The 114,091-nt window shown below is 64.2% G+C and carries 109 protein-coding genes, 1 tRNA gene and 2 pseudogenes (2 of these 112 cut by a window edge); 45 read left to right on the top strand and 67 right to left on the bottom strand.

Annotation, left to right across the window (positions count from 1 at the left end):
• The 31 genes from asnB to LB538_RS07590 all read right to left on the bottom strand — a co-directional run.
• Positions 1–68, bottom strand: the start of a protein-coding gene (asnB, locus tag LB538_RS07740; protein WP_224524325.1) for an asparagine synthase (glutamine-hydrolyzing). 1,798 nt of this gene lie to the left of the window's left edge; 68 of the gene's 1,866 nt are visible here — the first part of the coding sequence; its start codon is at positions 66–68; the stop codon falls past the left edge of the window.
• A gap of 159 nt (positions 69–227) precedes the next feature.
• Positions 228–494 (bottom strand): flagellar biosynthesis protein FliQ, encoded by a 267-nt coding sequence (fliQ, locus tag LB538_RS07735; protein WP_095766361.1) that lies wholly within the window; start codon positions 492–494, stop codon positions 228–230.
• A 121-nt stretch (positions 495–615) separates the two neighbouring features.
• Positions 616–1,023, bottom strand: coding sequence for a flagellar hook assembly protein FlgD (flgD, locus tag LB538_RS07730; protein ID WP_140632323.1), 408 nt, complete (start codon positions 1,021–1,023; stop codon positions 616–618).
• A gap of 1 nt (position 1,024) precedes the next feature.
• A complete protein-coding gene (flbT, locus tag LB538_RS07725; protein WP_224524327.1) occupies positions 1,025–1,462 on the bottom strand; it encodes a flagellar biosynthesis repressor FlbT in 438 nt (145 codons plus the stop codon).
• Complete coding sequence (gene flaF, locus LB538_RS07720; RefSeq protein ID WP_040989989.1) at positions 1,459–1,806, bottom strand: flagellar biosynthesis regulator FlaF; 348 nt, start codon at positions 1,804–1,806, stop codon at positions 1,459–1,461. The genes flbT and flaF overlap by 4 nt, the downstream gene beginning before the upstream one ends.
• Positions 1,807–1,837: 31 nt before the next feature.
• Positions 1,838–2,887 carry a flagellar hook-associated family protein gene (locus tag LB538_RS07715; RefSeq protein ID WP_224524328.1) on the bottom strand — a complete coding sequence of 350 codons (1,050 nt, stop codon included), beginning with the start codon at positions 2,885–2,887 and terminating at the stop codon, positions 1,838–1,840.
• A gap of 3 nt (positions 2,888–2,890) precedes the next feature.
• A complete protein-coding gene (gene flgK, locus LB538_RS07710) occupies positions 2,891–4,342 on the bottom strand; it encodes a flagellar hook-associated protein FlgK (protein WP_224524329.1) in 1,452 nt (483 codons plus the stop codon).
• 29 nt (positions 4,343–4,371) lie between these two features.
• Entirely contained in the window at positions 4,372–5,625 is a 1,254-nt protein-coding gene (locus LB538_RS07705; RefSeq protein WP_224524330.1) for a flagellar hook protein FlgE, read from the bottom strand.
• Between the two features lie 214 nt (positions 5,626–5,839).
• On the bottom strand, positions 5,840–6,508 hold the full coding sequence (locus LB538_RS07700; protein WP_095766367.1) for a response regulator transcription factor: 669 nt from the start codon (positions 6,506–6,508) through the stop codon (positions 5,840–5,842).
• A 222-nt stretch (positions 6,509–6,730) separates the two neighbouring features.
• Positions 6,731–7,321 (bottom strand): transglycosylase SLT domain-containing protein, encoded by a 591-nt coding sequence (locus tag LB538_RS07695; RefSeq protein WP_224524331.1) that lies wholly within the window; start codon positions 7,319–7,321, stop codon positions 6,731–6,733.
• Complete coding sequence (locus LB538_RS07690) at positions 7,251–8,594, bottom strand: flagellar hook-length control protein FliK (RefSeq protein ID WP_224524332.1); 1,344 nt, start codon at positions 8,592–8,594, stop codon at positions 7,251–7,253. Before LB538_RS07690 ends, LB538_RS07695 begins: the two co-directional genes overlap by 71 nt.
• Positions 8,591–10,030 (bottom strand): chemotaxis protein MotC, encoded by a 1,440-nt coding sequence (locus LB538_RS07685; RefSeq protein WP_224524333.1) that lies wholly within the window; start codon positions 10,028–10,030, stop codon positions 8,591–8,593. Before LB538_RS07685 ends, LB538_RS07690 begins: the two co-directional genes overlap by 4 nt.
• Before the next feature lie 122 nt (positions 10,031–10,152).
• Positions 10,153–11,571, bottom strand: coding sequence for a MotB family protein (locus LB538_RS07680; protein ID WP_224524335.1), 1,419 nt, complete (start codon positions 11,569–11,571; stop codon positions 10,153–10,155).
• Positions 11,568–12,194, bottom strand: a complete 627-nt coding sequence (locus LB538_RS07675; protein WP_224524338.1) for a hypothetical protein — start codon at positions 12,192–12,194, stop codon at positions 11,568–11,570. The genes LB538_RS07680 and LB538_RS07675 overlap by 4 nt, the downstream gene beginning before the upstream one ends.
• Positions 12,195–12,197: 3 nt before the next feature.
• On the bottom strand, positions 12,198–13,856 hold the full coding sequence (fliF, locus tag LB538_RS07670; protein WP_224524342.1) for a flagellar basal-body MS-ring/collar protein FliF: 1,659 nt from the start codon (positions 13,854–13,856) through the stop codon (positions 12,198–12,200).
• Positions 13,857–14,029: 173 nt separating this feature from the next.
• The gene (locus tag LB538_RS07665) at positions 14,030–15,100 is read right to left on the bottom strand and encodes a flagellin (protein ID WP_224524346.1); all 1,071 of its coding nucleotides are present in this window, start codon (positions 15,098–15,100) and stop codon (positions 14,030–14,032) included.
• Between the two features lie 259 nt (positions 15,101–15,359).
• On the bottom strand, positions 15,360–16,355 hold the full coding sequence (locus LB538_RS07660; RefSeq protein ID WP_224524348.1) for a flagellin: 996 nt from the start codon (positions 16,353–16,355) through the stop codon (positions 15,360–15,362).
• Positions 16,356–16,603: 248 nt separating this feature from the next.
• The gene (gene fliP, locus LB538_RS07655) at positions 16,604–17,335 is read right to left on the bottom strand and encodes a flagellar type III secretion system pore protein FliP (protein WP_095766375.1); all 732 of its coding nucleotides are present in this window, start codon (positions 17,333–17,335) and stop codon (positions 16,604–16,606) included.
• Positions 17,332–17,826, bottom strand: a complete 495-nt coding sequence (gene fliL / locus LB538_RS07650; RefSeq protein WP_224524351.1) for a flagellar basal body-associated protein FliL — start codon at positions 17,824–17,826, stop codon at positions 17,332–17,334. Before fliL ends, fliP begins: the two co-directional genes overlap by 4 nt.
• An 18-nt stretch (positions 17,827–17,844) precedes the next feature.
• Positions 17,845–18,549, bottom strand: coding sequence for a flagellar basal body L-ring protein FlgH (gene flgH, locus LB538_RS07645; RefSeq protein ID WP_224524353.1), 705 nt, complete (start codon positions 18,547–18,549; stop codon positions 17,845–17,847).
• Positions 18,546–19,157, bottom strand: a complete 612-nt coding sequence (locus LB538_RS07640; RefSeq protein WP_411908996.1) for a MotE family protein — start codon at positions 19,155–19,157, stop codon at positions 18,546–18,548. The genes flgH and LB538_RS07640 overlap by 4 nt, the downstream gene beginning before the upstream one ends.
• A 2-nt stretch (positions 19,158–19,159) precedes the next feature.
• Complete coding sequence (locus tag LB538_RS07635; RefSeq protein ID WP_224524643.1) at positions 19,160–20,248, bottom strand: flagellar basal body P-ring protein FlgI; 1,089 nt, start codon at positions 20,246–20,248, stop codon at positions 19,160–19,162.
• Positions 20,249–20,397: 149 nt separating this feature from the next.
• Positions 20,398–20,922 (bottom strand): flagellar basal body P-ring formation chaperone FlgA, encoded by a 525-nt coding sequence (gene flgA, locus LB538_RS07630; protein WP_411908995.1) that lies wholly within the window; start codon positions 20,920–20,922, stop codon positions 20,398–20,400.
• Between the two features lie 3 nt (positions 20,923–20,925).
• Positions 20,926–21,714 (bottom strand): flagellar basal-body rod protein FlgG, encoded by a 789-nt coding sequence (flgG, locus tag LB538_RS07625; RefSeq protein ID WP_095766381.1) that lies wholly within the window; start codon positions 21,712–21,714, stop codon positions 20,926–20,928.
• 4 nt (positions 21,715–21,718) lie between these two features.
• Positions 21,719–22,048, bottom strand: a complete 330-nt coding sequence (locus LB538_RS07620) for a flagellar hook-basal body complex protein FliE (protein WP_095766382.1) — start codon at positions 22,046–22,048, stop codon at positions 21,719–21,721.
• Positions 22,048–22,464 (bottom strand): flagellar basal body rod protein FlgC, encoded by a 417-nt coding sequence (gene flgC, locus LB538_RS07615; RefSeq protein WP_095766383.1) that lies wholly within the window; start codon positions 22,462–22,464, stop codon positions 22,048–22,050. The genes LB538_RS07620 and flgC overlap by 1 nt, the downstream gene beginning before the upstream one ends.
• 2 nt (positions 22,465–22,466) lie before the next feature.
• Positions 22,467–22,847 carry a flagellar basal body rod protein FlgB gene (flgB, locus tag LB538_RS07610; protein WP_140842048.1) on the bottom strand — a complete coding sequence of 127 codons (381 nt, stop codon included), beginning with the start codon at positions 22,845–22,847 and terminating at the stop codon, positions 22,467–22,469.
• A 195-nt stretch (positions 22,848–23,042) separates the two neighbouring features.
• Positions 23,043–23,819, bottom strand: coding sequence for a hypothetical protein (locus LB538_RS07605; protein WP_224524359.1), 777 nt, complete (start codon positions 23,817–23,819; stop codon positions 23,043–23,045).
• Positions 23,800–25,206 carry a flagellar protein export ATPase FliI gene (gene fliI / locus LB538_RS07600; RefSeq protein ID WP_224524362.1) on the bottom strand — a complete coding sequence of 469 codons (1,407 nt, stop codon included), beginning with the start codon at positions 25,204–25,206 and terminating at the stop codon, positions 23,800–23,802. Before fliI ends, LB538_RS07605 begins: the two co-directional genes overlap by 20 nt.
• Before the next feature lie 4 nt (positions 25,207–25,210).
• Entirely contained in the window at positions 25,211–25,933 is a 723-nt protein-coding gene (flgF, locus tag LB538_RS07595; RefSeq protein ID WP_224524366.1) for a flagellar basal-body rod protein FlgF, read from the bottom strand.
• 7 nt (positions 25,934–25,940) lie between these two features.
• Positions 25,941–27,062, bottom strand: a complete 1,122-nt coding sequence (locus LB538_RS07590) for a DUF1217 domain-containing protein (RefSeq protein WP_224524368.1) — start codon at positions 27,060–27,062, stop codon at positions 25,941–25,943.
• A 147-nt stretch (positions 27,063–27,209) separates the two neighbouring features.
• On the opposite strand from LB538_RS07590, the gene motA reads away from it, so the two are divergent.
• Genes motA through LB538_RS07560 form a run of 6 tightly spaced genes read left to right on the top strand, consistent with a single transcriptional unit; the run spans position 27,210 to position 32,094 of the window.
• Positions 27,210–28,085, top strand: coding sequence for a flagellar motor stator protein MotA (gene motA, locus LB538_RS07585; protein ID WP_095766389.1), 876 nt, complete (start codon positions 27,210–27,212; stop codon positions 28,083–28,085).
• A gap of 34 nt (positions 28,086–28,119) precedes the next feature.
• Positions 28,120–29,055 (top strand): FliM/FliN family flagellar motor switch protein, encoded by a 936-nt coding sequence (locus LB538_RS07580; protein ID WP_224524371.1) that lies wholly within the window; start codon positions 28,120–28,122, stop codon positions 29,053–29,055.
• Positions 29,056–29,085: 30 nt separating this feature from the next.
• Positions 29,086–29,466: a flagellar motor switch protein FliN gene (fliN, locus tag LB538_RS07575; protein WP_140541755.1), complete on the top strand. Its 381-nt coding sequence runs from the start codon at positions 29,086–29,088 to the stop codon at positions 29,464–29,466.
• 43 nt (positions 29,467–29,509) lie between these two features.
• Positions 29,510–30,532, top strand: a complete 1,023-nt coding sequence (locus LB538_RS07570) for a flagellar motor switch protein FliG (RefSeq protein WP_095766392.1) — start codon at positions 29,510–29,512, stop codon at positions 30,530–30,532.
• A gap of 24 nt (positions 30,533–30,556) precedes the next feature.
• Positions 30,557–31,639 (top strand): flagellar biosynthesis protein FlhB, encoded by a 1,083-nt coding sequence (gene flhB, locus LB538_RS07565; protein WP_095766393.1) that lies wholly within the window; start codon positions 30,557–30,559, stop codon positions 31,637–31,639.
• Positions 31,640–31,656: 17 nt separating this feature from the next.
• Positions 31,657–32,094, top strand: a complete 438-nt coding sequence (locus tag LB538_RS07560; protein WP_095766394.1) for a hypothetical protein — start codon at positions 31,657–31,659, stop codon at positions 32,092–32,094.
• A 161-nt stretch (positions 32,095–32,255) separates the two neighbouring features.
• On the opposite strand, the gene LB538_RS07555 is transcribed toward LB538_RS07560, so the two are convergent.
• The 4 genes from LB538_RS07555 to LB538_RS07540 all read right to left on the bottom strand — a co-directional run bounded on the left by LB538_RS07555 (position 32,256) and on the right by LB538_RS07540 (position 35,891).
• Positions 32,256–33,026 (bottom strand): helix-turn-helix transcriptional regulator, encoded by a 771-nt coding sequence (locus LB538_RS07555; RefSeq protein ID WP_224524373.1) that lies wholly within the window; start codon positions 33,024–33,026, stop codon positions 32,256–32,258.
• A complete protein-coding gene (locus tag LB538_RS07550) occupies positions 33,023–33,733 on the bottom strand; it encodes a helix-turn-helix transcriptional regulator (RefSeq protein ID WP_140842032.1) in 711 nt (236 codons plus the stop codon). Before LB538_RS07550 ends, LB538_RS07555 begins: the two co-directional genes overlap by 4 nt.
• Positions 33,734–34,164: 431 nt before the next feature.
• Positions 34,165–35,196, bottom strand: coding sequence for a histone deacetylase family protein (locus tag LB538_RS07545; RefSeq protein ID WP_224524374.1), 1,032 nt, complete (start codon positions 35,194–35,196; stop codon positions 34,165–34,167).
• A 41-nt stretch (positions 35,197–35,237) separates the two neighbouring features.
• Complete coding sequence (locus LB538_RS07540) at positions 35,238–35,891, bottom strand: TetR/AcrR family transcriptional regulator (RefSeq protein WP_140689327.1); 654 nt, start codon at positions 35,889–35,891, stop codon at positions 35,238–35,240.
• A gap of 250 nt (positions 35,892–36,141) precedes the next feature.
• On the opposite strand from LB538_RS07540, the gene LB538_RS07535 reads away from it, so the two are divergent.
• From LB538_RS07535 to LB538_RS07500, 8 genes are all read left to right on the top strand, one after another.
• Entirely contained in the window at positions 36,142–37,809 is a 1,668-nt protein-coding gene (locus LB538_RS07535) for an amidohydrolase (protein ID WP_224524377.1), read from the top strand.
• A 141-nt stretch (positions 37,810–37,950) separates the two neighbouring features.
• Positions 37,951–39,054: an ABC transporter ATP-binding protein gene (locus LB538_RS07530; protein ID WP_095766400.1), complete on the top strand. Its 1,104-nt coding sequence runs from the start codon at positions 37,951–37,953 to the stop codon at positions 39,052–39,054.
• Entirely contained in the window at positions 39,054–40,001 is a 948-nt protein-coding gene (locus LB538_RS07525) for an ABC transporter permease (protein ID WP_095766401.1), read from the top strand. Before LB538_RS07530 ends, LB538_RS07525 begins: the two co-directional genes overlap by 1 nt.
• Entirely contained in the window at positions 39,994–40,806 is an 813-nt protein-coding gene (locus tag LB538_RS07520) for an ABC transporter permease (RefSeq protein WP_224524379.1), read from the top strand. The genes LB538_RS07525 and LB538_RS07520 overlap by 8 nt, the downstream gene beginning before the upstream one ends.
• A 45-nt stretch (positions 40,807–40,851) precedes the next feature.
• A complete protein-coding gene (locus LB538_RS07515; protein ID WP_224524381.1) occupies positions 40,852–41,880 on the top strand; it encodes an extracellular solute-binding protein in 1,029 nt (342 codons plus the stop codon).
• A 121-nt stretch (positions 41,881–42,001) separates the two neighbouring features.
• Entirely contained in the window at positions 42,002–43,198 is a 1,197-nt protein-coding gene (locus tag LB538_RS07510; protein WP_224524385.1) for a serine hydrolase domain-containing protein, read from the top strand.
• A gap of 29 nt (positions 43,199–43,227) precedes the next feature.
• Positions 43,228–44,403 (top strand): serine hydrolase domain-containing protein, encoded by a 1,176-nt coding sequence (locus LB538_RS07505; RefSeq protein WP_224524387.1) that lies wholly within the window; start codon positions 43,228–43,230, stop codon positions 44,401–44,403.
• Between the two features lie 122 nt (positions 44,404–44,525).
• On the top strand, positions 44,526–46,847 hold the full coding sequence (locus LB538_RS07500) for a Tex family protein (protein ID WP_224524389.1): 2,322 nt from the start codon (positions 44,526–44,528) through the stop codon (positions 46,845–46,847).
• On the opposite strand, the gene LB538_RS07495 is transcribed toward LB538_RS07500, so the two are convergent.
• On the bottom strand, positions 46,848–47,759 hold the full coding sequence (locus tag LB538_RS07495) for a LysR family transcriptional regulator (RefSeq protein WP_224524400.1): 912 nt from the start codon (positions 47,757–47,759) through the stop codon (positions 46,848–46,850).
• Positions 47,760–47,865: 106 nt separating this feature from the next.
• Here LB538_RS07495 and LB538_RS07490 point away from each other — a divergent pair, with 106 nt between their 5' ends.
• The 11 genes from LB538_RS07490 (at position 47,866) to LB538_RS07440 (ending at position 63,209) form a co-directional block, all read left to right on the top strand.
• Positions 47,866–49,062: an acyl-CoA dehydrogenase gene (locus LB538_RS07490; protein ID WP_224524402.1), complete on the top strand. Its 1,197-nt coding sequence runs from the start codon at positions 47,866–47,868 to the stop codon at positions 49,060–49,062.
• 106 nt (positions 49,063–49,168) lie between these two features.
• A complete protein-coding gene (locus LB538_RS07485) occupies positions 49,169–52,519 on the top strand; it encodes a DUF2126 domain-containing protein (RefSeq protein WP_224524403.1) in 3,351 nt (1,116 codons plus the stop codon).
• A gap of 6 nt (positions 52,520–52,525) precedes the next feature.
• Entirely contained in the window at positions 52,526–54,937 is a 2,412-nt protein-coding gene (locus LB538_RS07480; protein ID WP_224524405.1) for a circularly permuted type 2 ATP-grasp protein, read from the top strand.
• A 124-nt stretch (positions 54,938–55,061) separates the two neighbouring features.
• Positions 55,062–55,946 (top strand): transglutaminase N-terminal domain-containing protein, encoded by an 885-nt coding sequence (locus LB538_RS07475; protein WP_140842016.1) that lies wholly within the window; start codon positions 55,062–55,064, stop codon positions 55,944–55,946.
• A gap of 110 nt (positions 55,947–56,056) precedes the next feature.
• Positions 56,057–56,992 (top strand): glycosyltransferase family 2 protein, encoded by a 936-nt coding sequence (locus LB538_RS07470; protein WP_224524407.1) that lies wholly within the window; start codon positions 56,057–56,059, stop codon positions 56,990–56,992.
• Positions 56,992–57,864 (top strand): glycosyltransferase family 2 protein, encoded by an 873-nt coding sequence (locus LB538_RS07465; RefSeq protein ID WP_224524409.1) that lies wholly within the window; start codon positions 56,992–56,994, stop codon positions 57,862–57,864. Before LB538_RS07470 ends, LB538_RS07465 begins: the two co-directional genes overlap by 1 nt.
• Positions 57,861–58,604: a hypothetical protein gene (locus LB538_RS07460; protein ID WP_095766413.1), complete on the top strand. Its 744-nt coding sequence runs from the start codon at positions 57,861–57,863 to the stop codon at positions 58,602–58,604. The genes LB538_RS07465 and LB538_RS07460 overlap by 4 nt, the downstream gene beginning before the upstream one ends.
• Before the next feature lie 63 nt (positions 58,605–58,667).
• On the top strand, positions 58,668–59,759 hold the full coding sequence (locus LB538_RS07455; protein ID WP_224524410.1) for a DNA topoisomerase IB: 1,092 nt from the start codon (positions 58,668–58,670) through the stop codon (positions 59,757–59,759).
• Between the two features lie 110 nt (positions 59,760–59,869).
• Positions 59,870–60,244: a YciI family protein gene (locus LB538_RS07450; protein WP_095766415.1), complete on the top strand. Its 375-nt coding sequence runs from the start codon at positions 59,870–59,872 to the stop codon at positions 60,242–60,244.
• Positions 60,241–61,515, top strand: a complete 1,275-nt coding sequence (locus LB538_RS07445) for an RNA polymerase sigma factor (RefSeq protein ID WP_224524412.1) — start codon at positions 60,241–60,243, stop codon at positions 61,513–61,515. Before LB538_RS07450 ends, LB538_RS07445 begins: the two co-directional genes overlap by 4 nt.
• A gap of 179 nt (positions 61,516–61,694) precedes the next feature.
• Positions 61,695–63,209 (top strand): aldehyde dehydrogenase family protein, encoded by a 1,515-nt coding sequence (locus LB538_RS07440; RefSeq protein ID WP_224524414.1) that lies wholly within the window; start codon positions 61,695–61,697, stop codon positions 63,207–63,209.
• An 84-nt stretch (positions 63,210–63,293) separates the two neighbouring features.
• Here the strand turns inward: LB538_RS07440 and LB538_RS07435 are convergent, their stop codons facing one another.
• The 6 genes from LB538_RS07435 to LB538_RS07410 all read right to left on the bottom strand — a co-directional run bounded on the left by LB538_RS07435 (position 63,294) and on the right by LB538_RS07410 (position 69,469).
• The gene (locus tag LB538_RS07435) at positions 63,294–64,370 is read right to left on the bottom strand and encodes an ABC transporter ATP-binding protein (protein WP_224524417.1); all 1,077 of its coding nucleotides are present in this window, start codon (positions 64,368–64,370) and stop codon (positions 63,294–63,296) included.
• Positions 64,357–65,295, bottom strand: coding sequence for a PfkB family carbohydrate kinase (locus tag LB538_RS07430; RefSeq protein WP_224524420.1), 939 nt, complete (start codon positions 65,293–65,295; stop codon positions 64,357–64,359). The genes LB538_RS07435 and LB538_RS07430 overlap by 14 nt, the downstream gene beginning before the upstream one ends.
• Positions 65,295–66,311, bottom strand: a complete 1,017-nt coding sequence (locus tag LB538_RS07425) for an SIS domain-containing protein (RefSeq protein WP_224524423.1) — start codon at positions 66,309–66,311, stop codon at positions 65,295–65,297. Before LB538_RS07425 ends, LB538_RS07430 begins: the two co-directional genes overlap by 1 nt.
• A 2-nt stretch (positions 66,312–66,313) precedes the next feature.
• Complete coding sequence (locus tag LB538_RS07420) at positions 66,314–67,159, bottom strand: carbohydrate ABC transporter permease (protein ID WP_224524425.1); 846 nt, start codon at positions 67,157–67,159, stop codon at positions 66,314–66,316.
• A complete protein-coding gene (locus LB538_RS07415) occupies positions 67,159–68,043 on the bottom strand; it encodes a carbohydrate ABC transporter permease (protein WP_224524428.1) in 885 nt (294 codons plus the stop codon). The genes LB538_RS07420 and LB538_RS07415 overlap by 1 nt, the downstream gene beginning before the upstream one ends.
• A gap of 187 nt (positions 68,044–68,230) precedes the next feature.
• Entirely contained in the window at positions 68,231–69,469 is a 1,239-nt protein-coding gene (locus LB538_RS07410) for an extracellular solute-binding protein (RefSeq protein ID WP_224524431.1), read from the bottom strand.
• Between the two features lie 223 nt (positions 69,470–69,692).
• Here LB538_RS07410 and LB538_RS07405 point away from each other — a divergent pair, with 223 nt between their 5' ends.
• A complete protein-coding gene (locus tag LB538_RS07405) occupies positions 69,693–70,895 on the top strand; it encodes an ROK family protein (RefSeq protein ID WP_224524434.1) in 1,203 nt (400 codons plus the stop codon).
• Positions 70,896–71,025: 130 nt separating this feature from the next.
• Here the strand turns inward: LB538_RS07405 and LB538_RS07400 are convergent, their stop codons facing one another.
• Entirely contained in the window at positions 71,026–71,892 is an 867-nt protein-coding gene (locus LB538_RS07400) for a hypothetical protein (RefSeq protein WP_224524437.1), read from the bottom strand.
• A gap of 464 nt (positions 71,893–72,356) precedes the next feature.
• Between LB538_RS07400 and LB538_RS07395 the strand changes: the two genes are divergently transcribed.
• The 3 genes from LB538_RS07395 (at position 72,357) to LB538_RS07385 (ending at position 74,886) form a co-directional block, all read left to right on the top strand.
• Positions 72,357–73,190 (top strand): GNAT family N-acetyltransferase, encoded by an 834-nt coding sequence (locus LB538_RS07395; RefSeq protein WP_224524440.1) that lies wholly within the window; start codon positions 72,357–72,359, stop codon positions 73,188–73,190.
• A 95-nt stretch (positions 73,191–73,285) separates the two neighbouring features.
• On the top strand, positions 73,286–74,056 hold the full coding sequence (locus LB538_RS07390; protein ID WP_224524441.1) for an SDR family NAD(P)-dependent oxidoreductase: 771 nt from the start codon (positions 73,286–73,288) through the stop codon (positions 74,054–74,056).
• A gap of 74 nt (positions 74,057–74,130) precedes the next feature.
• Positions 74,131–74,886 carry an SDR family NAD(P)-dependent oxidoreductase gene (locus LB538_RS07385; RefSeq protein WP_224524444.1) on the top strand — a complete coding sequence of 252 codons (756 nt, stop codon included), beginning with the start codon at positions 74,131–74,133 and terminating at the stop codon, positions 74,884–74,886.
• A 39-nt stretch (positions 74,887–74,925) separates the two neighbouring features.
• Here the strand turns inward: LB538_RS07385 and LB538_RS07380 are convergent, their stop codons facing one another.
• On the bottom strand, positions 74,926–75,369 hold the full coding sequence (locus LB538_RS07380) for a divalent metal cation transporter (protein WP_224524446.1): 444 nt from the start codon (positions 75,367–75,369) through the stop codon (positions 74,926–74,928).
• Positions 75,370–75,542: 173 nt separating this feature from the next.
• On the opposite strand from LB538_RS07380, the gene LB538_RS07375 reads away from it, so the two are divergent.
• The 3 genes from LB538_RS07375 (at position 75,543) to LB538_RS07365 (ending at position 79,465) form a co-directional block, all read left to right on the top strand.
• Positions 75,543–77,924, top strand: a complete 2,382-nt coding sequence (locus LB538_RS07375) for a phosphoketolase (RefSeq protein ID WP_224524448.1) — start codon at positions 75,543–75,545, stop codon at positions 77,922–77,924.
• A 61-nt stretch (positions 77,925–77,985) separates the two neighbouring features.
• On the top strand, positions 77,986–79,155 hold the full coding sequence (locus LB538_RS07370) for an acetate/propionate family kinase (RefSeq protein WP_224524451.1): 1,170 nt from the start codon (positions 77,986–77,988) through the stop codon (positions 79,153–79,155).
• Positions 79,156–79,216: 61 nt separating this feature from the next.
• Positions 79,217–79,465, top strand: a complete 249-nt coding sequence (locus tag LB538_RS07365) for a hypothetical protein (protein ID WP_224524455.1) — start codon at positions 79,217–79,219, stop codon at positions 79,463–79,465.
• Positions 79,466–79,624: 159 nt separating this feature from the next.
• Here LB538_RS07365 and LB538_RS07360 read toward each other — a convergent pair.
• Positions 79,625–79,701 (bottom strand) — tRNA-Met (locus tag LB538_RS07360).
• A gap of 252 nt (positions 79,702–79,953) precedes the next feature.
• On the opposite strand from LB538_RS07360, the gene LB538_RS07355 reads away from it, so the two are divergent.
• Positions 79,954–80,919 carry a Gfo/Idh/MocA family protein gene (locus LB538_RS07355; RefSeq protein ID WP_224524457.1) on the top strand — a complete coding sequence of 322 codons (966 nt, stop codon included), beginning with the start codon at positions 79,954–79,956 and terminating at the stop codon, positions 80,917–80,919.
• Positions 80,920–80,937: 18 nt separating this feature from the next.
• Here LB538_RS07355 and mnmA read toward each other — a convergent pair whose 3' ends face one another.
• A complete protein-coding gene (gene mnmA, locus LB538_RS07350) occupies positions 80,938–82,128 on the bottom strand; it encodes a tRNA 2-thiouridine(34) synthase MnmA (protein ID WP_224524460.1) in 1,191 nt (396 codons plus the stop codon).
• A gap of 254 nt (positions 82,129–82,382) precedes the next feature.
• On the opposite strand from mnmA, the gene LB538_RS07345 reads away from it, so the two are divergent.
• Positions 82,383–82,658, top strand: coding sequence for a DUF1153 domain-containing protein (locus tag LB538_RS07345; protein WP_006203587.1), 276 nt, complete (start codon positions 82,383–82,385; stop codon positions 82,656–82,658).
• Positions 82,659–82,724: 66 nt separating this feature from the next.
• Here the strand turns inward: LB538_RS07345 and LB538_RS07340 are convergent, their stop codons facing one another.
• Entirely contained in the window at positions 82,725–83,651 is a 927-nt protein-coding gene (locus LB538_RS07340; protein WP_224524463.1) for an NADP-dependent oxidoreductase, read from the bottom strand.
• Positions 83,652–83,743: 92 nt separating this feature from the next.
• On the opposite strand from LB538_RS07340, the gene LB538_RS07335 reads away from it, so the two are divergent.
• A complete protein-coding gene (locus tag LB538_RS07335) occupies positions 83,744–84,145 on the top strand; it encodes a winged helix-turn-helix transcriptional regulator (protein WP_140838824.1) in 402 nt (133 codons plus the stop codon).
• A gap of 81 nt (positions 84,146–84,226) precedes the next feature.
• Here LB538_RS07335 and LB538_RS07330 read toward each other — a convergent pair whose 3' ends face one another.
• Positions 84,227–84,604, bottom strand: coding sequence for a flagellar export protein FliJ (locus LB538_RS07330; protein ID WP_040989842.1), 378 nt, complete (start codon positions 84,602–84,604; stop codon positions 84,227–84,229).
• A gap of 449 nt (positions 84,605–85,053) precedes the next feature.
• On the opposite strand from LB538_RS07330, the gene ctrA reads away from it, so the two are divergent.
• Positions 85,054–85,749 carry a response regulator transcription factor CtrA gene (gene ctrA / locus LB538_RS07325; protein ID WP_006203583.1) on the top strand — a complete coding sequence of 232 codons (696 nt, stop codon included), beginning with the start codon at positions 85,054–85,056 and terminating at the stop codon, positions 85,747–85,749.
• A 128-nt stretch (positions 85,750–85,877) separates the two neighbouring features.
• Here ctrA and LB538_RS07320 read toward each other — a convergent pair whose 3' ends face one another.
• Together LB538_RS07320 and chpT are read right to left on the bottom strand one after the other, a co-directional pair.
• The gene (locus LB538_RS07320) at positions 85,878–86,246 is read right to left on the bottom strand and encodes a response regulator (RefSeq protein ID WP_224524466.1); all 369 of its coding nucleotides are present in this window, start codon (positions 86,244–86,246) and stop codon (positions 85,878–85,880) included.
• 222 nt (positions 86,247–86,468) lie between these two features.
• Positions 86,469–87,098, bottom strand: a complete 630-nt coding sequence (chpT, locus tag LB538_RS07315; RefSeq protein ID WP_095766435.1) for a histidine phosphotransferase ChpT — start codon at positions 87,096–87,098, stop codon at positions 86,469–86,471.
• Positions 87,099–87,480: 382 nt separating this feature from the next.
• On the opposite strand from chpT, the gene LB538_RS07310 reads away from it, so the two are divergent.
• Complete coding sequence (locus LB538_RS07310) at positions 87,481–88,017, top strand: DUF1134 domain-containing protein (RefSeq protein WP_224514585.1); 537 nt, start codon at positions 87,481–87,483, stop codon at positions 88,015–88,017.
• Between the two features lie 134 nt (positions 88,018–88,151).
• On the top strand, positions 88,152–89,294 hold the full coding sequence (locus LB538_RS07305; protein ID WP_224524468.1) for a hypothetical protein: 1,143 nt from the start codon (positions 88,152–88,154) through the stop codon (positions 89,292–89,294).
• 179 nt (positions 89,295–89,473) lie between these two features.
• On the opposite strand, the gene LB538_RS07300 is transcribed toward LB538_RS07305, so the two are convergent.
• The 6 genes from LB538_RS07300 to LB538_RS07275 all read right to left on the bottom strand — a co-directional run bounded on the left by LB538_RS07300 (position 89,474) and on the right by LB538_RS07275 (position 94,218).
• The gene (locus LB538_RS07300) at positions 89,474–90,271 is read right to left on the bottom strand and encodes a TrmH family RNA methyltransferase (protein WP_224524470.1); all 798 of its coding nucleotides are present in this window, start codon (positions 90,269–90,271) and stop codon (positions 89,474–89,476) included.
• A 55-nt stretch (positions 90,272–90,326) separates the two neighbouring features.
• On the bottom strand, positions 90,327–90,665 hold the full coding sequence (locus tag LB538_RS07295) for an ArsR/SmtB family transcription factor (protein ID WP_095766438.1): 339 nt from the start codon (positions 90,663–90,665) through the stop codon (positions 90,327–90,329).
• Positions 90,666–90,823: 158 nt separating this feature from the next.
• Positions 90,824–91,594, bottom strand: a complete 771-nt coding sequence (locus LB538_RS07290) for a HugZ family protein (RefSeq protein ID WP_224524472.1) — start codon at positions 91,592–91,594, stop codon at positions 90,824–90,826.
• Between the two features lie 36 nt (positions 91,595–91,630).
• Positions 91,631–92,818 (bottom strand): CaiB/BaiF CoA transferase family protein, encoded by a 1,188-nt coding sequence (locus tag LB538_RS07285; RefSeq protein WP_224524474.1) that lies wholly within the window; start codon positions 92,816–92,818, stop codon positions 91,631–91,633.
• Positions 92,819–92,824: 6 nt separating this feature from the next.
• Positions 92,825–93,586: a 3-hydroxyacyl-CoA dehydrogenase gene (locus LB538_RS07280; protein ID WP_224524476.1), complete on the bottom strand. Its 762-nt coding sequence runs from the start codon at positions 93,584–93,586 to the stop codon at positions 92,825–92,827.
• Positions 93,587–93,612: 26 nt separating this feature from the next.
• On the bottom strand, positions 93,613–94,218 hold the full coding sequence (locus LB538_RS07275) for a GNAT family N-acetyltransferase (RefSeq protein WP_224524478.1): 606 nt from the start codon (positions 94,216–94,218) through the stop codon (positions 93,613–93,615).
• A gap of 326 nt (positions 94,219–94,544) precedes the next feature.
• Here LB538_RS07275 and LB538_RS07270 point away from each other — a divergent pair, with 326 nt between their 5' ends.
• A complete protein-coding gene (locus LB538_RS07270) occupies positions 94,545–95,531 on the top strand; it encodes a glutathione S-transferase family protein (RefSeq protein WP_224524480.1) in 987 nt (328 codons plus the stop codon).
• Here LB538_RS07270 and LB538_RS07265 read toward each other — a convergent pair whose 3' ends face one another.
• A complete protein-coding gene (locus tag LB538_RS07265) occupies positions 95,532–96,035 on the bottom strand; it encodes an NUDIX domain-containing protein (RefSeq protein WP_095766444.1) in 504 nt (167 codons plus the stop codon). It lies immediately after the preceding gene.
• Positions 96,036–96,199: 164 nt separating this feature from the next.
• Here LB538_RS07265 and LB538_RS07260 point away from each other — a divergent pair, with 164 nt between their 5' ends.
• Positions 96,200–97,135, top strand: a complete 936-nt coding sequence (locus LB538_RS07260; protein ID WP_224524483.1) for a metallophosphoesterase family protein — start codon at positions 96,200–96,202, stop codon at positions 97,133–97,135.
• Here the strand turns inward: LB538_RS07260 and LB538_RS07255 are convergent.
• From LB538_RS07255 to leuA, 4 genes are all read right to left on the bottom strand, one after another.
• Positions 97,125–97,742 (bottom strand): hypothetical protein, encoded by a 618-nt coding sequence (locus tag LB538_RS07255; RefSeq protein WP_224524485.1) that lies wholly within the window; start codon positions 97,740–97,742, stop codon positions 97,125–97,127. The two genes, LB538_RS07260 and LB538_RS07255, sit on opposite strands and share 11 nt — an antisense overlap.
• 134 nt (positions 97,743–97,876) lie before the next feature.
• Positions 97,877–98,680, bottom strand: a complete 804-nt coding sequence (locus LB538_RS07250; RefSeq protein ID WP_224524645.1) for an alpha/beta fold hydrolase — start codon at positions 98,678–98,680, stop codon at positions 97,877–97,879.
• A gap of 205 nt (positions 98,681–98,885) precedes the next feature.
• A complete protein-coding gene (locus LB538_RS07245) occupies positions 98,886–100,667 on the bottom strand; it encodes a tetratricopeptide repeat protein (RefSeq protein WP_224524486.1) in 1,782 nt (593 codons plus the stop codon).
• Positions 100,668–100,991: 324 nt separating this feature from the next.
• The gene (leuA, locus tag LB538_RS07240; RefSeq protein WP_224524488.1) at positions 100,992–102,722 is read right to left on the bottom strand and encodes a 2-isopropylmalate synthase; all 1,731 of its coding nucleotides are present in this window, start codon (positions 102,720–102,722) and stop codon (positions 100,992–100,994) included.
• 439 nt (positions 102,723–103,161) lie between these two features.
• Between leuA and LB538_RS07235 the strand changes: the two genes are divergently transcribed.
• The 4 genes from LB538_RS07235 (at position 103,162) to LB538_RS07220 (ending at position 106,872) form a co-directional block, all read left to right on the top strand.
• Entirely contained in the window at positions 103,162–104,328 is a 1,167-nt protein-coding gene (locus LB538_RS07235; protein WP_224524490.1) for an ATP-grasp domain-containing protein, read from the top strand.
• Positions 104,329–104,332: 4 nt separating this feature from the next.
• The gene (locus LB538_RS07230; protein ID WP_224524492.1) at positions 104,333–105,109 is read left to right on the top strand and encodes an esterase family protein; all 777 of its coding nucleotides are present in this window, start codon (positions 104,333–104,335) and stop codon (positions 105,107–105,109) included.
• Between the two features lie 222 nt (positions 105,110–105,331).
• On the top strand, positions 105,332–105,646 hold the full coding sequence (locus LB538_RS07225) for a nuclear transport factor 2 family protein (protein ID WP_140838796.1): 315 nt from the start codon (positions 105,332–105,334) through the stop codon (positions 105,644–105,646).
• Between the two features lie 92 nt (positions 105,647–105,738).
• Positions 105,739–106,872, top strand: a complete 1,134-nt coding sequence (locus LB538_RS07220; RefSeq protein WP_224524494.1) for a siderophore-interacting protein — start codon at positions 105,739–105,741, stop codon at positions 106,870–106,872.
• A 9-nt stretch (positions 106,873–106,881) separates the two neighbouring features.
• Here the strand turns inward: LB538_RS07220 and LB538_RS07215 are convergent, their stop codons facing one another.
• The 3 genes and pseudogenes from LB538_RS07215 to LB538_RS07205 form a co-directional block, all read right to left on the bottom strand.
• Entirely contained in the window at positions 106,882–108,099 is a 1,218-nt protein-coding gene (locus tag LB538_RS07215; protein WP_224524496.1) for an MFS transporter, read from the bottom strand.
• Positions 108,099–110,210, bottom strand: coding sequence for a TonB-dependent siderophore receptor (locus LB538_RS07210; protein WP_224524498.1), 2,112 nt, complete (start codon positions 110,208–110,210; stop codon positions 108,099–108,101). Before LB538_RS07210 ends, LB538_RS07215 begins: the two co-directional genes overlap by 1 nt.
• Before the next feature lie 111 nt (positions 110,211–110,321).
• Positions 110,322–111,855 (bottom strand): annotated as a pseudogene (locus LB538_RS07205) (MFS transporter).
• Positions 111,856–111,999: 144 nt separating this feature from the next.
• Here LB538_RS07205 and LB538_RS07200 point away from each other — a divergent pair.
• Complete coding sequence (locus tag LB538_RS07200; RefSeq protein ID WP_224524501.1) at positions 112,000–112,887, top strand: LysR family transcriptional regulator; 888 nt, start codon at positions 112,000–112,002, stop codon at positions 112,885–112,887.
• A 34-nt stretch (positions 112,888–112,921) separates the two neighbouring features.
• Here the strand turns inward: LB538_RS07200 and LB538_RS07195 are convergent, their stop codons facing one another.
• The 3 genes and pseudogenes from LB538_RS07195 to LB538_RS07185 all read right to left on the bottom strand — a co-directional run.
• Positions 112,922–113,686, bottom strand: a complete 765-nt coding sequence (locus tag LB538_RS07195) for an SDR family NAD(P)-dependent oxidoreductase (protein ID WP_224524503.1) — start codon at positions 113,684–113,686, stop codon at positions 112,922–112,924.
• Between the two features lie 144 nt (positions 113,687–113,830).
• A pseudogene (locus LB538_RS07190) lies at positions 113,831–113,947 on the bottom strand (AbrB family transcriptional regulator); the annotation flags it as partial.
• Between the two features lies 1 nt (position 113,948).
• A protein-coding gene (locus tag LB538_RS07185; protein ID WP_224524506.1) for a putative quinol monooxygenase crosses the window boundary here: on the bottom strand, positions 113,949–114,091 show its final stretch. 169 nt of this gene lie beyond the right edge of the window; only the last 143 of its 312 coding nucleotides appear in the window; its start codon lies off the right edge, out of view — the gene reads right to left on this strand; the stop codon is at positions 113,949–113,951.

Genomic DNA, 114,091 nt, shown 5'->3' with positions numbered 1-114,091 from the left:
GCGACGTCGCGACGATCGCCGCTGCCGATCGGATCGCGCTTTCGCCAGACGCCGGCTATTGCGCACATGGCCCGCCGGCCGTTCTTGCCTGATGCATCGCTTCCTGAAAGTGGCCTAGGACGAGGGCGCCGACCGATGCCGGCGCGCTTCACAATCTAGCTGCTACAGATGCCGCTGCAAGATCATCCGGGTCGGGGCGGAGGCCACCCGACGCTCGCGGCCTTGCGTCAGAAGCCGTGCTCGATGCGTTCGAAGATGACGTTGGTGAAGGCCGAGATCTGGCCGCCGATGAAGGGACCGGTCAGCGCCACCACGAGCATGATGGCGACGATCTTCGGCACGAAGGTCAGCGTGATTTCCTGAATCTGTGTCAGCGCCTGGATGAGCGCGATGCCGATGCCGACGACCATCGCCACCAGCACCACGGGAGCGGAAGCGGTAAGAACCGTCCACACGGCGTACTGGACGATGTCGAGGGCATCGGCCTCGTTCATGGCTGACCTCTCGCGAGCCCGCTAAAGCGGGTCGCATGAAAAACAGTTCACGCGACCTGTTTTTGGTTTTGATTTAAGCATGTCTTTGCCCCGAAACCGGATCCACTTTCGTGAGACATGCTCAGGCGGCCGGCTTGATCGACACGCCCGCGCCGACGGGAACCTGGGTGCCGTCCTGCAGCACGGCGATCAGGCCGCTGCTGGAGAGCGTCACCGAAGCCACCGTTCCGGTTGTCTTGCCGTCGGCCGAGGTGATCGAGCGGCCGATCAGCGCATCGGCCTGCGACAATGCCGAGGACTGCATGATCTGGTCGAGCTTGGTGTTGGTCTGCACCGACTGCTCGACCTGGGAGAAGGTGGCGAGCTGCGCGACATATTGCGTGGAATCCATCGGCTTGGTCGGATCCTGGTTCTTCATCTCGGCGATCAGGAGCTTCAGGAACGACTGGTAGTCAACCGCCGTCTTGGAAGTCTTCTGGCTGGCCTGGTTGGCGCCAACCGGAATCGTTGTCGTCATGTCGACGGCCATTTTATGCTCCTACAGCCAGCGCGCGCGGCGTTTGGGAAATGTCGTCATCGTCTTCGAGCACGCTGCGCTCGAGCGGATAGAGCGCGCGGATCGCTTTCAGCGCCTCGTAGATCTCATCCTCGCCGACCATCCGGTCGATCTGCTTCAGGCTCTTGCAGATGTCCTGGTTGTCGAAGCTTGCGATCAGCATCGGCAGCGAGCGGCGGAACATCTCGCGCGCCTCGGGGGCGCCGAGCGGGTTGATCAGCATGATCTGCACGATGAAATAAAGCTGCCTGAGCGGCGTAGAGGCCTGATCGGCCTGGAGGACGTGGCTTTCGAGCAGGAACTGCACGTCGTTCATCAGCTCGATGGTGACCTTGCGGTCGACGCGGATGACCGCGCCGTTGATATAGATCTTCTCGTTGGGCTTCAGCGAGATCTTCAGCGTGTTGGTCATTGGATGCCGTCTCGGATGATCTGGGAGACCTCGATCAGTCCTTCGAAATTGTTGGTGCGGCCCTGGCGGATGTCTTCCGTCTCGCGCAGCAGCCATAAGCCGATCGAGATCAGGTTGGCGCGCAGTTCCTTGGGCAGGGCGTTGTCGCTGGAGCCGAGATCCTCGACGAAGGTGGTCCAGATGCGGTTGGTGAAATGCAGCGCCTCGACGGCTTCCATCGACTCGGTGCCAACGGCTGCTGCCGCCGCCAGCATGTCGATCGACCGGGTGAGCAGCTGCCGCTCCCGGTCCTTGGCATCGGCGACGGAGTCGGTCTGGATGTCGGCGTAGGAGAATTGATACATCGTCGGCGCTCTGGCGTTCCGGTTTACGTGTTCAAGTCAGATAGTTCAGCAGGCTGAGCTGCTGCAGACGCGCGGTCAAGGCGAAGGAGGTCTCGATATGCTGCGTCAGGTCGGCGACCCGGGTAGCGGCTTCCGCGGGATCGACGCCTTCGAGATCGACGATATGCTTCTCGAACAGGTCGACCTGGGTTTTCATGCGGTCGCTGGCGTCGGATACGCGCTGCTGGGCAAGGCCCGTTTCGGCCCGCACCTGGGTAATGCCGCCGATGGCTTCGCCGACCAGCGCCTGCGCGCGGCTGACGACCGCGTTCTGGGCGGCCTCGCTGATGCTGCCGGTAAGCAGGCTGCTGACCATGGCGGACGCCATGGCGAGCTTGCGGATACCCTGCTCGTTGGCGCTGACCGAGGTCTGCGTGGTTTCGTTGAGCGAGATGCGGCTGGTGATCTGCTCATCGGTGGCGCTCGACCAGTTGGCCTGCCAGCCGGCGCCCAGGAATTGCGGCTCGACCTTGGTGGTGATGAAGTCGTCCATCTGGGCAGCGGTGATGTTGGCCGCCGCCGGGTCGGTCTGGGCAAAGCCGAAATAGCTCGAGAAGGCCGCATCGAAGGCGGCTTTGGCCGGCGAGCCCGTGGCGTTGAAATCGTCGATCGGCTTGACGTCGGTGTTGGTGCCGGCAAACAGATATTCGCCGTTGACGCTGGTGTTCAAAATACCCGTCATCTGCTGCAGCGCCGAGGCGCCGGCGGTCTGCAGGATGCTGGTCGAGGAGTCGCCCGACACGCCGCTGGTCAGTGCCGACAGGAAGCTCTGCGCGGCACCGGCGATCTGGCCGAGCGAATCCTGGGTCGATGTCAGTCGCGCGGTGACGAGCGCGTTGGAATCGACGATGCCGTTCAGCCGGTCGAGGTCGCGCTGGAAGGTGACGGCCTGGGTCGTGCGCCCGCCAAGCGCCAGACCGACATCCGCGACCTTGCCGGTCGTGGATTCCGTCGTCGCCTTCACAAGGTCGGCCTGCATTTTCGCTTGCTGGTAACGCAGGGCGTTGGAGATGGCGGCTGAGGAAACGGCTGTCGCTTTCATGAATTATCCTACCGCGCTCATCAGGGCGTCCAGCATGTCGCTCACGGTCTTCATCATATGCGCCGAGGCCTGATAGGTGTGCTCGAGGTCGAGAAGCAGGGACATCTCCTGGTCGACATTGACCCCGGTATCGTTGGACAGCGCCTCGGCCGTTCGCGCTGCCAGCGCCTGCTTGCTGTCGGCGTTGGTCGAGGCCTGCTGGCGCACGCCTTCGAACCATCCGATGGCATTGGCCGCGTAATCGGAGACGCCGGAGCTGACGGCGATGCCGGCCGAGGCATCGAAGGCCATCGGCTGATCGAGCTTGTTGCCATAGCTGATCAGAAGGTCCGAATAGGATGCGTTGCCGGTGTTGACGACATAGGCCGCGCCGTTGGCGCCGCCGTCGCGCAACAGCGCGGGATTGCCGCCAGCGCTCGGATCGAAGGCGGCGTTGACGCCGATCGATCCGGCGAGGCCGTCGACCAGGGTGCCGGCGGCCGGGATTGCCGGCGCGCCGGACCATGTGAACAGGCCGGCCGCATTGGGCTGCGATGGCGCGGTTTCGGCAAATGCGGTGATAAGGCCGCGCGCGATCTCGTCGAGCTGGCTCTGCATGGTCGAGGCGACGCCGTCGCGCAGCTTCAGCAGGCCCGCAAGCTTGCCGTCGGCGGTCGCGTTGTCGCCAGTGCCGGCCGAGACCGGCACATTGTCGATGTAGACCGTGTTGCCGGGCGTGCCGGCCGAATAGCCGGCCGATGGCGCGAAGGTCACCGAGCGCGGCACGGTCTCGAACAGCGTCGTGCCGTCCTTGGTGGTGACGACCATGTCGTTGTCGCCGCGCGTGAAGGTCGATACCGGGACATATTCCGATATCTTCTTCAGGAGGGCGTCGCGCTGATCGAGCGCGTCGGACACGTCGGTGCCAGATCGCGTGCCGGAGATGACGGCCTTGTTGGCGTCCTGGAACTGGCCGAGCAGGGAGTTGAGGTCGTCGACGGCGGTGGCGATCTGGCTGTCGGCCTGGGTGCGGAAGTCCTGGATCGCCTTGGTGCCGCTGTTGAGAGAATTCACCACCTGCTTGGCGGCATCGATGACGCTGGTGCCGAGGTTCTGGTTCGATGGCGTCGTGGCGTAAAGCTGCAGAGATTGTTGCAGCTTGGCGATGGCCGTCGAGGGAGACGACGCGTTGTCGACCCCGTTGACCGACAGTTCGAGTTGATCCATGCCGTTGTAAAGCGCGCTCTGGCCGCTCCATGCCGACAGCGCCGAAAGGTTCTGGCGGAACAGGAGCTCGTTCGCGGCGCGCTGGATTTCCACCGCCCGGGCACCCGGCGCCGTGCTGGTCACCACGGTGATGCGGCGGGTATAGTCAGGGTTCGACGCGTCGGCCACATTGCGCGATACGACGCTGGTCTGCTTGGACGTGGCCAGGAGCGCCGATTGGGCAATGCTTAGTGCGGAGGAAAGCGACATGCTGATCTTTCACGGGCGGCGCCCGTCGTTTATCTCTTCAAGTTGACGAGGACGTCCATCAGGTCCGAGCCGGTCTGGAAGACCTTGGAATTGGCGGTGTAGCTGCGCTGCGCCGCAATCATGTTGGTCAGTTCCTCGGCGATATCGACGTTGGAGTTTTCGAGCGCCCCGGAGACGATGGAGCCGAGCTTGCCCTCATTGGCAAAGCCGATGTGGACGGCGCCGGAGTCGGTGCTCTGCACATAGATGTTGCCGGGCATTGCGGTGAGGTTGTCGGGGCTCTGAACGTCGGCAAGCGGGATCTTGTAAAGCGCCTTGGTCGAGCCGTCCGCGAACTGAGCGTAGATGACGCCGTCCTGGCCGATCTGGACCTTCTGGATGGAGCTCGGGGCGTTGCCGTTGACCTTGGCGTCGGCGACGGTGAAGCCGGTGCCGAGCTGGGTCAGCTTGGAGAGATCGAGGTTGAGGGTCTGGCCGCCCGGAACGGTGAAGGAGGCGCCTGTGGTCGCGCCGGTGAGCTTGCCGGTGGTGGTGTCGAAGGTGAGGTTGGCCGATCCTAGCGCACCGCCGGTATAGGGGAAGGAGGTGCCGGGGGTCGCCTTCGACTGATCGAAGACCGAGACTTCCCATGTTCCGGTGCCGGTCTTGGTGAAATAGACGTCGAGCAGCTTCTTGTTGCCGAGATTGTCATAGGCGACCAGCGAGGTTTTCGACGTGTATTCGGCGGTCGCGCTGTTACTGGACGGCAGCGGACCGGAGGGCGGCGTCGCGCCCGCGGGCAGGTTGCCGGAAAACAGGCCCTCGGTGCTCGGCGTCGCCGTCATTTGCTGATCGGAGATCTGCACCGGCACGAGGCCCTCGAAGCCGTTGGCGGTCGCTGCCGGATCGCCATTGGCGTAGTCGTAGGCCATGAGCTGGTAGCCCGCGGCATTGACCAGCCGGCCCTGCGCATCCGGAACGAAGGAACCGGCGCGAGTGAGGTAGGGCGTGCCGCCGGCATCCTGGACGACGAAGAAGCCGTCGCCGTTGACGGCAAGATCGGACACCGAGGTGGTGTAGGTCATGACGCCTTGCGTGCTGACGGCCGAGCGGATCGTGGTGGTCACGCCACCGGAATTATAGGCGCCGCCGGTGCCGGGCATGATCAGTGACGAGAACTCGGCCGAAGAGCGCTTGTAGCCGGTGGTGTCGGAGTTGGCGATGTTGTCGGCCACCGCGGAGAGGCGGTTGGCCTGCGCGTTCATGCCGGAAACGCCGGTCCGCATCATTCCGTAGAGGCTCATCGATGGATCTCCGCAGTGCCTGGGTAGCAGGCCGTAAAACTATGCCTCGTGTCTTGCGCGAGGCTGGCGCGGGATGGGCCTAGAGCGTGATGGCGCTTCGTTGAATCGCCGTCACGCACTGACTCTTTGTTGGAGCATGATCCTTGTCCGAAAACCGGTTCCCACTTTTTGCTTTCGCTGATCTTCGGTTCGGGATCACGCTCGAGGGCGGCCATCAAAACACCAGCCGATAGCCGAGGAACCTCTTGGAATCGATCGGATCGTGACCAAGCTTCTCGCGCAGCTTCTTGCGCAGCTTCGAGATGTGACTCTCAACCACGTTCTCCTCGACCTCCTCGTCAAAGATGCCGTAGATGGCGTTGAAGACCTGGGTCTTGGTCACGCGCCGGCCGCGGTTGCCGGCCAGATATTCCAGGATGCGCCGCTCGCGCCGCGGCAACGGCAGCGGCTCGCCGTTGATCTCCGGATCGCGGCCGTCCATGAAGATCCGCATCGACCCGACCTCGGTATAGGCGGCCTCTTCGGAGCCGCGGCGGCGGATGGCGGTGATGCGGGCGAGAATCTCTCGGATATGCACCGGCTTGCGCACGACATCGTCGACGCCGCTTTCGAACAGCCGCAGCGTGTGCTCGAGCGAGTGATGTTCGCTCAGTGCGATCACCGGCGCGCCGGTGCGGTCGCGGATCTGGCGCGGCGATATCGCGCCTTCGCGGCAGTCGCCGATGAGAAAGGCCCTGACGGATCTGAGATCGGTGTCGGCAGCGGAACTCACCCACTCGCCGAATTCGCCTGGCGCGAAGCCGGCAGTGGCCACCCCCTCGCGATCGAAAAGTGAAGAGTAGCCCTCTGTCACGAGCTCTCGCTCGTCAACGATCACGATCATCGGCCCGCCCTCCGAATCATTTCACTTGCCCCGTGGGGAAAGGCGTACCCGGCTCGATGAATCCTGAAAAACCATCATTTCTTGTAGCTATTTTCTTGGGAGTTTTTTTGGGAGCCGTAATAAAAGCGGTTGCGCTGGTGTATTCGCGCCAACTGTTGGCCGACGAGTATCGGGGTCGGCGGATAGGCTGGCGAAGGTCGACCGGCTTCTCACGTACAACAACTACTGATTGCAGAAGGTGCTGGCATTCGGAGTCCATTTGCCGAAGCCGGTGGCGACCATGTTGGCGATGACGCGGCAGACATAGACCTTCTGCGCGGGGTCGTTGTCGGGGCCGGCATGATAGCGGGCGACGGCCATTGACCAGGTCATGTGCCGGGCATGCAGGCTGACCAGGAAGCGCGCCGCGTAGTCGACATTGCGATGCGGGTCGAGCATGTCCTCGACGCTGCGGAACTGCGCGCCGTGATAGCGATGGTTGATCTGCATGCAGCCGAGATCGATCAGCGTCTTGCCCTCGCGACGCGCGTTCTCGAATGCGGCGAGCGCTTCGCCGCGACTGCGAGGAAACACAGCTTTTCCTTCTATATTCAAGGCATTAGGCTGAAGGCTGCCCTTCTTTCCGGTCTCGGTCAGGCCGACGGCGTACAGGATTCCGGCGGGCACCCCGTAGCGATCGGCGGCGCGCAGGATCTCCGGCTCGCAGGGATTGGCAGCGGCGCTGGCCGCGCCGGCAGCGAAACTAGATATACATATCGTCGTCAGCACGCTCGCGAAGAGGCGAAGCGGGTCGACCGAATTCCTGTGCGCCATTGTTCCTTCCCGGTTGCCGGCCGCCGCCCGCGCCGTTGCTGCCCGAGTTCCCAGGCTGGAACGAAGGCTGGTCACGGCCTGTCGACATCGGCATGGCGCTGGTTGCGTCGGCGCGGCTGGCCGCATGCGCTGCTATCGAGGGTTGCAGTATGGTGACCTTGTCGACGTCGAAGCCGAGGCTGCGCATCGACTTGACGACGGCGTCGCTGTCGGCGGTGAGACGGCGGTATGCCTCGTGTGTCTCGGGCTTCATCTCAATCGAAAGTCGCTCCCCCGAGAGCCGCAGGCTGGCGACAACCGATCCGAGCTCCGAAGGGTGCAGCTCGATCTTCAGCACGTGTGTCGGAACGGCAACAGAATTGGTCGTCTGGGAGCCCGTCGAGGCGCTTGCAAAGGCTTGCTGGACGCCATTGTCGGAGGCAAGCCCTTCAACCAGCGCCGATGCCGTCTGGCCGATCGGATTTTGCGCCGGCGCCGGGAAGCTCTGCTGGCTGACGACTTCCATGCGTCCGGCGGAAGAAGACGGCTTGCCCGGAGTCTGCTGCGCGGCCGACTGCGATTGCAGCGAAGCCTTGGATGCGGAAGCCGGCCGCCAGCCTTGCGGCGGCAACGGGCTACCGGCCGCCGGATCATCCCCTTGCGCCGGCAAGGCATCGGCATCACGCCGGCCCGGCATATCGAGAGCCATTTGCGCCTTCATCGGCTTTAGCCCAAAATCGGGGCCGGAATCGTCCGCTGCCGTCGAACGGGTGGATCGCGACAGCGGCTCGGCGGAACTGTCAATCGCCGTGCGCTTGCCGGCGCGCAGCCGCAGTTCCAGCGATCCGTGGTCGCCGGCGGCTTCTTCACCATCAGCGCCGCCCGCGCCCGACGATTGCGCGAAATGCTTCATGTCGCCCAGCGCCATCAGCAACGGCAAGCGGTCCTGCAGCGGCGCGGGATCGTCGGATTGCGCCGCGGTATCCTTATCTGCGGTCTGCTTCGCGGATAAGGATTGCCCGTCGGTCTTCGCGGACTTTCCCGTCGCCTTCTGCGAACCGGTTTTCCCCTGCGGGTCCTGGTCCGGCTCATGCCTGCCGGCATTGGCCGGCAAGCGCCTTGCCGGATGCGCGTTGGGTATTACCGGTCCGGCCGTGTGCTTGTCCTGTGGGCTCTCGGTCCCATGCACAATCTTGCCGAAATTCTGATCCCCATCCTTGTCGCCGGCAGTGTGCTGCCGGGACTGGGCCTGTGTCGAAGCAAAGCCCGGCAAGGTCTGGTTGACGCTGGTCATTTTGGGGCTGCTCCGAGGAGTTGGTCGATCTGGTCGAGCTGACGCCGCGTGCTGGTGACCGCCGCATCGATCGGGTCTTGCATATCGGGCTTCGCCGGCGCGGATGCCTTAACCACCGGCGCGGCGCCGGTCGGAGCCGGAGCGGCCGCCAGGGTTTCAGCCGATGCTCGCGCGGGCTGCTGGACAGGGGGCGGCGAAGCGGCGGGCGCCGCGTCTTTCGCCTGGTCGCTCGGCGCGACCGGCGGATCGCTCACCGCGACCGCCGGATCGCGTGCCGCGACCGCTGCCTGTTCGGGCATCGCTCCTTCCACGGGAGGCAAGTCCGCATCGGCCGGGTCGGCTGAGGCCTCGGTCGCGGATTTCCCTCTGTCGCCTCTTGCAACGATCGTCGGTGCGGTTTCGGCATTTGCGGGCGCTTTCACCGGCGCCATCACTTCGCCCGCCACGGCCTGCGCGGCGTCGAGCAGGTCGCGGTCGCTTTGCGAAAGCTTGCCGCGATCGATCTTGCCGAGCTTGGCGCGCACTTCATCGACATTGGCCGATGTCATGGTGGAAAGGCTCGAATAGAGCTGGGTGCGCGGGTCATCCTGGCTGCCGTTGCCGTTGCGGCCCCGCTCGGCCTTCGCTGAGGCGAAAGCCGAGAGCTCGGTCATCCCGTCGATCGCGGCACGGCGTGCGATGCGCAGGTAGATAACTTTCTCGCGCTCGGGATCCATCATCGAGGTGATGTCGGCGATCTTGTCCTGGCTGATCGCCATGTGCAGCGTAATGACGCCGGAAACAAAGGCATCGGCGAACTGGCTGGCGTAAGGCGAATAGAGATAGGAGGCGACATACTGGGTCGAAGCCAGCGCGAAACGGGCGGCGTCGCCCTGTGCGGCCGCGATGCCCACGGAGCGTCGAAGCGCTGCCTCCTCGACCAACGTGCCGGGGCTGAGCAGGCGCGCCTCGTCGAGCAGGTTCAGCGCTGCCGCAGGATCATCGGTCGCAAGCAGCGAGCCCTTGACCAGCGCCAGGAAGGCGCCGAGGTCGGCGGGCACGCCCATCGGATCGATCGGCTTCAGCATTTCGATCGCCTCGGCCGGCCGGCCGCTCAGATAGGCGACGACGCCTTTGGCGATGGCCAGGCTTTGCGGGTCGGTTATTGCACGCGAAGCCGCCGCCGCGACCGTCACCGGGTTGCCGCCGCTCATGCCGTAGACGAGCAGAGCGCGGAAGTTCTTCGGCTCCTTGAAATCCTCGGCATCGGCATTGCGCACCCGGGCGTCGATCATTTCGAGGAGTTTTGCCTGCATCGGCAACGCGGCATGATCGCCGCCGGCAATACGATCCTGGATCAGCTGCAGCGAACGCACCAGCTGATAGGGTTGCAGGGCGTCCTGCGCCAATGCCGCCGATGACGGCCCGGCAACGAACAGCGCCAGCGCCAGCGCCATTCCGGGAAAAGCGTGAGGCGGTTTTCCATTCGGAATTGCGCCAAGGCAAAGAGATGGAGCGGTTCGCCGTTTCGCTGAAACAGTGAAGCGCTTCATCGAACGGCCGATGACGGTCCTGGCCCTCATCCGCCGGCCGCCATCAGGATTTCGATGCGTCGGTTCGCGGCAGCCATCGGATCGGAGGCGATCTTTGGCTTCCGGTCGGCGAAGCCCGCGACCTCGGTGATGCGGCTTTCGTCGACGCCCCCGCGCACCAGCATATAGTAGGCCGAATGGGCGCGCGCGGTGGACAGCCGCCAGTTGTCGTAAGTGTCGCTGCGAAACGGCCGCGCGTCGGTGTGGCCGCTGATGGTGATGGTGCCCTTCTTCTGGTTGATGATGTGGCCGATCTTTTCCATCGCCAGCACCAGCTCGCGGCGCGGCATGGCCGAGCCGATCTCGAACATGCCGAAATCGAGCTGGTCGGTGATCGAAATGACGACACCCTTGTCGGTGGCCTCGACCGAGACGCCGTCGGCGAGCTTTTCACCCGGTAGGAATGCCTTGGCGAGCTCCTTCTTGATATCCGCCGCTTCCTGAAGAGCGGCTTTGCTCGGCGCCTTTTCGCCTTTGTCGGCGGCTTGCTCGGATTCAGTCTTTTCCGCCTTCGCAGGTTCGGCTTTGGTGTCGACCGCTGCAGCCTCGCGCTTGTCGACTTCAGCTTTCCCGCCTTGGGCTTTCTCGGTCTTGTCTGCTTCGCCCGACGCCTTCTCGGCGTCGCCTTGCGCGGCCTTTGGCCCGCTCTTAGCGTCGGTCTTTTGCGGGGTTGCCAGCGGCTCCAGCGGCGCGGCCGTCAGGGCAGGAGCGGCCGGAACGACCTTCACCTTCGGCACCGCGACGGCGGCGACCTTCTCGCCGGGCTTGACCGGATCGCCTTCGATCCTGGCGCGTTCGGCGGTGGCCTCGGCGCCAGGCGCCGCCACTTGCTGCGACCAGAAATCCGGCGCGAACGGATCGCGGTAGGACTCGCCGCCGGATGCGCCGGTTGCCGGACCGGCCGCCTGGGCGCCGCCTTCGCCCTTGGCGCTGACGTTCTGCATCACGCCTGTGTCGGCGGCTATTTCCGCCAGCACCGCGTAGGGATCGGCAAACAGCTTTTCATCGGAGAGCTGGGCATCCTGCGCTCCGGCCTTCGTCTGCCGGCGCTCGGAGGAACCGGCGCCGCCCTTGCCGTCATCGCCCGCCTTGGTCGCGCCCTGCTGCGGGTTGTCCGCGGTCAATCCGACCTTGCTCGGGCCGTCGCCCAAATCTTCCAGGCCCTTGCGGCTGGAGTTGCGATCGATCAGCTCGACCGGATTGAAATAGCTGGCGACGGCCGCCTTGGTCTGCTCGTTGGCGGCGTTGATCAGCCACATGACGAGGAAGAAGCACATCATCGCCGTCATGAAGTCGGCGAAGGCGATCTTCCATACGCCACCATGGTGGCCGTCGTCATGACCGTCGTGATTGCGCTTGACGATGATGATCTCGTGCCGGGGGTCGGCATGGTCGACGGCGCTCATGACAGGACCTCCGACAAGGACGCCGACCACTCGGCGATACGCGTCTCGAACACGGTTTCGTCGATGGTGACGGTCAGGTCGAAGCCCGGCGCCTCGCTGAAGTCGAGATTGGCGGCGCGGGATCCGAGCGCCGCCTGCAGCGGCTCGAACAGCGACAACGGGCCGCGGACGGCGATGCGCACGGCCTCGCTGTCGGCGACCGCCGCACTGATGGCGCGGGAAAGGGCAGCGAGCGAACGCTCCTGCAGGTCGTCGCTGAGAAGGCCGCCGACGATACGGGCGACGGTTGCGCCGGCAAGCTCGGCAACGCGCTGCTCCATGGCCTCGATGCGCGTGGCGAGGGCGGCGCCGAGATCGCCGCCGAAGCTCTCAAGGAAAGTTTGCGCGGCCTGGTTGCTGGCCTGGCGCTCGGCGTCGAGCGCTGCCTGATGGGCCAGCGCGAGGCGCGCCTCGAGCGCTGCCTCCGCGTCGGCCACGGCCTCGGCGATCAGCGCGCCGATATCGGCCTGCGGCTCCGGCGCGGCCGGCAGATGCTCGGCGTCGCGCGCGGTCGGCGCCTGATTGGCACGCGGCGTGCGCGAACCAAAATCGGGCAGGAGATCGAAGAGGGCTGCGGAGGCCATGGCCTAACCTACGGCTTCCGGGACGGCTGCCCATTTGCGCAGAATCTGCGCGGTGCGCTCCTCGTTGAGGTCGACCATGCGGGCAAGCCGGTCCTGCGGCGCCGGCCGGATTTTCTGGCGCAGGTCATCGAGCGGGGTTGCACCGGCGCGCGCGCCGGGCAGGGCGCCGGCCGGGGCCTCGGCGGTGATCGCGGCGACCGGCGCATCGGGCGTCGGCAAGGAACGCTGCACGTCGTCGAAGCTCGGGCCGGCAATGGCCGCGGGCCTCGCCGACGCCGTCAGCGCGGCGGCCATCGGCTTGAGGCCGAAGAACGCCACCAGGAAGACGACGACGATGAAGGCGCCGGCATTGATCAGCGTGCCGGTATAGGTGCCGATCGAGGCGAGAATGCCAGGCTGATCTATCGGCTCGCCGTCGAGGCCGTTGATGAATTCGACCGCCGAGACGTCGATGATGTCGCCGCGCTTGTCGTCGAAGCCGGTCGCCGAGGCGACCATCTTCTGGATATCGGCGACTCGCTTGGCGATCTGCTCCGGCGTGGCGTCCTTGCCGAGGATGGTCTTCAGGCGATCCTGGTTGACCACGACCGCGATCGACATCTTGTTGACCGTGTAACCGTTGGAGACGGTGGCGATCTTCTTGGAATTGATCTCGTAGTTCGTGATCTCTTCCTTGCGGTCGTTCTGCGAGGTGGATTGCGGGCCTTCGGTGGTGGTGGTCTGCGTCTCGGGCAGGTTCTGCTCGACGCTGGTCGGGGTCGAAGCCTGCTTCTGGTTGCTGGCCTCGTTGGTCTTCACTGACTGCACCGAACGCTCGACGCGCGAGTTCGGATCGAAGATCGTCTCCTCGGTCTGGCGCGTGTCGGTGTTGATGTCGGCCTTGACGCTGGCGCGGAAATTGTCCGGGCCGAGATAAGGGGTGAGCGCGCGGCGGATGTTGTCGCCGATCTGCGCCTCGACCGTCTGCTCGACGCCCAGCGTGCGCGCGGCGCTCGTGTTGGACGGGTCGTCGCCGGCGGCCAAAAGATTGCCGTTGGAATCGAGCACGGTGACCTTGTCGGCCGAGAGGCCGGGAACGGCCGCGGCGACGAGGTGGCGGATCGACATGGCGCTCTTCTCGGCATCGCTGCCCGCATAGCGGATGACCACCGAGGCGGAGGGCTGCTGCTCGTCGCGACGGAAATTGGCACGCTCGGACATGACGATGTGGACTCGAGCCGCCTTGACGCCGGAGATCGACTGGATGGTGCGCGCGATCTCGCCTTCCAGGGCGCGCACGCGGGTGATCTGCTGCATGAAGGAGGTGAGGCCGAGCGAGCCGACATTGTCGAACAGCTCATAGCCGGCGTTGGCGCTGGTCGGCAGGCCTTTCTCGGCAAGCAGCATGCGCGCCTGCGCGGTGGTGCCGGCCGGCACCATCACGGATGTGCCGTCAGAGCCCACATCGAAGCCGATGCCGGCGTCGGCCAGCACCAGTCCGATCTGATTGACGTCGGAACGCTCGAGGCCGACATAGAGCGTCTCATAGGCCGGGCGGTTGAGATAGACCGACGCGATGCCGATGACGGCCATGACCAGGGCCGCGATGCCGCCCATGAGCGCCAGACGCCTAACGCCGAAGCTCTTCAAATTCGCGATGACGCTCTGGATCTGTTCCGGCACGATTCAACCGCTCCCAGCATGACTGTCCGCCGGAAGACTAGACCGCGAAGCTTGTGCGAGGATGATAGGCGTGCCGCCGAAGGTCTAGCAAAGCGTCGACCCGGCTCTTATCGAAAAACGAAAAAGGCCGCGCCCGAGGCGCGGCCTTTCGCCGGTCGGAATATTTCTGCCGATTAGCCGTTCTTGAACAGCGCCAGGATCGACTGAGAGGAGCTGTTGGCGATCGACAGCGACTGGATGCCGAGCTGCTGCTGCACCTGCAGCGCCTGAAGGCGGGTCGATTCCTTGTTCATGTCGGCATCGACGAGCTGACCGACGCCGCGGTCGATGGAGTCCATCAGGCTCTGGGTGAAGGTCTTCTGCAGGTCGATCGAGCTCTTGGCGGCGCCGAGCACGGTGGCGGCGTCGGTAAGCTGACTCATGACGTTGTCGATCTTGGTGACCATCTGCGTGATGATGTCGTCGGTCACGCCCGTTGCCGTGATGTCGAGATTGAAGGCGGAGACGTTGTCGATCTTGACGGGCGAGCCCGACACAGCGGCCTGGCCCGCGGTGTTGGCGGCAATGTCGGTGGCGCCGCCGGCGATCGAGGCCGCATAGGCGGCGTCATATGCCGACTGGTCGGCGGCGGTGGAGTAGATCGAAGTCTTGCGATCGAGAATGCCCTGGTTCTTGACGGCCGTTGCGAGGCCGGAATCGAACAGCTTGGTGCTCTCGACATTGATGTCGATGGTTCCGAGCGAGATGGCGCCGGACGAGGAGCGGTTGAACGAGGAGACGATCTGGGCGTCGGGCTGGACGCCGTCATTGGCGGCCGCGACTTGGGTTGACGTGACCGAAAGATAATTCGAGCCGGAGAAGGTGGCGGCATCGGCGAAGGATTTCATCTGCGCCTGCAGCGTGGTGATTTCGGTCTGCGTCTTGGCCTTGTTTGCACCCGATTGGCCGACAGCCGACAAAAGCTTGGTCTTGATCTGGCCGATCGTCGAAAGGACGTTGTTCATGCCGGTATAGGCGGTGTCGACCTTCGAGGCGCCGAGACCGAGAGCATCCTGCACAGTCGACAGCGCCGAATTGTCGGAGCGCATGGTGGTGGCGATCGACCAGTAGGCGGCGTTGTCGGAGGCCTCGGAGACCCGGTAGCCGGTCGAGATCCGGGCCTGCGTCTGCTCGAGCGATTTGTTGGTGGCGTTGAGGCTTTGAAGTGCAGTCAACGCCGCAGCGTTCGTCATGATGCTCGCCAAGAAACTCGCTCCTTCTCAAAAGCCGGCATGCCACGCAGGCCGGGTCTCGACCTGTCCATGGGTTGCGAATCGTGCCGGTCGGGCCGATTCGACAACCTAAGTGATTGGTTAACCATACCTAGCGCGATATGGTTAATGGCCTGTTAAAAGTAGGCTTCCGAGAGGTTAGGGAACGAGGGTTGCGCGAGCCTTGAGCAAACGCAAATCGGGCCGCGCTTTTGGCGCGGCCCGATGCTTTGGTCCGGTCAGTATGAAGCGATCAGCCGCGGAAGAGCGACAGGATCGACTGCGACGAGCCGTTGGCGATCGACAGCGCCTGGACACCGAGCTGCTGCTGAACCTGCAGCGCCTGGAGGCGGGTCGATTCCTTGTTCATGTCGGCATCGACGAGCTGGCCGACGCCGCGATCGATGGAGTCCATCAGGCTCGAGGTGAAGGTCTTCTGCAGGTTGATCGAGCTCTTAGCGGCGCCGAGCTTGGTCGCGGCGGTCGTCATGTCCTTCAGCGCGGCGTCGACGACTTTCATCATATCCGCGATCTGGGTATCGCTTGCAGCGGTGGTGCCGGAGAAGATCTTCATCGTGGCGACCGAATAGGTGTCGCCCGCCGCAGCTGCCGCACCCAGGGTCGGGTTTTGCGCAGTGGTGGTGACAGCGCCAGTCGCACCGACGCGGTCGGCGTCGAGGATACCTTTCGACACGCCAGCCGCGGTGCCGGCTTCATACAGCTTGATGCTGTCGACCTTGACGTCGATCGTCGAGATCGAAACTGCGCCGGTGGCATCGCGGTTGAAGGCCGAAACGATCTTGACGTCGGCTGCGCTCGTGGCGGTGGCGCCGCTGTTGACCGACAGCATGTTCGTGCCGGAGAAGGTGGCGCCGTCGGCATAGGCCTTCAATTGGTTCTGAAGAGCGGCGATTTCGACCTGGGTCTTTTCCTTGGAAGCATCGGTCTGGCCGTAGGAAGCGGTCAGCTTCTGCTGGATCTGGTTGATGGTCGAGATCGCACTGTCCATGCCGGTGTAGGCGGTATCGACCTTCGAGGCGCCGAGGCCGAGCGCGTCCGAGACGGTGGACATGGCCTGGTTGTCGGAGCGCATCGTGGTGGCGATCGACCAGTAAGCGGCGTTGTCGGAAGCCTGCGAGACGCGATAACCCGTCGAGATGCGGGCCTGGGTGGTGTCGAGGTTCTTCTGGGTGGCGTTCAAGCTCTGCAGCGCGGTCAGCGCCGAGGCATTGGTCATGATACTGGCCATGGTTACTCGTACCTATTTTTTACACGGATTTTTTTTACATACCGGCATGTCCGGTATGACGGTGCGGCATCATGCCAATGACCGCTCAGTCGGGTCACCCGCCATCTGCGAGCGACTATGGCGGGAAGTCCCTACCAAAGACCTAAATCGGACGGTTAATCGAAAATAATGTTGGAAGGCTTGCGCGCACTTTGCTCAAGCCGTCGAGACGTGACGCGGCACGCTTGCGCGCGGTCCGGCGGGATCGATCAGGTGAAGGATCGCACCAGGCTGCCGACCAGAAGGTTCCAGCCGTCGATCAGCACGAAAAACAGGATCTTGAACGGCAGCGATACCACCGTCGGCGGCAGCATCATCATGCCCATGGCCATGGTGACGGTGGCGACGATCAGGTCGATGACGAGGAAGGGCAGGACGATGAGGAAGCCGATCTCGAAGCCGCGGCGGATCTCCGAGATCATGAAGGCCGGCACCAGGATGCGCAGGTCGACAGTCTCGCGCGAGACGGTCTGGCCGCGCTCGCGGGCGAGGTCGGCGAAGAGGTCGAAATCCTTGTCGCGCACATTGTGCAACATGAAGTCGCGGAACGGGCCGGAGATTTTCTCGAACGCCTCGCCCTGCGTGATCTGGTTGTCCATCAGCGGCTTCACGCCAGTGTTCCAGGCCTGGTCGAAAGTCGGCGCCATGACATAGAAGGTCATGAACAGCGACAGCGAGATCAGGATCAGGTTGGCCGGCGTCGATTGCAGGCCGATGCCGGCGCGCAGGATCGAGAAGGCGATGACGAAGCGGGTGAAGCTCGTCACCATGATCAAAAGGCCCGGGGCCACCGAAAGCACTGTGAGCAGGCCGAACATCTGGATCAGGTAGCCGACGGTCGTGCCGTCGGCCTTGCCGATGCCGCCAAGATCGAGCTGCTGGGCCGCCGCGACGGAGGTGGTGACGACGATGAGCGCCGTGGCTATGAGGAACTTTCTCATTCGAGCAGCATCGTCCTGACGAGAACCTGTTTGACGTGGCCGCCGCTGCGCAGCGCCGCGCGCTCCTCGAGATCGGCCTTGAGATGCTGGTATCCGCTGGCGCCTTCGATCTGATGCAGCTTGAGGGTGCGCACATAGGCAAGCAGGTCCTGGTGAATCTGCTCGGTCACTTCCTGCGGCTGCGGGGCATCGTAGAGCAGCGACGCCTCCAGCCGGATCCAGACTTCCGACGGCGAGGCGAGATTGGTGGTGATCGGCGCCAGCTGCACCAGCGCTGGCCCGGCGCCCGCCTTGCCGCCTTCGGCGGGTTTTTCCGCGGCGCCGGCGTTCTCCGGCGCCGCCGGCACCGGTGCCGGGGTCTCGCCTTGCTGGAGATAGCCGCCGGAAAGCCAACCCATGCCGACGGCCGCGACGGTCATGGCCAACAGCATGGCGAGTTGGATCGCCAGGGAAGGTCCCTTTTTCGGCTGGACTTGCTCGACATTTGCCACGGCAGCGCTCTCCCGGTCCTAGAAGGGAAGCACTTGGTCGAGGATCTGCTGGCCATAGGCCGGCTGCTGGACCTCGCTCACACGGCCACGGCCGCCATAGGAAATGCGCGCCTCGGCGATGCGCTCGTAGGGGATGGTGTTTTCCGCGCCGATGTCGGACGGACGGACCATGCCGGCGATGGTCAGCACCCGAAGCTCGTAATTGACGCGGACCTCCTGCGAGCCCCTGATCATCAGATTGCCGTTGGGCAGCACGTCTGTGACGACGGCGGCGACATTGAGCTCGAGGTTTTCCGAACGTTTGATCTCCCCATCGGCATTGGTCTCGGTGCTGGAGCTCAGGCCGGCGTCGCCCTTGCCGCTGGTGCTTGCCTTTTCCCATCCTAGATTGATGTCATAGCCAAGCTTCCGCGCGGCGGTGCGGCTGCGGTCGTTCTGGTTCTTGAAATTGGCCTTGTCGTTGAGCCTGATGTTGACGGTCAGGATGTCGCCGGCGCGCAGCGCGCGCGGATCGGTAAAGAGCCGGCTCTGGCGATCGTCCCACAGCGAGAATTTCTTCGGCCGGGAGGCAGGCGGCTCGGGGTAGTTGTAAGGGCCGGAACCGCCTTCGCCGATGCCGGAGCCGACCGGCGACAAAGCGGGCTCCCTGCCGACCTCCCTGAGATCGGTACCGCAGCCGGCCAGGGTGGCGAGGGCGATCAGGGCCAGCAATTTCAACTTCATGACGGATCAACCCTTCGCGCCGCGCTGGCCATGATGCCGGTGAGCGTCGCCGCCGCCTTCTGGTCCATTTCGTTCAGGATGACGCCGGCCTTGCGCGAATCGAGCTTCATCAGGATGGCCGCCGCGAGCTCGGCGTTGACCATCGCCAGACGTTCGGCGGCGGCATCGGGCTTCATGCCGGCATAGATCTTGACGACGCCGTCCTCGGCACGCGCCAGGAACACCTCGCGGCGCTTCAGCCATTCCTCGTATTCTGCCCGCTTCGCCTCCAGTGCTTTCATACGCTCGTCGATGCCGGCCTGCAGCTGCTTCAATTCCTCGGCCTGGAGAGCGTAGCGGCGGTCGCGCGCGGCATCCGCGATGTTGGAGCAGAAGCGCTGGATCTCGCTTTCGTCCGGCGCCTTGCCGCCTGCGAGCGCAGCCGGCTGAAGCGGCGCGTTTTCATGTGTGAGCTGTGCCGGCTGAACGGGCGCCTGACCGCCCGGCAACACCTGTCGTACCTCGTCCGCATGGGCAGCGGTGCCGCCAAGCAGAGCAACCATTGCTGCGATGGCCCGGAAGCTCAGGTGACGGCGGGGTGTTGGGGAGGAAAGCGCGATCATCGGCATGCCTATTGGAGAACCAGATCGGCCTGCAAGGCGCCGGCCGATTTGATGCCTTGCAGGATGGCGATGATGCCGTCGGGCTTCACGCCGAGGCGATTGAGGCCCGAGACCAGCGTTTCGAGGTCGGGACCGTCGAGCACGGCAACGCGCGCGTCGGGCCGGCTCGCCTCGATGGCGGTGAAGGGCTCGACAGCGGTGTGACCCCTGGAGAAGGGTTCCGGCTGAACCACCTTCGGCGCTTCTGTGATGCGCACGGTGAGGGTGCCGTGGCTGATCGCCACACGCGAGATCCTGACATTGCTGCCGATGACGATGGTGCCGGTGCGCTCGTCGATGACGACGCGGGCAGGCGCGTCGGATTCGACGACTAGATTTTCGATCTCGGCATAAAAACGCGCGGCCGAGACATTCCTCGGCCGCCTGATCTGCACCGTGCGGGCATCGCGTTCGGCGGCGACCCGCATGCCGAAGCGCTGCGAGGTGTAGTCGTTGATGGCGTCGGCGATGCGGATGGCGGTCGAGAAATCGGGATTGCGCAATTGCAGCGTCAACACGCCCTGGTCATCGAACTCGGCCGGCACCGAGCGCTCGACGATGGCGCCGTTCGGCACGCGGCCGGCGGTCGGCACGCCTTGCGTCAACTGCTCGGCCTGGCCCTGGGCGGTGAAACCGCCGACGATCACCGAGCCCTGCCCGACGGCATAGATCTCGCCGTCGGCCGCCTTCAGCGGCGTCATCACCAGCGTGCCGCCGGCGAGCGAGGTGGCGTCGCCCATCGAGGAGACGTCGATGTCGATGCGGCTGCCCGACTGGACGAAGGGCGGCATGTTGGCGGTGACGATGACCGCGGCCACGTTCTTGGAGCGCGCGCGGCCGTCTTCGGTGGCAATGCCGAGATTCTCCAGCATGGCCCGGATCGACTGTTCGGTGAACGGCGAGTTGCGCAGGCTGTCGCCGGTTCCGGCGAGGCCGATGACCAGGCCATAGCCGACGAGCTGGTTGTCGCGCGCGCTCTGCAGCTGGGCGATGTCCTTGATGCGCGCCGCGACCTGACCGGGCGGCAGCGTGCTTGGCCCGGTCGAGACCCGGAACATGCGCTGGGTGGTGGCCGGATCGTATTCCGGATCGTCGTAGACACCGCCGTTTTTCTGCGCGAGCTCCCGCTTGGCCTTGGGCGTCAGCCCATCCGCCAATGCCGGCTGCAGGCCGATGGCGGCGCTCAGCAGAAGAACAAAGGCGCGCATCACGAAGCGCCGACCTTGATGGTGCCGTCGGCCATCACCGTGCCGGAGATGATCTTGCCGCTGTCGGTGTTGCGGATCTTGATCTGGTCACCGGCAGCACCTGGCTGCAGCGTGACGCCGGCGGCCGAAATGGTGAGCGAGCCGGCGGTGAAATAGACCTGGACGGAAGCGCCCTGCTCGACCAGCCAGGCGTCGCGGATGGCAGTCACCGGGATGTAGCGGCCGGGCAGCAGCGTGCGCTTGGCAACCTTGCCCTGAAGCTCCTCCGAGCGCGTCGCCATGCCGTCCGGCTTGTGCTTGCCGGGGATGAGCATCACCTGCTTGAGCGAGGCGGGCTCGATGGTCTCGCCGGGATAGATGACCCGGTTGGGGATCAGCACGGCCTCGCCGACGGCCTGGCCGGCGGCGATCTGGTTTGCCGACTGGCCGGTCGGGTCCTGCGCCAAAGCCGGCGTGCCGGCGGCCACCAGGGCGGTGGCCAGCACGGCGCGACGGAGTGCGGAGGAGATCGGCCCGGCCATCATCCGTTACCTGATGTTCTTGGAGACCACCGAGGCCATGTCGTCGGCGGCCTGGATGACCTTGGAATTCATTTCGTAGGCGCGCTGCGCCGAAATCAGCTCGGTGATTTCCTTCACCGGATCGACGTTGGAGGATTCGAGATAGCCCTGCTGGATCGTGGCGAAGCCCGGATCGCCGGGGACGCCCACATTGGCCGGGCCTGAGGCGGCCGTTTCCTGGAAGAGGTTGTCGCCGAGCGGCGCCAGGCCCGCCTCGTTGGCGAAGTTGGCGATCTGAAGCTGGCCGAGCAGCTGGAGGTCGGTCTGGCCCTGGATGCGGGCGAAGACCTGGCCTGTCTTGTTGACGATCACCTCGACCGCGTCGGTCGGCACAGAGATGGCCGGAATGACATTGGCGCCGTCGACCGTCACGAGCTGCCCGGTGGCGTTGGTGTTGAAGGCGCCGGCGCGGCTGTAGAGCGTGGCTCCATCGGCGCCCTCGATCTGGAACCAGCCCCTGCCGGTCAACGCCAGGTCGAAGCTGTTGCCGGTGCTGGTCAGCTCGCCTTGCGTGTGGACGTTGCGCACCGCCGTCGTCTTGACGCCAAGACCGATCGAGACGCCTTCCGGCACCAGCGAGGTGTTGGAACGGTTGGGCACCCCTTGGGTGCGGTCGACCTGGTAGAGCAGGTCGGAGAATTCGGCCCGCGCCCGCTTGTAGCCGGTGGTGTTGATGTTGGCGATGTTGTTGGCGATGACTTCCAGGTTGGTCTGCTGGGCGTTCATGCCGGTGGCGGCGATGGCAAGGGCTTTCATGACGCTAGATACTCATGCGGCTGATTTCGAGATAGGCCGAGACGACCTTGTCGCGGATCGCGATGGTGGTCTGCAGCGCCTGCTGGGCGCTCAGCACCGCATCGACTACCTGGCGCGTATCGGCGTCGCCCTTCAGGGCCTGTATCGACATCTGCTCGGCGCCCTGCAGGGTGTTGACGGTCTTCGTCGCCGCTTGGCTGAGCACCTCGGCGAAGCTGCTGCCGACGCTTTCGCCGGTCTGCGTTCCGACACCGCCCTGCAGCAGGTTCGGTGACGCCTGCTCCGCCCCGTCAACCGCCGTCTTGAATTGTATTGCCCCGATACCGCCGATCATTACTGGTTCCTCATCAGGTCGATGGTCATGGAAATCAGATCGCGAGCCTGCTTGATGACCTGCAGGTTGGCTTCATAGGAGCGGTTCGCCTCGCTCATGTCGGCCATTTCGACCAATGTGTTGACGTTGGGCATCTTGACGTACCCTTTGGCGTCGGCGGCTTCGTTGCCGGGCTGGAATTCGATCGGGAAGTCCGAAGGATCGCGGGAGATCGCGTTGACTTCCACCAGCGAGCCGCCGGTTGCGCGGTCGACCTCGGACTGGAAGGTGATGGTCTTGCGGCGATAGGGATCGGCGCCGGGCGTGCTGCCGGTCGACTGGGCGTTGGCAAGGTTCTCCGAGACCACGCGCAGCCGCTCGGACTGGGCGCCAAGGCCGGATGCCGCGACTTTGAGGGCTGCAGTCAGCGCATCCATGATCAGCTCTTCACCACCATCGTCATCATCGAGTGGAAGGCCTTGACGATCGCCGTGTTGAGCTCGAAGGAGCGGCGAACCTCGCCGGCTTTCATCAACTCCTGTTCGAGAACCACGGTGTTCTTCGACGGCATGATCGCGCCGTCAGGGTCCTCCGGCTTGACGTTGAAGCCGGCATTGGCCGCTTTGGCGCCAAGGTGGCCAGTCTGCGTGGCGGCAAGCGTCACCGCGGTCCGGTCGAGGACCTTTTCGAAGGGCTCGACGTCATTGGCGGTGTAGCCGGGCGTGTTGGCATTGGCGATGTTGGAGGCAATCGCCGACTGGCGCACGGCCAGCCATTGCGACTGCCGCGTGGCGAGATCGAAAAGATTTACGGGTTCCATGGGAATCTCCCGGGCAAGTACGCGCAAGACTAGGCGGCCAGTCTTGCGTGGACCTTGCGCGGGGTGGGCTTGCGCCCTGGAGCCGTATGATTTCTGTTCTATGGACCTGAAATCTGAATCCGCTTCTAAATCAAGGAATAGAGCACGACGTCGTCCGAAAACCGCTTCACACTTTTCGGCATCATGCTCTAGCGGCTACTTCGAGAGCTGGATCACCTTATCGGCGCTGGTGACGATCACCCATTTGCCGCCGCGCTGCTCGATCGAGGCGACGCGGCTGGAATCTGGCAGGACGGAGCCGCGCTGCACGATCCACAGACCGGTATCGTCCTCGATCATGGCGCGGCCGTTGGCGACATGCACCATCTTGAATTCCGAAGCGGCGGCCGGGAAGGGCTGATCGCCGGGCGCCGGCGCGGGGTCGTCCTGCACCGTTCCGGTGGCAAACAGGTCGATATCGGCATTGGGAATGTCCTTGACCGTCAGCGGCTCGCTGCGTTCGGCCACAACGCCGCCGCCCTCGCGTCCGGAATTGCTGCCGCTGCCGCCGAACTTGATGGCCTGAACGCCGAACTGCTCCTGGTTGAAGAAGATGTACCAGGGAAACAGGGCGCAGATCAGGCCGAGCGTGATGCCGAGCGCGGCGATGACGAAATCGCTGCGGCGGTCCGCGCTCTTGTCGGCGAGGCGCGGGAACTGGGCTTTCGGCGGTTCCGGCCACTCGGTGCGGGGAAAAAGGCCATCGAGCAACGAATCGCGGCTGGCCTGCGCCATGTCGGCGGTCGCTCTCGGCGGATGCGGCCTGTTGGCTCTGTTTAGAAGAGCCGTCGCCTTCTCCGTCCTGGCGCGCGCGGCTTTGTTCCTGGCAATTCTTGCTTCATCGGCAGCGGCTTTCTCCGCCGCCTCGGCCTCGGCAAGCATGTCGCGCAACATGCGCTCGGTGTATTGGAGCTCAGTCTCCTTGATCGCCATTCAGCTTCCCCTTGAGGTGGCGGGCGAGGTCGGCGAACGGATCGGCCGATGCGCGGTCTCTCGGCGATTGCGTGAGCGCCTCATAGATCAGCGGCACCTGGCGCACCGCGATGTCGAGCTCGGCATCGGCGCCGCTCTGGTAAGCGCCCAGCAGACGGATGTCGCGCGTGTCCTCGAAGCGCGCGATCATCGATTTCAGCCTTGTCACGAGCATGCGCTGCTCCGTGCTCCAGGCCTTGTCGGCGAGGCGCGAGATCGACGACAGCGGATTGACCGGCGGATAACGACCCTGCTCGGCAAGCGCGCGGTCGAGCACGACGTGGCCGTCGAGGATGCCGCGCACCGAATCGGCGACCGGATCGTTGTGGTCGTCGCCGTCGACCAGCACGGAGATGATGGCGGTGATCGAACCCTTGCCTTCGGCCCCCGGCCCGGCTCGTTCGAGCAGCTTCGGCAGGTCGGTGAAGACCGAGGCCGGATAGCCGCGCGCGACCGGCGGCTCGCCGGTTCCCGTCGCCACCTCACGCAGCGCATGGGCGAAGCGGGTGATGGAATCCAGCACCAGCAGCACGCGATGGCCCTGGTCGCGGAAATGCTCTGCCACGCACATGGCTGTATCGGGCGCGCGCCGGCGCATCATGGCGCTTTCGTCGCTGGTGGCGACGACGGCGACGGTCTTGGCCATGCTCTGGGCGCCGATCGTATCCTCGAGGAATTCGCGCACCTCCCGGCCGCGCTCGCCGATCAGCGCCACGACCACCGTATCGAAGGCCTCGGCGCCGGCCAGCATCGCAAGCAGCGTCGACTTGCCGACGCCGGAGCCGGCGAAGATGCCGAGCCGCTGGCCGAAGCAGAGCGGCGTGAAGATGTCTATGACCCTGACGCCGGTGAGGAAGCCGGTGCCGACGCGCTGACGCGCCAGGGCGCCGGGCGTCGCGCGATGCGCGACCTCGGCGGCATTCGGCCTGATCAGCGGCGGTCCGCCGTCAATGACGCGGGTCAAGGCATCGATGGCGCGCCCGCGCCAGGAAACATGCGGCGCGACGGCGAGCGGGCCGCGGCGAAAGACGGCATCGCCGATGCCGGCGTCGGCGCTGCGTTCGAAAGGCGCGACCACCACCTCGTCGCTGCCGATCTTGACGATCTCGCCGCGGCGTGCGCCGGCCTTGCCGCGCTGCTCGACGATGTCGCCGAGCCTGGCAATCCCGGACAGGCCGCGGACCTTGTAATGCGTCGGCGAGATCTCGACGACGCGGCCGCCGCGTGAAAGCAGTGCCTGCGGATCGTCGAACCGCTGCCAGATGCGTTCGAGCGCGGCCAACCTGTCGGGCCGTCCAGTATCCGCCGGGCTGTCGGAAGCGCGCAACAGGGACGAGCCGGTCGTCATGCCGTCACTTCGAGCCGAGCGTCTTGATCGCGTCGTCGGTGGAGGAATCGGCCTGCCGCATCAGCGCCGCCGTGTTCTCGAAAGCGCGCTGCACCTGGATCAGCCGAGTCATTTCCAGCACCGGGTTGACGTTCGACTCTTCCAGAAATCCTTGGGCGACACCGACGTCCGAACGGTCGGTGACGGGTTCGGGCGTGCGCGCCGGAACGACACCCGAATTGCCGTAGCGGACGAAATTCTCGCCGGGGTCGAAATTATAGAGGCCGATCGCGCCGACCAGCTGATCGTTCTGCCTGAGCGAGCCGTCGGCGCCCGCCTTGGGCGGGCCGTTGCGCGGATCGAGCTGGATCGGGGCGCCGCCGCCGTCCAGGACGGGGTAGCCTTCGATCGACATCAATTCGCCGTTCTCGTTCATGGAGAAGCGGCCGTCGCGCGTCATCACCGTGCCGGCGGGCGTCTCGATGGCGAACCAGGCGTCGCCCTGGACGGCGAAGTCGAACGGGTTGCCGGTTTCGGTCAGCGCGCCATGCGCGCCGGAAAGATAGGTCTTGCCGGAGGAGGCGAAGGAAACGGACTTCGGCCCGGTGCCCGAAACCACGTCCTCGAACTTCACGCCGGTGGCGCGAAAGCCGATTGTCGAGGCGTTGGCGACGTTGTCGGCGATGGTGTCGAGACGGCGCTCGAGCGCGATCTGCGAGGAAAGGGCGACGTAAAGGCTATCCTGCATGATCTTCTCAGAACTTCAACTGCTGCATGGCCATCATCAGGTCGGTGGATATGCCGACACTGGTCGGCTGCGCGAAGAGCACGCTGACCGACGTCACCGCTGTCGAGGTGGGGTGGTTGATCTCGTACATGCTGGTGAAGCGGGTCAGGAATTTGCTGAGCTTCTCGGGGTCGGTGAAGTCTTTGATGTCGAGCTTCTGCTCGAACAGCTGCGCCTGCTTGTCGATGTCGGCGGTAGCGAAGGAATCGGGCAGGCCGAGCGCGGTACGCGCCACGCTGGCCAAAGCGGTGTCGGCCAGCACGTCGTACCAGCTGGTGATGTCCGGCGCCTTGCGTTGGAAATAGAGCGCCAGCCGCACGCCCTCGTTGGTCTGGCCGGCGTCCTCTTCCAAGGTCTGGCGCAGGTATTTGTCGACGGTCGGCTGCTGCGCTGGAACATAGGTGGTGGCATTTGCGCCGTACTGCTCGAAGTTGAGGGCCGAGGCCAGCCCGGCATAGGCCTTGTTGGTCTGCTTGTTGGCAACGCTGTCCGGATCGCGCACACCGCCCTCAAGGACCTGCCTGATCAGGTCCTTGTCTTCGGTGGCGGAGTCGAGACCGAATGCGGCCAGCGCGTAGGTGTAGAGCCGGTCGTTCGACATCAGGTCGTCGACCGATTTCACCTTGGTGATGTTGGCGAGATAATATGTCGTCTCGCCCTTCACATAGTCCGAATCCGGGTCGAGACCGGCGATCTCAGCCTGCATTGCGTAGTTCTTCGTGACCAGCTGCTGCGCCGGATTGTAGACCGTCGCATCGGCGCCATCCGCCGCGAAGTTGAATGCGGCGACAAACTGCGCGTAGCGCTTGTCGGTCAGCTTGTTGGCGAAGCTGTCGGGATTGGAGACGCCTTCCTTCAGCGCCTTGACCATAAAGGCCTTGGCATAGTCCATGTTCTCCAGCCCGTAAGCCTTCATGGCGTATTTGAACAGGCGGTCGTTGTTGACGAAATCGTCGATCGATTTCACCTTGGTGATGTTGGCCAGATAGTATTGGGTATCGCGATCGACCGTCGGCTGCTGCTCGATGCGGGCGATAGACTTAGGGATGTCTTTGGCGATCAACTGGTAGCTGATGTAGGTGCTAAGCAAAGGGCATGCCTCCGGCCGAAGCTATCCCCGCACGATAGCGTCACTTCCTTGCGCGAAGCTGAATCGCGTTCGCTGCCTCGATTCAAGCCTCACACAAGGCACGGGGACTATCCCTGATCCACGATGTGACATGCGGAAGGACCTGTCGTGGGCATTCTGATCGGACTTGTGGTGACGCTCGGCTGCGTTCTCGGCGGCTTTATGGCCATGGGCGGCCATCTGCATGTGCTGCTGCAGCCGTGGGAAGCGGTGGTGATCTGCGGCGCGGCGCTCGGCACCTTTCTCGTCGCCAATCCGATGAAGACGGTCAAGGATACCGGCAAGGGCATTCTCGAAGCCTTCAAACAGGCGGTGCCGAAGGAGCGCGACTACCTCGAGACGCTGGGCGTCCTGCACAGCCTGATGCGCGAGCTGCGCTCGAAGTCGCGCAGCGAGGTCGAGGCGCATATCGACAATCCGGAGGAGTCGGCCATCTTCCAGGCCTTTCCGACCGTGCTGAAGAACCACGACCTGACCCATTTCATCTGCGACTACTGCCGCATCATCATCATCGGCAACGCCCGCTCGCATGAGATCGAGGCGCTGATGGACGAGGAGATCCAGACGATCCGTACCGACAAGCTGAAGGCCTACCACGCGATGGTCGCGGTCGGCGACGGCCTGCCGGCGCTGGGCATCGTCGCGGCCGTGCTCGGAGTGGTGAAGGCGATGGGCGCGCTGGACCAGTCGCCGGAGATCCTCGGCGGCCTGATCGGCGCGGCACTCGTCGGAACCTTCCTCGGCATCTTCCTGTCCTATGCCGTGGTCGGTCCGGTCGCCACCAAGATCAAGACGGTGCGCGAAAAGAAGAACCGCCTCTACATCATCGTCAAACAGACGCTGCTTGCGTATATGAATGGCGCCCTGCCGCAGGTGGCGATCGAATTCGGCCGCAAGACCATATCCTCCTACGAGCGTCCGACGATCGATGCCGTCGAGCAGAGCACCATGAACGCCGGCACCGCCGAGAAGAAGGCGGCCTGAGCATGCTCCATCGCAGACAGGGCCGCCTGCCGTCATGACCAGTCCGGCCAGTCCGTCAGAAACGCGGGCCTTGATCATCGAGCGGCTCGTCGGCGACAGCGGCGAGGCGGCGCAGGTGATCGGCGTCGGCCGCGGCATGGCCGAGCGGGCGCTGCCGTTGCTGCAGAAGGCGCTTGTCGCAGAACTCGGCGCGGCGGTGACCGTCGATCTGCAAGTGGTAGAGGTCGGCCGCGTTCCAGAGGCGCGTTCGCGCGCCGGCGACGCCTTCGCGCTGACCATCGTGTCCTCGCCGGCCTCGGCCGACGCTATGACGCTGGTGATGGATGCGCATGCGGTGGCCGTCATGGTGAGCGCGCTGTTCGGCGGCGATCCTGACCAGCCGGTGGCGCCGATCGAGCGCGACCTGTCGCAGATCGAGGCCGATGTCGCGACCATGGTGTTCCAGGAGGTCGCGGCGGCGCTCAACGGATCCGGCAAGCGCTCGCTCGAGCTGCGCCTGCCGGTGCCAAAGGCGACGTCTGGCGGCGAAGCGAGGCGGCGCGTGCTGCGCGACGGCGCCGCGGTCCGCATCGTGTTCGGTGTCTCCACGCCGACCGATACCGGCACCATCACGGTGATGATTCCGCAGCGCGTCCTTCTGTCTACGCGCGGAGCCACCGCCAGAACTGAAGAAGGCGAAGCCAGTGAATTCGACTGGCGGGCCCGCTTCTCCGAAGAGGTGATGCGCTCGACCGTCCGGCTCGAAGCGACGATGCCGCTTGCCCGGCTGACGCTCGGCGACCTCGCCGCGTTCGCGCCCGGCCAGGTGATCGAATTGGAGGAGAACGCGCAGGTCAACGCCAAGCTCGGCGCCCGCGACAAGACACTGTTTGTCTGCGAGTTCGGCAAGCTGGGGCAGAACTACACCGTCCGCATCAGCCATCCGCATGACGCCGGGCAGGATTTCATCGACGGACTGATGCCGGGCTGACGCCAGGCACGGGATTCATGGAGACGACAGATGGCAAAAACCAAGGTGGAAGCCGAACCCGATCAGCCCGACGAACAGCTCGACCGCGCCATCGAGGAACTGCGCGGCGTGCTGCGGGAAGAGGAAAAGCGCCCGGATGGGGCGCTGTATTCGGGTGCCAATTCCTCGATCATCATGACCATTCCGGTCGACGTGCAGATCATCCTCGGCAGCACGGAGATGCCCGTGTCGGAGCTGATGGCGCTGCAAAAGGGTTCCACCGTCGCGCTCAACCGCCGCATCGGCGAGCCGGTCGACGTCGTGGTCAACGGCCGCAGAATAGCGCGCGGCGAGATCACGGTGCTGGAAAGCGATCCGACGCGTTTCGGTATCCGGCTCACCGAAATCATCGCCGCGACGAAGAGCGCCTGAGAATGGCCGGCGGGCGGACCAATCGGCAGCGAGGACAACACGCATGACGACGGCATTGGCGCTCACACGTCCGCAAAAGGCGGCGGCCATATTGGTGGCCATGGGCAAGCCCGCGGCCAGCCGCCTGCTCAAATTCTTCAAACAAGATGAGCTGAAGGCGCTGATCGAGGGCGCGCGTCTCCTACGCACCATTCCGCAGGCTGATCTGGAACGGATCGTCGCCGAGTTCGAAGCCGAGTTCACCGAGGGCGCCGGCCTGCTCGATTCAGCCGACCGGATGGACACGATCCTCAACGAATCGCTGTCGCCCGAGGAAATGAGCGCCATCATGGGCGACAAGAAGTTCGAGCCTGTCCCGGAAGGACCTGCGCCGATATGGCCGGACCTCGAGAAGCTTGAGCCGGCGCGTCTCGGCTCCTTCCTTGCGGGCGAGCATCCGCAGACATCGGCCATGGTGCTGTCGAAGCTTGCGCCGCAGACAGCCGCCAACGTGCTGCTCACCATGGAAAAACCAATGCGCAGCCAGATCATCAAGCGCATGGTGACAATGGCCAACATCCCTGACGCGGCATCGCGGATCGTCGAGAACCAGTTGCGCGTGAGCGTGCTGTCGCAGAAAGCCAGCCGGGACACCACTGCCGGCCAGGAGCGCGTCGCCAGCATGCTCAATGAAATGGCGAAGCCGGAACTGGACGACCTTATGCAGGACCTGGAGGAAGCCGGCACGCCAGATCTCGCCGGCGTCAGGTCGCGGCTGTTCGCCTTCGACGATCTGCCGCTGCTGCCGCAAAAAGCCCGGGTTCTGCTGTTCGACGGGCTATCGACAGAACTGGTCACGCTGGCGCTGCGCGGCGCGCCGCCGGAACTCGCCGAATCGGTGCTCTCGGCGATCGGCGCACGCTCCCGCCGCATGATCGAATCCGAGCTCGGACAAGGATCGGAAGGCATTGCCCTTGCCGACATCATGGCGGCGCGCAAGAGCATATCGGTCGCCGCCATCCGGCTGTCGCGCGAAGGGGCTTTCGAGCTGCCCTCGACTCAGACCGCCACCGCCGAAGCCGCCTGACGATCATAGCCCGGTCAGGACGCCATGGCTGAAGCGGTCGACAAGGATTCCAAAACAGAGGAAGCCACAGAAAAGAAGATCCGCGACACGATCGAACAGGGCAAGCTGCCCCATTCGCGTGAGACCGCGATCTTTGCCTCCTTCCTCGCCATACTGGTTTTCGCCGTCTTCTACGCCAAGGACGCGATCGTCGATCTCGGCATGTTCCTGTCGACGTTCCTGGAAAAGCCGGAAGCCTGGCCGATGGACACCGAGACCGACGTCATCTCGCTCTACAAGCAGGTCTTGGTCGAGATCGGCGGCGCCGTCGTCAGCCTGCTGGTGCTGCTGACGGTTGCCGGCATCGGCGCCTCGGTGTTCCAGAACATGCCGCAAATCGTCGGCGAGCGGATCAGGCCGCAGCTGTCGCGCATCTCGATCGCCAAGGGCTGGAGCCGGATGTTCGGCGTGCAGGGCTGGGTCGAATTCCTGAGATCGCTGGCCAAACTCGGCTTCGCTATCGCGGTGTTGACCTTCACGCTCTCGGAAGATCATCGCAAGCTGCTCGCCGGCATGATCACCAATCCGGCCTCGTTCGGCCTGGTCATACGCGGCATCTTCGTCGACATATTGGTGGCGATCGTCTTCGTCATGGGGCTGATCGCGGTGGTCGACATCGTCTGGTCGCGTTTCCACTGGCGGCGCGACCTGCGCATGACCAAGCAGGAAGTCAAGGACGAGCTGAAGCAGTCGGAAGGCGATCCGATCGTCAAGTCGCGGCTGCGCTCGCTGGCGCGCGACCGGGCGCGCAAACGCATGATGACGGCCGTGCCGCGCGCCACGCTGGTGATCGCCAATCCGACGCACTATTCGATCGCGCTGAAATATGTGCGCGAGGAGGATTCCGCGCCAATCGTGCTGGCCAAGGGACAGGACCTGGTGGCGCTCAAGATCCGTGAGATCGCCAGGGAGAACAACATCCCGATCTTCGAGGACGTGGCGCTCGCGCGCTCCATGTACAAGCAAGTTTCGGTTGATAGCGTGATCCCATCGCAATTCTATCAGGCGGTCGCCGAGTTGGTGCGGATCGTCTACTCGAAGAAGGCAGCACGAAAAGCAACCCAATGAACGGACGCCGCTAACCCATGGACCGGCAACCACACGCCAATTCCCGCGAGCTGATCGTCGCCAGCGCCATCGAGCCCGTGGTGGGCGAATTGAGGCTCATCGACGTTGCCGACTATATCGCCTTCATCCGGCTTGAGCATTTCGCCTGCCTCTCGGACCTGGTGGATTCGGCGGCCGAGCTCTACTTCCGGCCGGGCATGCTGCGGCTCGGCCATGGCGGCGAGGCGCATGTCGACTGGAGCGGCAGCCCGCGCATCGTGCTCGACCTCGAGCTTCGGCCGCGCGGCGTGACGGTCTATTTCCAGCTTACGCTGATCGAGCACGAGGCAGCCGTGACGGTCAACTACGTGTCGTTCGAGAAGCCTGGCGAGACGCCCGAGCACAACACGGCCTTGCTCGAGGACGCGATCGAAGAGGCTCGCATCCGCAGGACCGAGCCGCTGGCATTCCCCTGAGATTGATAGCAGGCGAGCCAACCTAAAGCGCGTCGCAATCTTTTGGATTCGCTCCCTGCGCTTTAGGCTTTTGATTTTGCGCATGTCTTTGCCCCGAAACCGGTTCCCACTTTCGGGAGACATGCTTTAGCCGCGGCACGTTCAGCGCCGCGGGCGTGACGTCACTCGATCAAGCCGAGCCGCAACGCCTTGGCGACCGCCTGGTTGCGGTTGACCGCGTTGAGCTTCTGCGTCGACTGGGTGAGGTACTGGTTGGCGGTATGCACCGAGAGCTTGAGGAGCTTGGCGATCTCCTCGCTGGTGTTGCCGTTGGCGGTCAGCTTCAGGCATTCCAGCTCGCGCTTGGAGATCGAACGCGCCCTGCCGGTGTCGCCGGGGCGGATGCGGGCAACCGCCGCGAAAAGCGCGAAGGAGCGGGCGTGGATCTCGCACAGCGTTTCGTCGGACAGCGCGATCTCCGAGCCGAGAAAGACGACCAGCCCGCATTGGCCGCGATCGGCATGCACCGGAAAGGCGATGCCGTTGGTGCCGGGCGCCAGCGGCGTGGTCGGCTCGGCCCAGGCGAGCGAGTGGAAGACCTGCCGCCATCCGGCGCTGCCGTCGTCGGCCCACCAGCGCGGCGCCGTCGAGAGCCGGCTGTGGCGCACCATGTCCTCGCCATTGGCGCCGGAGATGAATTTGGTCGCGACAGCGGTGCCGGGATAGTCGGAATCGAAACACGCCACGAGACGCGCGCGCTCGGGCGAGGGGCTGACGAAATAGAGACCGAAGGCCGAGGCATTGATATCGACGGCGATCCAGCGGCAGCGACGCACGGCATCCGGAATGGTGACCGCTTGATGGGTCTCCGAGCCGAGCGAGAAGGCGCCGAACGGATTGCGCTGATCGTTGAAAAGGGCGGCGGCCGCCTCTTTGACCTGTGCGTGCTTCAAATGATGCCGCTCCTGATCGCGGTCGCGATCGCCATCGCGCGGTTGCTGGCCGCGAACTTCTGGATGGCGTGCGTGATGTAGCTGTTGACGGTGTTCGACGAGACACCGAGGATGACGGCAACCTCATCGGTGGTCTTGCCTTCCGAAACCCAGAACAGACATTCGCGCTCGCGGTCCGACAGCGGGTCCTGCATGGATGCCGCCGCGATCAGCTGCGGAATGCTCGAAAGCGCATAACAGCATTTGATCTGCGCCTTCATCAGGGCGGCCAGGTCGATCCTGCCTGCCTCGGCAGCCGAGAACAGCACGAACAGGCGCTGCCGGCCGACATTGAGCCGCAGCGAATAGATTTCGGCGTGACCGAGCACGTCGAGCAGGCGGGCTTCCTCGCCGTTCAGCAACGCACCGGCGTCGGGCGCGTGCGCCGCCACCAACGGCTTCGGGCGTACGCCCGGCGCTACGGTCAAGGGGCCTAGCGCCAAATTGGCGATCAGCCTTTTGCCGATCAGCTCGATGGCGTCGAAGATCCAGTTGGAGGAGACGATGCGCGCATCGTTACGGTCCTGGTCATGCACGATGGCGACCAGCATGTAGCTGTCGGCGCCGATATCGGCGGCAAGCTGCATGAAGAAGCTGGTGAGATCGCCGCGCGACGTCAGGCGCGAGCCTGAAGCGTCGGGTTGGAGAAGCGCGGCGGGACTGCTCATTTTAATTCTTGGATTCTTGCCGGAATCGATCCTTGTGCCCGGTGCTGGCGAAGCCAACGGCCGGACCCGAAACGCGTCACGTTTACGAAGACACACTCACGGGCGCGAACGGCGCCCAACCGCGCCGAATCCTTCTAGGGAACGCGAAACCGTCCGCGTCTGGTGCCGGCCTGGCGCCGGACTCGAGACTTTGGGTGGTCGCCGCGCCCCCGTGGACCGGCTGATTCGGGTCTAATCTACCCGCAGATGAATCTGACATCAAACGCGATTTGACAAAATCGAATCCGATGGACTCGCATTGCGACTCAGCAGCCGGTCTTCGCGTTATTTGGCTGTAGTTCAAAGCTGAATTGAGCCGATGATTTCGAGGCGAGGTCGTAAAAAAATACGCCCCCGGTTGCATCCGGGAGCGCATGGCCTTGAACAGGGGCTTAGCGATCCTCGAAGCCGGTCAGCACGCCGACGGCGTTGATGCCGATCTCTTCCACGGCGTAGCCGCCTTCCATGACGAACAGCGTCGGCAGGCCGAGCTTGGCGATACGGCGGCCGATCTTGGGATAGTCGACGCTCTTCAGCTTGAACTGGCTGATCGGGTCCTTCTCGAAAGTGTCGACGCCGAGCGAGACGATGACGACATCGGGGGCGTAGGCCGCGAGCCTGGCGCAGGCGTCCTCCAGCGATGCGCTCCAGCCGTCCCAGTTGGTGCCAAAAGGCATCGGGTAATTGACGTTGAAACCTTCGCCGTCGCCTTCGCCGCGCTCGTCGGCATGGCCGAGGAAGAACGGATACTCGACCATCGGATCGCCATGCAGGTTGAGCACCTGGACGTCGCCGCGGCGATAGAAGATTTCCTGCGTGCCGTTGCCGTGATGGTAATCGACATCGAGGATTGAAACGCGCTTGGCGCCGTGGTCGCGGAACCACTGCGCGACGACGGCGGCGTTGTTGATGAAACAGTAGCCGCCCATGAAGGCAGCGCCGGCATGATGGCCGGGCGGGCGGCAAAGCGCGAAGGCGCTGCGCTCGCTGTCCTTGACCAAAGCGGCGGCGGTCAGCGCCACATCATAGGACGACTTGATCGCCGCCCAGGTGCCTTCGACGAAGGTGGCCCCGGCGTCGAAGGAATAATAGCCGAGCAAGGCATCGACGCGCTTCGGCGGCACATCGCCGCGCAGGCCGCGCGTCGGCCAGGTGAACCCCATCGCCGATCCCGTGAAGCCGGCGGCGACCCATTGCGGCCACACCGTCGGCAGGAAATCGATGTAGGCGGCTTCATGCACACGTTTCGCGGCGGCGAGGTCGTGCTCGGCCGGTCCGATGATCGGCCCGAGCTTCTCGCTCTCAACTCGCGCCTTGATGAATTCCGCCCGCGACGGCTTCTCGAAACCCGGCACGATCGCCGACGTGACCAGTTCCATCTGGCCTGAATGGCCGGCATGAAGTGGCGAATAGACAGTTTTCATGGAAACTCCCTGGAAGTGCGAAATCGGTTGGAAGTGCGAAATCACTCGAGATTGAGATGGGGGCTGACCAGGGCGAGCCACATTGTTTCCACATCGTCCTCGATGAGGTCGTAGGTCCTGCGGTCTCTCTTCAGCCCGACAAGCCGGCAGACATGGCCGACTTCCATCATCAGCACGCCGAGCCGACTGGCGATCTTGTCCTCAAGCGCCGGATTCACATGCCGCAGCCACGCGGCGTAAAGGGCGACGATCTCTTTGTCGTATTCGTCCTGGATTGGCCTCAGGTCGGCGTTGCCGGATATTGCCTCGATCACCGGCATCAGCGTGGCGTTTTCGAGATAGAGCCTCGATGTGTCGGCGAAGAGCTTGCGCACCTCGCGCCGAAACTCGTCACGGTTGGTCGGCCGGGGGACGTTGATGCGTTTCCGGATCACCTCGGGAAAAGACGACAGCCAGCGCCGGGCCAGGTCCAGAAGAATGGCTTCCTTGTTGGGAAAGTACTGATAGACGGAGCCCACCGACAGGCCCGCGCGCTGCGCGATGGCGAGCGTCGTCGGCGTTCTGGTTCCTTGCTCTCGCGTCAGGATCAGGGCCGCATCGAGGATTCTGTCGACCACCTTGCTTGACCGTTGTTGCCGCGGCTGCTTGCGCGGTTCGAGCGCTATCCTGGTCTTGCGGTCGAGACTGCGCTTCACTGCTTGTTGCCCCCGTTCCCCGCTCGGCCTCGCCATCGGCGTGCGGTGCAGTCCACAGTACATTCTAAATCCGGCATGTTGACAAACGCGAATAATCAGTCGCATTCTTTATCCACGCTGTCTTCCACGATAACAAGGGGAATTTCGAAGACGGCGCATCGGCATCGATTTGTCCCACGGCGTTGTCCATATGGAGCGGCGGCTCGTTGGGTCTGGCGTTGCCGATCCCTCAGCAAAATGTGGAGTCGCGATGTCGGTTGCGGATGGTGGTGCGGATCTTGTGGTCGTCAACGGCCGCGTGCTGACCATGGACAATGACAATCCCGCTGCCGAGGCCGTTGCCGTCAAGGACGGCGCCATCATCGCCATCGGTAGCCGCGCTTCTATAGAAGACATCAAGAGACCGGCCACCAAGGTCGTCGACGCCCAGGGCGGCTCGGTGCTGCCGGGCTTCATCGAGGCGCATATGCATCTGTTCGGCGGCGCGGCCGAGCTCGACAATCTGCATTTGGCGGGTGTGCACGGCTTCGAGGCGCTCCGCGACGCGATCCAGGATTTCGCGGCGAAGCGCCCGGACGCCAGGCTTCTGATCGGGGCCGGCGTCGACTACGCCATCCTGCCGGAGCCGGTGACGCGCCACGATCTCGACCGTATCATTCCCGATCGTCCCTTCGCCATGTCGGCTTCGGACCACCATACGATGTGGGCGAACACCAAGGCCCTGGAAGAGGCCGGGCTGCTCAATGGCAGGGAGGTCGGACAAGGCAACGAGATCGTCATGGAGGCCGACGGGCTCGCCGCCGGCGAGCTGCGCGAAGGCGAGGCCTTCGGACCGGTCCTCGACCATTACGGGGCCAACCGGACGCGGCTTGGCCTGGAAGGCGCGGAGCCCGATCCTTATCCTTCGGCGAAGGAACTGGCTGCCGATCGGGACCTGATGCATCGCGGCCTCGAGTGGTGCGCCAAGCATGGCATCACCTCCATCCAGAACATGGACGGCAATCTCTATCAGCTGGAGCTGCTGGCCGGGCTGGAAAAGGAAGGGCGGCTGCTCTGCCGCACCAAGATCCCGTTCCACTTCAAGAACTTCATGAAGCTGGAGATGCTGGAAAAGGCCTCGCGAATGGCCGCGACCTATAATTCAGAATGGCTGACGTCCGGCATGGTCAAGGTCTTCTATGACGGCGTGCTGGATTCCTGGACGGCGGTGATGGTCGACGACTATGCCGACCGCCCCGGATGGCGCGGCGAGCCGCTGTTTTCGCCTGAGCATTTCGCCGAGGTGGCGGTCGAGGCCGACAGGCGCGGCCTGCAGATTGCCGTGCACTCGATCGGCGACGGCGCCGTGCGGGCGGTGCTCGACGGCTATCAGGCGGCGCTGAAGAAGAACGGTCGGCGCGACAGCCGGCATCGCGTCGAGCATATCGAGGTGATCACGGCCGCCGACGTGCCGCGCTTCGCCGAGCTCGGCGTGTTGGCGTCGATGCAGCCGGCGCATCCGCCCGGCGCACTGAACTTCCCGCTCGAGCCGACGATCTCGCGCATCGGCCGCGACAAGTGGCCGTTGAGCTATGCCTGGCGCACGCTGAAAAACGCAGGCGCGCGCGTGGTGTTCGCTTCCGACTGGCCGGTCTCGCCGGTCGATCCGATCCTGTCGATCCAGGCGGCAGTGATGCGCAAGCCTTGGGCAGAAGGCATGCCGGACCAGAGCTTCTCGTTGCAGGAGGCAATAGAGGGCTACACGCTCGAGGGCGCTTATGCGGAGTTCAATGAACATCGCAAGGGCCGCCTCAAAACCGGATATCTCGCCGATATCGTCGTTTTGTCGGCCGATATCGAGGCGACCGCGCCGGAGGCGCTGCACACCGTGCATCCGGTGACCACCATCTGTGGAGGGAGGATCACCTACCAAGCCTAACGATGGCATAGGAATTGCTTAATTGAATGGGGACTCGGGATCGAGTCACTGCTGCGCAGTTGCCAAGCCGACCGGCTTGTGGTGACAATCAAAACAGGAACACACCTGCCGACAAGAGCAGGCGCTCTCAATGGGGTAATCGTGCCGGAACAACCGGGTAAGAACGCGATCGAAGTTCGCGGTGTTCGCAAGGTTTTCGGAACCGGCGAAAACCAGGTAGCCGCCCTCGACACGGTATCGGTGTCGATCCGCGAGAACGAGTTTTTCACACTGCTCGGCCCCTCCGGATGCGGAAAGACGACGCTGCTGAGATTGATTGCCGGCTTCGATTTCCCAACCGCCGGCGAAATTCTGCTGCACGGCCAGGACATCGCGCCGCTGCCGCCCTACAAACGCCCGGTCAACACCGTCTTCCAAAGTTATGCGCTCTTCCCGCATATGACGGTGGCGCAGAATATCGGCTTCGGACTGGAGATGCTGGGCAAGCCGAAAGCCGAGATCGAGGCGCGCGTCGCCCAGATGCTGAAGCTGGTCAAGATGGAGGCGCTGAAGGCCCGCCGCACCAGCCAGATTTCAGGCGGCCAGCAGCAGCGCGTGGCGCTGGCCCGGGCGCTGGCGCCGCAGCCGAAAGTGCTCTTGCTCGACGAGCCGCTCTCGGCGCTGGACTACAAGCTGCGCAAGGAAATGCAGATCGAGCTGAAGCGGCTGCAGAACGAGACCGGCATCACCTTCATCTTCGTCACCCATGACCAGGAGGAAGCGCTGACCATGTCCGACCGCATCGCGGTGATGTCGGCCGGCAAGATCCTGCAGGTCGGCACGCCGCGCGACATCTATGACCGGCCTGCCGAACGCTTCGTCGCCGACTTCATCGGCGAGACGAACTTCCTGCCCGGCACTGTGGTGTCGAAGCAGGGCGGCGTGGCGACGGTCAAATTCGCCAGCAGCGCCACGATTAGTGCCGGCTATCCAGAAGGCTTCAATCCGACCGGCGAGGTGACGCTGGTGGTGCGTCCCGAGCATGCCGATCTGGTACCCGATCCGACCAAGGGCACGATTACCGGCACGCTCTCCAACATCGTCTATTTCGGCACCGACACCCATTTCCACGTAAAACTCGACGGGGACGGCGAGAATTTCATCGTGCGCCACCAGAACAGCCGTTCGAGCGCGGTGACCTACGAGACCGGCGCCAAGGTCGGCATCCAGTTCGAGGAGGACGCCGCCCGCGTCCTGAAAGACTGATGACGACAGCTGCTCTCTCCTCAGCCCCGCTCTCCAAGGCCGCGTTGTTTGAAGCCCAGGCGGTGAAAACCAGCGCGCGGCGCAACCGGCTCTTGTCACTGCCGGCGCTGATCATCATCGGCATTTTCGGCGTGCTGCCGCTGGTCATCATCTGCGTCTATTCATTCCTGGTCGCTGCGCCTTATGGCGGCGTGCAGTGGCAGTTCTCGACCGACGCCTATCTGAACTTCCTGTTCCAGCGCGACATTTTCGACGACACGCTGCAGTTCACGCCGGACTTCCTGATCATCTATCTGCGCTCCTTCCTGTTCGCGGTGGTGACGACGATCATCTGCCTGCTGCTCGGCTTTCCGACCGCCTATTTCATGGCGACGCGGCCGCCGGCGCAGCGCAACTGGTGGGTGCTTCTGATTACCATCCCGTTCTGGTCGAACCTCCTGGTCCGCACGCTGGCGATCATGTTCATCATCCGCGACGAGGGGCTGATCAACAATGCGCTTCTGGCGCTCGGCGTGATCGATAGGCCGATCACGATGCTCTACACCAATTTCGCCATCCAGCTCGGCCTGCTCTACGCCTTCCTGCCGTTCATGGTGCTGCCGCTCTATTCGAGCCTGGAGAAACTCGACTTCCGCCTGGTCGAGGCAGCCTACGATCTTTACGCGACGCGCCGGCAGGTGCTGTGGCGGGTGATCATCCCCCTGTCCAAGCCCGGCATCATCGCCGGCTGCCTGCTCGTCTTTATTCCGGCGCTCGGCGCTTATGTGACGCCGCTGATCCTGGGCGGCGGCGTGCACCTGATGATCGGCGATCTCATCGCGCAGCAATTCGGTTCGGGCCGCAACTGGCCGCTCGGCTGCGCGCAGGCGCTGATTCTGATGGCGGCAGTGCTGGTGGCGCTGTACTTCTATGTCCGCAATACGTCGGGCAAGGTGCAGCATGGCTGAGCCTCGCGTCATGGACATCAAGGACCAGCCGGGCTTCCGCTCGATCGCTATCATCTGCTTGCTGGTGCTTTATATACCGGTGCTGATCCTGATGATCTTCTCGCTGAACAGCGGATCGCTGGTCACGCATTGGGAAGGCGTCACGCTCAACTGGTACGGCAGCGCGCTGCTCAACGAGGAATTCCATAGCGCGGCGAAGAACACGCTGATCATCTCGGTGACCGCGACGATCGTCTCAACCATCTGCGCGACGCTGGCCGCGATCGGCATGACGCGGGTGAAGCCATGGCGCGGGCTCGCCGCGGCTTTCATGGTCATCAACCTGCCGTTGATGGTGCCGGAGATCATCACGGCGGTGGCGACGCTCTCGTTCTTCGCGCTGATCGCCGGCACGCTCGGGCTGAATTTCGGCATCGGCAATTTGATCCTCGCCCACACCGTGTTCTGTATCCCCTTCGCCTATATGCCGATCAGGGCGCGGCTCGAGGACATGGACCTGACGCTGGAATACGCGGCAGCAGATCTCTATGCAACGCCGTGGAACGCCTTCAAGCGCATCACGCTGCCGCTTTTGGTTCCCGGCATCATGTCGGGCGCGGCGCTGGCCTTCATCGTCTCCTTCGACGATTTCACCATCACGCAACTCGTCGCCGGCCCCGGCCAGACGACGCTGCCCCTCTACATCTGGAACCAGATCCGGCGGCCGATGACGCCGGAGATCAACGCCATCTCGACCATCTTGCTCCTGGTGTCGATCCTGTTCGTTTCGGTCTCGTTCCTGATCGCGCGGCGGCGAGCAAAATGATCCGCGAGCTCCAACACAACAATGGGAAGGCAAGGAGAACATAAAATGTCTGGAAAGATGATGGCGGCCGTGTCCGCGGCCGTTCTGCTATGGGCAGTGCCGGCGCTCGCCGACGGCGAACTGCACATCTACAATTGGGGCGACTACACCAACCCCAAGCTGATCGAAAAATTCGAGAAGCAGTACAACGTCAAGGTGACGCTGGACGACTACGATTCCAACGAAACCATGCTGTCCAAGGTGCGCGCCGGCAATTCCGGCTACGACATCGTCGTGCCGTCCGACTACACTGTGAAGATCATGATCGAAGAAGGCCTGCTCGAAAAAACCGAGCCCAACGCGATGCCGAACGGCAAGAACATCGATCCGCGCTTCCTCAACATTTATTGGGACGACGGCCGCCATTATACCGTGCCGTGGCAATTCGGCACGACCGCGTTCTCCGTCAATACGGACAAGTTCAAGGGCGACATCAACACGCTGGCCATCCTGTTCAATCCCCCCGATGAACTGAAGGGCCAAATCAATATGCTGGACGACGTCAACACCGTCATGCATGCGGCCGAGCGCTATGCCGGCGTGCCGCGGTGCGGCGCCGACAAGGCCAATTTGAAGAAAATCAACGACATCCTAACGGCCGCCAAGCCGTCGTGGAAAACCTTCAGTTACGACACCATCACCAAGATCACCTCCGGCGACGTCATCGTCTCGGAGCAGTGGAACGGCGCCAGCTACCGTTCGCGGCAGAAGATTCCGGCGATCAAATATGCCTATCCGAAGGAAGGCATCGAAGGTTGGATGGACAATGTCGCGGTGCTGAAGGGCGCCAAGAACCTCGAAAACGCGAAGCTGTTCCAGGACTTCGTCATGGCGCCTGAGAACGCGGCGCTGATCTCCGAGTTTGCCGGTTACGACAACGGCATCGCCGGCAGCCATAAATTCCTGCCGCCGGAGTTTGCCAACTCGCCGGAAATCAGCCCTCCGGCCGGCTCGCCGACGCCGGAATTCGTACCGCCATGCCCGCCGGACGTGGTGGAGATCTACAACAAGATCTGGACCAACCTGCGCAAATAAAACAGCGCGGCGCATGGAAGGAGGGGAGGCTCCGGCCTCCCTTTCTTGTGACTGGTTCTGTGCATATCGTTCTGCGAAAAACCGCTTACGCATTTGGGCGACATGCATCGAGGAGGAAATCTTGTCGTCCTATCGCAACTCCGATCCGCGGCCGCCGATTATGCAGGGCTCGCCACCCAGGCTGGTGCCGCCGAAGCTCGACTGGGACCGGCCGCCCTGGAACCGCTGGGCCTTCCAGCACATCCGCGAATTTCTGCCGACCGTCGAGGTGTGGCGCGGCAGCGGCCATCGCCATCGCCTCGAGCGCGCGGAGGTGGACCTCGACGATCTGCCGGTGGTCGACAGCAACGGAGCGCCGACGACACTCGCAAGCCTGCTCGACGAAACCTATGCCGACGGCTTCCTGGTGCTGAAGGACGGCAGGATCGCCTATGAGCGTTATTTCAACGGCATGGACGAGCGCACGCTGCATCTGTCGCAATCGATGGCGAAGTCGGTCACCGGAGCGGTGTGCGGCATCCTGGTCGGGCACGGCCTGATCGATCCGGGCAAGCTGGTCACCGACTATCTGCCGGAACTTGTCGAGACCGGCTGGGCCGGCGCCACGGTGCAGCATGTGCTCGACATGACGACGGGCGTGCGCTTTTCCGAGGAATATACCGACCGCTATTCCGAGATCGGCCAGGTCGATGTCGCGACCGGCTGGAAGCCGATCCCGCCGGGCAGCGACCCGGACTTCGAGTGGCCGTCGCACCTGTTCGAGCTGATCCTGCGGCTGAAGGACAAGGTGCGCCCGCATGGCGAAGCGTTCGAATACCGCTCGATCGAGACCGACGTGCTCGCCTTCATCATGGAACGGGTGAGCGGCAAGCGCCTGGCGCAGCTGGTCTCGGAAGAGCTCTGGCAGAAGCTCGGCGCCGACGAGAGCGCCTGCTTCACCGTCGATAGCGCCGGCTATGCGCTGGCCGATGGCGGCTTCAATGCGACGCTGCGCGACTATGGCCGCTTCGGGCAATTGATCCTCGACAATGGCGGCGGCGTGATCCCGGCCGACTGGATCGAGGCGACACGCAGCGGCAAGCACGGGCCGAATTTCAGCCCGAGCCTTCCCGACGGCAGCTACCGCAACCAATTCTGGATCGAGGATTCGCGCTCACGCTCGCTGATGTGCCGCGGCGTGTTCGGCCAATTGATCCACATGAGCTGGGAACACAGGTTGGTCGTTGTGAAGCTTTCGAGCTATCCGGATTTCGTCAATTCCGCCTATTCGGTGGCGACGCAGAAGGCGGTGCATGCCATCGCCGCCGCGCTGACCTGAAACCGCAAAACAAGATCCGGGAGAGCATCATGAGCGGCAAGACCGCGTTCGAGGCCAGATACGGCTTTGCCCGCAAGGATGTGCGGCTCGACAACTGGCGGCTTTCGCCGTTCAACCGATGGTCGTTCCAGAATGTCGGCGAGCTGGTGCCGAGCGCGCATATCGCGGCGGCGCCCGCCGGCGAGAGCCAAGCGAAATCGCTCGGCGCATTGCTTGAGGAAAAGATATCGCTTGCCGGCGGCAGCGAGACCGTCGAGAGCTTCCTGAAGCGTTCCAACACGGACGGGCTGACGATCCTGAAGGCCGGCAAGCCTTTCGGCGACTGGTCGGCGCCGCACATGCCGTTCGGAGCGCGCCACATCATCTTTTCGATCAGCAAGTCGGTGACGGCGATCCTCGCAGGCATACTGGAAGGCGAGGGGTTGTTCGATCCCAACGCGCCGGTAACGCACTACATCCCTGAAGCCAAGGGCTCAGCCTATGGCGACGCGAGCGTGCGCAACGTGCTCGACATGACGGTCAGCCTCGATTTCGAGGAAGCCTATCTCGATCCGGAAAGCGCCTTCGCCCGCTACCGCCGCTCGACACTGTGGAACCCCGGCGGCGGGTCCGAAAGCCTCGCCGCGTTCCTTATGACCATCCAGCGGCTTGCCGAGCCGCATGGCCAGACCTATCGCTACCGTTCGCCCAATTCAGACGTGCTCGGCATCCTGATCGAACGGGCCTCCGGCAGGCGTGTCAGCGACCTGCTCAGCGAGAAACTGTGGCAGCCGCTCGGTGCTGGAAGCGAAATGTCGGTGACCGTCGACATGGAAGGCACGGCGCGCACCGCCGGTGGCATGTCGATGACGCCGCGCGACCTTGTCCGCATCGGCGAGATGATGCGGCAGGGCGGCATCGCCAATGGCCGCCGCATCGTGCCGGAAGCCTGGGTGCGCGACACGGTGGCCGGCGGCAGCCATGAAGCCTGGCAACGCGGCACGATGGCGTTCCTGTTCCCGAAGGGACGCTACCGCAACAAATGGTATCAGACCGGCCACGACAGCGGCGCCTTCTGCGGCATCGGCATTCACGGCCAGTGGCTTTACGTCAATCCGAAGACGGACGTGGTCATCGCCAAGATGTCGTCGCAGCCGGAACCGGTGGACGACAAGCTGGATGGGGACATCGTGGCGTTCTTCGAAGCGTTGAGCGGCATGGTTTGAGCCGGTCAGAGGCTGGTTCCAACAGCTGTTTTCTGTGGACCTTCGGCGCGTGACGAAACCCTTGCGGTTGGCGCAGCGGTTCTCCCGTCCTATGGTCGCCGCTCTTTTCCGCAGGGACCAGCATGGCATCGGACATCAAGCGCATCGCAGCAATCATCGCGGCCGAGATCGGCGCGCGGCCGGAACAGGCAGCGGCGGCAATCGGGCTGCTCGACGAAGGCGCGACAGTCCCCTTCGTCGCGCGTTACCGCAAGGAAGTCACCGGCGGGCTCGACGACACCCAATTGCGCTACCTTTCCGAGCGGCTCGCCTATCTGCGTGAGCTCGATGCGCGGCGCGAGACCATCGTCAGCTCCATCCGCGAGCAGGGCAAGCTTACCGAGGAGCTGGAAGCCAAGATCGGGGCGGCCGCCACAAAGGCGGAGCTCGAGGACATCTATCTGCCCTACAAGCCGAAGCGGCGCACCAAGGCCGAAATCGCCAAGGAGCGTGGGCTTGGGCCGCTCGCAGAGGCGATCCTCGCCGATCGCTCGAAAATTCCGGCCGAGCTTGCGCTCGCCTATGTCACGGACGAGGTGGCCGACACCAAGGCCGCGCTCGAAGGCGCACGCGACATCCTGTCGGAGCAGTTCGCCGAAAATGCGGATCTGGTCGGCAAGCTGCGCGCCTATATGAAGGAACGCGCCTTCCTGCGCGCTCGGGTCGTTGACGGCAAGCAGGAGGCCGGCGCGAAATTCTCCGACTATTTCGACCATGTCGAGCGCTGGGCAGGCGTGCCCAGCCACCGTGCCCTGGCCATGCTGCGCGGCCGCAATGAAGAGGTGCTGTCGCTCGACATCGAGGTCGATGCCGACGATCAATCGCCGGTGAAGCCGGTCGAGCGCATGATCGCCAACGCCTATGCGATCGGCGCGACGCTGCCCGGCGATAAATGGCTGATGGAGGTAGCCGGTTGGACCTGGCGGATAAAACTGTCGCTGCATCTGACGCTCGACCTGATGCGCGACCTGCGCGAGCGGGCCGAGGAAGAAGCGATCCATGTCTTTGCCCGCAACCTGAAGGACCTGCTGCTGGCCGCGCCCGCCGGCTCGCGGCCGACCATGGGGCTCGATCCAGGCATCCGCACCGGCGTCAAGGTGGCGGTGGTCGACGGCACCGGCAAGCTGGTGGCGACCACCACCGTCTATCCGTTCCCGCCAAGGAACGATGTGCGCGGCACGCAGGCCGAGCTCGCCGCCCTCATCCGCCAGCACAAGGTCGAGCTGATCTCGATCGGCAACGGTACCGGCAGCCGCGAGACCGAGAAGCTGGTTGCCGACATGCTTTCGGACCTGCCGGCAGGTGCCGGGCCGAAGCCTCTCAAGGTGATCGTCAGCGAGGCTGGTGCCTCAGTCTATTCGGCCTCGGCGACGGCAGCGGCGGAATTCCCGGGCCTCGATGTCTCGCTGCGCGGCGCGGTGTCGATCGCGAGGCGCCTGCAGGATCCGTTGGCCGAGCTGGTCAAGATCGAGCCGAAATCGATCGGCGTCGGGCAGTACCAGCATGATGTCGACCAATACCGGCTCGGCCGTTCGCTGGAGGCGGTGGTCGAGGATGCGGTGAACGCTGTCGGTGTCGACCTCAACACGGCCTCGGCGCCGCTTTTGGCGCGCGTGTCGGGTCTTGGGCCGTCGCTCGCCGAGGCGATCGTTGCGCATCGCGACGCGGCCGGGCCGTTTGCCACCCGCAAGGACCTGCTCAAGGTGGCGCGGCTCGGGCCGCGCGCGTTCGAGCAAAGCGCCGGTTTTCTGCGCATACCGAACGGGACAGAGCCGCTCGACGCGTCATCGGTGCATCCGGAAGCCTATGGTGTGGCCAAGAAGATCGTCGCCGCTTGCGGCCGCGACGTGCGCGCGCTGATGGGGGACAGCGCCGCGCTGAAGGCGCTCGACCCGCGCGTCTTCGTCGACGAGCGTTTCGGCCTGCCGACTGTGCGCGACATCATCGCCGAGCTGGAAAAACCCGGACGCGACCCGCGCCCCGGCTTCAAGACGGCGACCTTTGCCGAGGGTGTCGACGACATCAAGGATTTGAAGCCGGGCATGCTGCTCGAAGGCACAGTTACCAATGTCGCCGCCTTCGGCGCTTTCGTCGATATTGGCGTGCACCAGGATGGGCTGGTGCATGTCTCGCAGCTGGCCGACCGCTTCATCAAGGACGCGCATGAAGTGGTGAAGGCCGGCGATGTCGTGAAGGTGCGGGTCGTCGATGTCGACATCAAGCGCAAGCGCATCGGCCTGTCGATGCGCAAGGATGGCGGCGAGGGCGGGGCGCCCCGTGGCGGCCAGCGCGATCACGGCGGCAGCAAGCCGGCGCCGCGCTCGCCAGCGCCGCAGCGCCAGCCGGAGCGGCCGTCGCAGGGCGCGCTCGGTGCGGCGCTCGCCGAGGCGATGAAGCGCAAATAGCTACCACGCGAGCACTGCTGGCTCCTTGCCGATCTGGCCCAGCAGCCAGTCGCGAAAGCTGGCGACCGGCGGGTGGCCGCGCTTGTCGTGCGGCACGACGAGGTAATAGGCGCTGTGGCTTTGCATCGGCGTGCCCGGCGCCGGCACCAGCTGGCCGCGCTGCAATTCGCCGGCAATCAGGATTTCCGGCAGCAGCGCCACGCCGAGGCCGGCCATGCAAGCCTGCGCGACCGTGCCGAACTGCTCGAACTGCATGCCGGGCCCGGTCGGGGCCTCAAGCCCCTGATGCTCGAACCATTCGCTCCAGGCGCCGGGGCGGGTCGCCATGTGCAGCAGCGGCAGGCGGCTGATATCGGACGGCGTCACGATGGCGCGGGTGGCGAGGAATTTGGGCGAAGCCACCGGCATCACGGTCTCGCGCATCAAGAGCGTGCAATCGGCGTCCGGCCAGTCGGGCATGCCGTGATGGATCGCGGCATCCAGCCGCTCGCGGGCGAAGTTGAAGCGTCCGATGCGGGTGGCGAAGTTGATGGTGATATCGGGATGGCGGGCGACGAAATCCGGGATCAGCGGCATCAGCCAGCGTGTGCCGAAGGTCGGCAGGATGGCCAGGTTGAGAACGCCACTATGCCGATTGCTCATCAATCCAAGCGCCGCATCACGCAATTGGCCAAGCGCCGAGCGCACCGCTTCGGCATAGATCTCGCCGGGCGGCGACAGCCGGACGTTGCGGCTGTCGCGTTCGAACAGCCGGCGACCGAATTGCTCTTCTAAGAGGCTGATCTGCCTGCTGACAGCCCCTTGCGTCAGGTCGAGCTCACGCGCGGCGGCGGTGAAGGAGCCGAGACGCGCAACCGCTTCGAAGGCGGCGAGGGCGGCGGTGTTGGGTAGAAGGCGGCGCTGGACATTCATGATCCATTACTAACGCTCATCGATCCGTGATGCAATTTCGTTTGATTTTTTGCACGCGGAGTCCGATAAGCCGGCCACCTCAACAATATGTCGGGAGATCGAGGCCATGGCCGCCGAGAAGAACGCCTTCGTGTGGAACGATCCTTTCCTGATCGAGGACCAGCTTTCCGAGGACGAGCGCATGGTGCGCGACGGCGCTGCCGCCTTCGCCGCCGACAAGCTGGCGCCGCGCATCGAGGAAGCCTATGCCGACGAGAAGACCGACCCGTCGATCTTCCGCGAGATGGGCGAAGCGGGCCTGCTCGGCATCACCATTCCGGAAGAATATGGCGGGCTTGGCGCCGGATATGTGACCTACGGGCTGGTGGCGCGGGAAGTTGAACGTATCGATAGCGGCTATCGCTCGATGATGAGCGTGCAGTCCTCGCTGGTCATGTATCCGATCCATGCCTATGGCTCGGAAGCGCAGCGCAAGAAATACCTGCCGAAGCTGGCATCGGGCGAATGGATCGGCTGTTTCGGACTCACCGAGCCGGATGCCGGCTCCGATCCGGGCGGGATGAAGACGCGCGCCGAGAAGACCGCGAACGGCTACAGACTCTCCGGCTCCAAGATGTGGATCTCGAATGCGCCGATCGCGGATGTGTTCGTCGTCTGGGCGAAGCTGAAGGGCGATAGCGGCAAGGATGAGATCCGCGGCTTTGTGCTGGAAAAGGGCATGAAGGGACTGTCAGCCCCGAAGATCGGCGGCAAGTTGTCGTTGCGGGCGTCGATTACCGGCGAGGTGGTGCTGGAAGGCGTGGAAGTCGGTGAAGACGCGTTGCTGCCCAATGCCAAGGGCCTCGGCGGTCCGTTCGGCTGCCTCAACCGGGCTCGCTACGGCATTTCCTGGGGCGCGATGGGCGCGGCCGAGGATTGCTGGCATCGCGCGCGGCAGTATGGCCTGGACAGAAAACAGTTCGGCAAGCCGCTCGCCGGCACGCAGCTGTTCCAGAAGAAGCTCGCGGACATGCAGACCGAGATCGCGCTTGGACTGCAGGGCTCGCTGCGCGTCGGCCGGCTGATGGACGAAGGCAAGATGGCGCCGGAGATGATCTCGATCGTCAAGCGCAACAATTGCGGCAAAGCGCTCGACATCGCCCGCCAGGCCCGCGACATGCATGGCGGCAACGGCATCCAGATCGGCTATCACGTGATGCGCCACGCGCAGAACCTGGAGACGGTCAACACCTATGAGGGCACGCATGACGTGCATGCGCTGATCCTCGGGCGGGCGCAGACGGGGATCCAGGCGTTTTTCTAAGCCGGCAAGGCTGCTTAAATTAGGTGCAGCGCAACATCTCTGCTTGGAGAATGGCCAGCATCTATGTCAGGGTTCGGCGAATTGAAACGCCGAACTCCGGGGCACCATGGCAATTCAGGCAGCCGTTCATCACCTGACCCATTACAAATATGACCGGCCGGTGGTGCTCGGTCCCCAGGTGATCAGGCTGCAGCCGGCGCCGCATTCTCGCACCAAGGTGCTCAGCCATTCGCTGAAGGTCGAGCCGGCAAACCACTTCGTCAACCTGCAGCAGGATCCCTACGGCAACTTCCTCGCCCGCTTCGTCTTCCCGGAGCCGGTGACGGAATTAAAGATCGAGGTCGACCTCGTCGCCGACATGACGGTCTATAACCCGTTCGACTTCTTCGTCGAGGAGAGCGCCGAGACTTTCCCGTTCGACTACCCGGAGGAGATCAGGGAAGACCTCGCCATCTACCGGGCGCCGGAGCCCGCCGGGCCGCTGTTGACGGCATTCCTTCGGACGATCGGCCGCAGCCCGACAAACACCGTCAATTTCCTCGTCGACCTCAATGCAAGGCTGCAGCGCGAGATCGCCTATATCGTGCGCATGGAGACGGGTGTTTATTCGCCCGAGGAGACATTGGCCGCCGGCAAGGGCTCGTGCCGGGATTCGAGCTGGCTGTTGGTGCAGATCCTGCGCAATCTGGGCGTCGCCGCGCGCTTCGTCTCCGGCTATCTGATCCAGTTGAAGCCGGATCTCGTCTCGCTCGACGGACCGCCGGGAACCGCTGTCGACTTCACCGACCTGCATGCCTGGTGCGAGGTCTATATTCCGGGCGCCGGCTGGATCGGCTTCGACCCGACCTCCGGCCTGCTCACCGGCGAAAGCCATGTGCCGCTTGCCGCGACGCCGCATTTCCGCAATGCCGCGCCGATCTCAGGCATGGCGAGCTTCGCCAATGTCGATTTCAACTTCGACATGCGGGTCGACCGCATCGCCGAGCATCCGCGCATCACCAAGCCATTTTCGGACGAAAGTTGGGAGGCGCTCGATCGACTGGGCGAAAAGGTCGACGCGGTGCTGAAAGACGGCGACGTGCGGCTCACCATGGGCGGCGAGCCGACGTTCGTGTCGATCGACGATTTCGAATCCGCGGAATGGAACACGGCGGCCGTCGGTCCGACCAAACGCGACAAGGCGGACCAGCTCATCCGCCGGCTGCGCGAGCGCTTTGCGCCGGGCGGCTTCCTGCATTACGGCCAGGGCAAGTGGTATCCGGGCGAGAGCCTGCCACGCTGGACCTTTTCGCTCTACTGGCGCACCGATGGCGAGCCGATCTGGCGCGATCCGTCGCTGATCGCGCGCGAGACGAGCAGCGCCGCCATCGGACCCGAACAGGCCGAAAGCCTGCTCACGGCGATCGCCGGCGAGCTCGGCATCGACAAGGCGATGGTCGGCGAGGCCTATGAGGATCCGGGCGAGTGGCTGCTCAAGGAAGGCAAGCTGCCGGACAATGTCGATCCGTCCAATTCGAAGCTGGAGGACCCGGAAGAGCGCAGCCGCATGGCGCGCGTGTTCGAGCGCGGCCTGACCAAGCCGTCAGGCTATGTGCTGCCGGTGCAGCGCTGGAACAGCCAGGCCGCTGGACAGCGCTGGCGCTCGGAAAAATGGAAGACCAGGCGCGGGCGCCTGTTTCTGGTGCCGGGCGACTCTCCAGTCGGCTACCGCTTGCCGCTCGGTACGTTGCCCTATGTTCCGCCGGCGCAATTCCCTTACATCGTGCCCGTCGACCCCTCAGTGCCGCGTGGCCCGCTGCCGGCGCGCGCCGAAATCCTGCCGGAAGCTCCGGCCGGCGGCGCGGACGAAACGGCGCGTCAGCAGGCTGAGGCCTCCTTCACTGCCGCCACGGCCCAGCAGGAGCGGGTCGAGCAGCGACTGACCGAGATCGGCGGCGCGGTGCGGACCGCACTCACCGTCGAGCCGCGCGACGGCAGGCTCTGCGTGTTCATGCCGCCGGTCGAGGCGCTGGAGGATTATCTCGAACTGGTGGCGGCGGCGGAAAATGCTGCCAAGGCCATCGGGTTGCCGGTGCATATCGAGGGCTATGCTCCGCCGCACGACCCGCGCCTCAACGTCATCCGCGTCGCGCCCGATCCCGGCGTGATCGAGGTCAACATCCATCCGGCCGCCAACTGGCAGGCATGCGTTGCCACCACCACGGCTATCTACGAGGAAGCGCGGCAGTCGCGGCTCGGTACCGACAAATTCATGATCGATGGTCGCCACACCGGCACCGGCGGCGGCAATCATGTCGTGGTCGGCGGCGCGACGCCCAATGACAGCCCGTTCCTGCGCCGGCCGGACCTTCTGAAGAGCCTGGTGCTGCAATGGCAGCGGCATCCGTCCCTGTCCTACCTGTTTTCGGGCCTGTTCATCGGCCCGACCAGCCAGGCGCCGCGCATCGACGAGGCGCGGCACGATTCGCTCTATGAGCTCGAGATCGCGCTGGCGCAGGTGCCGCATCCTGACAAGGGCGAGGCGCCCTTGCCGTGGCTAGTCGACCGGCTGTTCCGCAATCTCTTGACCGACGTGACCGGCAACACGCACCGTTCGGAAATCTGCATCGACAAACTGTTCTCGCCGGATGGCCCGACCGGCCGGCTCGGGCTGGTCGAGTTCCGCGGCTTCGAGATGCCGCCCAATGCGCGCATGAGCCTCGCGCAGCAATTGCTGGTCCGCGCGATCGTCGCCCGCGCCTGGAAGAACCCGCTCGACGGCCGCTTCGTGCGCTGGGGCACCTCGCTGCACGACCGTTTCATGCTGCCGCACTACGTCTGGGCGGATTTCCTCGACGTGCTGGAGGATATGAAGCTCAACGGCTTCGACTTCCGCCCCGAATGGTTCGCCGCCCAGCTCGAATTCCGTTTCCCGTTCTGCGGCGAGGTCCAACATGCCGGCGTCAAGCTGGAGTTGAGGCAGGCGCTGGAGCCGTGGCATGTGATGGGCGAGCAGGGCGCTATCGGCGGCACGGTCCGCTTCGTCGATTCCTCGGTCGAGCGGCTGCAGGTGCGAACCGAAGGCCTCAATCCGGAGCGTCACGCCATCTTCTGCAACGGCCGCCTCGTGCCGATGAAGGTCACCGACAATCGCGAGATCGCGGTGGCCGGCGTTCGCTTCAAGGCCTGGCAGCCGGCGTCGGGCCTGCATCCGGCGCTGCCGGTCAACACGCCGCTGGTCTTCGACATCTATGACCGCTGGTCGGGCCGCTCGGTCGGCGGCTGCGTCTACCATGTCGCGCATCCGGGCGGCCGCAACTACGACACCTTCCCAGTCAACGGCAACGAGGCCGAGGCGCGACGGCTTGCCCGGTTCGAACCGCGCGGCCACACGCCGGGCGGCTATGTGCTGCGTGACGAAGAAGCTGCTGAAGAGTTCCCCATGACCCTTGACCTCAGGCAGCCGGCGAGATTCTGATCGACAATGGCCAAGGGGAATCAGAGACGGGCGGGCGGTAGGCCGCGGGCGCCGAGCCTGCTGGAACGCTACCGACCGATCGAAGGCGTCGTCGACGAGATGGTCGACGCGGCCGGCAGCCCGCGCCCGGCCTGGCGCTCCTTCATCGACGCGCTCGACGATCTCGGGGCGGATCGGCTCGGGCAGCGGTTTGCCCGCGCCGACCAGTATCTGCGCGATGCCGGCGTCTATTACCGTGTCTATGAGCAGGCTGGCGCCAATGAGCGGGAGTGGCCGCTCGCGCATGTCCCGCTGCTGATCGACGAGCAGGAATGGGCCGAGATCAGCGCCGGCCTCGTCCAGCGCGCCGACCTGTTCGAGGCGATCCTGTCCGACATTTACGGGCCGAACCGGTTGGTCGAGAAAGGCATTCTGCCGGCCGGCCTGATTGCAGCCAGCCCGGAATATCTGCGCCCGATAGCCGGCGTCCGGCCGGCCAACGGGCATTTTCTGCATATGGTCGCCTTCGAGCTCGGCCGTGGCCCGGACGGCCGCTGGTGGATGCTGGGCGATCGCACCCAGGCGCCGTCGGGCGCAGGCTTCGCGCTGGAGAACCGCGTCGCCACAACGCGTGCGCTGTCGGATATCTATGGCGAGATGCATGTGCATCGGCTTGCCGGCTTTTTCCGCCGCTTCCGCGACGCGCTGAACGCTATGGCAAGGGAGTCGGGCGGCCGCGTCGCCATCCTGACGCCGGGACCGCTCAACGAAACCTATTACGAGCACGCCTATATCGCCCGCTATCTGGGCATCATGCTGCTCGAGGGCGAGGACCTGACCGTTTCCGGCGGCAGGCTGATGGTGCGAACCGTTTCCGGCCTGATGCCGATCGGCGTCCTGTGGCGGAGGCTCGATGCCGCTTTCGCCGATCCGCTGGAGCTCAGGCCGGACTCGCAGATCGGCACACCGGGATTGGTCGAGGCAATCCGGCGCGGCTCCGTATCGGCCGTCAATGCGCTGGGTTCGGGCCTGATGGAGACGCGGGCATTGCTGTCGTTCCTGCCCAGGATCGCGCGAGAACTGCAAGGTGACAATCTCAAGCTGCCGAGCATCGCCACCTGGTGGTGCGGGCAAGAGGCGGAGCGCGCGCATGTGCTGGCCAATATCGACCGCATGGTGGTCGGCCCGGCGCTCTCGACCCGGCTTGCCTTCGAGGACGATGGCGCGACCCGGCTCGGATCGTCCCTTTCGGCCGGCGAGCGGGCCGAGCTCATCGCGCGCATCGAGGCGGACGGCGCCGGCTTCGTCGGCCAGGAAGCCGTGACGCTGTCGACCACGCCGGTGTTCGTCGACGGCTTGCTGGAGCCGCGGCCTGCCAGCCTGCGCGTCTATCTGGCGCGCACGCCGGAAGGCTGGACGGTGATGCCCGGCGGCTTCGCCCGTGTCGGATTTTCGCTCGACCCGACGGCGATTGCCATGCAGCGCGGCGGCCAGGCGGCGGATGTCTGGGTGGTGAGCGACAGGCCGGTCGAGCGCGAGACATTGTTGCCGCAGGAGCATGACGGCTTCACCCGCACCATGCCGGGCAGCCTGCCCAGCCGCGCGGCCGAGAACCTGACCTGGCTCGGACGCTATATCGAGCGCTCCGAAGACACGGTGCGCGTGCTGCGCGCCTATCACGTGCGGCTTGCCGAGACGTCCGATCCGGATATGCCGCTGCTCGCCGATATCAGGGACTATCTGCAACCGTTCGGCATCGACGTCGAAACGGCGATACCACCGGGGTTGATCGGCACTTTGGACAGCGCGGTCTACAGCGCCGGCCAGATTCGCGACCGCTTCTCTCCCGATGGCTGGCTGGCGCTGAAGGATCTGTCCAAGACCATCCACAAATTCGCGGAGACGGTCGCGCCCGGAGACGACGCGACGCGGGCGATGACGGTGATGCTGCGCAAGCTTGCCGGCTTTTCCGGCCTGCTGCACGAGAACATGTACCGCTTCACCGGCTGGCGCTTCCTGGAGATCGGCCGCAGGCTGGAACGCGGCATCCAGATCGCCCGCACGCTCAGCCAGCTGACAAGGAATGAGGCGCCGGAAGGGGCGCTGGACATGATGCTGGAGATCGGCGACAGCGTCATGACCCATCGCCGGCAATATCCGGTGCAGGCCGGGCGGCGCACGGTGATCGACCTGCTTGCGCTCGACCCGCTCAATCCTCGCTCGATCCTGTTCCAGCTCGAGCGGCTGAAGGCCGAGATCGGCATGCTGCCTTCGATCGGCGGCGAGGGGCACATGTCACCCGCCGCCAAGGAGATACTGCGGCTCAACACGGCAATAGCCGTCATGGAGCCGTCGGACATGAGCGCCAAGGCGCTCGACGACCTCGCCGGCCAGATAGGCGATCTCTACAACAGCCTCTCCAAGGCCTATTTCGGTTAGAGCGTTTCCAGCGAAAAGGATCGCCTTCAATGCTCTATCTCTCTGTTTTTGCGCAATTCCGGACGCAAGGCTACGGCGAAGCCGCCGAGCCCAACGGCTGCGCTTTTTTGCTGGAATTGCCCTAATGCTCTACGACATCAAACTCCATTTGCATTACGACTACGCCGCTGCCGCCGGTGGCGGACGGCACCAGGTGCGCGTCATGCCGCAGACGATCGCCGGAGTGCAGCGCGTGATCGCCGCCTCGCTGTCGTTCCAGCCGTCGCCGGCCGAGCGTGCCGATTTTTCCGATTTCTTCGGGAACAACGTCACCTCGATCGCTTTTCGCGACGCGCATGAGACGCTCGACATCCGCATGAGCGCGCGCGTGTCTGTCTCGCGGCCCGAGCCAGGTCTCGATGTCTCGCCCGATATAAGCGGGCTGAGGTCGGAGCTCGATCTGGTACGCTCGCTATTGCCGTCCGCGCCGCATCATTTCCTCGCCGCCAGCGACCATGCCGGCATCGATGCGGCGATCACGGCCTATGCGCGGGAAAGCCTGGCTGGCTCGGCGGTGGCAACAGCGGCCGATCTCTGCAACCGCATCCATCGCGATTTCACCTATGACGGCAAGGCAACCACGGTGCAGACGCGGGCAAGCGACGCCTTCGCGCTGAAACGCGGCGTCTGCCAGGATTTCTCGCATATCATGATTGCCGGCCTGCGCGGGCTTGGCATTCCCGCCGGTTATGTCAGCGGTTTTTTGCGCACGATCCCACCCAAGGGCAAGCCTCGGCTCGAGGGCGCCGATGCCATGCATGCCTGGGTCAAGGCCTGGTGCGGACGCGATGCCGGGTGGCAGGAGTTCGACCCGACCAACGGCATGCGGGCGAGCAACGACCATATCACGGTCGGCTACGGCCGCGACTATTCCGACGTTGCGCCGATCGTCGGCGTGTTGAAGACCACCGGCGGCCAGGTCGGCGAGCAAGCGGTCGACGTCATTCCGGTCGTCGTCGAAAAGGTGTAACGACAACCCGATTGCCCGCGGGCGCTTCTCAAATGCGCCTGCCGTCGGTATCCTGGGCACGGGATTGATGGGGGCGCGCGCCTGCGTGGGTATGGCGCGCGGAGACAGATTTGGAAGCGGTAAGCGTCATCATACCAGCACATGATGCGGCTCGGACGATTGCCCGGACGCTCGCTTCACTGGTTTCGGAAAAAGAAGTTATCGGCGAGGTGCTGCTGGTTGACGATTCGTCGTCCGACGCCACCGCGGCCGTCGCCTCGGATTTGTCGTTACGGTGCGGGTTGCCGCTGCGCGTCGTCAAATCGAGCTGCCGTGACGCCGGCGGCTCTAGGAATCTGGCTCTGGAGCAGGCCCGCTTTCCATGGATCTATCTGATCGATGCCGACGATATTCATCTGGAAGGCGGCCTGCGCGCACTGCTGGCCAAGGCCGTAGGGGATCGAGGAGCAGACATGGTGGTCGGCGCCTACCGCCGACAGGTCAGCGGCGAGGAGCGGTCGACCAAGCTGCCGGGCGGCTACATGGCAAGCGGACCGGCCAATGCCTGCGCCTATCTCGAAGGGCGGATACGGTCGATCGCAGTCGGCAGCGCGCTGGTGTCGCGGCGGGTTGTCGGCGACACGAGGTTCCCCACCGGGCTCGCCTATGACGAGGACACGCTGTTTTGGGCGCGCCTGATGGCCAAAGCCTCGCTTGCGGTCCTGACACGACCGATCTTCATCTATTTCGTCTCGGCGGAGCGTTCCGACGACCGTTTCACGATCAGGCCCGCCGCTTGCTTTCTCGAATGGCGTCTGGCGCTGCGCCGGCTCCGGTCCTGCGGCATCGCGGAGCGGTCGCTCAAGACCAGGGAAGGCCTCGTCGCCTTGAAGATCGCGCGCGTTCATTATGCGCGCGGTGATTTCGATATGGCGGGAAGATTCCTCGGCGTGGCCGAAGCTGCGCCACGGACGGGCGCGGCTGTCTGGCGGTGCATGCGCTATCGGCTGAAGATCGCGTTGCGGCGCCGGTTCTCGGCGCCGGCCGCCCAATTGCAACGCGCCTGATGGCCGCAAGGCCGGATCTCGCGGTCGTGGTGATTGGTTTGCAGGCACCCGCCTCACTGGCGGCTGCGGTAAGGTCGGTGCTCGACCAGAATGTTCCGCTCGAGATCGTGGTGGTGAATTCCGGCGGCGGCAACGCCATGTCGCTGCTTGCCGATTGCGGCATCGGCGTAACTGTCATCGATGTCGAGGAGCGGTTGTTTGCCGGGGCCGCGCGAAATCGCGGCATCGCTGCAACGCAGGCTCCGTTCATCGCCTTTCTCGCGGATGATTGCCTGGCCTGTCCGCAATGGGCCGAAATCCGGCTGCAGCGTCACCGGGAGGGCGCCGCGGCTGTGGCGAGCGCCGTCCTCAACAGCCATCCGCGCAATCTAGTCGCCTGCGCGGCGCATCTCGTCACCTATATGCGACGCCTGCCCGGTCTCCCGGCCGGGAAGGCGCAGTGCTACGGGGTTTCGTTCGACCGGAAGCTGTTCGAGCGATATGGAGCGTTCGACGAGGGGCTGAAGTCCGGAGAAGACACCGAATTCATGGCCAGACTGCCGGAGGCTCTGCGGCCGGTCTGGGAACCGAGGGTCCTGACCGTTCACCGCAACGAGATGAGCTTGTCCGGCTTGCTTGCCGACCAGTATCGCCGCGGGCGCCGCTATGGCGCCTATCTCCGGTCCCTCGACACCGGAAAACCGATGCGTCCGTTCCGAAAGGTGTTCCGCGACCGGCGCAATGTAGGCAAGCTGATCAAGGAGGGGTTGTCAGGCAAGGACAGGACCTTCGCAAGGCTGTCGCTGCCGATCGTGTGGCTGGCATTGTTCGCCAAATCGCTGGGGGCGTCCGCCGGCGCCCGGCATGGCGACACGACGGAGGACCGGCGATGATCACCATCGAGATGAAGCCGCCGCGCCGGCGGCGCGGCCGATGGTTTTGGTCACAGCGCAAAATCGTCGCCGTTTTCAGCTACCGCTACGATCAGCATCTCGTGCCCGACCTTATCGCCAATCTCGAGCCTGTCGTCGACGGCTGGATCGCCTATGACGACCGCGCCTCGGAGGGGCTTTTCAGCAGCGAGCCGCAGAGGCGGCGTGCGCTTATCGCCGCGGCCCATGAGGCCGGCGCCGATTGGGTTCTGGCCATGGATCCTGATGAAAGGCTGGAACAAGCCGTTGCCGGCCGGATCGGCCGCCTGACCAGCGGGTCCAGGCGCATCGCCTGGGGGTTCCGCTGTCGGGAGCTGTATACGCCGGCCAGCTACAGGATCGACGGTCGCTGGGGCCAGAAGATGCAGCACAGGCTTTTTGCCGCCTATCCCCCTGACCGTTATCGATCGAAAGAACTGCACGGCGCCTGGTTTCCCGACGATATCGGCTTCAGGCTCGAGGATAGCGGTCTCAATCTTTATCATTTGAAGATGATCGAGCCAAAGCGGCGCGCAGCGCGTCGCGACCTCTACAATTGCCTCGACCCGGATCGCCGGCTGCAGCAGATCGGCTACGACTATCTGGCGGACGAGTCGGGAATGGTTCTCGAGGCCGTGCCGGCCGGGCGAGAGTACGTTCCCGCTCATGCCGACGACGGCGGGCTCTGGATGGCGGATCTCTCCGCCATGCGGCGGGACTGAAAGCTGTTTCGGAACCAGCCGCCGGTTACGCGGCTTATCTACGGGAACTTCCGTGGAGCCATCATGCTGCAACAATCGCGATCCTGCGTCGACCGGCCGGCAGGCGAGGACCGAAGCCGGAAAGACGGTGCGCAGGATTCGGCCGAGCGCGCGTCGCTCAGCTATGTCAGCGACACCGATCCCGGCGTCCGACGATTGAGAAAAGGCAAGGGATTTTCCTATGTCGGTCCGAACGGGCGCAAGGTCAGCGGGGAGACACTTGCCCGCATCAAGGCGATCGTCATTCCGCCGGCCTGGACGGATGTATGGATATCACCCGATCCGGACGGCCACATCCAGGCGACAGGCCGGGATCAGCGGGGCCGCAAGCAGTACCGCTATCATCCGCAATGGACCGAGGAACGCGACGGCGTCAAATATTCCAGCCTCGTCGCCTTCGCGCAAAGCCTGCCTGCCCTCAGGCGGCAGATCGATGCCGATCTGCGCCGCCACGGGCTGCCGATGGAGCGCGTCGTCGCCTCGGTGGTCTGGTTGCTCGACAACACCATGATCCGGATAGGCAACGCGGCCTATGCGCGCGACAACAAGAGTTTCGGACTGACCACGCTGCGTGACCGCCATGTCGAGATCACGGGCTCCAGCCTACGCTTCGCCTTCAAGGGCAAGTCAGGCAAGGAATGGAAGCTGAAGCTGGCCGATCGCCGCATCGCCAAGGTCGTGCGCGGCGCCCAGGACCTGCCCGGACAGAAGCTGTTCCAATATCTCGACGAGGACGGCGACCGGCGGCCGGTGCGCTCGGAGGACGTCAACCGCTATATTCGCGAGGCCTCCGGCGCCGAATTCAGCTCAAGACATTTCCGCACCTGGGGCGGCACCATCCACGCCGCTTCGCTGTTTGCGCAGACCGAACTGCCGGAAAGCCAAGCGCTGCGGAAACGGGTGACAAACAGCGTCGTCGACAAGGTCGCCGAGCGGTTGGGCAACACCCGTGCCGTCTGTCGCAAATGCTACATCCACCCGCTGGTGTTCGAAGCGTGGAGCAACGGGCGCCTGCTCGACGAAATGGCCGAAGCCAATAAGCACAAGCGCGTCATACCCGGCCTCGACGAGGAAGAAACGCTGGTGCTCAGATGGCTGCAGGCGCGCGGCGCCTGACAGGCGGTTGCGGAGATCGTCAAGTCAGTGATCCCTCGATAAATTTTTTTATCGACCTGGTGTCGGGAAGGGTCCTAGTGTCGCGTCCTTTGATACGGAAAGGACCTGCCATGCTTTACGCCATCCTCTGCTACGCCTCCGAAGACGTCGTTTGCTCCTGGAGCAAGGAACAGGACGACGAGGTCATGGCAAAGCTCCTCAACGTGCAGGACAAATACGCCAAGGCGGGCCGGCTGGGGCCGGTGGCGCGCCTGTTGCCGACGACGGCGGCCACGACGCTGCGAAAGGTCAAAGGGGAATCGATCGTGCTCGACGGTCCGTTCGCCGAGACCAAGGAACAATTCCTCGGCTTCTACACGCTCGAATGCAACGATCTCGACGAAGCCGTCGAATTCGCGCGCGAGCTTTCCGAAGTCAATCCGAGCGGCGGTTCCTACGAGATCCGGCCGGTTTCGGTCTTCAATCCGACAAAGGTCGCGGTATGACGGAACTCGCCTGGATAAACGCCGCGATCAGCAATGCCCGCCCGCAGGCGATGGGCGCGCTGCTGCGCTACTTCCGCGACCTCGACGCCGCGGAAGAGGCTTTCCAGGACGCGTGCCTGAGGGCGCTCAACAACTGGCCGAAGAACGGGCCGCCACGCGATCCCGCGGCTTGGCTGATCTTCGTTGGACGCAACAGCGGCATCGACGCCGTGCGCAAGCGCGCCAAGCAGGCGCCGATGCCGGAAGAGGACCAGATTTCCGATCTCGAGGATGCCGAAGGCGATATGGCCGAGCGGCTGGACGGTGCGCATTATCGCGACGATATCCTGCGGCTTCTGTTCATCTGCTGCCATCCGGATTTGCCGGCGACGCAGCAGATCGCGGTGGCGCTGCGCATCGTGTCCGGCCTCACCGTCAAGCAGATCGCGCGCGCCTTTCTCGTCGGCGAGAGCGCCATGGAACAGCGCATCACCCGCGCCAAGGCGCGCATTGCCGATGCCGGCGTGCCGTTCGAGACGCCGGGCGCGGTTGAGCGCTCGGAGCGGCTCGCCGCAGTCTCCGCAATGGTCTATCTGATCTTCAACGAGGGCTATTCGAGCAATGGCGGCGAGGCGCCGGCTCGCGCGCCGCTGTGCGAGGAGGCGATCCGGCTCGCCCGGCTGCTGCTCAGGCTGTTCCAGCAGGAACCTGAAATCATGGGGCTGACGGCGCTGCTGCTTCTCCAGCATGCGCGGGCACCGGCGCGTTTCGACGAAGACGGCGAGATCGTGCTGCTCGAGGACCAGGACCGCTCGCTCTGGAGCCGCAAGATGATCGACGAGGGCTTGGCACTGGTCGACAAGGCGCTGCGCCACCGCAAGCCCGGCCCTTATCAGGTGCAGGCGGCGATCGCGGCGCTGCATGCGCGGGCGGCGACGGCCGAGGATACCGACTGGACCGAGATCGACCTGCTCTACGGTCTGCTGGAGCAGATGCAGCCATCGCCGGTGGTAACGCTCAACCGCGCCGTCGCGGTCAGCAAGGTGCGCGGCCCGGAAGCCGCACTTGCCATGATCGAGCCGCTGGAAGAGCGGCTGTCGGGCTATTTCCACTTCTTCGGGCTGAGGGGCGGGCTGCTGATGCAGCTTGGGCGCAATGACGAGGCGCGTGTCGCCTTCGACCGCGCCATCGCGCTGGCCAACACCGCGGCCGAGGCGGCGCATATCCGCATGCATATCGACCGGCTGATCAAGGAAAGCACTGAGAAGTCTTCCTTCCAAAAAGCGCGCTGATCCGGCTTCGCCGTCTGGCCCAATTTCGCAATCCGGCCTTGGACCATGCCGGGGTAGCGGTTTTCCCCCGAGACGCGTAATGCCACGCCATGAAAGCGCCCGGCTGTGTCCAACGGCACGGACGTGGCGCATAGCTTCCACGCCCGCCCTATGAGCGGCGGGATATGAAAGGGACAAAAATGACGTTAGCGAAGGAAACCGCTTCACTTCTTGAGAAACTGGGCGTCGCCGGGGATGCGCTTTCGGGGGGCGACCTGATCGTGCGCAGCCCGGTGACGGGCGAACAGATCGCGGCGCTGAAGTCGATCTCGGCCGCCGACGCCGGCAAGGCCATCGATGCCGCGCATAAGGCCTTCCAGGCCTGGCGGCTGGTGCCGGGGCCAAAGCGCGGCGAGCTGGTGCGCCTGCTCGGCGAGGAGCTGCGCGCGCGTAAGGACGAGCTTGGCCGGCTGGTGTCGATCGAGGTCGGCAAGATCCCGTCCGAGGGGCTGGGCGAAGTCCAGGAGATGATCGACATCTGCGATTTCGCCGTCGGCCTTTCCCGGCAACTCTATGGCCTCACCATCGCCACCGAGCGCCCCGGACACCGCATGATGGAGACCTGGCATCCGCTCGGCGTCGTCGGGGTGATCTCGGCCTTCAATTTCCCGGTTGCCGTTTGGTCTTGGAACTCGGCGCTGGCCTTCGTCTGCGGCGACGCGGTGGTGTGGAAACCGTCGGAAAAGACGCCGCTGACGGCGCTTGCCTGCGAGGCGATCTTCAAGCGCGCCGCCAAGCGTTTCGGCACTGATGCGCCGGCAGGACTGCTCCAGGTGCTGATCGGCGACCGCGCCGCCGGCGAGGTGCTGGTGGATCATCCGAAGGTGCCGCTGGTCTCGGCCACCGGCTCGACCCGCATGGGCCGCGAGGTCGGCCCCAGGCTCGCCAGGCGTTTTGCGCGCGCCGTGCTCGAGCTCGGCGGCAACAATGCCGGCATCGTCACGCCCACCGCCGATCTCGACATGGCGCTGCGGGCGATTGCCTTCGGCGCCATGGGCACGGCCGGCCAGCGTTGCACCACGCTGCGCCGCCTGTTCGTGCATGACAGCGTCTATGACGCGCTGCTGCCGCGGCTGAAGAAGGCCTATCAGTCCGTCTCGGTCGGCAATCCGCTGGAGGGCAAGGCGCTGGTCGGTCCGCTGATCGACAAGGCGGCCTTCGACAACATGCAGAAGGCATTGAAGGAGGCTGAAGCGCATGGCGGCAAAGTGACTGGCGGCACGCGCGTCGAGAACGGCCATCCGGACGCCTATTACGTGCATCCGGCACTGGTCGAAATGCCTGCCCAGGTCTCGCCGGTGACGGAAGAGACCTTCGCGCCGATCCTCTATGTGATGAAATACTCCGATTTCGACGAGGCGCTGGAGCAGCACAATGCCGTGGGCGCCGGCCTGTCATCGTCGATCTTCACGCGCGACCTGCAGGAATCGGAGCGCTTCCTTGGCGTCGACGGTTCGGATTGCGGCATCGCCAACGTCAATATCGGCACCTCGGGCGCGGAGATCGGCGGCGCGTTCGGCGGCGAGAAGGAGACCGGCGGCGGCCGCGAGAGCGGCTCGGACGCCTGGAAGGCGTATATGCGCCGCGCCACCAACACGGTGAACTATTCGAAAGCGCTGCCGTTGGCGCAGGGCGTGTCGTTCGACATCGATTGAGGACGAAGCGACGGGTCAGCCTCATCCGCGAGCTGACCCGCTCGACCATCGATCAGGCCATGCAGGCGGAAGGCGGGAGATTGCTCACAAAGCCTTACCGGTAGCCGGATCGAAGAGGCGGAGCGCGTCCGCATCGAAGACGAACGCGCATGGCTGACCCTTGGCGACGCGGGCGCGCGGCGGCAAGGTCGCCGTCAAGTTCTGCGCGCCGATCCGGGCTGTGGTGACCTGTTCGGGACCGGTCAGTTCGACGACATCGATCTCGACCGGGAGCGACAGATCGGCGCCGCTGCCCGGCCCCAGCCGGAGCGCTTCCGGCCTCACCCCGACAATGACCTGAGCACCGTCGCGGCCTGCGTTGGCGTAGTGCGCCGGCAGCGCCAGCCGCGCATCCGTACCGACGATCGCGAGCTTGCCGTCCTCGACCATCGCATCCAGCATGTTCATCGAAGGCGCGCCGACGAAGCCCGCGACATAGAGCGTCGCGGGCTGGTTGTAGATTTCTTCCGGCGTGCCGAGTTGTTCGATCCGGCCGTCGCGCATAACGGCGATGCGAGTCGCCAGCGTCATCGCCTCGATCTGGTCGTGGGTGACGTAGACGACCGTGGTCTTGAGCATCTCGTGCAGGCGCTTGAGCTCGGTGCGCATTTCCAGGCGCAGCTTGGCGTCGAGGTTGGAGAGCGGCTCGTCGAACAGGAAGACCTGCGGCTTGCGCACCAGCGCCCGGCCGATAGCGACGCGCTGGCGCTGTCCGCCGGAGAGCTGGCCGGGCTTGCGGTCGAGCAGGTTCTCGATCTGCAGGAGCTTCGCCGTCTCGCGCACCGCTTTGTCGCGCTCGGCGGCGGGAACCTTGCGCATCTCCAGGCCAAAGCCGATGTTGCGGCTCACCGTCAGGTTCGGATAGAGCGCGTAGGACTGAAAGACCATGGCGATGTCGCGGTTCTTCGGATGCACGCCAAGCACCGAACGGCCGCCGATCAGCACGTCGCCGCTGGTTGCTTCGGCGAGACCGGCGATGATGTTGAGCAAGGTGGACTTGCCGCAGCCCGACGAGCCGAGCAGCACCAGGAACTCGCCGTTCTCAAGCGCGATGTCGATGCCTTTCAGCGTTTCGACGCTGCCGTAATTCTTGCGGATATCGCGGATTTCAAGCGCGCTCATGGATGGCTTCCTCGAAGAAAATCGGCCCGCCATAATCGCGGGGCAGGGTGGAAATGGCCCGCGATGCCACCTGAACAGCCGCTGCAAGGCAACGTGCCAGAGCGTGCTCCCGAGCAAGCGCCGCCAGAAAGGCGCCGTTGAAGACATCGCCGGCGCCGATAGTGTCGACGACGTTGACGCGTGGCGCGGTCGCATCGATGATCTGGCCGTCCGGGCCGATAGCGATCGCGCCCTCGGGTCCGCGCTTGACGACCACGGTCGCGGCTTTTTTCATGCCGTCGCGGATCTTGCGTGCCGCGTCCGTGGGATTCTTCAACCCCGCCAGTGTGGTCGTCTCGACCTCGTTGAAGAGCGCAAGCTCGCAACGCGACAGCCAGGCGCGCGCCGCGGCACAATTTTGCGCCGTCCAGCCATCCATCGGCCAGCCGGTGTCGAGCGCGACGGCGATGCGGTGTGCCTCCGCCCAATCGAAAAAAGCATCGTACTGGCGCGTGAGGTCGTCGGTGAGGAAAGAGCCGCAGAGCAGCGCATAGCCGCCCGAAAGCCGATTGCCGTCCAGCACGGAGAGCACGTCGCACAGGCTGAAGCGCGGCAGGTGACCGCGGGTGGTGAAGAAGGTGCGTTCGCCGTCCGGATGGGTCATGCCGACCGACAGCGTCGTGCCCTCCGTGTGGACCGGCCATCTCGCGGCGCGGCCCCCGAATGCCTCGCGCAGCCAGCGCCCGAACTGGTCGTCGCCAAGATTGGCGGCAATCTCGAAATCGATGCCCAGCGCCTGCCAGGCAAGCGCCGTGTTACCGGCCTGGCCGCCGACACGCAGGTCGTCGTGGTCGACGACGGTCTCCGTGCCCGCCTTCGGCCATGGCGCGACCGGCCCGACGATCAGGTCGACGTTGACGTTGCCGATCACCGCGAGCGGCCGCATCACTCGCTCCTGGTGATCTTGGTGGTGCGCACCGGCGTTCCGGCATTCTCGACGCGGGAATCGGCGAAGGCTATCATCAGGCGCTGCGCCACCGGCAGCATGGCAAAGATCGCCGCCAGCCCGGACGCGGGCTTGAACCTCAATGTGACGGCGCCTGCGACCGGCGGTTTGCCCGAAGCGTCGAAGACGATCAGCGGCGCCCCGGTCTCGACCACTGAAGCGGCCATGGCGGTGACGAGGTCGGCGGTCGGGTCGTTGCCGCGGAAGAGCACGACGCCAATGCTTGGACCCAGCATCTCCATCGGCCCGTGGCGCAACTGACCGCCTTCGAGCGAGAAACAAGGCAGGCGCGACAATTCGGTGAAGCCGAGCGCAAGGGCTTCAGCCACGCCTTGAAGCTTGCGGCCGGACGTGACGATGGTCGTGACCATTCTCAGCGCCGCGAGCGCGGCATCGATCTCGACCGTCTGGGGCGCCTTGAGCCCGGCGAGCGCGCCGGCGGGATCGTCGCCTAGCGCAGTCAGGATGGCGAGATGCAGGGCGAAGGTCACGGTCAGGCTGCGGGTCGCGGCAAAGGCGAGCTCGCTACCGCCGGCGCCGACGAGGCAAGGCACCGTACGGCCAAGAAACGAGCCGGCCTCGAGCGTCAGACCGAAGGTCTCCGTGCGATCGCCGGTCTCGGCAAACCAGCGCAAGACCTCGGCGCTTTCGCCGGATTGAGAGGTGACGATCACCGTCTTGCCGGTCAGCGGCAGCGGCTGGCCGAGCTGCTCCGACAGCGGCAGCGCGATGGCGTCGATGCCGTGCGCGCGATAGAGCGGCTCGACTGCGCGGGCGACGGCATGCGAGGCGCCCATGCCGAGCAGGAGGAGCCTGCCGTTCTTGCTGATCGAGGCAGCGATCTCGGCGGCTACTTCTCGATTGCTCTCGAACGAGGCAAGCGCATCCTCATGCTGGCGCGCCATCTCGCGGTCGATCGCGACAAGCCCTGCCGGGCGTTTCTTTTGCGCAGTCATGATTATCCTTTCACTCCGCCGCTGGTCAGGCCCGAGATCAGCGCGCGTTGCATGACGAGGCCGATCAGCACCGGCGGCAAGGCCGCGAGCACGCCGGCGGTGGCGATCAGTCCGTAGTCGGAGACGCGGCCGCCGGCCAGATCGGCGATGGCGACCGTCAGCGTCTTTGCCCGCTGGTCCGAGGTGAAGAGCAGTGCGTAGAAGAACTCGTCCCAGGCAAGCAGCACGGCAAACAGCGCCGATGTCGCCACCACGGGCGCCGCCAGCGGCAAGGTGATGATGCGCCAGGTCTGGAACAATCCCGCCCCGTCGATCATGGCCGCCGCCTCGATCTCGCGCGGGATGGAATCGAAACCCGATTTCATCAGCCAGGTGGTGAAGGGCGCGAGGATCGTCAGATAGATCAGCGCCAGGCCGAAGACGTTGTTGAGCAGGCCGAGATGGGACAGGCCCATGTAAAGCGGTACGGAGAGGGCCACCGGCGGCAGCATGTAGGTGGCGATCACCATCGAAAGCGACCAGCCGACCGAAGGCGTTCGCGAAACGGCCCAGCCGGCCGGCACGGCAAGGACAACAGCGGCGAGCGTCGCCATGCCGGCGACCTCCAGGCTGTTGCGCAGCGATGCGGTGAAGGCGGCGCCGGCACTGTTCTCGACCCTCGATAGAAGCTGCGTGTAACGAGAGAAGTCGGCCGCCTGCGGCCACCAGCGCAGCGGCTTGGCGGCGAGGTCGGCGGCCGGCGATATGCTCATGACGAAGAGCCAGGCGAGCGGCGCCAGGATCACGACGGCGAGCAGAATGGCGCAAGCGTAGATGAAAGCGGTGAAGACCGGGCTCTTGCGTTCCATCAGGCCGCGCTCCCCGCGGTCTGCTTGACCAGCGTCGCATAAGCGACGGCGAGCACGGTGACGAGCAGGGTGACGATCAGCGCCAGCGAGGCGCCGGAGCCGGCGCGCTGGAAGGAGAAGGCTTCCTGGTAGACCAGGATCGACAGCGAGCGCGTGCTGTTGGCCGGGCCGCCGCGCGTCATGACCCAGATGATGTCGAAGACCTTGAAGGCCTCGATGGTGCGCAGCACCAGCGCCACCATCAGCGGGCCTGCCAAATAGGGCAGGGTGACGAAGCGGAAGCGGTTGAGCGGGCCGGCGCCGTCGACAAGCGCCGCGGCGGTGATGTCGCGCGGCACGGCCTGCAGGGCGGCGAGCGCAATCAGCGCGACCAGCGGGAAATTCTTCCAGCAGTCGGCGACGATCAGCGCCGCCAGGGCCGTTCCCGGCTCGCCTAGCCAGGAGCGGTAATCGTCTATGAGATGGAGCTGCGTCAACGCCGCGTTCAGCGCGCCATATTCGGGATTGTAGATCAGCCGCCAGAGCGTCGCGTTGACGACGGTGGGCAGCGCCCAAGGCAGGATCATCAGCCCGCGCAGCACGGCGCGGCCGCGGAATTCCTGATTGAGCAGAAGGGCCGCAAGCACGCCGATCACCATCTCGGCGGCGACCGAGATAACCGCGAACCAGGTGGTGGTCGAGAGCGTGCGGGTGAAGTTCGAACTGGTCAGCATCTTGGTATAGTTGTCGAAGCCGACGTAGTTGCCCGCCGTGCCGACCAGCTGGGCGTCGGTGAAGGAAAGCCTGACGGTATCGACCAACGGCCAGCCGATGACGGCCACCATGATCATCAGAAGCGGCAGCATCAACAGCCACGCGCGCATCGTCATCCAGGTGCCCGACATCAGAGCGCCTCTCTCCTGTCATCCGGTCAGAGCGGTTCACCCGTTTCACGGAAACGGCGAACCGCTCTATCTCTTTGTTTTGACGCAATTCCGGACGGAAAACCGCTTCACACTTTTCCTGGAATTGCTCTAGAAACAGCACGGGCGGCGCTCGTGGATGAGGCCGCCCGCGTGGAGGAACGCCAGATCAGAGGCCGCTGTTTTCGGCAGCGGTCTTGAGCGCGTCTTCCGGCGTCGCCTGGCCGAGCAGCGATTCCTGGATCGCCTGCTGCAGCGCCGTCGACAGCTGCTGGTATTTCGGCGTGGTCGGGCGCGGATACATCGCGGCAAGACCGAGCTTGGCGGCGGCGATCAGTTCTTCCTGGCCCTTGGTGACGGCCGGATCGTCATAGGACGAGGCCCAGATCGGCAGCGACAGCTTGGCATACTGGTTCTGGGTCGCCTGCGAGGTCATGAACTCGATATATTTCCAGGCTTCGTCCGGGTGCTTCGACACCGCCGTGACGCCAAGGCCCATCGAGCCGTTGACGGCCGAGACCTCGCTGGTGCCGGCAACGCCCGGCGCCGGCACGACGCCGACCTTGCCCGCGACCTTGGAGTCCTTCGGATCGTTGGCCATGTTGTACATGTAGGTCCAGTTCAGCGCGAAAGCGGCGTCGCCGTTCTCGAACACCTTGCGCACATCCTCTTCCAGGAATTCCTTGGAGTTCGGATTGGTCAGGCCCGACTTGTAGCTGTCGACCATGTATTTCAGCGCCGAGAGACCGCCGCCGTTCTGGAAGTCGGGCTTGCCGTCCTTGAGGAAGTCGCCGCCATAGGCGCTGACCAGCGTGGTGTAGTCGCAGATGGCGGCTTCGGCCTGCGACCAGCTCCAGGCGATCGGCGTCTTCAGCAAGCCCTTGTCCTGGATGGCCTTGGCCTGCTGGCCGAGTTCTTCCCAGGTCTTCGGCGGCGCCTTGATACCTGCCTTTTCCAGGATTTCCTTGTTGTAGAACAGGTATTTGGTGTCGAGAATCCACGGCATGCCATAGTACTTGCCGTCATACTGGACGGTGGTCCAGGCCCCGGGCAGAACGCCCTTCTTCATGTCATCGGTGATCTTCGACGAGACATCGACCAGCACCTTGTTGGTCGCATATTCGGCCGGCCAGATGACGTCGAACAGCACCACGTCATAGCCGCCGCCGGATCCTTGGGCGAGCACGGTCTTGTCGTGCAGGCCTTCATAAGGAACGAATTCGAGATTGACCTTGATGTCCGGATTAGCCTTGGTGAAGGCCTCCGTCATCGAGCGCACGTCGGCCTCGCTATAGGCGGCCTGCGCCATGAAGAGCGCGTTCAAGGTGGTTTCAGCAAAGGCGTGGGGGACGAGCAGCCCGCCAACGAACACCGCGCCCAGAAGTGTCTTACCGATCGATTTCAGCATTTGTCTTTCTCCCATTTTCGACGGCTGCGAGTGGGCGGCCAAGGCTGTGCCGCTTTCTCGAATTCGCATCGCGTCTGACCGGATCCATCCCCAACGGCGTGCGGCGGAGCTCGAAAGCTTTTGCCGTCTTTTTTTAGAACCGCGCGGGTCTCACCTATTAAGTCAATTCGCTTGACTTAATTAGTCGATCAATCCTTTAATGGAGTCAAGAGGGGAAACGACGGTGCACGATATCAGCCCGATCCGCGCCAAAAGCGGCACCAACCAGGAGGGAACGAGCGCCCATAACCGCCGCGTCATGATCGAGGCGCTGCGGCTCAACGGCGCGCTTTCGCGCGCCGACTTGGCACGGGCGACGCAGCTTACCAAGCAGGCGGTCTCCAATATCGTCGAGGATCTCGAGCGCGATGGCCTGGTCGTGGCGCTGGATGCGGTGCGCAAGGGCAGGGGGCAACCTTTCACGCCCTACCGGCTGGTTCCCGAAGGGGCCTTCGCCATCGGGCTGCAGATCGACCGGCATCTGACGCGCGTGGTGGTGGTCGACCTCGTCGGCAAGGTGATCGCGCGCGCCGAGGCGGGACTGCCGTTCGACGAGCCTTCGGCGGGCGTCAGGATCATCCTCGGCCTGGTCGACCGCGTCAGGCGCGAGCTGGCTTCCTTGTTTGTCCAGTCCGAGCGGCGGCTGGTCGGACTGGGCGTCGCCATGCCGGGACCGTTCGGGCTGAAGAACCCCGACAACAAATGGATGATGCCCGCCTGGCAGCAATATCCGCTGGTGGAGGCGCTTTCGGCCGGCACCGGGCTCGATGTCGTCCTGCAGAACGATGCGGCCGCCTGCGCGACGGCGGAGCGGATCGTCGGCGCGGCGCATGGCGTCGACCACGCCGTCTGCCTTTATGTCGGTTACGGCATAGCCGCCGGGCTGATCCTCAATGGCGAACTCTACAGCGGCGGCAACGGCAATGCGGGCGAGGTCGGCATGGCGCTGCTTTCGCCGGCCGGCCCCGGTTCCACGCCGCTCGAACACCGTGCATCGCTGGCCTCGCTCTATCAGCATCTCGGCCTCGACCCTACCGAGAGGGGGCTTTACGAGACGCTTGGCGCACTGGCGCTTGCGCAAGATCCGCGGGTCATGGGCTGGGTCGAAAGAGCCGCGTCCGACCTGCGCTGGAGCGTGCATCTGATCGAAACGATCTTCGATCCGCAAACCGTCATCCTCACCTCCAGCGCGCCGGAGGCGCTCGCCCGGCTCCTGCTTCGGGCCATGCATCCGCTGCTGCCGTCGATCGCGGATCGCCCGGTCCGGCGCCTGCCACGGCTGCAACTCGGCACCACCGATCCCTGGGCGATCGCGGTCGGCGCCGCGGCAGAGCCGATCAGCCGGGCCTTCGATCCGCGCTTTTCCGCGATCCTGAAGGCCGGATAGAAGCGGTCGGCCCGTCGCCTGCGTCATGCTTGCGGCGAAAGCCGCGTCGATGATGGCGAGCTTGACCGCCTGCGCGGCGCCCGCCAGCGCGGGTACCGGTCTTGGGCGGCGCCGGGCGGAGTCTTGACGGTCAGCGATTCTTCAGAGCTGAGATACAGGCTTCGAAGGCCTCGTCGACGACGGCGAGCTTGGCTGCCTGGACGGCCATGTATTCGTCGAAGAAAGCCCTTGAAACCCACATCACGGAATGGCCGCGCTGGCCGATCCAGCCGATGCTGCCGAGCGCCTCGGCATCATACAGTTTGCGCGCCAGATGGGTGCGTGAGAGCTTCAGCCAGTGGGCGAATTCCCTGACCGAGATGACGCCGGTCGGTATCCTGTCGAGATGGACATCCTCAGGATCGATACCGGACATCAGCCAGTCCATGACGATGCCGCCGTTGTTTAGCCAGATGAACAATGAAAAGGTCTGCCCAGGCTCCCGCACTGCGCCGCTGGCCAGCAATCCATCGGCGATCAGAGGCTGCAGGATGGGCAGCATCTCGGGTCGCTCGAGGAAGTTTTCCAGCCGGTTCGCGCCATCTATGCGGTCGAGCGTTCGCAGATGCGCGTAAATCCAGCCGGTGAAGGTCTCTATGGTGCCCGCCGTGACCCGCAACGGATGGGCGCGGCCATCACCGCTGGCCGAAATATATTCGGCGATGTTGTAGTGCAGCATCTCCTTGACGAAAGCCTCGGCGGTGTTGCGGCTGGCCACGGAATTGCGGCGCACGACCTCGATGAAACGCGCCATCGTCATGTCGGTGCGGCGGTCGTTGGGATCGCGCCGGAAATGCAGAGCCAAGCCGACATGAGCGAGCAGCCAGCGCTGCTGGGTGGCAAACACGGCAGCCAGCCGCGGGCTCGTTTGATAAATATGGATGAGCGCCTTGGACTGCTCCTGGACACCGTGAAGCGCTGCCGGATGACGGGCGATTTCTGCGGCGCTCAGCGGCATTTCCTACGGCACTCCATGCGATTCCAAGCAACGACAAATGAAGATTCCCAGTCTTCGCCGGTCGTGTCCAGTTGCCCATTGGAACAACGAACGATCAGGCGGTGAATTCGCTGCTAACTCTTTGTATCGGTTCGGGAAAGCCGTCGGGCCCGCAGCTCCTGCGTTGAATTGACGAGTCCCGCCAGGCGAGCATAGGTTCCGCGCCATCGGGGCTGCGGGGAGTGCTTCCCGGGGCCGGGCTTCGTCCCTGGTGCCGATTCGCAGACAATCCTGCAGGATCCGCGCTTCGAGGATGCCGCGTTCTGTCGGGCCAGCGCGACGGTCTCCAATACATGCGCCTTGGCGTCGGCCGCGCCGGTCGGCGCCGGTCGATAACGTATGGTTGACGAGGAATCCGCGCAGCACTTTGCAGCCTGAGGAGGGCGGCCTATCCTGGTCGGTGATGGCCGACCCTGAGTGAAACGATGCCGAGAACAATCAGGATGCTGACCGCCAGCGAGGTGGAAACGCTTGTTGGCTGGGCAGCGGAGGAGGGCTGGAATCCGGGCACCGGCGATGCCGCGGCGTTTCGGGCGGTCGATCCGCAAGGGTTCATCGGCGCCTTTGTCGGCGGCGAGATGGTGGCCGGCATTTCGGCCGTCGCATACGGCTCGGGCTTTGGCTTTATCGGCCTCTACATCTGCCGGCCCGACCGGCGTGGCGAAGGTCACGGCAAGGCGGTCTGGGACGCCGGCATGGCGCGTCTGGGCAACCGTATCATCGGTCTCGACGGGGTGGCCGAGCAGCGGGCCAACTACCAGCGCATGGGCTTCGTGCCTGCCTATGAGACCGTCCGCCACAGCGGCGGTCCATCCGGCTTGCCCGAGGGCGGCAAGACAAGACCCGTGACGGCCGGCGACACGGCTGAGATTTTCGCCTACGATCGCAAGTGCTTTCCAGCACTGCGCGAAATCTTCCTTGGCGAGTGGCTGCGGCCGCCGCGGATTGCGCTGCTCTCAGCCGGATCGAACGGCATTACCGGCTACGGCGTGGCGCGCCGCTGCAGGCAGGGTTTCAAGGTCGGGCCGCTGTTCGCAGATCGGACGGACCTGGCCCTGGCAATGCTGGCGGACCTGTCGGATGCAATTGCCGGCGAGGAATTGCACATCGACGTGCCGGCCGGCCAGGTTCAATTCACCGCCATGCTGCAGGCCGCCGGCATGGTTCCGGGCTTCACGACGACACGCATGTACAAGGGCGGCAAGCCCGGCAACGACCAGTCGACGGTTTTCGGCGTCACGACGCTCGAGCTGGGATGATCGCGTGCTGAGATCATTGTTTTGCCTGGCTGGTCCATGCGACATGGCTTCATGACGTGGTTGCCTTTGCCGAGCTGCGTTTTGGAGACTATCGAATGGCTGGAAGGACTGTTCTGATCGCCGGCGGCGCCGGCGGAATGGGTCTGGCGACCGGACTGCGTTTCGCCGCCGACGGCGAGCGGATCGTGCTCGCGGATCTTCCCGGCCCCAAGCTCGACGGCGCCGTGGCCAAGATTGTTGCGGCCGGGGCGGACGCGATGGGCTTGCCGCTCGATATCCGCTCCGTCGCTGCCTGCCGCGACGTGGTGGGCAAGGCCAGGGAGTGGGGCGGTGCGATCGACATTCTCGTCAACGCCGCCGGGGTCTGGCTCGAGGGACCGGCACGCGAGGTCGAGGAAGATCAGTGGGACCTGGTGCTGAACGTCAATCTCAAGGGAGCCTTCTTCCTGATCTCGGCAGCCATACCGCATCTGTCGACGGCGCAGGGCGTGATCGTCAACATTGCGTCCGACGCCGGCATCGTCGGCAACAACGGGGCTTCCGTCTATTGCGCCTCGAAGGGCGGACTGGTGCTCTTGACCAAGGCTCTCGCGCTGGAACTCGCCCCGCAAGGCATCAGGGTCAACGCCGTCTGTCCTGGCGACACGGCAACGCCGATGATCGAATATCAGGCCAAGACCTATGGTGCGGACGACCCCGACGGCTACAAGCGCCGGCTCCTGGGGCACTATCCGCAAGGGGACAAAGCAAGGTTCATCCAGGTGGAGGAGATTGCTTCCTTCATCCACTATCTGTGCCAGCCGGGCGCGGCGCCGATCACCGGAGCCGCGCTTTCGATCGATTTCGGCGTCAGCGCCGGCTATTGAGCCGGTTCGGGTCGTCGCGGCCGTGATTGGCCGCGCCGGCATGTCGGCGCCTGCATCCTGGAGGGCAAATGGTCGTGTTCCGCAAATCCCGCAAGGCACTGGTGACCGGCGCGGGCGCCACCGACGGCATCGGCGTGGCGATCGCGCGTGCGTTGGCCGAGGCCGGTGTTTCGGTCACCATCACCGCTTCGTCCGCACGCGTCGAGCAACGAGCCGCGGAACTGCGGGGCGAGGGACTCGATGTCCGCGCTTTCGCGGCCGACCTGACGCTCTCGGGCGACGTCGATCGTTTACGCTCCGAGGCTGGCGAGATCGACGTCCTCGTCAACAATGCCGGGATGGGCACCATCGCCCAGCCGGCGCTGCAGCGGCGATTTCTTGACCTCAGCGAAAGCGACTGGGACCGCGGCATCGATGTCAGCCTGAAGACCGCCTTTTTGAGCACGCGCGGCTTTCTGGCCGGCATGGTGCAGCGCGGCCATGGACGCGTCGTGAACATGGCATCGGTGACGGGGCCTTACGTATCCAATGAAGGCGAGGCCGCCTACTCCGCGGCCAAGGCCGGCATGATCGGGCTGACGCATGCGCTTGCCCTGGAGGTCGGCCGCAGCGGCGTCACGGTCAATGCCGTGGCGCCGGGATGGATCGCGACGGGCGCCTCGACGCCTGAGGAGCTTGTCGCTGCCCGCAACACACCGCTTGGCCGTGCCGGCAGCCCCGAGGAAGTCGCGGCGGCCGTGCTGTTCCTGGCGTCCGACGGAGCCAGTTATGTCAACGGCGCCGTTCTCGTCGTGGACGGCGGCAACATCCTGCAGGAACGCAAGGCATGACCGCGAGCGCGAAAGTCAAAATACAGGACGCCTCGATACTCAGCTCATAACAGGATGAAATGGGGACCCAGAAACACGAGGAACTGGCCGGTAACCAGAGGGACCCGCAAAATAGGGCCGCTCTCCACGCTGTCGTGAACGGGTTGTCCGCGCAACCGATCGGCTTGAGGCCAGCAATATGACCACTATCATGAGCGGCACCGCGACGACGCCGTTTATGACGGCGCTCCAGAACAGCGCCTTCATCGGGCTGATGGGCAGATATTGGATGGCCAGCGCCGCCAGGATGCTTACCGCAATGACGCCATAGAAGCCACGCGCATCGCCCGCCTTGCGCTCAAGCCCCTCCTGCCAGCCCATGGCCTCCGCCAGTGCGTAAGCCGCCGAGCCCGCCAGGACGGGCACGCCGATCAATCCTACTCCCAGTATGCCGGCGGCAAAAAGCACGAACGCGAAATCGCCCGCCAGCGGCTCTGAAACCAAGACGGCGCTGTCTTGCCACACAACCGGGCTTTGGAATTCGGGTCGCACACGACCGGCATCTGCGATGGATCAAAGCTCGCCCGTTGTTGACACCGACCAGTGATGAACCGGTGGCGGCCTTCAAGCGTTCAGCTTCAGCCGGGTGGGTCTGGCACCAGCGAAGGAGTCGGAAAATGACCGAGCGTCCCAGCACCAATCGCTTGTCCGCACAGGAACTGCACGACACCGATGCCTACTGGCGTGCCGCCAATTATCTGACCATCGGGCAGATTTATCTACTCGACAATCCGCTGCTTCGCGAGCCGCTTCGGCTGGAGCACGTCAAGCCGCGGCTGCTCGGCCATTGGGGCACGTCGCCGGGCCTCAGTTTCATCTATGCGCATTTGAACCGGGTGATCCGGGAACGCGACGCCAATGTCATCTATGTCTGCGGTCCGGGTCATGGCGGACCCGCGATGGTTGCCAATAGCTACCTCGAAGGCACCTACAGCGAGATCAATCCGGACGTCGCGCCGGGCGAGGCTGGAATGAAGAAGCTCTTCCGGCAATTCTCCTTTCCGGGCGGCATCCCAAGCCATGCCGCTCCCGACGTGCCCGGCTCGATCCATGAAGGCGGCGAGCTTGGCTACGCGCTCTCGCATGCCTATGGCGCGGCTTTCGACAACCCGGACCTTGTCGTCGCCTGCGTGGTTGGCGACGGCGAGGCGGAAACCGGACCACTCGCCACCTCCTGGCATTCCAACAAGTTCCTCAACCCGGCGCTTGACGGCGCGGTGCTGCCGATCCTCCATCTCAACGGCTACAAGATCGCCAATCCCACCATTCTCGCCCGCATTCCCGAAGAAGAGCTGCGTGCCTTGTTCGTCGGCTATGGTTACGAGCCGTTGTTCGTCGAGGGCGACGATCCGGCATGGATGCATGAGCGAATGGCGCTCGTGCTCGACGATGCGCTCGACCGCATCAAGGCGATTCAGGACACGGCTCGCAACGGCGCGAAGACCGCGCGGCCGCGGCCGAACTGGCCGATGATCGTGCTGCGAAGCCCGAAGGGCTGGACCGGTCCCAAGGAGGTCGACGGGCTGAAGACCGAAGGATTCTGGCGCGCCCACCAAGTCCCGCTTTCCGGCCTCGCCGATAACCCTGCGCATCTGAGGATGCTCGAGGAATGGATGAGAAGCTACCGGCCCGAAGAGCTTTTCGATGCCGCCGGCGCGCCGGTGGCTGCGGTCCGTGCTACTGCGCCAAAAGGTGAAAGGCGCATGAGCGCCAACCCGCATGCCAATGGCGGCCTGCTGCGCCGGTCTCTGGAACTGCCCGCCTTGCAAGAGCACGCCGTCCCGGTCGAGCGGCCCGGCGGCGTCAAGGCGGAGTCGACCCGTGTGATGGGCCGTTTCCTGCGTGACGTCATGACGTTGAACCAGCACGCAAGAAATTTCCGCATCGTCGGGCCCGACGAAACGGCATCGAACCGGCTGCAGGATGTCTTCGAGGTGACGGAGCGTGCCTGGATGGAAGAGATCCTGCCGGAGGACGTGCATCTCGGTCGAGAAGGCAGGGTTCTGGAAATTCTATCCGAGCATACCTGCCAGGGCTGGCTGGAAGGTTACCTGCTCACCGGGCGCCACGGCTTCTTTTCCTGTTACGAGGCTTTCACGCACATCGTCGATTCCATGTTCAACCAGCATGCGAAATGGCTCGACGCCTGCCGCAAGCTTGCCTGGCGGCGGCCGATCGCCTCGCTGAACTATCTGTTGTCTAGCCATGTCTGGCAGCAGGAGCACAACGGCTTCAGCCATCAGGATCCGGGCTTCATCGACGTGGCGTTGAACAAGAAGGCGGATGTCGTGCGCGTCTATCTGCCGGCGGATGCCAACAGCCTGATCTGCGTGACGGATCATGTGCTGCGGACATGGAACCGCATCAACATCATCGTCGCCGGGAAAGCCAATTCCTGGCAGTGGCTGTCCATCGACGAGGCGAAAGTCCATTGCAACGCCGGCATCGGCATATGGGGTTGGGCGTCGACCGACGGCGGGGCCGAGCCGGATGTGGTGATGGCCTGCGCCGGAGACGTGCCGACGCTCGAGACGCTGGCCGCCGTTCAAATCCTGAGGCGCCACATTCCCGGCCTCAAGGTGCGTGTGGTCAACATCGTCGACCTGATGACCCTGCAGCCAAGGGAACACCATCCGCACGGGCTGTCGGATCGCGAATTCGATGCTTTGTTCACCAGGGACAAGCCCGTCATCTTCGCCTATCACGGCTATCCCTGGACCATCCATCGCCTGACCTACCGGCGGACCAATCACGACAACATCCACGTGCGTGGCTATAATGAGGAGGGGACGACGACGACGCCCTTCGATATGACCGTGCTTAATGGGCTCGACCGCTATCATCTGGTGCTCGGCGTGCTCGACCGCATTCCCGAGCCGGCCGGTGCGCATATCCAGCTGAAACAGGCCATGGAAGGCAAGCTGATCGAGCACCGGGCCTATATCCGCGAGCACGGGCAGGACATGCCGGAGATCCTCGGCTGGAAATGGGAGCAGTAGCCGATGCCGAAGCGCCAGGCCGACAGGATCCGACCCGCAAAAGTGGCTGGAGCGGTCGGACATGACTGATGTCATCCTTGTCCTCAATGGCGGCTCATCGAGCCTGAAGTTCGCCGCCTTTCAAGGACGCCGCGAGCTTCACCTGCTGATGCGGGGCAGCGTCTCGTCCATCGGCGAGCGGCCCAGACTCCATGTCGCGCCGACTGCAACGACGCCGCCGTTCGACAGGAGCCTCGGCGAACGAGCGATCTCCGTCGGCGAGGCATTCGAAGCCGTCGCGTCCTATCTGACGGACCGCGGCCTGTTGCGCCGCGTGAGCAGGGTCGGGCATCGCATCGTCCATGGCGGTCGGGAGTTTGCCCGCGCAACGCTGCTTGACCAGGCCACGCTCGATGCCTTGCGCAAGCTCGAGCCGCTCGCTCCAATTCATCAGGCGATCAACCTGGAGCTCGTCGATCTGGCCCACCGTCTTTTGCCCGGCGCCATGCAGGTCGGCTGCTTCGATACCGCCTTTCACGCCACGCAGCCTCAGATCGCAAGACTTTATGGCCTGCCGCACGAGATGTCGGAGCAGGGCATCGTGTCCTTTGGGTTCCACGGGCTCTCCTACAGCCATATCGCCAACGAGCTCCGCAGGCGTTACGGCGCCGGCGCGGGTGGCCGCGCCGTCGTCGCCCACCTTGGCAGCGGCGCGAGCCTTTGTGCGATGAAGGCGGGAGTAAGCCAGGCCACCACCATGGGTTTCTCGACGCTCGACGGCCTGGTCATGAGCACGCGTTGCGGCGCGATCGATCCGGGCGTCCTCCTGCACCTTCTGCAAGACAGAAAGCTGTCCTCCGACGAGCTGACCGACTTGCTTTACGAGAAGTCCGGGCTTCTCGGCGTATCTGGCATCTCAGGAAACATGCAGACGCTGCTGGCGTCGAAGGATCCGGCGGCAATGCGGGCTGTCGATCTGTTCGTCTATCGGGTCGGGCGCGAAATCGGCTCGCTGGCTGCTGCGCTGGGCGGGCTAGACACGCTGGTGTTTACCGCCGGCATAGGCGAGCATGCGCCGGCGATCCGGCGGCGGATATGCGAGGCTGCTGCATGGCTGGGCGTCGCCATGGATGACGGTAGCAGCGGCGAAGACCTTGTGAGTGCCGCGAATTCCCGTGTCGATGTGCTTGTCATTCCGGCCGACGAAGAACGCGCGGTGGCGACAGAACTGCTCGGCGTCGAAACCGTCTGAGCGGAACAGTCTCCCGCTTGGCGGAACGCCCCTCGCATGCCTGAGCTGTCGATTGAGGTGGATGGCCGATCCCTCGGGCAGCCATTTGCGCCCGCTGCCGATCTCCACGACCCTGGTAGCGAGCTCTACACGGCTGGAAATGATCTTAATTCGCCAACGTGGCGCCGAGCTTCCGCTGGACCAGGACAAGCGTCGGATCGTCGGGAACCATCGCGACAGTGAAGCCCATCTCGCGCTCAAGCTCGATCGCAGACGGTTCTCGCGGCTTTCGATCGACTCGAGCGTCTCGATGCCATGGTCGTCGGCATAGTGCGCGATATAGCCGAGAAATTCCCAGCCGACGCCGCGATGCTTACGGTCCTCGCGAATGCAGATGGCGACCTCGCCACACCTGTCGGCCGGATCGGCTGCGAGGGTCGCCACCGCGATCAGCATTCCTCTAAGCATTTCGGCCGTACAGGGGGAGCAATGGTAGCGGGAGAGGGACTTGAACCCCCGACCCCAGGATTATGATTCCCGTGCTCTAACCAACTGAGCTACCCCGCCAGGGTGGCAAATGGCCCGAAAAACCATCCTGGACGGATGGGTTGTTTCAAGGCGTTCGCCAAGGTCGCGCGGATATAAGGTTGGGAGGGTGGGCCTGTCAAGCTTCGAAGCGGCCGACATGCGGGCATAATCCGGCCGTCATGATCTCATCCCAGAAAAGCTTTGCCGGACAGACACTCAGGGCCTGCCCCGGGGTTGAGTTCGGCGGGGCACGTCGTTATGTCTCGGCCAAGAAATTCTAGAGTTGAGCGAATGAAGCCGCGCATCGCCGTCCTCGGTTGCGGATACTGGGGCAGCAACCATATCCGCACCCTCAAGGCGCTTGGCGCGCTCCATGCCGTTTCCGACGCCAACCGCGCCCGCGCCGAAGGTTTCGCCAGCGAGCAGGACTGCCTGGCGATCGAGCCGGACAGGCTGTTCGAGCGCAACGATATCGACGCCATCGTCATGGCGCTGCCGCCGCAATTCCATGCCGACACCGCGGTGCGGGCCGTCGAAAGCGGCAAGGACGTGCTGGTGGAAAAGCCGATCGCGCTGACGGTCGCCGACGCCGAGCGCGCGGTGAAGGCGGCAAAGGACAATGGCCGCATCTTCATGGTCGGCCATGTGTTGCGCTTTCATCCCGCATTCGAGACGCTCAAGGCGCTGATCGACAATGGCGAGCTCGGCGAGGTGCGCTACATCCATTCGCACCGGCTCGGCCTCGGCAAGTTTCATACCGAGAACGACGCTCTCTGGGACCTTGCGCCGCACGATTTGTCGATGATCCTCGCCATCACCGGCACCGAGCCGATCGAAGTGAGGGGCGAGGGGGCAGCACTCCTCGACAACCTCAGCGACTTCGCGCATCTGCATATGCGCTTCCCGAACGGATTGCGCAGCCATCTCTTCGCCTCGCGACTCAATCCCTATCGGGAGCGGCGGCTGACGGTCGTCGGCACCAAGGCGATGGCGGTGTTCGACGACGTCGAGCCCTGGGAGCGCAAGCTTGCCGTCTACCGCCACGCAGTGTGGCAGGACAGCGGCCAGTGGGCCTTCACCGCCAACGAACCTGCCTATGTGGCCGTCGGCGAGGGCATGCCGCTGACTCGCGAGCTTGCCCATTTCATGCAATGCATCGAGACGCGCGCCGAGCCCCGCACCGATGGCGAGGAAGCGATCCGGGTGCTGCGCATCCTGACCGCCGGCACAGTGATCCACACCGGCTCGTCTGCATAAAGCAATCAGATCGAGAATTTACTCAGCGGGAATCTGCGCCGGCCTGGCCGCCAGCCGGGACAGCATGGCCTCGGCCTCGGCGCCGCGCTCGGAGCGCTCGATGAAGCCGCCGCCGAACACCCGCGCCTCGTTGCCGTCGTCGGAATAGAGCACACAGGCCTGCCCCGGCGCGATGCCCGACTCGCCGTCGGCCAGCTCGACAGAGGTCACGCCGTCGCGGTGATGCAGCACGGCCGGACGCGGCGGCCTGGTCGAGCGGACCTTGGCGAAGAGCTCGATCCCGCCGGCCGGAACATCCGACAACAGTCCGTCACCCAGCCAGTTCATGTTGCGCAGATAGATCTTGTGCGTCTCCAGCGCTTCGCGCGGGCCGACGATGACGCGCGCGCGGTCGGCGTCGAGGTGAACGACGTAGAGCGGCTCGCCGGAAGCGATGCCGATGCCGCGGCGCTGGCCGATCGTGTAGCGCAGGATGCCTTCATGGCGGCCGAGCACGCGGCCGTCGATATGGACGATGTCGCCGGGATTGGCGGCGGCCGGCTTCAGCCTGGCGATGATGTCGGAATATTTGCCCTGCGGCACGAAGCAGATGTCCTGGCTATCCTGCTTGGCGGCGACGGTAAGCCCCATTTCCTCGGCGATGGCGCGGACCTGCGGCTTCGACAGGCCGCCGAGCGGGAAGCGCAGGTAGTCGATCTGCGCCTGCGTGGTGGCGAACAGGAAATAGCTCTGGTCGCGGTCAGCGTCGACCGGCCGGTAAAGCGCACGATGCGCGCCATTGGCGCGCGAACGGATGTAATGGCCGGTGGCCAAGGCGTCGGCGCCGAGATCCTGAGCGGTCGCCAAAAGATCGGCAAACTTCACAGTCTGGTTGCAGGACACGCAAGGGATGGGGGTCTCGCCGGCGACATAGCTTTCGGCAAAGGGATCGATGACCGCTTTGCGGAAACGTTCCTCGTAGTCGAGCACGTAATGCGGGATGCCGAGCGTCTCCGAGACGCGACGCGCGTCATCAATATCCTGTCCGGCACAGCAGGAGCCGGCACGATGGGTGGCCGCGCCGTGGTCGTAAAGCTGCAGCGTCACACCGACGACATCATAGCCTTCGCGCTTGAGGATGCCGGCAACCACCGAGGAATCGACACCACCCGACATCGCGACGACGACGCGGGTTTCTTCGGGGCGGCGAGGGAGATCGAGGCTGTTCATGATGCTTTCACTGTGCGGCGCTCAATGCCAATGGCCGGAATATAGGTCAAGCGCCACGCATGCGCCAGCTTGCGGCCAAGACGAGTTCACCGGCAAAAATCAAGGCCCGGAGGCCGGTGTTTCAAATTCTAAACGAAATCCTAACCGGGCGTTCACGATCCTTACTTAGTCATTAGGGTTCGCTTAGGCAATTTTTAAAGCTGTGACGGTACTGTGGCGGGGATTGGGTCTTTGAGTTTTTAGTAGAGAGTACGATGACCGATCTGGTTAGACCTAGAGTCAAGTATGTTATTGGGCCCGACGGCAGCCCTCTTACGATCGCCGATCTGCCGCCGACGAACACGCGGCGCTGGGTTATCCGGCGCAAGGCGGAAGTGGTCGCCGCTGTACGCGGCGGCCTGCTCAGCCTTGAGGAAGCCTGCCAGCGCTACAAGCTCACCACCGAAGAATTTCTCTCCTGGCAGGCATCGATCGACGAATACGGCCTTGCCGGGCTGCGCACCACGCGAATCCAGCAATACCGGCATTAAGCTGCCGGCCGAAAACGTGCAAGGGCGCGGGACTCCGCGCCCTTCGCTTTTGCGGCGGCCTTCCATTCAAACTGTCAGCACGACCTTTCCGATGGGGCGGGTCGCGAGGAAGGCATGGGCGGCCGCCGCCTGGTCGAGCGGGAAAGCTTTCGCCACATGCGGCATCAGCTTTTTGGCCCCGACCAGCCTGGCGAGTTCGGCGAGCCCCTCGCGATCAGGCAGCACAGACATGCGTTCAACGCGGATGTTCCGCTCCTTGGCCTTCGCCCTGGTGGCGTCGTGAACGTCGAGCAGCGACACCAGAACGCCGCCGTCACGCAGCACTTCCAGCGACTTGTCGGCGTGGTCGCCGCCGATCGGGTCCAGCACCAGATCGACATTGCCGACCTTCCCGGTGAAATCGTCCCTGGTGTAGTCGATCACCTCGTCGGCGCCGATCGAGCGGACATAGTCGGTTTTGTCCGGACTCGCGGTCGATGCCACCCAGGCGCCGCGCGCCTTGGCGATCTGCACCGCCAGATGGCCGACGCCGCCGGCGCCGGCGTGAACCAGCACCCGTTGGCCCGCTTGCAGGCCGCCATGGCGGACGAGGCCTTGCCAGGCCGTCAGACCGGCCAGCGGCAAGGCCGCGGCATGGGCATGGTCGATGGCGGCAGGTTTCGCGACGATCTCGTCCGCCGGCGCCGCGGCGAGCTCGGCATAGGCGCCGGCCTGCTTGGGAAAGCGCGGCATGCCGAACACCTCGTCGCCGAGTTTAAAGGCGGTCACGCCGTCTCCGAGCGCCGCGACGGTCCCGGAAATGTCCCAGCCAAGGATGAAAGGCGGTTCGCCGAGCAGCGGAACGAAACCGCCGCGCACGGCGCCATCGACCGGGTTGACGCCCGCGGCCTTGACGCGGACGAGCACTTCACCGGGGCCGGGCTTGGGGTCGGGCTGCTCGGCCACGAAAAGGACCTCGGGTCCGCCGACGGAAGTCTGGATAACGGCACGCATGAACGCCTCCTGTTCGAGTGGATGTGCCCGCTATCATTTGGATAGTAATATTCGATTGTCGAGTATGTACCTTTTGTATATATAGGCACCTCATGGATAGCGAAGACAGATCTCCCTTCGGCTACGACGCGTTCCGGCGCTCCTGCCCATCGCATACCGTGCTCGAGATGCTCGCGAGCAAATGGGTTTATCTCACCGTCTGCGCGCTGCGGAGCGGCCGGCTGCGCAATGGCGAGCTGGCGCGCAAGCTGGAGGGCATCACGCCCAAAATGCTGACGCAGACGCTGCGCGTGCTGGAGCGCGACGGCCTCGTGCGGCGCGAGGTGTTCGCGGTGATCCCGCCGCGCGTGGAGTACGAACTGACGGAGCTTGGGCGGAACCTTGCGGGATTGCTCAGCCAGATACGCTCCTGGGCGGAAGAGCATGCATCCGAAATCAAGGATGCCCGAACCCGGGCATCGGCCGATCACGGCGAGAAGGCCGCTATGCCGTGAAGACGGCGAGGCCGATTTTTAGCGATTGCCAGCTCTGAGGATGCCGGCAGGTCTCCGGCATGACTCGACTATGCCCGGCGATCAGCCGATCATGGCGCTGCGGCCGCCCGTTTCGGCCTCGCGGATCTTGGTGTCGCGCGATTCCAGCATCTCCGCCTTGGACAGCTCCGCTTCAGCTTCGCCGAGTAATGATTCGGCAGTGCTTCGCTGCTGGGCGAGGTCGCTTTGTGAATTCCTGAGGTTGTCGCGGCGCAGGCGAGCCGCCTTGGCGAAGGTCGGATAGGCGAAATGGTTGATGTCGGTGATGCCGGCCTTTTTCTCTTCGGCGATGATCTGCGCCTCCAGCTCGACGGCCATGCGCTCGAACTCGGCGATCATCATGTCCAGCTGCAAGAGCTGCCGCCGCTTCTCATTCACCTGAAACTGCTTCAGTCGAACGAGGTTTTCACGTGACTTCATGACTCGATACTCCGCAAACGCACACCTGCAATACCGTCCAGTCCGCCCGGAAAGACCTAAGCGCTGCCCGTTTCCCCCGGCTTTCCCTGGGCTATAGGAAACAAAGCCCTAAAGATTTTCGCCGGCGGTAACCATTCGTTTACGGGCATTGTTAATCATACGGGCGAGGACTTAAGGCCGGGTAAAAATTCCGGCGGCGGCGGGAAGCCCGGGCCAGCGAGTCCCTGGAGTCACTTAGGCTGACTTTTTAATGTGGTGCATTAGCGGTTTTGGTCTGTGATTCGTTATTAGATTCAAGTGGGTGTAGAAAGGGGTTAAAAAATCTGGTATCGTGGATGGCACGAAATTAGGATTTGTTAACCAGTCGGTGGCACCTTCTGTTCAGGCAATCACTGCTCCGGGTCCCGGACGGGTCGTGACACGGTCCGGCAGCAGAAAAGGGGAATGAAATGCGTGTTCTGCTGATTGAAGATGACAGTGCAACCGCACAGAGCATCGAACTGATGCTGAAATCGGAGAGCTTCAACGTCTATACGACCGATCTCGGCGAAGAAGGCGTCGATCTCGGCAAGCTCTACGACTACGACATCATCCTTCTGGACCTCAATCTCCCCGATATGTCGGGCTATGAAGTCCTGCGCACGTTGCGCCTTTCCAAGGTCAAGACGCCGATCCTGATCCTCTCCGGCATGGCCGGCATCGAGGACAAGGTGCGCGGCCTGGGCTTCGGCGCCGACGACTATATGACCAAGCCCTTCCATAAGGACGAGCTGGTGGCGCGCATCCACGCGATCGTGCGCCGCTCCAAGGGGCATGCCCAGTCGGTCATCACCACCGGCGACCTTGTGGTCAATCTCGACGCCAAGACGGTCGAGGTCGGCGGTCAGCGCGTGCACCTGACCGGCAAGGAATATCAGATGCTGGAGCTGCTCTCGCTGCGCAAGGGCACGACGCTCACCAAGGAAATGTTCCTCAACCATCTCTATGGCGGTATGGACGAGCCGGAGCTGAAGATCATCGACGTCTTCATCTGTAAGCTGCGCAAGAAACTCGACGCGGCGTCCGGCGGTCAGAACTACATCGAAACGGTGTGGGGCCGCGGCTATGTGCTGCGCGAGCCGGAAGATATTCGCGTCAGCGCATAAGCCATCCCAGCGATTCGAACGAAAAACCCGGCTCAGGCCGGGTTTTGCTTGAGCGCATATGCGATCCAGGTGATTCGAACGAAAACCCGGCTCAGGCCGGGTTTTTGCTTGAAAAGGGTTCCGGCGAATCAGGCGGCTATCTTCAGGACGCGAAAGCTTTCGAGCAGTTGCGCACGGTTGAAGGGCTTCAACAGATAGCCTTGGGCGCCGGCGCGCTTGGCGCGCATGATCGCCGCGACGTCGACCTCGACCAGCGAGACCAGAATCTGCGGCTTGATGGGCGCTTCGATAGCACGGATGCGGCGAATAAGGTCCACGGCCGGGACGTCGGCAAGACCACCGTCGATGACGATGATATCGGGCATGTCGCCGGCGCAAATGTCGGTCGCCTCGACTCCGGTCGAGGCCTCGACGACAATCATGTCCGAGCCGCCAAGAATGCGTTTTGCGACCTTCCTGATGACGCTCGAATCATCGACGAACAGGCAGCGCTTCATGTCCGGGTCCTCTTTGCCGTCTGCCGAACCGCAATCTCGGGGTGGCCGCAAACCACCATAGGCCAATCTGGTAAAGAAGCCGAAAAGCCGTTAGGTAAAGTTTTTTCAAACACGGTATCGCGCGGCCTTGGCCCCGCGGGGCGATTACATGGATCGCGGCTGGCATTGCTCAATCTGCGCCGCCAGCAAAAATATCAGCAATAAAAGATACTTCGGTTTTTCTTAGGCAGCCGTCAGCACGATCTCCTCGGCGGTCGCGTGGATCGAGATCGTCATATTGGCCTCGCGCGCCAGAAGCAGCGTATAATAGGGCTGGACCGAATGGGCGTCGATCGGCTCCTCCGGCTTGTGGCCGGAATGCAGCTCGAGGAATTTCGGCGGCACGCGCAGCATCGGGCCACTGGCCGACAGCGAAAAACGCGGCTCGGTTTCGAGACTTTCCAGCGTGACCACCAACTTGCCGCCCCGCGGTATGGCTGCGTTGGCGACGAGAATGAGGTTGAGCAGCAGCTTGACCTTGTTCTTAGGAAGCAGCGCACGGGGGCCGTTCCACAGCAGTTCCGGCTTTTCGTTCTTCAAGAAGGCGATGGCCACGGCCTCGGCATCGCCCGTGTCGATCATCATGCCGGCGGAACCCGCGGCGCCGAAGGCGATGCGGGCAAACTGCAATCGCGCCGAAGCGTTCTTGGCGCTCTGGCGAATAAGTTTCATGGCGTCTTCGTCGGCGCCGCCTTCGTCGAGCAGCTCGAGGCCGTTGTTGATTGCGCCGACCGGCGAAATGATGTCGTGGCAGACACGGCTGCAAAGCAGCGCGGCGAGATCTGGCGCGGAAAGGGTGAAAAGCTCGGCCATCGGCGAAATCCCTGCTTAAGTCATTTGTTCATGGCCGAGCGACGGTTTCGCGCCTGCCCACACGAATCACGCTCTTTTCCAAGGCTTTCTGAATACACAGGGCCCGAGCGCGCATCAACAAATCCAAAATCATCGACGGCGAAAATGGTGTGTTTCGCGGGGGAAACCCGCCGCAGCGGCAAAAGCGCAGCCTTCGAACCGCCATCTTCGTGTGGGAGCTTAATGGTTGAAAAAGGATTACGGCATAATTTGCCCGTGATAGCCACCCCGAACGGCCGGCAAGAGCCGCAGGGGTGCGAGGCGTCGGCGAAAGTGCTCCCTGACGGAGATTGGAAGCATGTTTTCCCGATACTATGACCGGACGTTCGTCCGCGTCCTCACCATGACCATCACACTCCTGGCGGCTTTGGTCCTTTCGACCTCGGCGTCGCGGGCTCAGCAGTACACCGCTCAGGAAATCGTCGATTCCGGTCATAAATTCTTCGGCGAGACATCCGGCGGCCTGGCCACCGTCGTCGAGAAGATCTTCGCCTCCTACGGCCTGCCCAATGGCTACCTGCTCGGCGAGGAAGGATCCGGCGCCCTGATCGGCGGCCTGACCTATGGCGAGGGGACGCTCTACACCAAGAACGCCGGCGACCATAAGGTGTTCTGGCAAGGCCCTTCGCTCGGCTGGGATTTTGGCGGCGAGGGGTCCCGGGTGATGATGCTGGTCTATAACCTCGACGACATCAGCAGCCTCTATAACCGCTTCGGCGGCGTTGCCGGCTCAGCCTATGTCATCGCCGGCGTCGGCTTCAACGTGCTGCAGAGCAACCGGGTGCTGCTCGTTCCGATCCGCACCGGCGTCGGCGCGCGTCTGGGAGTCAATCTCGGCTATCTGAAGCTCACCGAAAGGCCGACCTGGAACCCGTTCTGATCGGATTGCGCTCGCTACGATCGCTCGGACAGTGCTGATCGCGCCGCGGCAAGCTCTTGCCGCCGCGTTGAATTTCCGCCATGCCAAGCTGGCACAATCCAGCGATTGCCGCGCCGTAAAGTGGATAGCACGCCTTGGTCCAGTCGGTTCTGTTCTTCGTACTCGGTTTCCTTTGCGCCGTTTTTCTGGCGTCGCTGGTCGCGCCGGCGGTCTGGCGGCGGGCCGTTGTCCTGACGCGCAGGCGCCTCGAGGCTTCGCTGCCGCTGACACCAGCCGAAATCCAGGCGGACAAGGACCGGGTCCGGGCGGAATATGCCATGACGACGCGCCGGCTGGAGATAACCGTCAAGAACCTTCAGGAAAAGGTCGCTGAGCAACTGGTGGAGATCGGCCGCGCGAACGAGGCTTTGAAGGGACTCGCGGTCGAGAAAAAGGACAAGAATCAGGCGCTTTCCGACCTGCAGGCGAAGAATGCGGAGCTCAGGCAGCGCGAGGAAGAGTTGCACCGCCTGGCGGAGAAGCACGCGCAGACGGAGCGGGCGCTGGAGAAGCGCGCGCTGGAGTTGCAGAAGCTCGAGCAGATGTATGACGACGCCAGCTTCTCGTCCTCGAACCGGCAGATCGAGCTGGTTGCCCGCGAATCGGAGCTGGAAAAGCTCGCCAGTGACATCGCGTTGCTCAAAGGCCAGCGCAGGGAGGCGGACCGACGCAATCAGGAGGTCGCGTCGGAAAGCAAGGCCGCCCGAGAAGCGCTGAAGGCGGAGAAGAAGAAAACGGCCGAGCTCGACAAGAAGGTCGAGCGGCTTCTGGCGACGCTTGCCGACCGCGAGGAAAAGCTCAACCGGCGCGAGAAGGATCTCGCCCGAATGCGCGAACGTTCGAAGGAGAGCGCTGCAAACGGCGTTGCGCGGCTGGCTGCCGGAACGGACACGAAAGGCGACGATGTCGACAAGGCAATCGCCAGGCTCGAGGGCGATCGGGAACGGCTGGAGGCGAGGCTGACGGCGCTGGCGCGCGAGAACAAGCGGCTGAAGACCGATCTTGCCGCCGCCACGAGGGCGGCAATGCCCGAATCGGCGGGCGACGCACGCTCCGGTGCCGGCCTGCGCGAACAAATGAACGAACTGGCAGCCGAGGTGGTCAATCTGACGATGAAGCTCGACGGGCCGGATTCGCCTATCGCCAAGGCGCTGGCGGGCGAGGGGCAGCAGAACGGGCGCGGCGTCAGCCTTGCCGATCGCGTGAGGGCTTTGCAGAAGGCCGGCCCGTCCAACTGAGATGTGTTGGTATTCAGGTGAGGCCGGCCTGCAAATGCCGGCTTCCTGCGCTTCCGGTGCTCACATACTTTAAGTACGCTCCGCTCCGGTTCTCGGAAGCCACCATTTTCGACTCGGCCTGACCTGAATCTCAACACACCTCAAGCGTTGCAGCTGTTCGGGCTCCCAGGTCGGGACCGCTAGCGGTTTGAAAAGTGGTGCAGCGCGATGGCCGACGCGGCGGCGACGTTCAGGCTGTCGAAACCTTCCGCCATGGCGATCTTCACCGTATGCAACCGGGCAAGCAGATCCCGCGGCAGGCCTTCGCCTTCGGTGCCGAGGTAAAGCGCCAGGCGCGCCGATCGCTCCACGGCGCGGATGTCGACGTTTCCGCTTGGCGATAGTGCGAACTGGGCGAAGCCAAGCCGATCGAGTGTCGCGGTGAACGTTCCGGTGTCGCCGAATGACGCGAAGGGAACCTTCAGCGCCGCACCGACGGAAACACGGATTGCCTTGCGGTAGAGCGGATCGCAGCAGGTCTGGTCGAGCAGCACCGCGTCGGCGCCGAAGGCCGCCGCATTGCGGAAGATCGCGCCCATATTATCGTGATTGGATATGCCGACCAGGACGACGGCCAAGGCGCGCCGGGGCAAGGTTTCCACCAGAATCTCGGCGGGCGCCGGATCGCCGCGCAAGCCGATCGCCAGGATGCCGCGGTGCATGTGGAAGCCGGCGATCCGGTCCATGACCTCGCCGGCGGCAACATGGACTGGAAAACCCGCGGGCGCCTTGCGCAAGATGTCCTGCACGCCAGCCAGCCTGTTTTCGAGGATGAGGGCAGACTCGGTGGCGAAGCGTCCGCTCGACAGAAGAAGGTCCAGCACGACCTTGCCTTCGGCGACGAAGCGGCCATGCCGGCCGACAAGGTCGCGCTCGCGGATGTCGAGATAGGCGGCGACGCGCGGGTCGCGTGGATCGTCGATGGGGATGAGATTCATCCAAATCTCGCCGGCAAAAATTGCCAGCGAGATAAGGGGTTTTGGATGGCGCGGGTCAAGCCCCGGCGCGGCGCAACCGATAGGCCATCTGTGAAAGGTCGCCGTCGCCGAAAATGCCTTCCAGCATGCGCAGCAATTCGCGCACCGCCTCGGATTTGCAGGAATAATAAATCATCTGGCGGTCGCGCCGGGTCTCGACGAGATCGAGCGCCCTCAGCTTGGCGAGATGCTGCGACAGCGCGGACTGGCTGAGTTGCACCTTCTCGGCGATGGCGCCGACCGACATTTCATCGTCGATCAGGTGAGCCATGATCAGCAAGCGCTTTTCGTTGCCCATGAGCGTGAGAAAGGCGGCCGCCGATTCCGCATTGGCGATTAGCTTATTTGAGATCATAGATCCCCCAAGGGTCCTGGCTCATCCAGACGCCAGGGGGCAATGGCGCCTGATTCCACGATGTTCAGATGTCGCTAGGCGCTGCTGAATCAGCGCCACTACAAAGGTAGATCATTTCATCTAAATCTCAAGCGTTGCTTTTGCCGGCGCGCGATCAACTATCGCTCTTGCTCGGCCGCGCGTCCCGCCCTGGCCATCTCGACAAGCACCGAACGCAATTCGCGCGCGCTTTGCAAAGGCTGGGGAAAGAAAATCCTGCAGGTCGCATCGGGGGCGGCGAGATCCATGCCATCAGGGTCGAAACCGGTGACGATCCAGCCGTCGCCTTCGGCGCGGCCGAAATGGCGGGCATAAAGGGCAAGCGCGTCGCGATGGTCGGTATTCATGTGATCGAGTGCGGCCTGCTCGCTGCCGGCGAACTCCTCGATAAGGGCGGGATCGGTGATGAAATCATCACGGTCGAGAAGAAAGGCCTTGCCGAAGCCGCCATTCAGGCTGGCGCGCTCGGGATCGAGCCGGAAGAACGAGAAGTCGCCGAGCCCGGCATAGAGCTTCGCCTTCGGATTGCGGTTGAGATAACGGCGTTCGGCTCGGATCTGATCGGCAGATCCCTGCTCCAGCCGCAGGGCCCGGCATGCCAGGCTGATGCGCGGATGCGCCAGCGGATCGCCCTTGCCGGGTTCGCCAAGCAACAGCGAGCAGCGCGGATCCGCGAGCAACGCACCGGTGTGGGCGGACAGCATCGAGATCAGGATCAGCGGCGCGCCGTCGATGTCGGTGGCGACGCCAACCCTGCTTGCCAGCGGCGCGCCGGTGCCGGGCTCGATCACCGCGAGCGCGCCGAAACGTGCTGCGCGGATCAGGGTTTTCGCGAGCCTGATCGCCTCGGCGTCGGTCTTGCGGATGACGTCCTTTTTCGGTTCGGTCACAGGTTCACCCGAGATAAGTTGATATCTGTTCTCCGGTTATCGGCCGAGTACACCCGCCTTTGCAAGGGCTGCGATTTCGTCTTCGTTCAACCCAAAACGGCTCAATATGTCCGCAGGCTCGCGATCGGCGACGTCCGGCGCCGCGGCAAGCGTCTGCGGGTTTTGCGAGAAACGCGGCGCCGGCGCCGGGCGGTCGAGCTCGCCGGACTTCACAAATCTTTTCCTGGCGCGGCTGTGCGGATGGTTCCTGGCTTCGACCAGGGACAGCACGGGCGCCACGCAAGCGTCGGTCACGGCGAAAAGCGTGGCCCATTCGTCGCGCGTCTTCTCCTTGATCCGGCCGGAAATGGCGGCGCGCATCGCGGACCACGACGACTTGTCGAACTGGCTGCCGACAAAATGCTCGTCGAGCGGCAGCAGCCTGGCGAATTCGGCGAAGAAGCGCGGCTCGAGGCAGCCGACGGCAATGTGCCTTGCGTCAGCCGTCTCATATGTATCGTAGAAAGGCGCGCCGGAATCGAGCAGGTTGTCGCCGCGCCTGTCGCTCCAGAGACCCGCCGCCATGTAGGCGTGGATGGGTGCGGCGAGCATCGAGGCTCCCTCGATCATCGAGGCATCGACCACCTGGCCCGTTCCGCTGCGCGAACGCTGGAAAAGAGCGGCGAGCACGCCGGCGATCAGCATCATGGCGCCGCCGCCTTGATCCGCGACGAGGTTGAGCGGTGGCACCGGCGGCGCGTCCTGCCTGCCGATCGCATGCAAGAGGCCCGCATAGGCGAGATAGGTGATGTCGTGCCCGGCTCGCCCGGACAGCGGCCCGTCCTGTCCGAATCCGGTCAAGCGGCCATAGATCAGCGCCGGATTGCGCTGCAGAACGGCATCCGGCCCGAGGCCGAGCCGTTCCATCACGCCGTGGCGAAAGCCTTCGACAAGCACGTCGGCCCCTGCCACAAGGCACAGCAGCAGGTCGGCGCCCGCCTGGCTCTTCAGGTCGAGCTTGAGAATGGAACGGCCGTGGCGGTCGAGATCGTATTGTTCGGGCAGGCTCAGAAGCGGCTGACCGGCATCGGCACGTTCGACGCGCAGCACCTCGGCGCCCATTTCGGACAGCATCAGGGCGGCAAGCGGCACCGGACCAAGCCCGGCCATTTCGATCACTTTCAGGCCGGCGAGCGGCCCGGTCTTTCCGGTGGAAGCACCGGCGCCTGTCGGCGAGCCAGACATCCCCGCTTATTTCGGCGCCATGCGGATAGCGCCGTCGAGGCGGATGGTCTCGCCGTTCAGCATCTGGTTCTCGACGATGTGGAGCGCAAGCGACGCATATTCGGACGGCTCGCCGAGCCGCGGCGGGAAGGGCACGGAAGCGCCGAGCGAATCCTGCACTTCCTGCGGCATGCCGGCCATCATCGGCGTCTTGAAGATGCCGGGCGCGATGGTGCAGACGCGAATGCCGGATCGCGCCAGGTCGCGGGCCACAGGCAGCGTCATGCCGACGACGCCGCCCTTGGAGGCCGCATAGGCGGCCTGCCCGATCTGGCCGTCATAGGCGGCGACGGAGGCGGTATTGACGATGACGCCGCGCTCGCCGCCGGCGAGCGGTTCGAGTTTCGCCGCCCGGTCGGCAACGAGGCGGATCATGTTGAAGGTGCCGATGAGGTTGATCTCGATCACCTTGCGGTACTGGTCGAGCGGATGCGGTCCCTCCTTGCCGATCGTCTTCATGCCGATGGCAATGCCGGCGCAATTGACCAGGATGCGCGGCTGCCCAAGCTTTTCAGCCACTTCGGCGATCGCGGCCGTGGCGCTGTCGCCACTGCCGACATCGCATTGGACGGCAACGCCGCCGATGTCGGCCGCGACTTTCGCCGCGCGCTCGATGCCCACGTCGAGGATGGCGACGCGGGCGCCCCTGGCCGCCAAGGCGCGCGCCGTCGCCTCGCCAAGGCCCGACCCGCCGCCGGTGACGATCGCGATCTGGCCGTTCGGGTTCATGCAGGCCTCCCAGGGACCGGATTATGCTACGAAGCGCGCAAAGGAGGCGCAACAGCAGCAGGCGGGTCGACAGATGCCTGCCCGGTAGCGGCCGACCGCGCCAGGGCCGGGACAAGTTCCGCAACCCTCGTCATGTTGGCGTGACAGACATCGCCGGCAAAGCGGGCGACCGCCCCCGGCTTGATCTCGTGATACAGCAGCCGGTCGAGATCGACCGGGCGCGGCATGGTGATCTGTCCGCGCGGGAAGCGCTTGAAGCCAAGCGGTCCATAATATGGTTCGTCACCAACCAGAATGACGGCAGGCGCACCGGCCTTCCTGGCCGCCTCCAGCGCGATCGCGACCAGCTTGCGGCCGATGCCGAGATTCTTGTAGGCGGGGCGCACCGCAAGCGGGCCGAGCATCATAGCGCGTCCGGCGCCCGCTGCCACGCGCGTCATACGCACCGAAGCGATGACCGTGCCGTCCTTGACGGCGACGAAGGACATCGAGCGGTCATGTCCTCCCGACTCGCGGATCTTGTAGGCGGCAAGCACGAAACGACCCGGACCGAAGGCCTCGTCGTTGATGGCTTCGATTTCAGGGTCATGCGCCGGAGTCTCCGGCAGGTATTTCACGTCGGCAAGGCTCATGGTCTTTGCGTTCCGGTATCGAGGAAGGTTTGCTGCAAAGCGGCAGCGTTCGCCAGTCAACGCTTCTTAAGCGCGGGCGCCCTTTCGTCGTCGGTCAAACCGGATCGAGGCAAAGTCGAACATGGGCGCCTCCGCTAGCATCAATTTTGGGCCGCTGCAATCGGTGCTTTCAGGCTTTCTTTGCGTCCATGACGAACTTATCCGTCCCCGGAGCGGTTGGTCATTTGACGAACTGGTTCGTCGTTTGACGAACTGTTCATCCGCTGAGGGCTTCGCCAGCCCGGTCATCAACCTAGATAATATCGAGCCGCAGGGAGATTTTTCGCATGGGATTGCTGATTGAAGGCAGATGGCAGGATCGCACGCCCAACACCGACAGCGGCGGCCGGTTCGTGCGAACGGAATCGCAATGGCGCGACTGGATCACGCGCGACGGCGCGCCGGCGCAAGGGCGCACGCGCGGCTTCAAGGCGGAACCTGGCCGTTATCACCTCTATGTGTCGCTCGCCTGCCCATGGGCGCATCGCACACTGATCTTTCGCGTCCTGAAGAAGCTGGAGGGCATCATCTCCGTCTCCGTGGTGCACCATTTCATGGGGGAGAACGGCTGGACCTTCAAAGCTGAGGACGGCGCCACGGGCGACACGCTCTACGGCCTCGATTTTCTGCACCAGGTCTATGCCAAGGCCGATCCGGCATATTCAGGCCGCGTGACGGTGCCGGTGCTGTGGGACAAAAGGCAAGAGACCATCGTCAACAATGAGTCCTCCGAGATTATCCGCATGCTCAATTCCGCCTTCGACGAATGGGGCGACGCCGGTCTCGACTTCTATCCGGCGGCGCTACGCGCGGAGATCGACAGGATCAATGCGCTGGTCTATCCGGCAATCAACAACGGCGTCTATCGCGCCGGCTTCGCCACCACGCAGAAAGCTTATCAGGAAGCGTTCGGCGAATTGTTCTCGGCGCTTGATACGATCGAAGAGCGGCTTTCGCAGCAGCGCTTTCTGACCGGCGAACGCATCACCGAGGCCGACTGGCGGCTGTTCACGACGCTGGTTCGTTTCGATCCAGTCTATGTCGGCCACTTCAAATGCAATTTGCGCCGCATCGCCGACTATCCGAACCTGTCGAACTATCTGCGCGATCTCTATCAGGTGCCCGGGGTCGCGGGCACGGTCAGCCTGCATCACATCAAGGCGCATTATTACGGCAGCCACAGGTCGATCAACCCGACGGGAATCGTTCCGGCAGGGCCGGAGCTTGATTATGCCGCGCCGCATGACCGGAACAGGTTCAGGAAGGCGGCGTGATTACCAGTAAGCCGAGTTACGCTCGCCGCCAAAAATCTCCGCTATCCGCTGCAGCGTCGCCGGCGTCGTGCCCTCCGGCAAGCGGTCGAGCGGAAAGAAACCCGCTTCGGCGATCTCGTGGTCAGGCAGTTTCGGCGCCGTCTGGTAGAAGGCTTCGATCAGATAAAGGCCGACATGGTCGCGCTTGCTGGGGCGATGGTTGAAATGCATCGACTTCAGCACCGGCGGCGCAGTCAGAGCGATGTTGCCTTCCTCGGCCAGTTCGCGCGCCAGCGCTTCCTCAAGGGTCTCGCCCACCTCGACGCCGCCGCCCGGCAATTGCCAACCGGGAACATAGGTGTGGCGGATCAGGAAGACTGAGTTGGAGGCACGGTCATAGACCAGCCCGCGCACGCCAAGCGTCATCGGGCGGCGCAGCAGGAAGTAGAAATGGAACAGCCTTGCCCGCAACCCCGGCCAGCCGGTCTGGCGGAATGCCGCGTCAGGATCGGCCGGGCGGTTCATTCAACGATCCCCAAGCAGATGGGTTGCCCCACGAACATCTGCCTGGCTTTCCTTGTTTTTCGCAGGTTCTGGCCGCAAAACCGTGGGACACTTTTGCGGAACTTGCTTGGGCGAACAGCAAACGGTGAGTGGAAAGCCTCGTCGGCGTCGCTTAAGAAGGGGCCATGTTCACGCTCGCGCATATTTCCGATGCTCATCTGGGACCGCTGCCCGATGTAACCTATCGCGACCTCGCCTCCAAGCGCGTGCTGGGCTACGTCAACTGGCAGCGCAATCGCCGCCGCCATATGCATGACTCGGTGATCGACACCATCGTCGCCGACATCAAGGCCGGCGCGCCCGATCACCTGGCCGTTACGGGCGACCTCGTCAACCTGGCGCTCGATGGCGAGATCGAGATGGCCAAGCACTGGCTGGAGACGCTTGGATCGCCGCATGACGTTTCCGTGGTCCCCGGCAATCACGACGCCTATGTGCCGGGCGCCTTCGACAAGGTCTGCCGGTCGTGGGCTCCCTGGATGACGGGCGACGGCGTCAATAGCCCGGTCGACCGCAATTCCTTTCCGTATCTGCGTGTGCGCGGCAATGTAGCGCTGATCGGGGTCACCACGGCGCGCGCCACCGCGCCCTTCATGGCCAACGGCTTCTTCATGGAAGGGCAGGCCGAGCGGCTCGCCAAGATCCTCGACGATGCCGCGGAGCAAGGGCTGTTCCGCGCCATCATGATCCACCACCCTCCGGTGCGCGGTGCCGTCCCGCAGCATAAGCGGCTGTTCGGCATCACTCGCTTTCACAAGGTCATTCGCCGTCATGGCGCTGAACTCGTCCTGCACGGGCATTCGCATCTGCCGTCACTGTTCACCATCGGCGCACGGGGCGCCAAGGTGCCCGTGGTCGGGGTTGCCGCCGCGGGCCAGGCGCCCGGCGGCAAACACCCGCCGGCGCAATACAACATCTTCGAAATCGACGGTGAAAAGGGCGACTGGCGTCTTCGCCTGATCCGGCGCGGCCTGACGGGACCAGCCCTGCCGCCTGCCGACCTGCAGGCCATCGACCTCGATGTGCCCGCCGGCACGGCGCGCCAGCTCGTCAGAAGCTGATCTTCATCTGCATGATGCGGTCCCAAAACAACGCCAGCGAAACCGCCAGGCCGACAAGGGCGCCTGCGGCGATCAGGCCGAGGCCGGCGAAGAAGGTCGTCCAGCCATTGCGGCCGCTTTCGGATCGGATGGGCGGCTCCGCTTCCTGGACCACGGGGCGATGCAGGCCGCGAACGGCGCTCTCCACGCTCCCTTCCATCATGCGCTGCCGCTCGACGACACGCTCGGCCACGTAGCGCATCACCGCATCGGCAACGGCTTTCATCTCGGTCGATTCGGCCAGCACCACGCGGCCGACGCGCGTATCCCTGAGGAAGCGATAGGTGCGGCGGTCGCGTCCCATGGCGACATGGCTCACCGCATCGATCCATAGCCGCGGCTGCAGGCCGGACGAGACGGCGAAGTCGAAGCTGTCCATGTCGGCCGGGACATCGGCAAAGACCGGGGCAAGCTCGCTCGCCAGAAGATCGAGCCGCATGCGGTGCGCCTCGCGCATGTCGACGACCACGTCATCGCGGTCGGCAAAGGCGTTCTTGACGTCGCGTACGGCATCGGCGAGCTTTCGCGACGATTCGATCGGGGTGATTTTGTCGCCTGCATCCGTCATGGCGGCTGCCTCACTGTTGGTTAACAGCGAGTTACCACAGTCGCCGGCAAAATGCACTGCCGACGACGAACCGCGCGACTGCCGCGGTCCGGCGAAAGCGGGTTAGGGATGTTTCGAGATCGGTCCGGGAGCGATCAACCCGCCGAAGCGTCCAGCGGTGGACGCAACCATCTGCCGCGCCGCCGCACGTTGCGACGCACGATTTCGGCAATCAGGTCAGGAGCTTCCTCGACCAGCATGTGACCTGCGTCAAGGACATGATGCAGATGGAAATGCGACGGCAGCGCCTCGGCCTGCTCGACCGGCAGCAGCGGATCCTCCGCTCCCCAAACGACCATGACCGGCATGTCGAGCGTATCCAACTGCGCGCGGGGGATGATCCCTTGCCGGTCATCCCTCGTCATCGCGGCCGCCATATCGATCAGGGTCTGCAACTGGCCCGGTCGGGTGCGCATCCGGCAGAGTGCATCCACCACGTGATCGGGCGGCACGCTTCGCGGACCCGACATGGCGGCAAGGCTGGCGCGGACCTGGTTGCTGCCGGCCGCGGCGGCGTAGCGGCGCAGCAAGTCGGCGTTGATTTCCGGGCCAAAACCGCCGGGCGCCAACAGCGTAAGCGAGGCCACCCTGTCGGGGTCGGCAAGCGCCATCGATGTGGCGACCGCGCCGCCCATTGAGTGACCGACGAGATGGACCTTACCCAACCGGCGGGCGGCCAGATCGGCGAGGATGGCTCGCGCGGCTGGCTTGGCGCCGCCCAGGCCTTCGCTTTCCAGGGACTGTCCATGGCCCGGCAGATCATAGGCCAACACTCTCGCCCGCGCCGCCAGCGAGGCCGCGACGTCACGCCAGATCTCACCACAGGCTCCGAAGCCGTGCAGAAGCACGATCGTCCTCGGACGGGCGCCGCTTTCGACCGCATAAGGGAATGGACGCATGAAAAAATGGGGCGGTGAACAAGGCAGGAGCTTCAAATTGTGGCTGAATTGCTCCCGAACCGGATTGATGGCCAGTAAAATTTTCGCGACCGCAGCGCCCCGTCAGGCGCTCGATGCGCAAGAATGTCCTAATATATGCCGGATCACAGCGTCATACTTTGGTGCTCCGGCATTCGTGTGGCCCAGATGAGTATGGAGAGTTGGATTAGCTCGGGTTGCCGATCCCAGCGGCCCGCAAGGATTGAACCAGCCGATCGGTGAGATCCGGGGGGTATTTGCGATCGACGAATGTCGCGCGCGGGTCGGCGGCGAACTTCGGGAATTGCGCGGTGAGCTCGTTGGCAAGCTCGCCCGCCAGCTTGTCGCGTCCCGAAATCCTGGCGCCGATCAGGCGCGCGGCCAGGTAATGCGACTTTGATGCCGTCGTGCGCAGCGACTCGCTGGCGAGCGCGGCCTTTTTCATATCGCCCTGCATGAAGGCTCCGACGAAAAGGCCATAATCCCACCAGGTTGGATGGCCGCTGAAGGCTTCGACCGCGTGGTCCAGGATCGGCGTCCCCTCATCATATTTGCCGGCGAAGATCAGCCCGTAGCCATAGGCGGCGGCCATGCCGAGGTCGTACGGGTTGAGTTCGTAAGCCTTTCGCATCAATCGGATCGCTTCGTCCGTGTTGCCGAGACGCGAGTTGAGGTAGCCAAAGGCGCGATGCGCGTGCGGGCTCATCGGCCCCATCTGGACGGCCCGGTGGGCAAGCGACATGGCCTTTTCGAGCGTCGCTTCCGGCGGATAGGCATAGTGCGCGGTGACGGCTTCCACATGAAGCGCGGCCAGCTCCGCATAGACAAGCGACGATTTGGTGCCTTCGCCGACCAGCTTCTCCAGGCAGCGATACGCAATTTCGTGCGTCTGGGCGCTCATGTCGAGATAATAGCGGTCGTCGAGCACCAGGCATCCGATCTGGCTGGTCCGGATGTCGCTCTGGTCGATGTAGCTGTAGATCGCGCCCGAAGCGGGAACTGTCGAGGTGAGAAGGCTGGCGACGTTGCCTTCAACCGCGCCAGGGGCGCTCTCGGCCGATGTAAGGTTGCGCGACAGGAGAACCCGCCCGGTCCCGACGCTCTGCAACTCCACCGTGACGTCGCCGGCAGCGGGCCCGGGAACAATTTCGAAAACGAAACTGATCGGATCGGCGGACCGATCACGCGTCGAATCCGCATCGCGCCCGATGAAATCGATGGTGTCAAAACCCGCAAGCCCGGCGCGCAGCGACGACGCGACGCGAGCCGCCTCCGCTCCATTGGCTTTGACGGCGATGTAGATCAGCGGCAGGGATTCGAATCCGGACTGGGCGGTGCCGGCCAGGCGCGCCGTCTCGACTGTCGCGGCAGTGTCGCCGCCGTTGAGGAAGGCATTGCCTTGACGCACGATGAGCACGCCGAGCATGACAATGACCAAAGCCATGGCAGCCCAGAAGAACCGCAATTGCCGCGTGAGCGACTGGGCGGGTGCTGCAGGCGCCATCAGCGCTACGGGTTCGCCGGGTGCAGAGGCGTCGAGATGTTCGGCTGGAGCGGCTTCGGCCGAAGCGTCGGGCCGCTGCGCGACGGTTTTGGAGGCGGACCTGGCGTCGCCAGGCAGGCGGATCGCATTCGGCTCGTAGGACGGGACATAACCGCCGCGCGGGATCGCGATGCGCACCGGCTCGGCGACACCTTCATTGGCGAAATACTGCTCCAGAAGTTCGCGCAGACGACCGGCCTGAACCCTGACCACGGCATCGGTGGAGGCGTCGAAATCGCCGTCCTTGCCGAAGACGTCCATGGCGATGGAAACGCCTTTCAGCCTGTCCGCCTCGCCGGCCTGCTCGCGTTCAACCAGATAGCGTAATAGCCTACGGGCACGCTCGGATCGTCCGAACGTTTCGCTGGCAAGCAGTCGCTCCAATGTCTCGCGCACTGCGGGGGCGGCAGGCGGGGCATGCTCCAAGTGTCGAACCTTTCGAAGTCGGCACAGGTTAGGGAGCGATAATATAGCGCTCGCGCCGGCGCACAAGGATGCTTCTATTATGTGATCGCGTAAGCCACCGGAAATTCCTCCGGCGGTTAACGAATGGCAGGTTCGCATCCGCTTCTGCAGCGTGGCGCAAGCTGGAATGCGCCAGCTCAACCGCTGAATCAGATCATCCGGCTAGAGCGTTCACCGTTCACGGAACGGTGAACCGCTCAATTTTTTGTTTGACCGGAATTCCGGACGGAAGGCTACGGCGAAACCGCCGAGCCTAACCGCCTCACAATTTTCCTGGAATTTGCTCTAGCCGCCGATGATCCGGTTGGCGGCCGAAACGACAGCCTCCAGCGAGGCGGCGACGATGTTGGTGTTGATGCCGGCGCCGAACAGCTTGCCGCCCGGATACTCCATCTCGACATAGGAGATCGCCGAGGCGTTGGAGCCGCGCTGCAGGGAATGCTCGGAATAGTCGAGCACCGACATGTCGACGCCGACATGGCGCGAGAGCGCATCGACAAAGCCGTCGATCGGGCCGGTGCCCGAGCCGGTGATGGTCACTTCCTTGCCATTGTCGAGAATATCCGCTTCGACCATGCGCCGGCCCTTCACCTCGGTGTCCGGATAGGTGCGATGGTCGAGGAACTTCAGCCGCGCGCCGGGCTGGTCGACATAGGTTTCGAGGAAGCGTTCGTGGATGCGCCTGGCTGGCACTTCCTTGCCTTCCGCATCGGTGATCGCCTGGATCGCCTGGCTGAACTCGATCTGCAGATTGCGCGGCAAGTTGAGGCCGTAATCTGCCTGCAGCACGTATGCGATGCCGCCTTTGCCGGACTGCGAGTTGATGCGGATGATCGCCTCGTAGGTGCGGCCGACATCGGCCGGATCAATCGGCAGATAGGGCACTTCCCAGATTGGGGTGTTGGCCTTCTTCAGAGCTTTCATGCCCTTGTTGATGGCGTCCTGGTGCGAGCCGGAGAAAGCCGTGTAGACCAGCTCGCCGACATAAGGGTGACGTTCCGGGATCTTCAGCTGGTTCGAATATTCGTAGACGTCCTTCATCCGGTTTATGTCGGAGCAGTCGAGCTCCGGATCGACGCCCTGGGTGAACATGTTGAGCGCCAGCGTGACGATATCGACATTGCCGGTGCGTTCGCCATTGCCGAACAGCGTGCCTTCGACGCGGTCGGCGCCAGCCATCAGGCCGAGCTCGGTGGTGGCGATGCCGGTGCCGCGGTCGTTGTGCGGATGCAGCGAGACGATCAGATTCTCTCTGGCGTCGAGATTGCGGCACATCCATTCGATGCGGTCGGCATAGACGTTGGGCGTCGACATCTCGACCGTCGACGGCAGGTTGATGATCAGCTTGTTGTCGGCTGTCGGCTTCACGATCTCGGTGACGGCGTTGCAGATCTCCAGCGCGACTTCGAGCTCGGTGCCGGTGAAGCTCTCCGGCGAATACTCGAAGCGGTAGCCGCCGCCGGCCTTGGCGGCCATGTCGGTGATCATCTTGGCGGCGTCGGTGGCGATGCGCTTGATGCCGGCGACATCCTTTTCGAAGACGACGCGACGCTGCAGCTCGCTGGTTGAATTGTAGAAATGCACGATCGGGCGGTGCGCGCCCTTGAGCGCCTCGAAGGTCCGCGTGATCAACTCGGGCCGGCACTGCACCAGCACCTGGAGTGAGACGTCGGCGGGGACGCCGCCTTCCTCGATGCACCAGCGGGCAAAGTCGAAATCCGTCTGCGAAGCCGAGGGGAAGCCGATTTCGATTTCCTTGAAGCCCATGTCGAGGAGCAGCGCGAACATGCGCGCCTTGCGCTCATGACCCATCGGGTCGATCAGCGCCTGGTTGCCGTCGCGCAGGTCGACCGAGCACCAGATCGGCGCCTTGTCGATGGTCTTGTTCGGCCAGGTGCGGTCGGTCAGGCCGACCGTCGGGTAGGATTGGTATTTGCGTGCCGCATCCGGCATGTGGCCGGCCGCGCGCTTCCCGGCTTCAGCCTCGCCGGCGCGGATTTCTTCTCGTGCGTTCATCGTCGTTTCTCCCGGCGGCCCGCATGCCCGCTTCAGGCGGATGGGTGGCGAGCGTCGCCTCTACCAAAAATTCGTTCGCTTGATGTGACTTTGCCAAAGTCTGGCCAAGGAGCATGCGCCTTGAGCGGCGGTTTCGACCGCCGGGCGCTCCTTCAGCGAACCCGGCGATCGCCGATAAGGCCGAGAAGAAGCAGGGTCGAGGCGAGCGCGCGCGCGGTCTCGCCGGCAAAGCCGGTGCGAGAGGAGGCGACGGAGCGGACGCGCGTGGTCATGCCGGCTCTCTTACAGGAGCGGCCCGTCGGAGGCAAGCGGGACGCATGAATGAACGCCCTTGCCTAATATCGCCGCCGGTGCGGACAGTCTTCCCCGCGCCTCGCAAATGCGCCAGACTTGGTTTCGAAGGCTTGGCACCGAGCGAAGCTCCGGGAGGGGTTCGTCCATGAATTTCGTGTTCTTCTCGCCGCATTTCCCGGCCAACGGCACCGATTTTTGCGACCGGCTGAAAAAGGCGGGCGCCACCGTGCTCGGCATCGGCGATGCGCCTTACGAAACCTTGAACGCCAAGCTCAAGGCGGCGCTTTCGGAATATTACCGCATCGCCGACATGGAAGATTGCGACGCCGTTTTGCGGGCGATGGGGCACTTCATCCACCAATGGGGCCGCATCGATCGCTTCGAGTCGCTCAACGAGCATTGGCTCGAACTCGAAGCCAACATCCGCACCGATTTCAATATCTACGGCACCAAGCTCGATTTCGTGAAGAACTTGAAGCGGAAGAGCCGCATGCGCGCCTTCTTCCGCAAGAGCGGCGTCGAGACCATCCCGCAGCGCAAATGCTCCGACCGTGCCGGCGCCATGACCTTCATCCGCCGCGTCGGCTTTCCGGTGGTGGTCAAGCCGGATTCGGGCTCCGGGGCTTCCAACACTTTCAAGATCTCCAACGCCAAGGAGCTCGACCAGTTCTTCAAGGACAAGCCGGAGGGTGTCACCTTCGTCATGGAGCAGTTCATCGAGGGGCTGGTCGTGACCTTCGACGGGCTAGTCAACCGCGACGGCGAGGTGGTGCTGGCGGCCAGCCACCGTTACGATCAGAGCATCATGGAGGCGGTCAACAAGGATCGCCATATGAGCTACACCTGCTTTCCCGAGATCAGCCCGGAAGTCGAGGAGGCGGGCCGCAAGATCCTCAAGGCGTTCGACGTACGCGAGCGCTTCTTCCATATCGAGCTGTTCGAAACCAGCGACAAGCGCGTCATCGCGCTCGAGGTCAACATGCGGCCGCCCGGCGCCTGGATGACGGACGCCATCAACTACACATTCGACATCGACGTCTATGCCGCCTGGGCCGACATGGTGGTCAAGGATGCCGCCGGCGGCCCTTACAAGGGCAAGTATTTCACCGCCTATGCCAGCCGCAAACGCCACATCGACTATTTGCACAGCCATGCGGACGTGCTAGCCGCCCACGGCGACAAGATCGTCCATCATCAGGCCATCGAAGAGGTCTTCAGCCGCGCCATGGGCAATTACGCCTACCAGATGCGTTCGAAGGATCCGAAGGCGCTGCGCCAGGCGGTCGACTACATCCACGCGGAAAAGGCCTGAGCCGATGGACGTCTCCTATCACAAGGGTCATGCCCGCAATCTCGGCCGCGACATGGAATACAAGCGCTACGGCCATGCCGGGCGGCCGGTGGTGGTGTTCCCGACCTCGCAAGGGCGGTTCTACCAGCTCGAGGATTCGGGCGGGGTCGGCGCGCTTGCCGACTTCATCGACACCGGCCGCATCCAGCTCTTCACGCTCGACGGCGTAGATTCGGAATCCTTCTTCGACAAGCGTGCCGACCCGGCGCAACGCATCGCCCGCCACGAAGCCTATTTCCGCTATGTGCGCGAAGAAGCGCTGCCGGAATTGCAGGCGGTCGCCGCCAAGTCCAACGGTGGCCGCGTTTTGAAGCCGCTGTTTTGCGGCTGCTCGATGGGCGGCTATCACTCATCCAATTTCGTGTTCCGCTTCCCGGAGCTGGCGAGCGGGGTGATCTCGCTGTCCGGCGTCTATTCGGCGCGCGACTTTTTCGGCCGGGCTCTGGAAGGCAATATCTATTTCAACTCGCCGCTCGATTATCTGCCCGGCATCGTCGACCAGAAGCTGCTCGGGCGGCTCAGGGCGCTCAGGCTGATCTTCTGTTGCGGCCAGGGCGCCTGGGAAGAGCGCATGCTGGTCGAAACGCGCGAGCTGGAACAGGTGCTGCGCGACAAATCGATCCCGGCCTGGGTCGACTATTGGGGTGGCGACGTCAGCCATGACTGGCCGTGGTGGCATAAGCAGCTCGTCTATTTCTTCGGCCGTTGGCTGGATGACGACCTCATGCACAGGTTGGACTGAGGTGCGTTGATATTCAGGTGAGGCCGGCCTGCAAATGGCGGTTTCCTGCGCTTCCGGTGCTCACGTACATGAAGTACGCTCCGCTCCGGCCTTCGCCGGCCGAAGCCCTCTTAAGTGTTTCCGCCCGATGAAGGCTACGGCCGGCGAAGGCCGGTTCTCGGAAGCCACCATTTTCGTCTCGGCCTGACCTGAATCTCAACACACCTCAAAATGTACAGACCAATGACCACACCCGATCCGATCCGTCGCTTTGTCGAAGCAACCAACGCCGCCGATACCGAAGCCTTTCTGGCCACATTCACAGACGATGCTTTCCTCAGCGACTGGGGTCGCGATTTCCGTGGCCGCGATAGCGTCGCGCGGTGGAACCAGTCGGACAATATCGGCGTGCAGTCCAACCTTCGCATCGTTCGCATCGCGGAGCGCGACGGCGTCTACCATGCCCGCGTCGCCGTGACCGGCAACGGCTTCAACGGCGAGGGCGACATGGCCTTCACGCTCAACGGCGACCGGATCGCGAGCCTAGTCATCAGCTGAAGAACGGATGCGTTGCCGACCTTCGTGCGGCATCGTCCAAAAATATGATCATTGTAATCATGTTTTTGTGGCAATGCCGCCGGCGCTGTGGCATGCCGGCGCTCGGCGATATCGGGCCTCGGCCGATCTCGTCGATATCGGAAGGCCCGGCGATGAAGCTCTTGAGCGCGCAAACCCGTATCCAAAACGACGACATCCGCGCGGTGATGGACAGGCTGCGCGCCGAGCACGGCGACTATGAAAACGACACCGGCGTTGCCGGCCAATGGGAATTCCGCATGCATTACGGCACGTTGAATGCCTCATTCGACGACCGCGGCGTGCTGGTCCGTGTCGCGGCGGAGGACGAGACCCGCCTCTCCTACATGAAGATGATCTTCGCCGGCCACATCGCCGCGCATCTCAGCACCACCGAAGGCCTGCGCTGGCAAGGAGACGGCAAGGATGCCGGCACGCCGATATTCTTCCGCGAGATATCGGTCCTGTCCTCGATGCGGTTGTCGCCGCATATGCAACGCGTGCGCTTCTGCGGCCGCGACCTCGGACGCTTCGCCCATGGCGGATTTCATGTTCGGCTTCTGCTGCCGCCGGCCGGACGGCAGGCGGTTTGGCCGACCATGGGCGCGGACGGCCTGATCGTCTGGCCGTCGGGCGAGGATGCGCTCACCATCCGCGTCTATACGATCCGCGCGCTGGACGTGGCCGAGGGTTGGCTCGACATCGATTTCGTGCTGCATCCCGGCGCCGAGACGCCGGCTGCGAGTTTCGCGCAGAATGCGAGAGCCGGCGACATCATCGGCATGATCGGCCCCGGCGGCGGCGATGTGCCCGAGGCATCAAACCTGCTTCTTCTGGGCGACGATACCGCGCTTCCGGCGATCGGCCGGATGCTGGAAGAGCTTGCGCCGTCCGTCCGTGCCGAGGCCTTCATCGAGGTTGACGGTCCGCAAGACCGGGTGACGCTGGCGGCGGGCGAGAACATCGCTGTCCATTGGCTTTATCGGCATGGCCGCGAAGCAGGCCGGGCCGGCCTGCTGCCGGAAGCACTGCGCGAGCGCGGCCGCGGGGCCGACGATCTCTTTGTCTGGGCCGGATGCGAGTTCGCCGACTTCCGCGACATCCGCCGGATCGTGCGCAAGGAATGGGCCCTGTCGCGCAACCGGCATCTTGTCACCGCCTATTGGCGCCGCGGCGAGTCGGGCGGAGACGGTGCCGGCGAGGAATAGTTCAATCTTTTAGTTGCGATCGCTGACCATGGCGATGGCCGGCACCGCCAGCAGCGCTGCGACGCCCGCGCCGCCGAACAGTGCGCCATAGCCCAGATGCTGCGCCGCATAGCCGGCCAGGATGCCGCCCGCCATGCTGACCAAGGCATCCATGCACTGGAAAAGCGTGAAATCGACGCCTGCCTGCCTCGGATCCGACCAGCGCATGAACTGCGCATAGAGCGCCACGAAGCCGAGCGCCATGATGCCCGAGGAACTCAGCGTCGCGACGACCGCCAGCGGGCCTGCCGGGAAAACGCCGGAAAGCGCGAAGGCCGCGAGGATGAACAGCGATCCGGCCTGCAGCATAAGCGCGAGCACAAGCACGCTGCGCGTGCCCAGCCATCGGACAAGAGCGCCGCCGGCAAGGGCGGCCGCGCCGCCGAGAACCATGCTGCCGACGCCGTTGACCAGGCCGATCGTGGAAAGGCTGAGCCCGGCATCGACCAGAAACGGGCCGAGCATGGTCAGCGCCGCCTTCTGCGCCAGAACGTAGATCGCCGACGCCGCCAGACCGCGGCGTATCTGCGGGCGCCGCAGCGCCGTGCCGAGCGCGGGCACGTGTTCGCGCACTTCCTCGCGCGATCGGCCGGCGATGCCGAGCAGGAAGGGCAGACCGAGCAGCACCAGCAGCGAGGCCATCGCCGACACCGCCGCGCGCCAGCCGTGGATTTCGACCAGATAGAGGAAAAGACCGGCGCCGATCGCCGAGCCGAGATAGGCGCCGCCGACCTGGGCGGCATTGCCCCAGCCGAGATTTTTGCCGGCAAGGTTCTGCACCGCAAAGCCATCGCAGGCGATGTCGACCGTCGAGGCGGCAAAGGCGACCACCGTCAGGCAGGCGACGACCGGCCAGAAGGCGGCGGGACCAAGCTGGGCGATGGCCAGCAGTCCGGCGATGGAGATGAGGCCGCCGATGAGGACGATCGCGCCGGTGCGGTTCCTGCCCGCTGGCGGAAGCCGGTAGCGCTCCACCCTCGGCGACCACAGGAACTTCAGCGCCCATGGCATGGCGATCAGGGTGAGCAGGCCGATGCGGTCGAGCGGCAGGCCCTGGTCGCGCATCACGGCCGGGAGACCCGTCCAGGTGATGCCGCCGATCACGCTCTGCGCCACATAGAGGCCGCCGACCGCAGCGACGATGGCGGCCGGCGACGAGGCGGCCCGGTTCGAGACGGAGACCGACATCAGAAGCGATAGCGCAGGCTGCCGAACAGCGAGCGGCCCTCGTCGCGGTAGCAATAGCCGGCCGAGCAAATTGTCTGCTGGTTGTCGAACAGGTTCTTGGCGTTGATCTGCAGCTTCACGCCTTCGAGCTTCGGGTTGCGATAGCCGAAATCGTAGGACAGCGAGGCATCGACGAAGGCGCGCGCGTCGTTCTTGAAAGTATTGGTGTCGTCGCCGTAGCTCGCGCCGGCGAAACGCACGCCAGCGCCGAGCCCAAGCCCTTCCAGCGTGCCGTTCTCGAACTGGTAATGGCCCCAGAGCGACAGGATGTGGTTCGGCGTCGCCGACAGTTCCTTGCCGTCGGTGCCTTCGGCGCCGCGTTCGATCTTCACGCGCAGATAGGTGTAGGAGGCGATGACGCTGAAGCCATCATCGAGCGAGGCATTGGCTTCCAGCTCGACGCCGCGCGAGTTGAGGTCGAGCTGGCGCTGCTTGTTGGTGCCGGTGGAGGCGTCGAAGACGACGCCGTCCTTCTGGTCGATGTCGAACAGCGCGGCGCTGACGGTCGCGTTGTGGTCGGGGATCTCGTATTTGACGCCGATCTCCTTCTGCGTGGCGATGGTCGGGCGGGCGACGCGGCTGACGGAACTCGAGACGTCGTCATAGACGAAGCCGATGTTGGGAGAGAACGAGGTCGAGTAGTTGACGTAAGGGATGATGCCCCATTCGGTCCGGTAGGACAGGCCGACGCGGCCGGAGAAGGCGCTGTCCTTCTGCTTCGACTGGCTGAAATCCGCCGCGGTGGAGGTGGTGTCGACCCAGTCGTAGCGGCCGCTGGTGAACAGGGTAAAATCGTTCCACTCCATCTGGTCGTGCAGGTAGACGCCGAGCTGGTTCATCTCCTGCCCGCCGGAATGGGGGACGGGGGCGGCCTTGATATCCTCGACCGAGACATAGGAGAGCCCGCTGCCGGCGTCATAGTCCGACCAGGCATAGTCGATGCCGGCAATCACGGTGTGCCGCACCGGACCCGTGTCGAATTCGAGCTGCGCCATGTTGTCGACGACGAAGTTCTTCATCGTCTCGGTGTAGTGGCCCCAGTAGCGCTCAAGCGGCTGATCGGCGCCGATCGAGTAATGGCCGCTATATTCGATATCCGAGTCAACGGCGTTGTAGCGCAGGTTCTGGCGCACGGTCAGCCAGTCGTTGAAGCGGTGCTCGAACTCGTAGCCGATGCGCCCCTGATCCTGGGTGAAATCATTCCAGGACGGATCGCCTTCATAGACGTTCGACAGCACGCCATAGGCGGAGTTGTAGAAGGCCGCGGTGCCGCCGGTGACGGACTTCGAATATTCGCCGAGGATGGTGAGCTTGGTGTCCTCGTCCGGCTTGAAAGTGACGGCCGGCGCCAGATAGAGTTTATCGTCGGGATAGTCGGGCAGGCCGGTCCCGCTCAGACGGCCGAGGCTGGTGAAGCGGTAGAGGATGCTGCCGTCGTGATTGACCGGCCCGGAAGCATCGAGCGCCGCCTGGAAGCGGTTGTGCTCGCCGGCCAGCAACTCGATCTCATGGAACGGCTCGTCCTTGGGGCGCTTGGTGACGACATTGACGATGCCGCCCGGACCGCTGACGCCGTAAAGCGAGGAGGCCGGTCCCTTCAGGATGGTGGCGCCCTCGATGCCGTAAGGTTCTGTCTTGAACCAGGCGGAAGGGCCGTTGTACTGGCGCAGCCCGTCGCGGAACATGCCGTTGTAGAAGGCCTGGAAGCCTCGCAGGAAGAAAGCGTCGTAGCGCGTGTCGAAACCGAAGCTGTTTGGATTGGCGCTGGCCGTATAGCCCAGCGCGTCGTTCAGTGTACGCGGCTTCTGGTCCTCGATCTGCTTCTGCGTGACGACCGAGACCGCCTGCGGGATCCTGGCGATCGGCGTGTCGGTCTTGGTGCCGATGCGGTCCTTCTTCGCGACGTAGCCGTCCTGCTTCAGGATCTCGTTGCTCTCGGCGGTCACCTCGATCCTGTCGAGAACGGTGGCGTCGCCGCCTTCCTGGGCAATTGTCGGCCAGGCATGGCCGAGGATGGCGCTGCCCGCCAGCAATGATAATCCCCGGCGCCACGTCCTCGACCGCTTCGGCATTAACTTGTCTCCAATTCTCATGTTTTGGTTGCGCTTCCGCGCTCTCAAATATGAGTAAGAGAGTCAAGTATTTTTTTGATACCTCGCCGGACTTGACGGCGTCACATGGCGTCAGCCTTCCTGGCAGGCCGGGACAGGCGCGACGTCTTGTTCCGACGCCGATCCGCGACGCAGGCCGGAAGACGACGATGGCGGTGAGCACGGTGATCGTCGCCAACACGATGAGCAGCCGGTCGAAAGCCGTCTCATAGGCTTGGACCAGGGCACTGGCGTCGGCCAAGTGCAGATGTTGCACCGTTTCGCTGATATTGCCGGTTGCCAGTAGCTGTGCCGCCGCGGCCGCTTCGGCAGGCGAGGCCAGTGCTTGAGCGCTAAGCTGCGTGGCCATGAAACCGGACAAGGCCGCCATGACGATCGCCAGGGCCACGCCCTCGCTGGCGACGCGGGTGGTGTTGAATATGCCGACCGCCATGCCGGCGCGCTCCTTTGGCACGACGCTGACGGCAAGTCCGTCCATCAGTCCCCAGGGCAAGGCGATGCCGATGCCGATCAAGACTAGCGGGAGCAACAGCGCGTTGTCCGCCACGGGCACGCAACTGAGCCAGACCAGGTCGGCCGCGGCAGCGAGGAGGCCCACACCGCAGATGGTGGCCGGGGCGATCCGGCGTGCCGCCTGGCCGGCCAGCAGCGGCAAGATCAGCAGCGGCCCGGACAGGCAGATCATCAATTGCCCAGCCTTGATCTCGCTCATCCCCTCAATGCCGATGAACCGGATCGGCAAGAGCACGAGCAGGACGACGAAGGCATAGGCAGGTGCGGCGGCCAGGAACTGCACGCCGACGAAACGCGGGAAGCGAAACAGCGTCAGGTCCAGCATCGGCCGGCGCACGCGCCGCTCGACAATGACGAAGGCGGCAAAGAAGATGGCTGCAACGCCGAGAAGGGCGATAACGAGGGGATTGGCCCAACCGCTCTGGGGCGCCTGCAGCACGCCGCAGGTCAGCGCGGCAAGCGCGATGGTGAAGGTGGCGGCTCCCGCCCAGTCGAGCCCGGTTGCGTCCGGGTCGCGCGATTCGGCGACGGTGCGCAGGCCGAGCGCGGCGGCGGCAACGCCAAGCACCGCCACCAGAAGAAAGATCGCGCGCCAGCCGAACGCGTCGATGAGCAGGCCGGAGGCAACAGGGCCGAAGGCAAGGCCGATGCCGAAGCTGGTGCCAAGGAAGCTGAAGGCGCGCAAACGCGATTGCCCGTCGAATTCCTGGGCAAGCGCAGAGGCGCCGCCGGCGAAGGCGGCAGCGCCGCCAACGCCTTGCAGAGCCCTGAAGAAATCGAACCAGACGATGCCTGGCGCCAGCATGCAGCCCAGCGCGGCTAGGGAATAGGCGGCGAGGCCGGCGAGAAAAATCCGCTTGCGGCCATGATTGTCAGCCAGCGCTCCGGCCGCCATTAGGCCGGCGCCGAAGGTCAGCATGAAGGCATTGGTCACCCAATTGAGCTCGATCGGACTGCCGCCGAGATCGGCGGCAATGCGGGACAGCGCCACGGCGGGACCGGTGAAGCTCAACGGCATCGTCATGGCTGCGAGGCAAACTGACAGCAGCACGAGCCATCTGCCGGCCGGGCCGGTTCTGGTCATCAAAGTCATGGATTTTCCTATCCGAGGCGGGATTTGCCGGCATGTCCTGACTGGCACAGCCGATCGCAACGACAAGATAGGGCGGCGACGTTTCCGGCAAAATAGTATTAAATCTCCGTTCATCTCGGAACAAAACGCTCGAATAGGTTCACCATGGATCGTCTCAACGGCCTTCTGGCTTTCGCCCGCACCGCCGAGCTCGGCAGTTTCGTCGCCGCCGGACAAGCGCTCGGCATTTCCGCCTCCGCCGTCGGCAAGAGCGTCGCCCGGCTCGAGCAGGAACTCGGCGTGCGTTTCCTGCAGCGCAGCACGCGGCGCATAGGTCTGACCGAGGAGGGCAAGCTTTTCAACGAGCGGGTGCGCCGCATCCTCGACGACATAGAAGACGCGGAGGCGATGCTGTCGCGTACACGCGAAACGCCGCATGGCCGGCTGCGCATCTCAACGCCGATCGTCACCTATCATCTGCTTTTGCCGGTGCTGTCGGAATTCATGGCGCGATACCCGGAAATCGAGCTCGACATCGATTTCAACGATCGCATCGTCGACGTCATCGACGAGGGTATCGACGTCGCGATCCGCAGCGGTGAGCTGCCCGATTCGCGATTGGTGTCGAGGCCGGTCGCGCCCTTTCGCATGATATTGTGCGCGGCCGCCTCCTATCTCGATCGCCATGGCATGCCCGGCACGCCGGCGGTTCTAGCGGCACATTTCGGGATACACTTCCGCTTTCTCAACAGCGGCAGGCTGCTCAACTGGCCGTTCATCACCGGGAGCGCCGAGCCGCAGATCCGTTCGATGCTGACCTGCAACAACATGGAGGCATTGAAGGGCGCTACGATTGCCGGTCTCGGCATCGCCTGCATGCCCGACTTCCTGGTGCGGGAGGCGCTGCATGACGGCAGGCTGCGCGCCGTGCTCGACGACCATGTCGACGGCCGCGGCCAGTTCCGCATGCTGTGGCCGTCCAATCGCCATCTTTCGCCGAAGGTCCGGGTATTCGTCGATTTTCTTCCCGAGAGGCTTGCGGCGGGGCGATAGGCCCGGCAATCCAAACGAAGCTCCGCGGGGATGGTCAGTAGGTCGCGCGGCCGCCGGAGAGATCGAAGGTCGCGCCGGTGGTGAAAGAGTTCTCGTCCGACAGCATGAAGACGATCATCGCGGCGGCCTCTTCCACCTCGACGAAGCGGCCGCGCGGCACTTTGCCGAGCATATAAGCGACCTGCGCTTCCGTGAGCTGCTCGAGAATTCTGGTACGGGCGGGCGAGGGGGTCAGCGCGTTGACGGCGATGTCGTGTCCCGCGAGCTCCTTGCCGAGCGACTTGGTCAGCGCCAGCACGCCGGCCTTGGCGGCCGAATAGGCGGCGGCATTCGGATTGCCTTCCTTGCCGGCCACCGAGGAGATGTTGACGATGCGGCCGTAATTGCGCGCGACCATGCCGGGCGCCAGGCGCCGGCAGCAGTAGAAGACGCCGTTGAGGTCGATATCGACGATCTGACGCCAGGCGGCGGGGTCGTAGTCCGCCACGGTCGCCGCCGGCCCGGCAATGCCGGCATTGTTGACCAGGAGATCGACGGGGCCAAGCGAGCGCTCAGTCGCGACGGCAGCGCGATCGACGGCCTCGATCTGGGACTGGTCGCAGAGAATGGCTTCAACGCGGCCGAGCGAAGCGAGCTCGGCGACAGCCCGGGTCATTGCGGCCTGGTCGACGTCCCAGATGGCAACGCCGGCGCCCGACGACAACAGGCGCCGGGCGACCGCAAAGCCGATGCCTTGCGCGCCGCCCGTCACCACGGCGATGCGGCCGGAAAGATCGACGACATTCTGACGGCGTTCCATGGGCACTTCTCCTCCGCTCACTCAGAGCAATTCAGCATCCTGATAGGATTGCTGACCTCCTCTGATTTTCTATTTTTACGCAATTCCGGACGGAAAGCTGCCGAGCACCTTTCCTGGAATTCCTTTGGCATTGGATACCCCGGATCAAGCCCCGACGTTTCGCGCCACCAGCCTGGCTACAATCAGCAGCACGACCAGGAAGCGCGCCGTCTGCAAGGCCATGACGAAAGAGATGTCGACGTTCTGCGCCGCGGCGGCGATGTCACCCGCCCTTTTCTGGCGCAGGAAGGCCGAAGCCGCCAACGGGATGGGTCTCGATCTGGAATTCGAAGCCGGCGATGAAGGGACGCGCCCTGGTGATCGCCGCCTGGACTTCCGGCAGCTGCAGCGATGCCTTATGGCTCG

The sequence above is a fragment of the Mesorhizobium sp. Ca11 genome, from assembly GCF_020165275.1.
In the GTDB taxonomy this organism is placed as follows: Bacteria; Pseudomonadota; Alphaproteobacteria; order Rhizobiales; family Rhizobiaceae; genus Mesorhizobium.
This window is presented reverse-complemented; position numbering and strand designations above follow the sequence as displayed.

Bases quoted from the DNA above. Each gene is read 5' to 3' on its own strand.
- fliQ (WP_095766361.1), bottom strand. From the start codon at position 494: ATGAACGAGGCCGATGCCCTCGACATCGTCCAGTACGCCGTGTGGACG.
- flgD (WP_140632323.1), bottom strand. From the start codon at position 1,023: ATGGCCGTCGACATGACGACAACGATTCCGGTTGGCGCCAACCAGGCC.
- flbT (WP_224524327.1), bottom strand. From the start codon at position 1,462: ATGACCAACACGCTGAAGATCTCGCTGAAGCCCAACGAGAAGATCTAT.
- flaF (WP_040989989.1), bottom strand. From the start codon at position 1,806: ATGTATCAATTCTCCTACGCCGACATCCAGACCGACTCCGTCGCCGAT.
- LB538_RS07715 (WP_224524328.1), bottom strand. From the start codon at position 2,887: ATGAAAGCGACAGCCGTTTCCTCAGCCGCCATCTCCAACGCCCTGCGT.
- flgK (WP_224524329.1), bottom strand. From the start codon at position 4,342: ATGTCGCTTTCCTCCGCACTAAGCATTGCCCAATCGGCGCTCCTGGCC.
- LB538_RS07705 (WP_224524330.1), bottom strand. From the start codon at position 5,625: ATGAGCCTCTACGGAATGATGCGGACCGGCGTTTCCGGCATGAACGCG.
- LB538_RS07700 (WP_095766367.1), bottom strand. From the start codon at position 6,508: ATGATCGTGATCGTTGACGAGCGAGAGCTCGTGACAGAGGGCTACTCT.
- LB538_RS07695 (WP_224524331.1), bottom strand. From the start codon at position 7,321: ATGGCGCACAGGAATTCGGTCGACCCGCTTCGCCTCTTCGCGAGCGTG.
- LB538_RS07690 (WP_224524332.1), bottom strand. From the start codon at position 8,594: ATGACCAGCGTCAACCAGACCTTGCCGGGCTTTGCTTCGACACAGGCC.
- LB538_RS07685 (WP_224524333.1), bottom strand. From the start codon at position 10,030: ATGGCGCTGGCGCTGGCGCTGTTCGTTGCCGGGCCGTCATCGGCGGCA.
- LB538_RS07680 (WP_224524335.1), bottom strand. From the start codon at position 11,571: ATGAGCGCCGTCGACCATGCCGACCCCCGGCACGAGATCATCATCGTC.
- LB538_RS07675 (WP_224524338.1), bottom strand. From the start codon at position 12,194: ATGGCCTCCGCAGCCCTCTTCGATCTCCTGCCCGATTTTGGTTCGCGC.
- LB538_RS07660 (WP_224524348.1), bottom strand. From the start codon at position 16,355: ATGGCCAGTATCATGACCAATGCCTCGGCGCTGACCGCGCTGCAGAGC.
- fliP (WP_095766375.1), bottom strand. From the start codon at position 17,335: ATGAGAAAGTTCCTCATAGCCACGGCGCTCATCGTCGTCACCACCTCC.
- flgH (WP_224524353.1), bottom strand. From the start codon at position 18,549: ATGAAGTTGAAATTGCTGGCCCTGATCGCCCTCGCCACCCTGGCCGGC.
- LB538_RS07640 (WP_411908996.1), bottom strand. From the start codon at position 19,157: ATGCCGATGATCGCGCTTTCCTCCCCAACACCCCGCCGTCACCTGAGC.
- LB538_RS07635 (WP_224524643.1), bottom strand. From the start codon at position 20,248: ATGTTCCGGGTCTCGACCGGGCCAAGCACGCTGCCGCCCGGTCAGGTC.
- flgA (WP_411908995.1), bottom strand. From the start codon at position 20,922: ATGATGGCCGGGCCGATCTCCTCCGCACTCCGTCGCGCCGTGCTGGCC.
- flgG (WP_095766381.1), bottom strand. From the start codon at position 21,714: ATGAAAGCCCTTGCCATCGCCGCCACCGGCATGAACGCCCAGCAGACC.
- LB538_RS07620 (WP_095766382.1), bottom strand. From the start codon at position 22,048: ATGATCGGCGGTATCGGGGCAATACAATTCAAGACGGCGGTTGACGGG.
- flgC (WP_095766383.1), bottom strand. From the start codon at position 22,464: ATGGATGCGCTGACTGCAGCCCTCAAAGTCGCGGCATCCGGCCTTGGC.
- flgB (WP_140842048.1), bottom strand. From the start codon at position 22,847: ATGGAACCCGTAAATCTTTTCGATCTCGCCACGCGGCAGTCGCAATGG.
- LB538_RS07605 (WP_224524359.1), bottom strand. From the start codon at position 23,819: ATGGCGATCAAGGAGACTGAGCTCCAATACACCGAGCGCATGTTGCGC.
- fliI (WP_224524362.1), bottom strand. From the start codon at position 25,206: ATGACGACCGGCTCGTCCCTGTTGCGCGCTTCCGACAGCCCGGCGGAT.
- flgF (WP_224524366.1), bottom strand. From the start codon at position 25,933: ATGCAGGATAGCCTTTACGTCGCCCTTTCCTCGCAGATCGCGCTCGAG.
- LB538_RS07580 (WP_224524371.1), top strand. From the start codon at position 28,120: ATGACCAGTCCGGCCAGTCCGTCAGAAACGCGGGCCTTGATCATCGAG.
- fliN (WP_140541755.1), top strand. From the start codon at position 29,086: ATGGCAAAAACCAAGGTGGAAGCCGAACCCGATCAGCCCGACGAACAG.
- LB538_RS07570 (WP_095766392.1), top strand. From the start codon at position 29,510: ATGACGACGGCATTGGCGCTCACACGTCCGCAAAAGGCGGCGGCCATA.
- flhB (WP_095766393.1), top strand. From the start codon at position 30,557: ATGGCTGAAGCGGTCGACAAGGATTCCAAAACAGAGGAAGCCACAGAA.
- LB538_RS07560 (WP_095766394.1), top strand. From the start codon at position 31,657: ATGGACCGGCAACCACACGCCAATTCCCGCGAGCTGATCGTCGCCAGC.
- LB538_RS07550 (WP_140842032.1), bottom strand. From the start codon at position 33,733: ATGAGCAGTCCCGCCGCGCTTCTCCAACCCGACGCTTCAGGCTCGCGC.
- LB538_RS07545 (WP_224524374.1), bottom strand. From the start codon at position 35,196: ATGAAAACTGTCTATTCGCCACTTCATGCCGGCCATTCAGGCCAGATG.
- LB538_RS07535 (WP_224524377.1), top strand. From the start codon at position 36,142: ATGTCGGTTGCGGATGGTGGTGCGGATCTTGTGGTCGTCAACGGCCGC.
- LB538_RS07525 (WP_095766401.1), top strand. From the start codon at position 39,054: ATGACGACAGCTGCTCTCTCCTCAGCCCCGCTCTCCAAGGCCGCGTTG.
- LB538_RS07520 (WP_224524379.1), top strand. From the start codon at position 39,994: ATGGCTGAGCCTCGCGTCATGGACATCAAGGACCAGCCGGGCTTCCGC.
- LB538_RS07515 (WP_224524381.1), top strand. From the start codon at position 40,852: ATGTCTGGAAAGATGATGGCGGCCGTGTCCGCGGCCGTTCTGCTATGG.
- LB538_RS07505 (WP_224524387.1), top strand. From the start codon at position 43,228: ATGAGCGGCAAGACCGCGTTCGAGGCCAGATACGGCTTTGCCCGCAAG.
- LB538_RS07500 (WP_224524389.1), top strand. From the start codon at position 44,526: ATGGCATCGGACATCAAGCGCATCGCAGCAATCATCGCGGCCGAGATC.
- LB538_RS07495 (WP_224524400.1), bottom strand. From the start codon at position 47,759: ATGAATGTCCAGCGCCGCCTTCTACCCAACACCGCCGCCCTCGCCGCC.
- LB538_RS07490 (WP_224524402.1), top strand. From the start codon at position 47,866: ATGGCCGCCGAGAAGAACGCCTTCGTGTGGAACGATCCTTTCCTGATC.
- LB538_RS07485 (WP_224524403.1), top strand. From the start codon at position 49,169: ATGGCAATTCAGGCAGCCGTTCATCACCTGACCCATTACAAATATGAC.
- LB538_RS07480 (WP_224524405.1), top strand. From the start codon at position 52,526: ATGGCCAAGGGGAATCAGAGACGGGCGGGCGGTAGGCCGCGGGCGCCG.
- LB538_RS07475 (WP_140842016.1), top strand. From the start codon at position 55,062: ATGCTCTACGACATCAAACTCCATTTGCATTACGACTACGCCGCTGCC.
- LB538_RS07465 (WP_224524409.1), top strand. From the start codon at position 56,992: ATGGCCGCAAGGCCGGATCTCGCGGTCGTGGTGATTGGTTTGCAGGCA.
- LB538_RS07460 (WP_095766413.1), top strand. From the start codon at position 57,861: ATGATCACCATCGAGATGAAGCCGCCGCGCCGGCGGCGCGGCCGATGG.
- LB538_RS07455 (WP_224524410.1), top strand. From the start codon at position 58,668: ATGCTGCAACAATCGCGATCCTGCGTCGACCGGCCGGCAGGCGAGGAC.
- LB538_RS07450 (WP_095766415.1), top strand. From the start codon at position 59,870: ATGCTTTACGCCATCCTCTGCTACGCCTCCGAAGACGTCGTTTGCTCC.
- LB538_RS07445 (WP_224524412.1), top strand. From the start codon at position 60,241: ATGACGGAACTCGCCTGGATAAACGCCGCGATCAGCAATGCCCGCCCG.
- LB538_RS07440 (WP_224524414.1), top strand. From the start codon at position 61,695: ATGACGTTAGCGAAGGAAACCGCTTCACTTCTTGAGAAACTGGGCGTC.
- LB538_RS07435 (WP_224524417.1), bottom strand. From the start codon at position 64,370: ATGAGCGCGCTTGAAATCCGCGATATCCGCAAGAATTACGGCAGCGTC.
- LB538_RS07430 (WP_224524420.1), bottom strand. From the start codon at position 65,295: ATGCGGCCGCTCGCGGTGATCGGCAACGTCAACGTCGACCTGATCGTC.
- LB538_RS07425 (WP_224524423.1), bottom strand. From the start codon at position 66,311: ATGACTGCGCAAAAGAAACGCCCGGCAGGGCTTGTCGCGATCGACCGC.
- LB538_RS07420 (WP_224524425.1), bottom strand. From the start codon at position 67,159: ATGGAACGCAAGAGCCCGGTCTTCACCGCTTTCATCTACGCTTGCGCC.
- LB538_RS07415 (WP_224524428.1), bottom strand. From the start codon at position 68,043: ATGTCGGGCACCTGGATGACGATGCGCGCGTGGCTGTTGATGCTGCCG.
- LB538_RS07410 (WP_224524431.1), bottom strand. From the start codon at position 69,469: ATGCTGAAATCGATCGGTAAGACACTTCTGGGCGCGGTGTTCGTTGGC.
- LB538_RS07400 (WP_224524437.1), bottom strand. From the start codon at position 71,892: ATGCCGCTGAGCGCCGCAGAAATCGCCCGTCATCCGGCAGCGCTTCAC.
- LB538_RS07395 (WP_224524440.1), top strand. From the start codon at position 72,357: ATGCCGAGAACAATCAGGATGCTGACCGCCAGCGAGGTGGAAACGCTT.
- LB538_RS07390 (WP_224524441.1), top strand. From the start codon at position 73,286: ATGGCTGGAAGGACTGTTCTGATCGCCGGCGGCGCCGGCGGAATGGGT.
- LB538_RS07375 (WP_224524448.1), top strand. From the start codon at position 75,543: ATGACCGAGCGTCCCAGCACCAATCGCTTGTCCGCACAGGAACTGCAC.
- LB538_RS07370 (WP_224524451.1), top strand. From the start codon at position 77,986: ATGACTGATGTCATCCTTGTCCTCAATGGCGGCTCATCGAGCCTGAAG.
- LB538_RS07365 (WP_224524455.1), top strand. From the start codon at position 79,217: ATGGCCGATCCCTCGGGCAGCCATTTGCGCCCGCTGCCGATCTCCACG.
- LB538_RS07355 (WP_224524457.1), top strand. From the start codon at position 79,954: ATGAAGCCGCGCATCGCCGTCCTCGGTTGCGGATACTGGGGCAGCAAC.
- mnmA (WP_224524460.1), bottom strand. From the start codon at position 82,128: ATGAACAGCCTCGATCTCCCTCGCCGCCCCGAAGAAACCCGCGTCGTC.
- LB538_RS07345 (WP_006203587.1), top strand. From the start codon at position 82,383: ATGACCGATCTGGTTAGACCTAGAGTCAAGTATGTTATTGGGCCCGAC.
- LB538_RS07340 (WP_224524463.1), bottom strand. From the start codon at position 83,651: ATGCGTGCCGTTATCCAGACTTCCGTCGGCGGACCCGAGGTCCTTTTC.
- LB538_RS07335 (WP_140838824.1), top strand. From the start codon at position 83,744: ATGGATAGCGAAGACAGATCTCCCTTCGGCTACGACGCGTTCCGGCGC.
- LB538_RS07330 (WP_040989842.1), bottom strand. From the start codon at position 84,604: ATGAAGTCACGTGAAAACCTCGTTCGACTGAAGCAGTTTCAGGTGAAT.
- ctrA (WP_006203583.1), top strand. From the start codon at position 85,054: ATGCGTGTTCTGCTGATTGAAGATGACAGTGCAACCGCACAGAGCATC.
- LB538_RS07320 (WP_224524466.1), bottom strand. From the start codon at position 86,246: ATGAAGCGCTGCCTGTTCGTCGATGATTCGAGCGTCATCAGGAAGGTC.
- chpT (WP_095766435.1), bottom strand. From the start codon at position 87,098: ATGGCCGAGCTTTTCACCCTTTCCGCGCCAGATCTCGCCGCGCTGCTT.
- LB538_RS07310 (WP_224514585.1), top strand. From the start codon at position 87,481: ATGACCATCACACTCCTGGCGGCTTTGGTCCTTTCGACCTCGGCGTCG.
- LB538_RS07300 (WP_224524470.1), bottom strand. From the start codon at position 90,271: ATGAATCTCATCCCCATCGACGATCCACGCGACCCGCGCGTCGCCGCC.
- LB538_RS07295 (WP_095766438.1), bottom strand. From the start codon at position 90,665: ATGATCTCAAATAAGCTAATCGCCAATGCGGAATCGGCGGCCGCCTTT.
- LB538_RS07285 (WP_224524474.1), bottom strand. From the start codon at position 92,818: ATGTCTGGCTCGCCGACAGGCGCCGGTGCTTCCACCGGAAAGACCGGG.
- LB538_RS07280 (WP_224524476.1), bottom strand. From the start codon at position 93,586: ATGAACCCGAACGGCCAGATCGCGATCGTCACCGGCGGCGGGTCGGGC.
- LB538_RS07275 (WP_224524478.1), bottom strand. From the start codon at position 94,218: ATGAGCCTTGCCGACGTGAAATACCTGCCGGAGACTCCGGCGCATGAC.
- LB538_RS07270 (WP_224524480.1), top strand. From the start codon at position 94,545: ATGGGATTGCTGATTGAAGGCAGATGGCAGGATCGCACGCCCAACACC.
- LB538_RS07265 (WP_095766444.1), bottom strand. From the start codon at position 96,035: ATGAACCGCCCGGCCGATCCTGACGCGGCATTCCGCCAGACCGGCTGG.
- LB538_RS07260 (WP_224524483.1), top strand. From the start codon at position 96,200: ATGTTCACGCTCGCGCATATTTCCGATGCTCATCTGGGACCGCTGCCC.
- LB538_RS07255 (WP_224524485.1), bottom strand. From the start codon at position 97,742: ATGACGGATGCAGGCGACAAAATCACCCCGATCGAATCGTCGCGAAAG.
- LB538_RS07250 (WP_224524645.1), bottom strand. From the start codon at position 98,680: ATGCGTCCATTCCCTTATGCGGTCGAAAGCGGCGCCCGTCCGAGGACG.
- leuA (WP_224524488.1), bottom strand. From the start codon at position 102,722: ATGAACGCACGAGAAGAAATCCGCGCCGGCGAGGCTGAAGCCGGGAAG.
- LB538_RS07235 (WP_224524490.1), top strand. From the start codon at position 103,162: ATGAATTTCGTGTTCTTCTCGCCGCATTTCCCGGCCAACGGCACCGAT.
- LB538_RS07230 (WP_224524492.1), top strand. From the start codon at position 104,333: ATGGACGTCTCCTATCACAAGGGTCATGCCCGCAATCTCGGCCGCGAC.
- LB538_RS07225 (WP_140838796.1), top strand. From the start codon at position 105,332: ATGACCACACCCGATCCGATCCGTCGCTTTGTCGAAGCAACCAACGCC.
- LB538_RS07220 (WP_224524494.1), top strand. From the start codon at position 105,739: ATGCCGGCGCTCGGCGATATCGGGCCTCGGCCGATCTCGTCGATATCG.
- LB538_RS07215 (WP_224524496.1), bottom strand. From the start codon at position 108,099: ATGTCGGTCTCCGTCTCGAACCGGGCCGCCTCGTCGCCGGCCGCCATC.
- LB538_RS07210 (WP_224524498.1), bottom strand. From the start codon at position 110,210: ATGCCGAAGCGGTCGAGGACGTGGCGCCGGGGATTATCATTGCTGGCG.
- LB538_RS07200 (WP_224524501.1), top strand. From the start codon at position 112,000: ATGGATCGTCTCAACGGCCTTCTGGCTTTCGCCCGCACCGCCGAGCTC.
- LB538_RS07195 (WP_224524503.1), bottom strand. From the start codon at position 113,686: ATGGAACGCCGTCAGAATGTCGTCGATCTTTCCGGCCGCATCGCCGTG.